This is a genomic window from Comamonas antarctica (genome assembly GCF_013363755.1).
Classification (GTDB): domain Bacteria; phylum Pseudomonadota; class Gammaproteobacteria; order Burkholderiales; family Burkholderiaceae_C; genus Comamonas; species Comamonas antarctica.
In genome coordinates this window covers 3223274-3337012 of the sequence record NZ_CP054840.1, presented here as the reverse complement: position 1 = coordinate 3337012, position 113739 = coordinate 3223274, and the positions used below count along the sequence as shown (strand labels likewise).

The 113739-nt window shown below is 67.2% G+C and carries 99 protein-coding genes and 5 tRNA genes (2 of these 104 only partly in view); 64 read left to right on the top strand and 40 right to left on the bottom strand.

All coding sequences use genetic code 11. The features are described from left to right. Both HUK68_RS15415 and mutY read left to right on the top strand, forming a co-directional pair. A protein-coding gene (locus tag HUK68_RS15415) for a dynamin family protein (protein ID WP_175504979.1) crosses the window boundary here: on the top strand, positions 1 to 1216 show its 3' portion. Its footprint begins 752 nt before the window's first position; 1216 of the gene's 1968 nt are visible here — the last part of the coding sequence; its start codon lies off the left edge, out of view; the stop codon is at positions 1214 to 1216. 2 nt (positions 1217 to 1218) lie between these two features. Then, the gene (mutY, locus tag HUK68_RS15410; protein ID WP_175504978.1) at positions 1219 to 2265 is read left to right on the top strand and encodes an A/G-specific adenine glycosylase; all 1047 of its coding nucleotides are present in this window, start codon (positions 1219 to 1221) and stop codon (positions 2263 to 2265) included. A gap of 18 nt (positions 2266 to 2283) precedes the next feature. Here the strand turns inward: mutY and rapZ are convergent, their stop codons facing one another. From rapZ to HUK68_RS15395, 3 genes are read right to left on the bottom strand one after another with little or no spacing between them, the layout of a single operon-like run. Further along, the gene (gene rapZ, locus HUK68_RS15405; RefSeq protein ID WP_175504977.1) at positions 2284 to 3165 is read right to left on the bottom strand and encodes an RNase adapter RapZ; all 882 of its coding nucleotides are present in this window, start codon (positions 3163 to 3165) and stop codon (positions 2284 to 2286) included. Between the two features lie 3 nt (positions 3166 to 3168). Then, positions 3169 to 4833: a DNA repair protein RecN gene (gene recN / locus HUK68_RS15400; protein ID WP_175504976.1), complete on the bottom strand. Its 1665-nt coding sequence runs from the start codon at positions 4831 to 4833 to the stop codon at positions 3169 to 3171. Between the two features lie 2 nt (positions 4834 to 4835). Continuing rightward, positions 4836 to 5735, bottom strand: a complete 900-nt coding sequence (locus tag HUK68_RS15395; RefSeq protein WP_175504975.1) for an NAD kinase — start codon at positions 5733 to 5735, stop codon at positions 4836 to 4838. A gap of 28 nt (positions 5736 to 5763) precedes the next feature. On the opposite strand from HUK68_RS15395, the gene hrcA reads away from it, so the two are divergent. Both hrcA and HUK68_RS15385 read left to right on the top strand, forming a co-directional pair. Continuing rightward, complete coding sequence (gene hrcA, locus HUK68_RS15390; RefSeq protein ID WP_175504974.1) at positions 5764 to 6765, top strand: heat-inducible transcriptional repressor HrcA; 1002 nt, start codon at positions 5764 to 5766, stop codon at positions 6763 to 6765. 57 nt (positions 6766 to 6822) lie between these two features. After that, positions 6823 to 6901 (top strand) — tRNA-Ile (locus HUK68_RS15385). A 73-nt stretch (positions 6902 to 6974) separates the two neighbouring features. On the opposite strand, the gene serA is transcribed toward HUK68_RS15385, so the two are convergent. Both serA and HUK68_RS15375 read right to left on the bottom strand, forming a co-directional pair. Beyond that, the gene (serA, locus tag HUK68_RS15380) at positions 6975 to 8207 is read right to left on the bottom strand and encodes a phosphoglycerate dehydrogenase (protein ID WP_175504973.1); all 1233 of its coding nucleotides are present in this window, start codon (positions 8205 to 8207) and stop codon (positions 6975 to 6977) included. A 119-nt stretch (positions 8208 to 8326) separates the two neighbouring features. Beyond that, entirely contained in the window at positions 8327 to 9091 is a 765-nt protein-coding gene (locus tag HUK68_RS15375) for an SDR family oxidoreductase (RefSeq protein ID WP_244146186.1), read from the bottom strand. 141 nt (positions 9092 to 9232) lie between these two features. Between HUK68_RS15375 and HUK68_RS15370 the strand changes: the two genes are divergently transcribed. From HUK68_RS15370 to HUK68_RS23430, 4 genes are all read left to right on the top strand, one after another. Continuing rightward, entirely contained in the window at positions 9233 to 9790 is a 558-nt protein-coding gene (locus HUK68_RS15370; protein WP_175504971.1) for a peroxiredoxin, read from the top strand. A gap of 169 nt (positions 9791 to 9959) precedes the next feature. Beyond that, positions 9960 to 10457 (top strand): DUF4142 domain-containing protein, encoded by a 498-nt coding sequence (locus HUK68_RS15365; RefSeq protein ID WP_175504970.1) that lies wholly within the window; start codon positions 9960 to 9962, stop codon positions 10455 to 10457. Positions 10458 to 10612: 155 nt separating this feature from the next. After that, a complete protein-coding gene (locus HUK68_RS15360) occupies positions 10613 to 11953 on the top strand; it encodes an HD-GYP domain-containing protein (protein ID WP_175504969.1) in 1341 nt (446 codons plus the stop codon). Between the two features lie 268 nt (positions 11954 to 12221). Then, on the top strand, positions 12222 to 23303 hold the full coding sequence (locus tag HUK68_RS23430) for an autotransporter-associated beta strand repeat-containing protein (RefSeq protein WP_175504968.1): 11082 nt from the start codon (positions 12222 to 12224) through the stop codon (positions 23301 to 23303). Positions 23304 to 23386: 83 nt separating this feature from the next. On the opposite strand, the gene HUK68_RS15350 is transcribed toward HUK68_RS23430, so the two are convergent. After that, entirely contained in the window at positions 23387 to 25585 is a 2199-nt protein-coding gene (locus HUK68_RS15350; protein WP_175504967.1) for an outer membrane protein assembly factor BamB family protein, read from the bottom strand. A 26-nt stretch (positions 25586 to 25611) separates the two neighbouring features. Continuing rightward, complete coding sequence (locus HUK68_RS15345; protein ID WP_175504966.1) at positions 25612 to 26721, bottom strand: ThuA domain-containing protein; 1110 nt, start codon at positions 26719 to 26721, stop codon at positions 25612 to 25614. Between the two features lie 308 nt (positions 26722 to 27029). Here HUK68_RS15345 and HUK68_RS15340 point away from each other — a divergent pair, with 308 nt between their 5' ends. The 18 genes from HUK68_RS15340 (at position 27030) to HUK68_RS15255 (ending at position 42033) form a co-directional block, all read left to right on the top strand. Beyond that, complete coding sequence (locus HUK68_RS15340) at positions 27030 to 27653, top strand: RNA polymerase sigma factor (protein WP_175504965.1); 624 nt, start codon at positions 27030 to 27032, stop codon at positions 27651 to 27653. Next, complete coding sequence (locus HUK68_RS15335; protein WP_175504964.1) at positions 27650 to 28690, top strand: FecR family protein; 1041 nt, start codon at positions 27650 to 27652, stop codon at positions 28688 to 28690. The genes HUK68_RS15340 and HUK68_RS15335 overlap by 4 nt, the downstream gene beginning before the upstream one ends. A 339-nt stretch (positions 28691 to 29029) precedes the next feature. Further along, a complete protein-coding gene (locus tag HUK68_RS15330) occupies positions 29030 to 29479 on the top strand; it encodes an STN domain-containing protein (protein ID WP_175504963.1) in 450 nt (149 codons plus the stop codon). Between the two features lie 13 nt (positions 29480 to 29492). Then, on the top strand, positions 29493 to 31151 hold the full coding sequence (locus HUK68_RS15325; protein WP_175504962.1) for a PepSY-associated TM helix domain-containing protein: 1659 nt from the start codon (positions 29493 to 29495) through the stop codon (positions 31149 to 31151). Next, entirely contained in the window at positions 31148 to 31450 is a 303-nt protein-coding gene (locus tag HUK68_RS15320) for a DUF3649 domain-containing protein (RefSeq protein ID WP_175504961.1), read from the top strand. Before HUK68_RS15325 ends, HUK68_RS15320 begins: the two co-directional genes overlap by 4 nt. Continuing rightward, complete coding sequence (locus HUK68_RS15315; protein ID WP_175504960.1) at positions 31447 to 32331, top strand: DUF3325 domain-containing protein; 885 nt, start codon at positions 31447 to 31449, stop codon at positions 32329 to 32331. The genes HUK68_RS15320 and HUK68_RS15315 overlap by 4 nt, the downstream gene beginning before the upstream one ends. After that, on the top strand, positions 32328 to 32669 hold the full coding sequence (locus HUK68_RS15310; protein ID WP_175504959.1) for a hypothetical protein: 342 nt from the start codon (positions 32328 to 32330) through the stop codon (positions 32667 to 32669). Before HUK68_RS15315 ends, HUK68_RS15310 begins: the two co-directional genes overlap by 4 nt. Continuing rightward, positions 32666 to 33280, top strand: a complete 615-nt coding sequence (locus HUK68_RS15305; protein ID WP_175504958.1) for a DUF6162 family protein — start codon at positions 32666 to 32668, stop codon at positions 33278 to 33280. Before HUK68_RS15310 ends, HUK68_RS15305 begins: the two co-directional genes overlap by 4 nt. 63 nt (positions 33281 to 33343) lie before the next feature. Next, entirely contained in the window at positions 33344 to 34288 is a 945-nt protein-coding gene (locus tag HUK68_RS15300; RefSeq protein ID WP_175504957.1) for a metal ABC transporter solute-binding protein, Zn/Mn family, read from the top strand. Next, entirely contained in the window at positions 34285 to 35025 is a 741-nt protein-coding gene (locus tag HUK68_RS15295) for a metal ABC transporter ATP-binding protein (RefSeq protein ID WP_175504956.1), read from the top strand. Before HUK68_RS15300 ends, HUK68_RS15295 begins: the two co-directional genes overlap by 4 nt. Next, the gene (locus HUK68_RS15290) at positions 35022 to 35924 is read left to right on the top strand and encodes a metal ABC transporter permease (protein ID WP_175504955.1); all 903 of its coding nucleotides are present in this window, start codon (positions 35022 to 35024) and stop codon (positions 35922 to 35924) included. The genes HUK68_RS15295 and HUK68_RS15290 overlap by 4 nt, the downstream gene beginning before the upstream one ends. 5 nt (positions 35925 to 35929) lie before the next feature. Continuing rightward, positions 35930 to 36784 (top strand): metal ABC transporter solute-binding protein, Zn/Mn family, encoded by an 855-nt coding sequence (locus HUK68_RS15285; protein WP_175504954.1) that lies wholly within the window; start codon positions 35930 to 35932, stop codon positions 36782 to 36784. Between the two features lie 34 nt (positions 36785 to 36818). Further along, positions 36819 to 37454 (top strand): hypothetical protein, encoded by a 636-nt coding sequence (locus HUK68_RS15280; RefSeq protein ID WP_175504953.1) that lies wholly within the window; start codon positions 36819 to 36821, stop codon positions 37452 to 37454. A 97-nt stretch (positions 37455 to 37551) separates the two neighbouring features. Beyond that, positions 37552 to 37977: a transcriptional repressor gene (locus tag HUK68_RS15275; protein ID WP_175504952.1), complete on the top strand. Its 426-nt coding sequence runs from the start codon at positions 37552 to 37554 to the stop codon at positions 37975 to 37977. A 64-nt stretch (positions 37978 to 38041) separates the two neighbouring features. Further along, a complete protein-coding gene (locus HUK68_RS15270; protein ID WP_175505862.1) occupies positions 38042 to 39331 on the top strand; it encodes a putative DNA modification/repair radical SAM protein in 1290 nt (429 codons plus the stop codon). A gap of 6 nt (positions 39332 to 39337) precedes the next feature. Further along, entirely contained in the window at positions 39338 to 40309 is a 972-nt protein-coding gene (locus HUK68_RS15265) for a TIGR03915 family putative DNA repair protein (RefSeq protein ID WP_175504951.1), read from the top strand. A gap of 117 nt (positions 40310 to 40426) precedes the next feature. Then, positions 40427 to 41890: a CYTH and CHAD domain-containing protein gene (locus HUK68_RS15260; protein WP_175504950.1), complete on the top strand. Its 1464-nt coding sequence runs from the start codon at positions 40427 to 40429 to the stop codon at positions 41888 to 41890. A gap of 66 nt (positions 41891 to 41956) precedes the next feature. Further along, positions 41957 to 42033, top strand: a tRNA-Arg gene (locus tag HUK68_RS15255). Positions 42034 to 42226: 193 nt separating this feature from the next. On the opposite strand, the gene HUK68_RS15250 is transcribed toward HUK68_RS15255, so the two are convergent. Then, a complete protein-coding gene (locus HUK68_RS15250; protein WP_175504949.1) occupies positions 42227 to 43525 on the bottom strand; it encodes a tryptophan--tRNA ligase in 1299 nt (432 codons plus the stop codon). A 30-nt stretch (positions 43526 to 43555) separates the two neighbouring features. Further along, complete coding sequence (locus HUK68_RS15245; RefSeq protein ID WP_175504948.1) at positions 43556 to 44224, bottom strand: site-2 protease family protein; 669 nt, start codon at positions 44222 to 44224, stop codon at positions 43556 to 43558. Positions 44225 to 44413: 189 nt separating this feature from the next. Between HUK68_RS15245 and HUK68_RS15240 the strand changes: the two genes are divergently transcribed. After that, on the top strand, positions 44414 to 45625 hold the full coding sequence (locus HUK68_RS15240; protein WP_175504947.1) for a methyl-accepting chemotaxis protein: 1212 nt from the start codon (positions 44414 to 44416) through the stop codon (positions 45623 to 45625). A 165-nt stretch (positions 45626 to 45790) separates the two neighbouring features. On the opposite strand, the gene HUK68_RS15235 is transcribed toward HUK68_RS15240, so the two are convergent. From HUK68_RS15235 to HUK68_RS15220, 4 genes are all read right to left on the bottom strand, one after another. Continuing rightward, positions 45791 to 46426: an L-threonylcarbamoyladenylate synthase gene (locus HUK68_RS15235; protein WP_175504946.1), complete on the bottom strand. Its 636-nt coding sequence runs from the start codon at positions 46424 to 46426 to the stop codon at positions 45791 to 45793. Between the two features lie 37 nt (positions 46427 to 46463). Further along, entirely contained in the window at positions 46464 to 47327 is an 864-nt protein-coding gene (locus HUK68_RS15230) for a 3',5'-nucleoside bisphosphate phosphatase (RefSeq protein WP_175504945.1), read from the bottom strand. An 87-nt stretch (positions 47328 to 47414) separates the two neighbouring features. Then, positions 47415 to 49130, bottom strand: a complete 1716-nt coding sequence (gene recJ, locus HUK68_RS15225; RefSeq protein ID WP_175504944.1) for a single-stranded-DNA-specific exonuclease RecJ — start codon at positions 49128 to 49130, stop codon at positions 47415 to 47417. Further along, entirely contained in the window at positions 49127 to 50113 is a 987-nt protein-coding gene (locus HUK68_RS15220) for a phosphoglycerate mutase (RefSeq protein WP_175504943.1), read from the bottom strand. Before HUK68_RS15220 ends, recJ begins: the two co-directional genes overlap by 4 nt. 106 nt (positions 50114 to 50219) lie before the next feature. Between HUK68_RS15220 and HUK68_RS15215 the strand changes: the two genes are divergently transcribed. From HUK68_RS15215 to HUK68_RS15155, 13 genes are all read left to right on the top strand, one after another. Continuing rightward, positions 50220 to 51473 (top strand): lipoprotein-releasing ABC transporter permease subunit, encoded by a 1254-nt coding sequence (locus HUK68_RS15215; RefSeq protein WP_175504942.1) that lies wholly within the window; start codon positions 50220 to 50222, stop codon positions 51471 to 51473. After that, a complete protein-coding gene (gene lolD, locus HUK68_RS15210; protein ID WP_175504941.1) occupies positions 51466 to 52149 on the top strand; it encodes a lipoprotein-releasing ABC transporter ATP-binding protein LolD in 684 nt (227 codons plus the stop codon). Before HUK68_RS15215 ends, lolD begins: the two co-directional genes overlap by 8 nt. A gap of 22 nt (positions 52150 to 52171) precedes the next feature. Continuing rightward, positions 52172 to 53014 (top strand): TatD family hydrolase, encoded by an 843-nt coding sequence (locus tag HUK68_RS15205; protein WP_175504940.1) that lies wholly within the window; start codon positions 52172 to 52174, stop codon positions 53012 to 53014. A 58-nt stretch (positions 53015 to 53072) separates the two neighbouring features. Then, positions 53073 to 53630: a DNA-deoxyinosine glycosylase gene (locus HUK68_RS15200; protein WP_175504939.1), complete on the top strand. Its 558-nt coding sequence runs from the start codon at positions 53073 to 53075 to the stop codon at positions 53628 to 53630. After that, positions 53627 to 54394: a spermine/spermidine synthase domain-containing protein gene (locus HUK68_RS15195; protein WP_175504938.1), complete on the top strand. Its 768-nt coding sequence runs from the start codon at positions 53627 to 53629 to the stop codon at positions 54392 to 54394. Before HUK68_RS15200 ends, HUK68_RS15195 begins: the two co-directional genes overlap by 4 nt. 24 nt (positions 54395 to 54418) lie before the next feature. Beyond that, entirely contained in the window at positions 54419 to 54775 is a 357-nt protein-coding gene (locus HUK68_RS15190) for a FlxA-like family protein (protein WP_244146185.1), read from the top strand. Then, positions 54711 to 56546: a type IV pilus assembly ATPase TfpB gene (tfpB, locus tag HUK68_RS15185; protein WP_175504937.1), complete on the top strand. Its 1836-nt coding sequence runs from the start codon at positions 54711 to 54713 to the stop codon at positions 56544 to 56546. Before HUK68_RS15190 ends, tfpB begins: the two co-directional genes overlap by 65 nt. A gap of 209 nt (positions 56547 to 56755) precedes the next feature. After that, on the top strand, positions 56756 to 57244 hold the full coding sequence (locus HUK68_RS15180; RefSeq protein WP_175504936.1) for a tripartite tricarboxylate transporter TctB family protein: 489 nt from the start codon (positions 56756 to 56758) through the stop codon (positions 57242 to 57244). 13 nt (positions 57245 to 57257) lie between these two features. Continuing rightward, positions 57258 to 58769: a tripartite tricarboxylate transporter permease gene (locus tag HUK68_RS15175; RefSeq protein WP_175504935.1), complete on the top strand. Its 1512-nt coding sequence runs from the start codon at positions 57258 to 57260 to the stop codon at positions 58767 to 58769. A 102-nt stretch (positions 58770 to 58871) separates the two neighbouring features. After that, a complete protein-coding gene (locus HUK68_RS15170; protein ID WP_175504934.1) occupies positions 58872 to 60176 on the top strand; it encodes a DUF3422 family protein in 1305 nt (434 codons plus the stop codon). An 82-nt stretch (positions 60177 to 60258) separates the two neighbouring features. Beyond that, on the top strand, positions 60259 to 61056 hold the full coding sequence (locus HUK68_RS15165; RefSeq protein ID WP_175504933.1) for an SDR family oxidoreductase: 798 nt from the start codon (positions 60259 to 60261) through the stop codon (positions 61054 to 61056). A 198-nt stretch (positions 61057 to 61254) separates the two neighbouring features. Then, entirely contained in the window at positions 61255 to 62235 is a 981-nt protein-coding gene (locus HUK68_RS15160; RefSeq protein WP_175504932.1) for a quinone oxidoreductase family protein, read from the top strand. Beyond that, positions 62232 to 63038 carry an NUDIX hydrolase gene (locus HUK68_RS15155; RefSeq protein ID WP_175504931.1) on the top strand — a complete coding sequence of 269 codons (807 nt, stop codon included), beginning with the start codon at positions 62232 to 62234 and terminating at the stop codon, positions 63036 to 63038. The genes HUK68_RS15160 and HUK68_RS15155 overlap by 4 nt, the downstream gene beginning before the upstream one ends. Positions 63039 to 63060: 22 nt before the next feature. Here the strand turns inward: HUK68_RS15155 and HUK68_RS15150 are convergent, their stop codons facing one another. The 4 genes from HUK68_RS15150 to HUK68_RS15135 all read right to left on the bottom strand — a co-directional run bounded on the left by HUK68_RS15150 (position 63061) and on the right by HUK68_RS15135 (position 69463). Next, complete coding sequence (locus HUK68_RS15150; protein ID WP_175504930.1) at positions 63061 to 64722, bottom strand: Na/Pi cotransporter family protein; 1662 nt, start codon at positions 64720 to 64722, stop codon at positions 63061 to 63063. A gap of 217 nt (positions 64723 to 64939) precedes the next feature. Continuing rightward, positions 64940 to 65446, bottom strand: a complete 507-nt coding sequence (gene lspA / locus HUK68_RS15145; RefSeq protein WP_175505860.1) for a signal peptidase II — start codon at positions 65444 to 65446, stop codon at positions 64940 to 64942. Then, positions 65446 to 68307 (bottom strand): isoleucine--tRNA ligase, encoded by a 2862-nt coding sequence (ileS, locus tag HUK68_RS15140; RefSeq protein WP_175504929.1) that lies wholly within the window; start codon positions 68305 to 68307, stop codon positions 65446 to 65448. The genes lspA and ileS overlap by 1 nt, the downstream gene beginning before the upstream one ends. A 106-nt stretch (positions 68308 to 68413) precedes the next feature. After that, positions 68414 to 69463 (bottom strand): bifunctional riboflavin kinase/FAD synthetase, encoded by a 1050-nt coding sequence (locus HUK68_RS15135; protein ID WP_175504928.1) that lies wholly within the window; start codon positions 69461 to 69463, stop codon positions 68414 to 68416. A gap of 165 nt (positions 69464 to 69628) precedes the next feature. On the opposite strand from HUK68_RS15135, the gene HUK68_RS15130 reads away from it, so the two are divergent. Then, the gene (locus tag HUK68_RS15130; protein ID WP_175504927.1) at positions 69629 to 70210 is read left to right on the top strand and encodes an HNH endonuclease; all 582 of its coding nucleotides are present in this window, start codon (positions 69629 to 69631) and stop codon (positions 70208 to 70210) included. Here the strand turns inward: HUK68_RS15130 and HUK68_RS15125 are convergent. Continuing rightward, a complete protein-coding gene (locus HUK68_RS15125; RefSeq protein ID WP_175504926.1) occupies positions 70169 to 71140 on the bottom strand; it encodes a LysR substrate-binding domain-containing protein in 972 nt (323 codons plus the stop codon). The genes HUK68_RS15130 and HUK68_RS15125 overlap by 42 nt on opposite strands. 163 nt (positions 71141 to 71303) lie before the next feature. Between HUK68_RS15125 and HUK68_RS15120 the strand changes: the two genes are divergently transcribed. The 3 genes from HUK68_RS15120 to HUK68_RS15110 all read left to right on the top strand — a co-directional run bounded on the left by HUK68_RS15120 (position 71304) and on the right by HUK68_RS15110 (position 74381). Beyond that, positions 71304 to 71975 carry an orotate phosphoribosyltransferase gene (locus HUK68_RS15120; RefSeq protein WP_175504925.1) on the top strand — a complete coding sequence of 224 codons (672 nt, stop codon included), beginning with the start codon at positions 71304 to 71306 and terminating at the stop codon, positions 71973 to 71975. Then, entirely contained in the window at positions 71972 to 73228 is a 1257-nt protein-coding gene (locus HUK68_RS15115) for a hydantoinase/carbamoylase family amidase (protein ID WP_175504924.1), read from the top strand. Before HUK68_RS15120 ends, HUK68_RS15115 begins: the two co-directional genes overlap by 4 nt. 166 nt (positions 73229 to 73394) lie before the next feature. Beyond that, positions 73395 to 74381, top strand: a complete 987-nt coding sequence (locus HUK68_RS15110) for a Bug family tripartite tricarboxylate transporter substrate binding protein (RefSeq protein ID WP_175504923.1) — start codon at positions 73395 to 73397, stop codon at positions 74379 to 74381. Positions 74382 to 74609: 228 nt separating this feature from the next. On the opposite strand, the gene HUK68_RS15105 is transcribed toward HUK68_RS15110, so the two are convergent. Further along, the gene (locus tag HUK68_RS15105) at positions 74610 to 74939 is read right to left on the bottom strand and encodes a DHCW motif cupin fold protein (protein ID WP_175504922.1); all 330 of its coding nucleotides are present in this window, start codon (positions 74937 to 74939) and stop codon (positions 74610 to 74612) included. Next, complete coding sequence (locus tag HUK68_RS15100; RefSeq protein WP_175504921.1) at positions 74936 to 75577, bottom strand: DUF2238 domain-containing protein; 642 nt, start codon at positions 75575 to 75577, stop codon at positions 74936 to 74938. Before HUK68_RS15100 ends, HUK68_RS15105 begins: the two co-directional genes overlap by 4 nt. Positions 75578 to 75729: 152 nt before the next feature. Here HUK68_RS15100 and HUK68_RS15095 point away from each other — a divergent pair, with 152 nt between their 5' ends. Beyond that, the gene (locus tag HUK68_RS15095) at positions 75730 to 76674 is read left to right on the top strand and encodes a bestrophin family protein (protein ID WP_175504920.1); all 945 of its coding nucleotides are present in this window, start codon (positions 75730 to 75732) and stop codon (positions 76672 to 76674) included. Between the two features lie 118 nt (positions 76675 to 76792). On the opposite strand, the gene HUK68_RS15090 is transcribed toward HUK68_RS15095, so the two are convergent. The 3 genes from HUK68_RS15090 to HUK68_RS15080 form a co-directional block, all read right to left on the bottom strand. Further along, entirely contained in the window at positions 76793 to 77908 is a 1116-nt protein-coding gene (locus HUK68_RS15090; protein WP_175504919.1) for an acyl-CoA dehydrogenase family protein, read from the bottom strand. A gap of 9 nt (positions 77909 to 77917) precedes the next feature. Next, positions 77918 to 79123, bottom strand: coding sequence for an acyl-CoA dehydrogenase family protein (locus HUK68_RS15085; protein WP_175504918.1), 1206 nt, complete (start codon positions 79121 to 79123; stop codon positions 77918 to 77920). Between the two features lie 101 nt (positions 79124 to 79224). Continuing rightward, a complete protein-coding gene (locus HUK68_RS15080) occupies positions 79225 to 79911 on the bottom strand; it encodes a YceH family protein (protein WP_175504917.1) in 687 nt (228 codons plus the stop codon). An 18-nt stretch (positions 79912 to 79929) separates the two neighbouring features. Between HUK68_RS15080 and purN the strand changes: the two genes are divergently transcribed. Beyond that, positions 79930 to 80517: a phosphoribosylglycinamide formyltransferase gene (gene purN, locus HUK68_RS15075; protein ID WP_175504916.1), complete on the top strand. Its 588-nt coding sequence runs from the start codon at positions 79930 to 79932 to the stop codon at positions 80515 to 80517. Between the two features lie 143 nt (positions 80518 to 80660). Here purN and HUK68_RS15070 read toward each other — a convergent pair whose 3' ends face one another. Next, positions 80661 to 80939: a DUF1653 domain-containing protein gene (locus HUK68_RS15070; protein WP_175504915.1), complete on the bottom strand. Its 279-nt coding sequence runs from the start codon at positions 80937 to 80939 to the stop codon at positions 80661 to 80663. A 75-nt stretch (positions 80940 to 81014) separates the two neighbouring features. Here HUK68_RS15070 and HUK68_RS15065 point away from each other — a divergent pair, with 75 nt between their 5' ends. Together HUK68_RS15065 and HUK68_RS15060 are read left to right on the top strand one after the other, a co-directional pair. Then, on the top strand, positions 81015 to 82286 hold the full coding sequence (locus HUK68_RS15065; protein ID WP_175504914.1) for an RsmB/NOP family class I SAM-dependent RNA methyltransferase: 1272 nt from the start codon (positions 81015 to 81017) through the stop codon (positions 82284 to 82286). Positions 82287 to 82397: 111 nt separating this feature from the next. Then, complete coding sequence (locus HUK68_RS15060) at positions 82398 to 83621, top strand: DesA family fatty acid desaturase (protein ID WP_175504913.1); 1224 nt, start codon at positions 82398 to 82400, stop codon at positions 83619 to 83621. Between the two features lie 8 nt (positions 83622 to 83629). Here HUK68_RS15060 and HUK68_RS15055 read toward each other — a convergent pair whose 3' ends face one another. The 4 genes from HUK68_RS15055 to trxB form a co-directional block, all read right to left on the bottom strand. Continuing rightward, entirely contained in the window at positions 83630 to 84793 is a 1164-nt protein-coding gene (locus tag HUK68_RS15055) for a S8 family peptidase (RefSeq protein ID WP_208458670.1), read from the bottom strand. A 244-nt stretch (positions 84794 to 85037) separates the two neighbouring features. After that, a complete protein-coding gene (rpmG, locus tag HUK68_RS15050; RefSeq protein ID WP_008904999.1) occupies positions 85038 to 85208 on the bottom strand; it encodes a 50S ribosomal protein L33 in 171 nt (56 codons plus the stop codon). Positions 85209 to 85227: 19 nt separating this feature from the next. Further along, the gene (rpmB, locus tag HUK68_RS15045) at positions 85228 to 85461 is read right to left on the bottom strand and encodes a 50S ribosomal protein L28 (RefSeq protein WP_159910637.1); all 234 of its coding nucleotides are present in this window, start codon (positions 85459 to 85461) and stop codon (positions 85228 to 85230) included. Between the two features lie 197 nt (positions 85462 to 85658). Further along, positions 85659 to 86609 (bottom strand): thioredoxin-disulfide reductase, encoded by a 951-nt coding sequence (gene trxB / locus HUK68_RS15040; RefSeq protein ID WP_175504912.1) that lies wholly within the window; start codon positions 86607 to 86609, stop codon positions 85659 to 85661. A gap of 229 nt (positions 86610 to 86838) precedes the next feature. On the opposite strand from trxB, the gene HUK68_RS15035 reads away from it, so the two are divergent. Then, positions 86839 to 89166 (top strand): DNA translocase FtsK, encoded by a 2328-nt coding sequence (locus HUK68_RS15035; RefSeq protein WP_175504911.1) that lies wholly within the window; start codon positions 86839 to 86841, stop codon positions 89164 to 89166. Between the two features lie 15 nt (positions 89167 to 89181). Further along, positions 89182 to 89814, top strand: coding sequence for an outer membrane lipoprotein periplasmic chaperone LolA (gene lolA / locus HUK68_RS15030; protein ID WP_175504910.1), 633 nt, complete (start codon positions 89182 to 89184; stop codon positions 89812 to 89814). A 4-nt stretch (positions 89815 to 89818) separates the two neighbouring features. Here the strand turns inward: lolA and brnQ are convergent, their stop codons facing one another. Beyond that, positions 89819 to 91129, bottom strand: coding sequence for a branched-chain amino acid transport system II carrier protein (brnQ, locus tag HUK68_RS15025; RefSeq protein ID WP_175504909.1), 1311 nt, complete (start codon positions 91127 to 91129; stop codon positions 89819 to 89821). 287 nt (positions 91130 to 91416) lie between these two features. Between brnQ and HUK68_RS15020 the strand changes: the two genes are divergently transcribed. The 3 genes from HUK68_RS15020 (at position 91417) to HUK68_RS15010 (ending at position 94880) form a co-directional block, all read left to right on the top strand. Continuing rightward, a complete protein-coding gene (locus HUK68_RS15020; protein WP_175504908.1) occupies positions 91417 to 92721 on the top strand; it encodes a replication-associated recombination protein A in 1305 nt (434 codons plus the stop codon). Positions 92722 to 93199: 478 nt separating this feature from the next. Beyond that, positions 93200 to 93847: a DUF47 domain-containing protein gene (locus HUK68_RS15015; RefSeq protein WP_175504907.1), complete on the top strand. Its 648-nt coding sequence runs from the start codon at positions 93200 to 93202 to the stop codon at positions 93845 to 93847. 22 nt (positions 93848 to 93869) lie between these two features. Further along, positions 93870 to 94880, top strand: coding sequence for an inorganic phosphate transporter (locus HUK68_RS15010; RefSeq protein WP_175504906.1), 1011 nt, complete (start codon positions 93870 to 93872; stop codon positions 94878 to 94880). A gap of 65 nt (positions 94881 to 94945) precedes the next feature. Here the strand turns inward: HUK68_RS15010 and HUK68_RS15005 are convergent, their stop codons facing one another. Continuing rightward, complete coding sequence (locus tag HUK68_RS15005; protein WP_175504905.1) at positions 94946 to 95392, bottom strand: NINE protein; 447 nt, start codon at positions 95390 to 95392, stop codon at positions 94946 to 94948. Positions 95393 to 95424: 32 nt separating this feature from the next. Beyond that, positions 95425 to 95958 carry a GNAT family N-acetyltransferase gene (locus HUK68_RS15000; RefSeq protein ID WP_175504904.1) on the bottom strand — a complete coding sequence of 178 codons (534 nt, stop codon included), beginning with the start codon at positions 95956 to 95958 and terminating at the stop codon, positions 95425 to 95427. A 124-nt stretch (positions 95959 to 96082) separates the two neighbouring features. Between HUK68_RS15000 and rpsP the strand changes: the two genes are divergently transcribed. The 6 genes from rpsP to HUK68_RS14970 all read left to right on the top strand — a co-directional run bounded on the left by rpsP (position 96083) and on the right by HUK68_RS14970 (position 100199). Further along, a complete protein-coding gene (gene rpsP, locus HUK68_RS14995; RefSeq protein ID WP_175504903.1) occupies positions 96083 to 96334 on the top strand; it encodes a 30S ribosomal protein S16 in 252 nt (83 codons plus the stop codon). 163 nt (positions 96335 to 96497) lie between these two features. Continuing rightward, positions 96498 to 97067 (top strand): ribosome maturation factor RimM, encoded by a 570-nt coding sequence (rimM, locus tag HUK68_RS14990; protein WP_175504902.1) that lies wholly within the window; start codon positions 96498 to 96500, stop codon positions 97065 to 97067. Positions 97068 to 97076: 9 nt separating this feature from the next. Beyond that, the gene (gene trmD / locus HUK68_RS14985) at positions 97077 to 97844 is read left to right on the top strand and encodes a tRNA (guanosine(37)-N1)-methyltransferase TrmD (RefSeq protein ID WP_175504901.1); all 768 of its coding nucleotides are present in this window, start codon (positions 97077 to 97079) and stop codon (positions 97842 to 97844) included. A 133-nt stretch (positions 97845 to 97977) separates the two neighbouring features. Further along, a complete protein-coding gene (rplS, locus tag HUK68_RS14980) occupies positions 97978 to 98370 on the top strand; it encodes a 50S ribosomal protein L19 (protein WP_175504900.1) in 393 nt (130 codons plus the stop codon). A gap of 109 nt (positions 98371 to 98479) precedes the next feature. Next, complete coding sequence (locus HUK68_RS14975; protein WP_244146184.1) at positions 98480 to 99172, top strand: CoA pyrophosphatase; 693 nt, start codon at positions 98480 to 98482, stop codon at positions 99170 to 99172. Positions 99173 to 99212: 40 nt separating this feature from the next. After that, positions 99213 to 100199, top strand: a complete 987-nt coding sequence (locus HUK68_RS14970) for a CobD/CbiB family protein (protein WP_175504898.1) — start codon at positions 99213 to 99215, stop codon at positions 100197 to 100199. 39 nt (positions 100200 to 100238) lie between these two features. On the opposite strand, the gene rsgA is transcribed toward HUK68_RS14970, so the two are convergent. From rsgA to HUK68_RS14955, 3 genes are read right to left on the bottom strand one after another with little or no spacing between them, the layout of a single operon-like run. Further along, entirely contained in the window at positions 100239 to 101195 is a 957-nt protein-coding gene (gene rsgA / locus HUK68_RS14965; protein WP_175504897.1) for a ribosome small subunit-dependent GTPase A, read from the bottom strand. Beyond that, on the bottom strand, positions 101192 to 101530 hold the full coding sequence (locus HUK68_RS14960; protein ID WP_175504896.1) for a 4a-hydroxytetrahydrobiopterin dehydratase: 339 nt from the start codon (positions 101528 to 101530) through the stop codon (positions 101192 to 101194). The genes rsgA and HUK68_RS14960 overlap by 4 nt, the downstream gene beginning before the upstream one ends. After that, positions 101527 to 102852, bottom strand: a complete 1326-nt coding sequence (locus HUK68_RS14955) for a M48 family metallopeptidase (RefSeq protein WP_175504895.1) — start codon at positions 102850 to 102852, stop codon at positions 101527 to 101529. The genes HUK68_RS14960 and HUK68_RS14955 overlap by 4 nt, the downstream gene beginning before the upstream one ends. Before the next feature lie 30 nt (positions 102853 to 102882). Between HUK68_RS14955 and orn the strand changes: the two genes are divergently transcribed. After that, complete coding sequence (orn, locus tag HUK68_RS14950; protein WP_175504894.1) at positions 102883 to 103485, top strand: oligoribonuclease; 603 nt, start codon at positions 102883 to 102885, stop codon at positions 103483 to 103485. A gap of 305 nt (positions 103486 to 103790) precedes the next feature. Next, the gene (locus tag HUK68_RS14945; RefSeq protein WP_175504893.1) at positions 103791 to 105761 is read left to right on the top strand and encodes a DEAD/DEAH box helicase; all 1971 of its coding nucleotides are present in this window, start codon (positions 103791 to 103793) and stop codon (positions 105759 to 105761) included. 193 nt (positions 105762 to 105954) lie between these two features. Here the strand turns inward: HUK68_RS14945 and HUK68_RS14940 are convergent, their stop codons facing one another. Continuing rightward, positions 105955 to 107187 carry a multidrug effflux MFS transporter gene (locus HUK68_RS14940; protein WP_175504892.1) on the bottom strand — a complete coding sequence of 411 codons (1233 nt, stop codon included), beginning with the start codon at positions 107185 to 107187 and terminating at the stop codon, positions 105955 to 105957. A 320-nt stretch (positions 107188 to 107507) separates the two neighbouring features. Between HUK68_RS14940 and HUK68_RS14935 the strand changes: the two genes are divergently transcribed. Together HUK68_RS14935 and HUK68_RS14930 are read left to right on the top strand one after the other, a co-directional pair. Next, positions 107508 to 108542: a DUF1254 domain-containing protein gene (locus HUK68_RS14935; protein WP_175504891.1), complete on the top strand. Its 1035-nt coding sequence runs from the start codon at positions 107508 to 107510 to the stop codon at positions 108540 to 108542. A 29-nt stretch (positions 108543 to 108571) separates the two neighbouring features. Then, complete coding sequence (locus HUK68_RS14930) at positions 108572 to 109942, top strand: DUF1254 domain-containing protein (protein ID WP_175504890.1); 1371 nt, start codon at positions 108572 to 108574, stop codon at positions 109940 to 109942. A 63-nt stretch (positions 109943 to 110005) separates the two neighbouring features. Here the strand turns inward: HUK68_RS14930 and HUK68_RS14925 are convergent. The 5 genes from HUK68_RS14925 to HUK68_RS14905 form a co-directional block, all read right to left on the bottom strand. After that, positions 110006 to 110081, bottom strand: a tRNA-Lys gene (locus tag HUK68_RS14925). A gap of 30 nt (positions 110082 to 110111) precedes the next feature. Then, positions 110112 to 110187, bottom strand: a tRNA-Lys gene (locus HUK68_RS14920). An 80-nt stretch (positions 110188 to 110267) separates the two neighbouring features. After that, positions 110268 to 110343: transfer RNA gene (locus HUK68_RS14915), tRNA-Lys, on the bottom strand. 82 nt (positions 110344 to 110425) lie between these two features. Continuing rightward, positions 110426 to 111310, bottom strand: coding sequence for an NAD(P)-dependent oxidoreductase (locus HUK68_RS14910; RefSeq protein ID WP_175504889.1), 885 nt, complete (start codon positions 111308 to 111310; stop codon positions 110426 to 110428). A gap of 134 nt (positions 111311 to 111444) precedes the next feature. Next, on the bottom strand, positions 111445 to 112422 hold the full coding sequence (locus HUK68_RS14905) for a GMP reductase (protein ID WP_175504888.1): 978 nt from the start codon (positions 112420 to 112422) through the stop codon (positions 111445 to 111447). Between the two features lie 287 nt (positions 112423 to 112709). Here HUK68_RS14905 and HUK68_RS14900 point away from each other — a divergent pair, with 287 nt between their 5' ends. After that, a protein-coding gene (locus HUK68_RS14900) for a UvrD-helicase domain-containing protein (RefSeq protein ID WP_175504887.1) crosses the window boundary here: on the top strand, positions 112710 to 113739 show its 5' end (the start). It continues 1424 nt past the right edge of the window; 1030 of the gene's 2454 nt are visible here — the first part of the coding sequence; its start codon is at positions 112710 to 112712; its stop codon lies off the right edge, out of view.

Genomic DNA, 113739 nt, shown 5'->3' with positions numbered 1-113739 from the left:
CCTGGCCGTCTGGCGCGCGCATCTGCATGCGGGCGACGGCGCGGCGCTGTCGCGGCTCGTGGTGCTCAACAAGATCGACACGCTGTGGGACCGGCTCAGCACCGGCCAGCAGGTGCATGCGCAGATCCAGCGCCAGCGCCGTGCGGCCGCCGAAACCCTGGGCCTGCCGCCCGAACGCGTGCTGCCGGTGTCGGCGCAAAAAGGCCTGGTGGCCAAGATCGGCGCAGACGCCGCGCTGCTGCGCGCCAGCGGGCTGATGCCGTTCGAGCAGGCGCTGTCCGACGGCATCATGGGCCAGCGCCAGGGCGTGCTGCGCCTGGCGGTGGAGTCCGGCGTCGCGCAGCTGCAGGCCGAAGTGCAGCGCCGCCTCACCATCCAGCGGCGCGATCTCGACGACCAGCTGGCCGAGCTGCGCAGCCTGCGCGGCAAGAACGCGGGCGTCATGGCGTCGATGCGCGCGCGCATCCAGCAGGAGCAGGCCGAGTTCGACGCCAGCGCGGCGCGCATCCAGGCGCTGCGCGCGGTGCAGGCACGCATGCAGCAGACCTTGCTCCAGGCCGCGTCTGGGGACGCGATCGAAGACGGGCTGGCGCCGCTGCGTGCCGCGCTGGCGCGCCGCGGGCTGAAGCTGGGCGCGCGCCAGGCCTATGCGACGGCCTTCGAACAGCTGCACGGCACGGTCGAACGATGGCTGACCGAGGCGGGCGAACTGCAGCAGATGGTGGCGGCGTCGTTCCGTGCGCTGAATGCCGAATTCGGCTTCTCGCTGCAAGCCTCGGCGGCCTGGAACGTGCAGAGCCTGGCGCGCGACGTCGCGCAGATCGAGCGCGGCTACCTGCATTACCTGGGCCTGGGCCACGCGCTGCGGCTCGCGCAGGCCGGGCATTCGCAGCGCCTGACGCGCGCGCTGGCCGAGCGCCTGACGGCCGTGTTTGCCAGTGCGGGCCAGGAGGTCACCCTGTGGAGCCATGCGGCCCTGGCGCAACTCGATGCACAATGGGCGGAACGCAAACGCAGCTTCACGCGCCGCATCGAGGCCGTGGACCGTATCCAGCAGGCGGCCAGCAGCCTGGTCGAGCGCATTGCCGAACTGGACGCCGCCGAGCGGCACCTCACGGCCTTGCAACAACAGCTGGCGCAACTTTGCGCGCAGCTGCTGGCGCCGCCCGCGCCGCAGCCCGCGCCCGCAGCCCACGACCCCACTCCGGTACTCTGATCTTGACGACTTCCTCCATCGCCGCCGCCGTCGTGCAGTGGCAGGCCACGCATGGCCGCAACCATCTGCCCTGGCAACAGACGCGCGACCCGTACCGCGTCTGGCTGTCCGAAATCATGCTGCAGCAGACCCAGGTGGCCACGGTGCTGGGCTACTACCCGCGTTTCCTGGCACAGTTTCCCGATGTGGCCAGCCTCGCGGCCGCGCCCGAGGACGCGGTGCTCGCGCTCTGGAGCGGACTGGGCTACTACAGCCGCGCGCGCAACCTGCACAAGTGCGCGCAGGCGGTGATGCAACTGCACGGCGGGCGCTTTCCCGAAACCGCCGAGCAGCTCGCGACGCTGCCGGGCATTGGCCGCTCGACCGCGGGCGCGATTGCGGCGTTCTGCTTTTCCGAGCGCGTGCCGATTCTCGACGCCAATGTGCGGCGCGTGCTCACGCGCGTACTGGCCTTCGATGCCGACCTGGCCGTGGCGCGCAACGAGCGTGATCTCTGGGACCAGGCGACGGCGCTGTGCCCCGATCCGCGCGAACTCGATCTGCACGACGCGATGCCGCGTTACACCCAGGGCATGATGGACCTGGGCGCGAGCCTGTGCCTGCCGCGCAATCCGTCCTGCCTGCTGTGCCCGCTGCACAGCCAATGCCGCGCGGCGCGCGCCGGCAACCCCGAGCACTATCCGGTGCGCACGCGCAAGCTCAAGCGCAGTTCCCAGGCCTGGTGGCTGCTGATCGCGCAAGACAGCGCGGGGCGCATCCGCCTGGGCAAGCGCCCGTCGACCGGCATCTGGGCCGGGCTCTACAGTCCGCCGGTGTTCGAGGATGCGGCCGCGCTCGAAGCCGTGGTGCAGGCCCGCTGGCCCGGCGTGCCGCTGGAGCACCACGATGCCTTCCTGCATGTGCTCACGCACCGCGACCTGCACCTGCACCCGGTGATTGCGCGCGTCGAGGCGGCCGAGCCGTCGGCGGACGACTGGTATACGCGGGCGCAGTGGACGGAAATGGGATTGCCGGCGCCGGTGAGGAAGCTGCTGGAGCGCGAAGGGTAGGGGTCTGCCCCCTGGAATTCAGATCTCCGCAGCCGCCGTCCGCGCATCCAGCTCGCGGTGCCGCGTCAAGGTCGGCCAGTCCTTGGCGAAGTGGGTGGCCAGCTGCTCCACCAGGTAGACCGAGCGGTGCTGGCCGCCGGTGCAGCCTACGGCCACCGTGACATAGCTGCGGTGGTTCTGCTCCAGCAGCGGCAGCCAGTGTTCGAAGAACTGCGCGATCTGGCGCTGCATCTCCAGCACCTCGGGCTGCTGGCGCAAAAAGGCCTGCACCGGTGCATCCTTGCCCGAAAACGGCCGCAGTTCCCGGTCGTAGTAGGGGTTGGGCAGCATGCGCACATCGAACAGGTAGTCGCAGTCCGCGGGAATGCCGTGCTTGAAGCCGAACGACTGGAACACCAGCGTCATCTGCCCCAGCGGCAGGGTCAGCAGGCTCTTCACATAGCTCTGCAGCTGCGACGGCCGCAGGCTGCTGGTGTCTATGACTTCCGATTGCTCGCGCAGGCCGGCCAGCAGTTCGCGCTCCCACTCGATGGTCTGCATCAGCGCCTGCCGGCCCTGCTGCAGCTCGTCGCTGGACAGCGGATGGCGGCGGCGGGTTTCGGAAAAGCGCCGCGCCAGCGTGGCGGTGTTGGCATCGAGAAACAGCGACTGCACCACCACGCCCTCGCTGCGCAGCAAGGCCAGTTGCGCCGGCAGGCTGGGCAGGCCGGTGGCGCTGCGCGCATCGATGGCAATTGCCACGCGGTTGCCATGGTGCGTGTGCTCGAGCGCGACAAACGATGACAGCAGTTCGGGCGGCAGGTTGTCGACGCAGTAGTAGCCCGCGTCTTCGAGCGCGTGCAGCGCGACGGATTTGCCGGAGCCGGACATGCCGGTGACCAAAACGATCTCGAGTGCCATGCGTCAACCCTTGCGTGCCGGCACCGCCTGCTGGAGCATTTCGCGCGCGTGTGCCATGGTGGTTTCGGACAGGCGCTCGCCACCGAGCATGCGCGCCACCTCCGCGACGCGCGTGTCCTGGGCCAGCGCCGTGACGGTGCTGGTGGTGGCCTGCTTGTCGCGGCGCTTGGCCACCACCAGGTGGTGGTCGGCGCAGGCCGCGACCTGGGGCAGGTGCGTCACGGCCAGCACCTGGCGGTCCTGGCCCAGCTTGTGCATCAGCCGGCCCACGGTCTCGGCCACGGCGCCGCCGACGCCCGAATCCACCTCGTCGAAGATCAGCGTCGAGGCTTCGCCGAGTTCGCTGGTCGTGACGGCGATGGCCAGCGAGATGCGCGACAGCTCGCCGCCCGAGGCCACCTTGCCGATCGGCTTCGGCGTCGCGCCGGGGTGGCCGGCGACGAGAAACGCCATGGCGTCGATGCCATGCGGGCCGGGTTCATCCGCCGCCGTCTGCGCCACTTCGAAGCGCCCGCCCTGCATGCCCAGGCCCTGCATGGCTTGAGTGATGGCGCGCGACAGCTTGGGCGCGGCCTTGGCGCGCTGCTGCGACAGCGCACGCGCGGCTTGTTCGTACTGCGCCTGGGCGGCTTCGGCCTGGGCGCGCAGGCCGTCGACATCGACCGAGGCATCGAGCTGGCGCAACTCCTGCTGCCAGCCCGCGAACAGTTGCGGCAGCTCGGCCGGCTGGCGCTTGTAGCGGCGCGCGAACTGCATCCACAGCGACAGCCGGGCGTCGAGTTCGGCCAGGCGTTCGGGGTCGAGTTCGGTGCGGCGCAGGTAGGTCTGCAGCGAATGGCGCGCATCGCCGATCTGCGCCAGGCCCGAGGCCAGCACTTCGGCGATCGCCTTGAATTCGGGATCGAGATGCTCCTGCTCCTCGAGCTCGCCATGCGCGCGCGTCAGCGCCGTGAGGCCGCCGGCTTCATCGTCCTCGATGGCAAACAGCGCGCTTTGCGCCGTGTCGAGCAGCGCCTGGGCATGCGACAGCCGCGTGTGCTGGGCATTGAGTTCTTCCCATTCGTCCTCGCCCGGGTCGAGCTTCTCGACCTCGCTGATCTGCCACTGCAGCCGCTCGCGTTCGCGCTGCAGGCTGTCTTGCGCGGCCAGCGCGTGCTCCAGCGCCTGGCGCGCATTGCGCCAGACGCCCCAGAGCTGACGCAGCGGCTGGGTCTGCAAGCCCGCATAGGCATCGAGCAGCTCGCGCGCCGCATCGGGGCGGGTGAGGCTTTGCCAGGCATGCTGGCCGTGGATGTCGAGCAGCTGCTCGCCCACGCTGCGCAGCTGGGTGGCCGTGGCCGGCGCGCCATTGATCCAGGCCCGGCTGCGCCCCTGGGCGTCGATCACGCGCCGCAGCAGCAGCGTGTCTTCGAGCGCGAAACCGCCTTGCTCCAGCCAGGGTTTGAGCCGCGCCGGGCATTCGAACTCGGCGCAGATGTCGGCCTGCGGCGCGCCCTCGCGCACCACGCCCGCATCGGCGCGCGCGCCCAGTGCCAGCTGCACCGCGTCGATCAGGATCGATTTGCCCGCGCCGGTCTCGCCGGTCAGCGCCGTGAAGCCGCCGTGCAGGTCCAGGTCGAGCGCCTGGACGATGACGAAATCGCGCAGCGCAATGCGTTTGAGCCCCATGTTCAGTTGCCTCCCTCGTTCCAGAAGAGCTTTTTGCGCAGCGTGGCGAAGTAATTCCAGCCCTTGGGATGCAGGAAGCGCACCGAATGCTCGGCCTTGGTCACCAGGATGCGGTCGCCGTGCAGCAGCGAAGCCAGCGACTGCATGTCGAAATTGGCGCTGACATCGCGCCCGCCGACGACTTCGATCGCGACCTCGGTGGCATCGGATAGCACGATGGGGCGGTTGGAGAAGGTATGCGGTGCGATCGGCGCCATGACCCAGCCGGGAATCGACGGGTGCACCATGGGCCCGCCCACCGACAGCGCATAGGCCGTCGAGCCCGTGGGCGTGGCGATGATCAGGCCGTCGGCGCGCTGGTTGGCGACGAAATGGCCTCCGACCTCGACGCGCAGCTCGACCATGCCCGAGGTGCCGCCGCGGTTGACCACTACATCGTTCATGGCCAGGGCCTCGAACACCAGCTGCTCGCCGCGCATCACGCGCGCGCGGATCATCGGCCGCAGGTCCTCCTCGTATTCCCCTTGCAGCATGGGCGTGAGGGTGGTCTGGTAATCTTCGAGCGGAATATCCGTGACGAAGCCCAGGCGTCCCTGGTTGATGCCGATCAGCGGCGTGCCGTAGCGCGCGAGGTGGCGGCTGATGCCCAGCATGGTGCCGTCGCCGCCGACCACCAAGCCCAGGTCGCAATGCGCACCCAGACCATCGACATCCATGGCGCGATAGCCCTCAATACCGGCATTTGCGGCCGAATCGGCATCGACGATGACTTCGCAGCCCTGGCGGGTGACGAAGCTGGCGATATCCTGGAGGGCTTGGCGGACACTGTCGGGGCTGGCGCTGGTGGAGGAGGGCGACTGGTATTTCCCTATCAGCGCGACTCGGCGGAACTTAGACGTCATTTTGAAATTACATCATTAAAATCACTACATGCTCGATGACCGTGCCAAGTTGTTACTCAAAGCGCTGGTCGAACGCTATATCGCCGACGGCCAGCCCATAGGTTCACGCACGCTTTCGCGTGCCTCGGGCCTTGAATTGTCGCCTGCAACCATACGCAACGTGATGTCCGACCTCGAAGAGCTGGGGTTGATCGTCAGCCCGCACACTTCCGCGGGCCGCATTCCCACCGCCAAGGGCTACCGCCTGTTCGTCGACACCATGTTGACGGTGCAGCGCGACGGCCTGCAGGCGCCCGCGTTGCCGGCCGAGCAGCCGCAGAAGGTCATCGCCAACGCCGCGCATCTGCTGTCGAACCTGTCGCAGTTCGTCGGCGTGGTCATGGTGCCCAAGCGCAGTTCGGTGTTCCGCCAGATCGAGTTCGTGCGGCTGTCCGAGAAGCGCTTCCTGGTCATCATCGTGTCGCCCGATGGCGACGTGCAGAACCGCGTGATCTTCACCGAGGTCGACTACAACGCCTCGCAACTGGTCGAGGCGGCCAACTTCCTCAACGCCAACTACGCCGGCCTGGCCATGGAGCAGGTGCGCGAACGCCTCAAGGGCGAGGTCGAGCGGCTGCGCGGCGAAGTCGCGGCGCTGATGCAGGCGGCGGTCAACGTCGGCAGCGAGAACCAGAGCGACGAGGCCGATGTCGTGATCGCGGGCGAGCGCAACCTGCTGGCGGTGAGCGATTTCTCCAGCGACATGGACCATTTGCGGCGCGCCTTCGACCTGTTCGAGCAGAAGACGCAGATCCTGCGCCTGCTCGACATCTCGAGCCAGGCCGAAGGCGTGCGCATCTACATCGGTGGCGAAAGCCATGTCGTGCCCTTCGAGGAGCTGTCGGTGGTGAGCGCACCCTATGAAGTCGACGGCAAGATCGTCGGCACGCTGGGCGTGATCGGGCCGACGCGCATGCATTACGACCGGATGATCCAGATCGTCGACATCACGTCGAAGCTCGTGACCAACGCCTTGAGCCATCGGCGATAGGCTTACAATAGCCAGGTTTTGCCAGCGCGCCCCAGGCGTGCCAGGCAGCGCGTTTTCGGGCCTCTAGCTCATGCTTGGTTAGAGCAGCGGACTCATAATCCGTTGGTGCCGTGTTCGACTCACGGGAGGCCCACCAGATTGAAAAAGCCAACCTTCAGGGGTTGGCTTTTTTCATGTGCCGGCGGCGCGATGCCGCCGTTGCGGGCCGCTCAGAACAGCACGCGGCAGCGGATCGTGCCCGGGATGTCCAGCAGCTGCGCCATCGGCAGGTCCACGGTGCCGGCATCGATGTCCATCACCACATAGCCCAGGCCTTCATCGGTGCGCAGGTACTGGCCCGCGATGTTGATGCCATGCTGGGCGAAGATCTGGTTGATGGCCGACAGCACGCCGGGCGCGTTGTGGTGCACGTGCAGGATGCGCTTTTGCCCGGGGTGGGCCGGCAGCGCGACTTCGGGGAAGTTCACGGCCGAGGTGGTGGTGCCGTTGTCGCTGTACTTCACGAGCTTCTCGGCGACTTCGAGGCCGATATTGGCCTGTGCCTCCATCGTCGAGCCGCCGATGTGCGGGGTCAGGATGACGTTGTCCAGGCCGCGCAGCGGCGAGATGAACTCGTCCTTGTTGGTGCGCGGCTCGACCGGGAACACGTCCAGCGCGGCGCCGAGCAGGCGGCCCGACTTGAGCGCATCGGCGAGCGCGTCGATCTCGACCACGGTGCCGCGCGAGGCGTTGATCAGGATCGCGCCGGGCTTCATCGCGGCGAGCTCGGCGGCGCCGATCATCCACTGCGTCGAAGGCAGCTCGGGCACGTGCAGCGTCACGATGTCGCTCACCGACAGCAGTTCGTGCAGCGAAGCCGCCTGGCGCGCATTGCCCAGCGGCAGCTTGGTGACGATGTCGTGGAACACGACCTGCATGCCCAGGCCTTCGGCCAGCACCGACAGCTGGCTGCCGATCGAGCCGTGGCCGACGATGCCCAGCGTCTTGCCGCGGATCTCATAGGAGTTGTCCGCGGTCTTGAGCCAGCCGCCGCGGTGCGCAGCGGCGTTCTTGGCCGGAATGCCGCGCAGCAGCAGGATGGCTTCGCCCAGCACCAGCTCGGCCACCGAGCGGGTATTGGAATAGGGCGCGTTGAACACCACCACGCCGCGCTGGCGCGCGGCATTGAGGTCGACCTGATTGGTGCCGATGCAAAAGCACCCCACGGCCACCAGCTTCTGCGCGGCCTGGAAAACTTCTTCGGTCAGTTGCGTGCGCGAGCGGATGCCGACGAAATGCACGTCGGCGATCTTGCGCAGCAGCTCGTCGTTGGGCAGCGCGCCGGTGACCGTCTCCACGTTGGTATAGCCGGCCTTGTGCAGCAGCTGCAGCGCGCTGGGGTGGATGCCTTCCAGCAGCAGAAACTTGATTTTCGACTTGTCGAGCGAGGTCTTGGTGGTCATTGCATGGCTCCGATTGCGCAATCTCTTATTACAACTGATTCTCGATAACGTCACAGGGGATAGGTCCACCGGACACGCCGTGCCCGGGCCTGCGCTGCAGCGCCATCGATGCCGTGGCTTCAGCCCCGGCCGACGAACGGCATCTTGGTCGCCATGACGGTGTGGAACAGCACGTTGGCCTCGAGCGGCAGCTTGGCCATGTAGAGCACCGACTGGCCGACCACGTTCACATCCATGGTCGGCTCCACGGCAATCTCGCCGTTGGCCTGGGGCACGCCCTGGGTCATGCGCTCGGCCAGTTCGGTCAGCGCATTGCCGATGTCGATCTGGCCGACCGCAATGTTGTAGGGGCGGCCGTCGAGCGACGCGGTCTTTGTCAGCCCCATCACCGCGTGCTTGGTCGCGGTGTAGGCAATCGAGTTAGGGCGCGGCGCATGCGCCGAGATCGAGCCGTTGTTGATGATGCGCCCGCCCTGCGGGCGCTGGTCGCGCATGATCTTGAAGGCCTGCTGCAGGCAGTAGAACATGCCGTTCAGGTTCACATCGACCACCTCGCGCCACTGCTGCGGTGTCCAGTCGATGAACGAACCCGGGGGGTTGCCGCGGCCGGCGTTGTTGAACAGCAGGTCGACGCGGCCGAACGTCTCGACGGCGCGCGCGAACAGCGCGGCCACGGCATCGGCATCGCTCACATCGGTGGGCACGCACAGCACGCGCTCGCCCGCGCCATGCAGCGCCTGGGCCTCCTCCTTGACCTGCTCCAGCAGCGCGCCGCGGCGCCCCGCCAGCACCACCTGGAAACCATCCGCGATCAGCGCCAGCGCCACTGCCTTGCCAATGCCCGATCCCGCGCCCGTGATGACCGCTACCTTGCTCGATGCCATTTCCTGCTCCTCCGGTTTGATCTGAAGCGCCATTTTGCGGGCATTGCGTGCATTGCGCGCAGGTGCCGGCATAGGTCGGCATAGGCCGGCAAGGCAAAAGCCTGGACAATGCGATCCAGACATCACAGCAAGGAACCTCCCATGCGCATTCCCGGCTCTGGCATTCGCGCCGCATTCCCCGCCGCCCTGGTGCTGGCGGCCCTGTTTTCCCCGGCGGCCCAGGCGGTGCTCAAGGTAGGCGACGCGGCACCGGCATTCACCACCCAGGCCGCGGTCGCGGGCAAGCCCTTTGAATTCGGCATGAAGGCGGCACTGGCCAAGGGGCCGGTGGTGCTGTATTTCTTTCCCAAGGCGTTCACCCAGGGCTGCACGCTCGAGGCCCATGCATTTGCCGAGGCCTCGCCCGCGTTCAACGCGCTGGGCGCGCAGGTCGTGGGCATGTCGCACGACGACATCGCCACGCTGCAGCGCTTTTCCACCGAGGCCTGCCGCGACCAGTTCGCCGTGGCGTCTGACCCGCAGGCCAAGACCATCCGCGCCTACGATGCCTCGGCCGCCGCCAATCCGCAGCGCGCCGACCGCATTTCCTATGTGATCGGCCAGGACGGCCGCATCAAGTTCGCGCATGTCGGCGCCGACCCGATGGAGCATGTGGCGCAGACCAAGGCCGCGGTGCAGCAATTGCAGCGCAGGAAGTAGGCATAGTGCAACTGGCGCGGTGCGGCCGGCGAGGTGCGGCCGGCGAGGTGCGGCCGGTGCGGTGCGGCCGGCACCGCTGTAGGTGCGTTCTCATCCGCAGTCCATCCATTGGCCCACATTGACCTGGCATCCAAGGTCTTACGGTGGTTTCTTTGCAAGGAGATTCGCCATGAAACTCAGCCATTGGGTCGCCGCCGCTTTCAGCGTTGCAGTCGTTGCCACCGCGCATGCCGAAGCCAGCAAGAAGGACCACGAATTTCTCAGCAAGGCGGCCGTTGGCGGCCTGTATGAGGTGGAAGCCGGGCGCCTAGCGGAGCAAAAGGGCAGCTCCGAGCCGGTGAAATCCTATGGTGCGATGCTGGTCAAGGACCATGGCGCGGCCAATGAGGAACTCAAGGGGCTGGCCGCGCGCAAGGGCGTGACCCTGCCTGCGGCCGTGCCAGCCGACAAGCAGGCGCGCCTGGACAAGATCTCCGGCGCGAAGAACTTCGACCGCGAGTTCGTCAAGCAAGTCGGCCTCGCCGACCACAAGACCGATATCGCGCTGTTCGAGAAAGCCAGCAAGGGCGCGGACGATGCCGAGGTCAAGGCCTTTGCCACCAAGACGCTGCCGGTGCTCAAGGCCCACCGCGAACACGCGCAAGGCCTGGAGAAATCACTGAAATAAAATCGGCGCGAGGCCGGAATGGGCGTAGTGTCCCGTTGCCGGGCAGTTTCGTGCCGGGGGATTGACCGTGGTGAGTGCACGCTTACTCAATAGTGTGCAGACTCACATGTGACACGATGTAAACGGTACATCGGCATTGCAATATACGGTTACCCATGCACGGACTGCGCCTGTCAGAGCTGATTTCTGCGTTGAGCCATGCGCTCGACATCACCGAAGGCCAACCCGAAGGCCATTGCTCGCGCTGCTGCTGGATCGGCATGCAGGTGGGGCGGCGCATCGGCATGTCCGAGGACGAACTATGGGGCCTGTACTACACATTGCTGCTCAAGGACCTGGGCTGCAGCAGCAATGCCGCGCGCATCTGCGAGCTGTACATGACCAACGACCTTGCCTTCAAGCACGACTTCAAGACCGTCGGCGACAGCCTGCCGCAGGTGCTCAATTTCGTGCTCTCGCACACCGGCCTGCGCGCGCCGCTGGCCGAGCGTTTCCGCGCGGTGCTCAACATCCTGCGCAATGGCAGGGACCTGGCCGACGAACTGATCCAGACCCGCTGCCAGCGCGGCGCCGAGATCGCGCGGCTGCTGCGCTTTCCCGAGTCGGTGGCCGCGGGCATCTACCACCTCGATGAGCACTACAACGGCAAGGGCCGGCCCGACGGCCTCGCCGGCGAGGCGATTCCGCTGTACTCGCGCATTGCGCTGCTGGCGCAGGTGACCGACGTATTCCACACCAGCGGCGGGGCGCAGGCAGTGGCCGAGGAATTGCAGCGCCGCCGCGGCCAGTGGCTCGACCCGGAACTGATCGATGCGCTGCTGGCCGTGGCCGATGCCGGTTTCTGGCAGCAGCTGGCCGGCGGCGACATCGGTCCGGCCGTGCTGGCGCTGGAGCCTGGCTCGAGGCTGGTGCCGCTCGATGAGGACTATCTGGACGATATCGCCGCGGCGTTCGGACAGGTCGTCGATTCCAAGAGTCCCTACACCAGCGGGCACAGCGCGCGCGTCGCGCTGTATGTCGACCTGATGGCCGAAACCATGGGCATCGGTGCGGAACGCCGGCGCTGGCTCAAGCGCGGCGCGCTGCTGCATGACATCGGCAAGCTCGGCGTGAGCAACAGCATCCTGGACAAGCCGGGCAAGCTCGACGGCGACGAATGGGCCGCGGTGCAGGCGCATGCGATGCATACCGAGACCATTCTCGGGCGCATCGATGCGTTTGGCGAGCTGGCGCGCATCGCGGGCGCGCACCATGAGCGCCTGGATGGCAAGGGCTATCCGCGCGGGCTGAGTGCGCAGGACATCACGCTCGAGACCCGCATCATCACCTGCGCCGACATCTTCGATGCGATCACCGCGGCGCGCCCTTACCGCGGGGCGGTGCCGGTCGACGAAACGCTGGAAATCATGGAAAAAACCGTGGGCAGCGCCATCGATGCGGAGTGCTTCGCGGCGCTCAAGGCCTGCATTCATCGCCTGCCGCCGATGCGGTCCTGAGCTTGCAAGCGGGCACCAGCTAAGCGCCGATCGGCGGATCCGATTTCTTGAGGGATTTTTTCGAAAGTTACACAAGTGTTGTAGTAACGAAACTTGACTTGGAGTCCCATTCCAAAACGTTTCGTTTGTAAGAAAATGCTTTTAACTATGGGTTGTCACGACCCATCAAGGCTTTATCGACACATGCCCTGGCATGTTGCGCGCCTGGCTTTTTCCTACCCAACTCTTGTAAACACCCCGGCTGGGCAAGGCCCGGGTCTCCATCGTCATGAATCGAATCTACCGAGTGGTTTTCAACGCCGTGACCGGCGTGTGGCAGGCTGTCAGCGAAGTGGCGCGCGGCCCGGGCAAGAGCAGCCGCAGCGCGCGCCGCCTGCGCCGCAGCGCGCTGGCGGCCGCGGCCGCAGGTCTGCTGGCATTGGCCAGCGCACCGGCTTATGCCGCCTGCTCGCCATTTGCTCCCCCGCCCGGCATGACGGTGACTTGCAGCGGCAGCATCTACGACTATTCGGCAACTGGTGCCGATCTGACCTTCAACATCGCCGCAGGCGCGCTGGCGCAATCGACGCAGCAAGGCGCGCCCGCGATGAACCTCGCGGGCATTGGACTCACGTTCAACAGCAACGGCATCGTTGCCGGCACCTGGGGCAACACCTTTACCGTGCCGACCACGGGGTTGAGGATGCTTGGTTTCGGGCCCACCAACCTGAGCGTCAACAACCTCTCCAACACCTCCGCGATCTATGGCAGGTCGGGTGATCCGGGCGCCTCGCTGAGCAGCTTCAACGGCCTGGCACTGGATATCTCCAATTCAGGCGTGACCACCATCGTCAACAATGGCTCCATCAGCGTGGACCTGGTGCAAGGCGCCACGGGCTCGCGCGCCAACCTGCCGGCGGTGGCCGTCTACGGTGGCGGCCGGGCGGACATGACCAACAATCGGCAGGTCACCGGGCGCATTGGTTTCGCGCCCTCGCTCCAGGGCAACGTGTTCACCAATGCCGGCAATATCTTCGGCAGTGTCTCGATGGGAGCGGGCAGCAGCAACCGCTTCAACATGCTGACGGGCTCGGGGGTTTACGTCAACGATGGCAACGCCGGCCGTCTCACCGCCAGTGCCGGTGTGGAATTCGCGCCCTCTGGCATCGTGGATGGCGGCGCTGGCGGCAACAACACACTGAGCCTGCAGTTGGCCGTGGCCAGCGGCGCCCCCGACAGCTCGACGATCAATACTGCCACTTACGTCAACTTCAACCACTTTGAGGTCAACAGCGGTACCTGGAGCCTGCGCGGTCAGTTGGCCAGCGGCGGTAATACCAGCGTCAGCCTGCTCGGTGGCGCGCTGGTCGTCAACAACAATGCGTTTGCCGGCAGCAACACCATTGACGCACGGGGCGGCACGCTGCGCAGCGAGTTCGGGGCGTTGACGCTGGGCAATGCTATCCAGCTGGGCCGTAATCTGAGCACCGGCGGCAGCGGCCTGACGGTGGACGGCGTGAACTCCATGACCCTCAATGGCCTGGTTTCGGGCGGCACGGATGCCAGCCTCTACAAGACCGGTACAGGCCTGTTGAAGCTCTCCGGCGCCAACAGCTACGCGGGTGGAACCACGCTTTCGGGCGGCACCTTGAGCGTCGGCAACGATCTGGCGCTGGGCACGGGCGCCCTGACGGTGGCGCAAGCCAGCACGCTCGACAGCAGTGCCCTGGTGGCACTGGCCAACGACGTGGTGGTGAACAACCACCTCACGGTCGATGGCAGCAATCAGCTGCGCCTCGATGGCACCGTCTCGGGCGCCCCGGGCGGGGGCCTGGTCAAGACCGGCACGGGTACGCTGATGCTGGCCCGAGCCAACAGCTACTCGGGGGGAACCACGCTGTCGGGTGGCACGTTGACCGTCGGCAATGACCTGGCCCTTGGCACGGGTGCCTTGACCGTTGCCGGCGCCAGCACGCTCACCAGCAGCGCTGCGGTGGAGCTGGCCAACGATGTGGCGCTGAACGCCAGCCTGACGGTCAGTGGCAACAACGCGCTGGGCCTCAACGGCACGATCAGCGGCACCGCGGGCGCCAAGTTGATCAAGCGGGGCGCCGGCAATCTGCAGCTGGGCGGCAGCAACACCTTTGCGGGCGGCGTCGAGCTCAACGGCGGCACGCTGACCGTGGCCCGGGCGGGTGCGCTGGGCAGCGGCCCATTGGTGGTCAGCGGCAACAGCCGCCTGGCATACCAGCAGTCGCAGGCGCTGCCCGGCGACGTCACCATCAACTTCCCCGTGACGCTGGAGCTTGCCAGCGATGCCGACCTGACCAGCAGCGGCCGGATCGCCGGCAGCGGCACGCTGGCCAAGACCGGTCTCGGCGACCTGACGCTCTCGGGCGTGACCAACATCTTCACCGGCACGCTCGACGTGCGCCAAGGCACGCTCACCATGGCCGCCGGCAGCACGCTGGGCAGCAATCCGAACCTGAATGTCGCCGCCGGTGCCACCGTCAGGCTCAACAGCGCCGCCTCCGTCAACAACCTGAGCGGCGCCGGCACGGTCTGGACCCTGGGCGCGCTGAGCGCGGGCATCGGCAATACCAGCGCGGTCTTCGACGGCCAGTTGCGCGGCAGCGGCAGCCTGACCAAGGTCGGCAGCGGCACGCTGACGCTGAACGGCAGCAACGGGATGACCGGCAAGACCGATGTCAATGCGGGTACGCTGGTGCTCAATGGCAGCCTGGCCGCCGGCCCGGTCACGGTCAAGAGCGGGGCGACGCTGTCGGGTTCCGGCAGCACCAGCGGCGCGCTGACGGTGGAAGCCGGCGGCAAGCTGGGACTGAAGTCGGGCAGCACCTTGCGCCTGGGCTCGCTGGCGCTCAACGCCGGCAGCAGCACCAACGTCACGCTGGGCGCGCCCACCACCACGCCCATGGCGCAGGTGGCGGGAAGCCTGGCACTGAACGGCACGTTCAACTTCACCGGAACCGATGCGCTGGGCAATGGCGTCTATCGCCTGTTCGACTATGGCGGCCTGCTGACTTCCAACCTGGCCAGCATCGGCGCGCTGCCCGAGGGCATCACGGCCGGGCAGCTGCAGCTGCAGACCGGCGTGGCCAATCAGGTCAACGTCGTCGTCAATTCGCCCAACCTGGCAATGCAGTTCTGGGACGGCAACTACAGCCTGGCCAACGGCGTCGTCAATGGCGGCGGCGGCATCTGGAGCGCCGCGGGAACCAACTGGACCAATGCTTCCGGCAGCCGCAACACGGCCTGGGCCGGCGACTCGGCGATCTTCCAGGGCACGGGTGGTGGCGTGGAGGTCGAGGGCAGCCATGACGTCAAGTTCATGCAGTTCACCGGCAACGGCTACCAACTGGTCAACGGCGGCGCCGGCCAGTTGAATCTGGTCAACGCGGACGGCGGCAGCGCCGAAGTGCGCGTCGATGCCGATGTGACCGCCCGTATCGGTGTGAACATGGCCGGCGACGGCACGCTGAGCAAGACCAGCGCCGGCACGTTGGTGCTGACCGGCAACAACCAATACCGCGGCGGCACCACGCTCAAGGCCGGCCGCATCGTTGCGCACAGCGACAGCGCACTGGGCACGGGAGCGTTGACGGCTTCGAGCGGCACGGCGCTGGCCAACCAGCAGTCCGTGAGCCTGGGCAACAGCCTGCAGCTGGCGGGCGACCTGACCCTCGATGCCGGCTCGACCATGACGCTGGGTGGAGCGATCTCGGGCCAGGGCGGCCTGAGCAAGGCCGGCAGCGGCACGCTGGTGCTCAACGGCCGCAACGAGATGGAGGGCGATTTCGCGCTGAACGCCGGCGGCGTCGTGATCGGCAACGCCCAGGCGCTGGGCAAGGGCACGCTGAAGACGGCTGACGGCACCAGCATCGACAGCCGCGTGCCGGGCGTGGGCGTGGACAACGACGTGGCGCTCACCGGCGCGCTGACCGTGCTCGGCACGCGCGACCTGGCGCTCACCGGCACGGTGTCGGGCAATGGCAACCTGATCAAGGCTGGCGGCGCGGCGCTGAACCTGCTGGGCGCGAATACGCTGGACGGCAGCGTGACGCTGGCGCATGGCACGCTGCGCCTGGGCACCGATACCTCGCTGGGCAATGCCGCGTTGAACGTCACCGGCGCTGCCACGCTGCAAAGCGCCGCGGATATCGCGGTGGCCAACCGTGTGCGCCTCGACGGCAACCTCACGGTCGTGGGCGGCAATGCGCTGGCGTTCGATGGACTGCTTTCGGGCACGGCCGGCCTGGTCAAGGACGGCAGCGGCACGCTGGCGCTGGGGCAGGCCAATAGCTATCTCGGCAATACCGAGCTCAAGGCCGGCACGCTGCGCCTGGGCAATGCCGGCGCATTGAGCGGCGGCATGCTGAAGGCCACGGGCAGCGCGGCGCTGGAAAGCACCAGCAGCATGAACCTCGCCAATGCCGTGGACATTTCCGGCAGCCTGACGCTGCAGGGCAGCCATGACATGACGCTGAGCGGCGCGATCAGCGGCAGCGGCAGCCTGACCAAGGCCGGCACGGGCACGCTGACGCTCACCGGCGCCAACACCGCCACCGGCACCACCTCCGTCGATGCAGGCCGACTGCTGGCCTCCGCCGCCAGCCTGGCCAGCGGCGCGATCACCAACAACGCCGCGCTGGAGCTGATGCAGCAGACCGATGCCACGTTGGCGCAGGCCATCGGCGGCAGCGGCGACCTGACCAAGTCCGGCGCGGGCACGCTGACGCTCACGGGCGCCAATACGTCGACCGGCGGCACGGCCATCATCGCGGGCCAGCTGGTGGCATCGGCTGCCAACCTGGGCAGCGGCATGCTCGTCAACAATGCAGCGCTGGAGTTGCGGCAGGACACCGATGCCACGCTGGCCCAGGACATTGCGGGCAGCGGCGACATGGTCAAGTCGGGCAGCGGCACGCTGACCCTCACCGGTGCCAACACCTCCACCGGCCTCACGGGCATCACGGGCGGCAGGCTGGTGGCCTCCGTCGCCAATCTGGCCAGCGGCGACATCGTCAACAACGCGGCGCTGGAACTCCGGCAGGACACCGCAGCGACTTTGGCCCAGGCCCTGGGCGGCAGCGGCGATCTGATCAAGTCGGGCACCGGCACGCTGACCCTCGCAGGCACGAACACCGCCACGGGCGGCACCGCGATCGAGGCAGGCCGCCTGGTGGCGGGCGTGGCCCATCTGGCCAGCGGCGGCATCACCAACAACGCGGCCCTGGAGATCCAGCAATCCGACAATGCCGTGCTCGCCCAGGCCCTGGGCGGCAGCGGTGAGCTGATCAAGTCGGGCGCCGGCACGCTGACGCTCGCGGGCGCCAATACCTCGACGGGCGGCACGACCATCGATGCCGGCCGCCTGGTGGCTTCCGCCGCGAATCTGGGCAGCGGCGCGATCACCAACAACGCCGCGCTGGAACTGAAGCAGGCAAGCGATGCCACCCTGGCCCAGGCTATCGGCGGCAGCGGCGAACTGACCAAGACCGGCGCCGGCACGCTGACGCTCACCGGTGCCAATACGTCGACGGGCGGCACGACCATCGTGGACGGCGAACTGGTGGTTTCCACGGCCAACCTGGGCAGCGGCGCCATCGTCAACGACGCAGCGTTGCAGCTGAAGCAAGACAGCAACGCGGTGCTGGCGCAGGACATCAGCGGCAGCGGCCACCTGCTCAAGTCCGGCAGCGGCACGCTGACGCTCACGGGCACCAACACCTCCACCGGCCTCACCGGCATTGCGTCCGGCCGCCTGGTGGCTTCCGCGACCAACCTGGCCAGTGGCGCGATCATCAACATGGCGCAGCTGGAACTGAACCAGGCCGGCGAAGCCACCTTGGCCCAGGCCATCAGCGGCAGCGGCCAGCTTATCAAGTCGGGCACCGGCACGCTGACCCTGACCGGCAGCAACACCGCCACGGGCAGCACCACGATCGAGGCGGGCCGGCTGGTGGCCTCGGTGGCCAGCCTGGCCAGCGGCGCGATCGTCAACAATGCGGCGCTGGAGATCCGGCAGTCGACCAATGCCGTGCTGGCACAGGCGATCAGCGGCAGCGGCGACCTGATCAAATCGGGCAGCGCGGTGTTGACGCTCGCGGGCAGCAACACCTCCACGGGCGCAACGACCATCGAAGCGGGCCGGCTGATCGCCTCCGCGGCGAACCTGGGCAGCGGCGCCATCACCAACCATGCCGCGCTGGAAATCCACCAGGCCCAGGATGCCACGCTGGCACAGGCCATCAGCGGCAGCGGCGACCTGACCAAGTCGGGCGCGGGCACGCTGACGCTCACCGGCGCCAATAGCTCGACCGGCGGCACGGCCATCATCGCGGGCCGGGTGGTGGCATCCGCTGCCAACCTGGGCAGCGGCATCATCGCCAACAACGCCGCGCTGGAGCTGAAGCAGGAGTCCGATGCCACGCTGGCCCAGGCCATTGCCGGCAGCGGGGAGCTGAGCAAGACCGGCGCGGGCACCCTGACGCTGACCGGCGTCAACACCTCGACGGGCGCAACGCACATCGATGCGGGCCGGCTGGTGGCGTCCTCGGCCAATCTGGGCAGCGGCACCATCACCAACAACGCCGCGCTCGAACTGCAACAGGCGGCCGATGGCACGCTGACCCAGGCCATCGCCGGCAGCGGCGGTCTGACCAAGACCGGCGCCGGCACGCTGACGCTGACGGGCCGCAACAGCTATGCGGGCGACACGCTGGTGTCGGCCGGCAGCCTCAAATTCGCCGACGCGGATGCGCAGTTCTCGCCCGGCAATACCCTGGCCGGGAACATCCAGGTCGCTGGCGGCGCGGGCCTGGAGATTGCCACCGCGGCCACGCTGAGCGTCGGCAAGGCCGTCGAACTGCTGCAGGGCGCACAGCTGTCCATCCAGTCGCGCGGCGCGCAGCCGTCGCTGGTGGCCGACAGCCTGCAAGTGGGCGCCGAGGTGGGCTTCAACCTCAGCGGCATTGGCGCGCGCAGCGAACTCGACCGCGTGCTGGTCAGCACCAACAACGGCATCACCGGCGATTTCGCCAAGGTGCATGTGGGCGGCTTCAGCGGCGAGGTGGATTACCTCACGCTGACGACCGGCAAGTCCGCGGATGGCAAGCAGTACCTGGCCAGCTACGGCCTGAACTGGAGCGCGAACAACAACCTGGCCCAGGGCAGCTTCACGCTGGCCGGCGCCGGCGAGCAGTTCGACGTGGGCGTGGCGCTGGACGACCAGGGCGCCAATGGCGCGGCCGGCTGGAACGGCAAGACGCTGAGCAAGAAGGGCGCCGGCACGCTGGTGCTGTCGGCCGACAACGGCTACACCGGCGGCACGCAGATCGAGGCCGGCACGCTGCAGGTCGGCAATGGCGGCATGGCCGGCACGCTGGGCACGGGCAGCGTCGCCAACGAAGGCACACTGGCCTTCAACCGCAGCAACCTGCTGCATGTGGACAATGAGATCTCCGGCAGCGGCAATCTGGTCCAGAAGGGCACGGGCACCACCGTGCTGCTGGCCGACAACCGCTACACCGGCACCACGACCATCGAAGCCGGCACGCTGCAGGTGGGCAATGGCGGCACCACGGGTGCGCTGGGCAGCGGCAATGTGATCAACAACGCAACGCTGGGCATCAACCGCAGCGATGCGGTCACGCTGAGCAATGCGATCACCGGCAGCGGCAGCCTGCACCAGCAGGGCACGGGCACGACGACCCTGACCGGCGCCAACGACTACCGCGGCGGCACCACCATCAGCGCCGGCCGCCTGATCGCCTCCAGCGACAGCCTGGGCAGCGGCGCGATCACCAACCATGCCGCGCTGGAAGTGAACCAGGCCGGCAACGGCACGCTGGCCCAGGCCATCAGCGGCACGGGCGACCTGACCAAGTCGGGCGCGGGCACGCTGACGCTCACCGGCGCCAATACGTCGACAGGGGGCACGCTGATCGAAGCAGGCCGGCTGATCGCCGGGGCCGGCAATCTGGGCAGCGGCACGATCAGCAACAACGCCGCGCTGGAACTGAAGCAGGAGACCGACGCCACGCTGGCCCAGGCCATCGGCGGCACGGGCGATCTGACCAAGTCGGGCGCGGGCACGCTGACGCTCACCGGCACCAACAGCTCGACCGGAGGCACGACCATCGAAGCCGGCCGGCTGATTGCCGGCGCTGGCAACCTGGGCAGCGGCGCGATCAGCAACAACGCCGCGCTGGAACTCAAGCAGATCAACGATGCCACGCTGGCGCAAGCCATTGGCGGCACGGGCGAGCTGATCAAGTCGGGCGCGGGCACGTTGACGCTCACCGGCGCCAACACCTCGACGGGCGGCACGACCATCGAAGCCGGCCGGCTGATTGCCGGCGCTGGCAACCTGGGCAGCGGCACGATCAGCAACAACGCCGCGCTGGAACTCAAGCAGATCAACGATGCGACGCTGGCGCAAGCCATCGGCGGCACGGGCGAACTGATCAAGTCGGGCGCGGGCACGCTGACGCTCACCGGCGCCAACACCTCGACGGGTGGCACGACCATCGAAGCCGGCCGGCTGATCGCCGGGGCTGGCAACCTGGGCAGCGGCACGATCAGCAACAACGCCGCGCTGGAGCTCAAGCAGGAGACCGACGCCACGCTGGCGCAAGCCATCGGCGGCACGGGCGAGCTGATCAAGTCGGGCGCGGGCACGCTGACGCTCACCGGCGCCAACAACTCGACGGGCGGCACGACCATCGAAGCCGGCCGCCTGATCACCGGGGCTGGCAACCTGGGCGGCGGCGCGATCAGCAACAACGCCGCGCTGGAACTCAAACAGATCAACGATGCGACGCTGGCGCAGGCCATTGGCGGCAGCGGCGAGCTGATCAAGTCGGGCGCGGGCACGCTGACGCTCACCGGCGCCAACACCTCGACGGGCGGCACGACCATCGAGGCCGGCCGGCTGATCGCCGGCGCTGGCAACCTGGGCAGCGGCGCGATCAGCAACAACGCCGCGCTGGAACTCAAGCAGTCCACCGATGCCACGCTGGCGCAGGCCATCGGCGGCACGGGCGAGCTGATCAAGTCGGGCGCGGGCACGCTGACGCTCACCGGCGCCAACAGCTCGACGGGCGGCACGACCATCGAGGCCGGCCGGCTGATCGCCGGCGCTGGCAACCTGGGCAGCGGCGCGATCAGCAACAACGCCGCGCTGGAACTCACGCAGATCAACGATGCCACGCTGGCGCAAGCCATCGGCGGCACGGGCGAGTTGATCAAGTCGGGCGCGGGCACGCTGACGCTCAGCGGTGAAAACACCTCGACGGGCGGCACGCGCATCGAGGCGGGCCGGCTGATTGCCGCGGCGGGCCATCTGGGCCGCGGCGCAATCGTCAACAACGCGACGCTGGAGCTGAACCAGGCGCTCGATGCCACGCTGGCGCAGTCGCTGGCGGGCAGCGGCCAGCTGGTCAAATCGGGTGCGGGCACGCTGACGCTCACCAGCACCAATACCTCGACGGGCGGCACGGTCATCGAGGCCGGCCGGCTGGTGGCGTCCGTTGCCAAGCTGGGCAGCGGCGCGATCACCAACAACGCCGCGCTGGAGCTGAATCAGGCTGGCGATGCCACGCTGGCCCAGGCCCTGGCGGGCAATGGCAGCCTGACCAAGACCGGCGCGGGCACGCTGGCCTTCACCGGCAACGGCAGCGCCTACACCGGCAGCACGGCAGTCGATGCCGGCACGCTGGCCATCGGCGCGGGCGCGGTGCTGGGCGGCAGCCTGCATGTGGCGGGCGGCGCGAGCCTGACCGGCAGCGGCAGCGTAGGCTCGACCACGCTGGCCAGCGGGGCCATCATTGCTCCGGGCAGCATCAGCGTCTCGGGCCACAGCTACGGCACGCTGACCGTGAATGGCGATCTGCGCTTCGCGCCGGGCTCGACCTACCAGTTCCACGCGGATCCCGATTCGGGCACCAGCGACCGGCTGCAGGTGAGCGGCACGGTGCAGCTTGCCGGCGGCCTGCTGCACGTCGGTCCGGGGGCAGGTTTTGACGTCTCGAAGACCTACACCCTGCTCCAGGCCGCCAGCCTGCAGGGCCAGTTCGATACCGTGTCCTCGAACTACGCCTACCTCGACCCCAAGCTGCAGTACAACGCCAACTCGCTGTCGCTGCTGCTCGAGCGCAAGCAGCTGCCCGTGGACCCGGCCGATCCCGGCACGCCCACCCGCCCGATCGAGTTCGCCGATCTCGCGCAGACCCGCAACCAGACCGGCGTGGCCAACGCCGTGCAAAGCCTGCAGCCGGACAGCGCGCTGTACCGCTTCGTCCAGTCGCTGCCCGAAGGCACTCCCGCCGCGGTGTTCGAGAGCCTGTCGGGCGAAGTGCACTCCACGGCGCAAGGCAGCATGCGCAGTGGCGCGCAGCTGTTCGGCAACAGCTCGCTGCGCCACCTGCACAGCAACCTGACCGCCAATCTGCGCCCCGGCGCACCGATCGCGCAGTCCGACGGCCCGCTGCCGGCCTCGGCCTGGCCCTCGACCAAGGCCCTGCCGATGTGGGCGGAAGTGGTGGGCCACTGGCAAAGCTATGCCGGCGACGGCAATGCCGCGCGCCTGAAGCAGAGCACCGGCGGCCTGTTCCTGGGCGGCGACAGCGAAGTCGCGGGCAGCGGCTGGCGCGTGGGCGGCTCGCTGGGCTATACGCGCACCGATGCGCGCGTTGCCGACCGCAGCTCCACCGGCAAGGTCGACAGCTACAGTGCCGCGGTCTATGGCGGCAAGAGCTTCGGCGCGGGCGTGGGCCAGCTGAACGTGATGGGCGGCCTGGCCTATACCTGGCATGAGATCGCGTCTGAACGCCATGTCGCCGCGCTGGAGCAGACGCTCAAGGCCGACTACCACGCCGGCACCTCGCAGCTGTTCGCCGAAGTCGGTTATGCACTGGGCCAGTACGGCAAGGTCGGCATCGAGCCGTTTGCCGGCATCAGCCTGGGCGAGCAGCGCAACCGTGGCTTCCAGGAGCGCGGCGGCTTCGCGGCATTGCGCGGCGACGCGAGCCGCGACGACCTGGGCAGCGGCACGCTGGGCCTGCGCATGCACAGCGACTTCAAGCTCGGCGGCAGCGAAGGCCGTCTGCGCGGCACGCTGGGCTGGCGCCATGCGTTTGGCGATGTCAGCAACCGCACCAGCATGGCCTTCGAAGGTGGACAGAACTTCACGGTGGCCGGCGTGCCGCTGGCGCGCAACACCGCGCTGCTGGGCCTGGAGGCGGAACTGGAGCTGAGCCGCAACGCGGCGCTGGTGCTGGGCTACAAGGGCGAGTTCGGCAGCGGCAACCGCGACCACTCGGCGCAGGTGCGCGTGCGCTGGGCCTTCTGAGCGCCAGCGCCGGGCCATGAAGAAAAGCCCCTGCCGGCCTTGGCCGCAGGGGCTTTTTGCTGGCGGCGTTCAGCCGCGGCGCATCACTGCGCGCTGACGACGACCTTGCCGGTGGGACGCGGGCTGTGGCAGTCGTTGTAGAAGTACTCGCCGGGTTGCGTGAACTTGTACTGCGCCGACTCGCCGGGCTTGAGGCGGAAGTTGAACACCCCTTCGAAGAACTGCGTCGCGCAATGCTCGTGCTGGTTGCCTGCGGGGTTGGTGAAGGTCACGGTGGTGTTCAGCGGCACCGTCATCCAGGTCGGTGTCATGGCGTTGACGGCCGTGGATTCGGCGGCACCGGGCGCATTGGTGCTGGTCTGCACGCGGCCCAGGTAGACGGTGTTGGGCGTGGGCAGGCCCGCGCCGGCCACGGCCGTGCCCGACACCGGTCGGCGCACCACGGGCGGCTTGGGCGTGGCGGCTGCCGGCACCTTGCCGCCGACCTTGAAGGCCCAGAGGTAGTCGCCGCGCGGCGCATCGCTGTAGGGGATGGAGGTGCCGCCCGCGAACACCGCGACATACTGCTCGCCGTCGATCTCGTAGCTCACCGGACTGGCGCTGATCGAGGCGCCGGTCTGGAAGCGCCAGAGCTCGTTGCCGTTGTCGCCGTCCATGGCTATCAGGTTGCCATCGGGCTGGCCGATGAACAGCAGATTGCTCGCGGTCGACAGGATGCCGTTGCCATGCGCCAGCGAGTAGGGCATGGCCTTCTTCCAGCGCACGAGGTTGGTGCTGGGGTCGACGGCCACCACGCCGCCGGTCTGGTAGGTGCCTGGCGGGCGCAGGCCGTTGCTGGCTTCGGTCAGCGAGTGCGCGGCGCCGACATAGCCGAAGCCGGTGTAGACCAGGCCGCTCTTGGGGCTGAACGACTGGTGGTTCCAGTTCGCGCCGCCGCCATGGCCGGGTACCGAAAGGATCGGGATGTCCCAGTGCGGGTCGAACAGGCAGCCCTTCTGGTAGTTGGGAATGGCGCGGTTCGGGTCGCCGGGCACGGCGGTGCCGAGTTGCTGGTCCACCACGCAGGTTTCGGTCCAGGCGCCCTGGCGCGGAATCGGCTGCGTCGGCCAGGTGGCCTGGCGCGCGTCCTGCTTGACCGGAATCTCGTCGATGCCCAGCGGCGCCGAGCCGTCCTTGCGGTCAAGAATGTAGTACATGCCGGTCTTGCTGCCGTAGATCACGACCTTGCGCGCCACGCCCGCAATGGTCACGTCGGCCAGCACCGGCGACATCACGTTGTCCATGTCCCAGATGTCGTGGTGCACCGACTGGAAATGCCACTTGTACTCGCCGCTGGTGGCATCGAGCGCGACGATGGAGTTGGCGAACAGGTTCATGCCCGGGCGCTTGGAGCCGTCCTGCGACGAGCCGCCGCGCACGTTGCCGAAGGTCCAGTAGACCAGGTTGAGTTCCGGGTCGACGGCCGGGTGGATCCAGGGCGTCGCGCCGGTGCGGTTGGCTTCTTCCGCGTCGCCCCAGGTTTCGGAGCCGCGCGTGCCGGGCTTGGGCACGCCCCAGAACACGTTGAGCACTTCGCCGGTGGTGGCGTCCGCGGTGAAGGCCGCGCCGCGGTTGCCGTCGTTGGTGCCGATGAACAGGCGCTTGTCGTGGTAGACCAGCGCCACCTTCTGCACCGCGCCCAGGTAATTGGCGTCGGTGGTGGCGCTGGGATACTGCTTGATCCAGGCGACCTCGCCGGTGTCGATCTTCAGCGCCACCAGGCGGTTGCCCGGCGCCACGGTGTAGACCAGACCCAGGTCCTTGGCCACGCCCACGCCGCGGCGCGTGATCGTGCCATAGGGCGTTTCCCACTTCCATTTGGTGACGCCGGTCTTGCCGTCCACGGCCACGACGTTGCCCAGCGCGGTTTCGAGGAACAGCACGCCATCGACCACCACGGTGGTGCTCTGGTTGGTGCCGGTGTCGAGGCCGCCTTCGACGCGGTTGACCCAGGCGCCGCCGAGCTGGGCGATGTTCTGCTTGCTCAGCGCGGACAGCCCGCTGTAGTTCTGGTTGCCGAGGTTTCCGCCCACCTTGGGGAAATCCTTGTCGCCGGGCGTGCAGCAGTCGCTGAGGTCCGCCGCGGGCGCCGGCGCCGGTGCGGGCGTCGGTTCGGGTGCGGGCGCAGGCGCCGGCGCGGGCGCCGTCACGGGTTTGTCACTGCCGCCGCAGCCGATCAGCACCACGGGCAGGCAAAGAACGGCGGCTGCAATGGCAGACAGGGTGTAGGAACGAGTTTTCACGGTTTTCCCCCAAGGTGATGCCGGACTCAGTTGGCGGTGGTGGTGGTGGCAGGCGCAGCCGGGGTGCTGGTGCAGAACTCGGTCAGGCCCATGGTCGACTTGACGGCCTGGACCACCATCTTCTGGAAGTCTTTCGCGCCCGGCGCCGCGGAGTCCTTGGTGAAGTGGTCGGCGGCATGGCCCAGCGTGCTGAGCCAGGCACGGCCGCCGTCGTAGTACTGGCACCAGGCCACGGGGTGGAAGTCCTTGTGGCCCGGATGGGGCGCGGCGGTGAGCGGGTTCAGCGTCGAGGTGTCGACCTTGGCGAGGAACTTCACGTTGGTCGGGAAGGGCGCGAGGTTGTACCACTCGTCCTTGAAGGGGAAGCTCAGCGCCACGCCTTCGGTCGACGGATCCTGCGCGATGACCTGCACCGTGCCGTCGCGGTACGGGCCATGGTTGTAGAAGTTGGCGTTGCCCAGCAGGCCTTCGTAGTAGGGCCAGTTGTATTCGGCGCCAAACGCGTTGTGCAGGCCGACGAAGCCGCCGCCGCGGCGCATGTAGTTGCGCAGCGAGGTGCGTGCCGCATCGTTGCTGTTGGGCGCGGCCTCGTTCCACAGCGTGTCGCGGTTGGAGCTCGCGAAGATCACGGTCTTGTAGTTGTTGATGCGGCCGGAAAGAACCGTGACGTCCTCGGTCCAGTCGGCCTGGATGCCGGCTTCCTCCATCATGCGCTTGAGGCCGGCCTGCATGATGTTGTCTTCGTTCATCACCGGATTCAGGCCGCTGGCCATGGGCGTGCCCAGGTTCGCGTGGCGCGGGCCGGCGGTGCGCGAGTAGATCAGCACGCGGTTGGGCGTGGACGCAAACGCGCCCCAGTTGTTGTAGCACTTGGCATCGGTGCCGCGGCAGACGTTGTAGTAGGGGTCGAAGCTGGCGTCGGCGCTTTCACCGGGCGCCTCGGTCACGGGCGGTGTGGTGGGTTGCTCGACCACGGGCGGCGTCGTGGGTTGCTCGACCACCGGCGGCGTCGTGGGCTGCTCGGCGGCGGGAGGCGTGGCGGAGCTGTCGCCATCGCTGCCGCCACAGGCGCTCAGTCCCAGCAGCAGCGCCGAAGTCAGCGCGGCATAGGCAAATTTCCGGTTGGGCTTTCTCATTGTGTTGTCTCCGTTGTGCGTTGAAATGCGGGGGCCCGGGGCATTGCCGATGCAGCGCCAAGGGACCCATGCAGCATGAAATTATTTGGAAATCTTTTCCATAATGGAAATACCTTCTACTTATTTTCGGGGATTTGTGGCTGGTCGTCGCGCGCGGCTCGATACGGCAGGCCTCGGTAGAATGCGGGTCCGCCTGCATCCATCACGGTTTCCTTGCCTGCCTCCCACCTTCCCTTTGCTGCGTCCATGCTTGCCGCGATCAGGTCGAGCACGGCTCGGGCGTGGCCGTCCGCGCATGGAGGCGTGCGATGAACGGGGAGGGCGGGCCGAAGCCCGAACTGGCGCCCGGCGAACAGCTGGGCCAGCTGTATGCGCGCTGGCGTGCTCCGCTGGCGCGCATGTTGCGGCGCTATTTCGGCTCGGCCGCCGAGGTCGAGGACGCGACGCAGGAGGTATTTGCGCGCCTTGCCGCGACCGGCAAGACCATTGCGCCGGCCGACGAGCAGCCCTACCTGCGCCGCGCCGCGCGCAACATTGCCATCGACGGCTGGCGCAAGAGCGCGCAGCGCGAGGGCTTGCAGCGCGTCGCGCTCGAGGAGGACCTGGACGCGTCGGGACTGCAAACCGACGCCGACCATACCGATGAACATGCGGGCCAGTACCAGATGCTGGGCCGTCTCGACCAGGCCATCCGGGAGCTGCCCGCGCGCCAGCGCGAAGCCTTCACGCTGCACCGCATCGAAGGCCACACGGTCGAGGAAACCGCAAGGCGCATGGGAATCTCCACGCGCATGGTGGTCAAGCACCTGAGCCGCGCGCTCGCCTACTGCCAGCTGCGCGTGAGCTACACCAGCAGCGAACAGATGCGGCCCGTGCATGCCGCGCTCAGCGCGCAAGAAGAGGCCGCCGATGGCGGCGGGAACGAAGCATGACCAAGCCTCTGCCGCCAGGCACCGATCTCAGCGCAATGCTGCATATGCACCGGGCCGTGGCCGGCTGGTACGTGCGCCGCGAGCAGCCCGGCTGGACGGCTGCCGACGAACGCGAAATGCAAGCCTGGCTGGAGGCCGACCCGCGGCGCCGCGACATCATGGATGCCATGCGCCAGACCGTGCAGCTCGCAGGCCAGCTGCCCGAGCACCGGCCCGAAACCTATGGCCGGCGTGCGGCGGCGGTGCCCGCAGTGCCGCCGGCGGCACGCCAGGCAGCGCGCAGGCCCTGGTTCACGCCGGCGCGCCGGCGCAGCCTGGCCCCGGTGCTGGCGGCCGGTTGCATGGCGCTGGCCGTGGCCGGCTGGTTCCGCTGGGACAACACCGCGGGCTACCAGCTCGCACTGGCCACCGGGCCGGGCGAGACGCGCAGCGTCGATCTTCCCGATGGCTCGCAGATCGCATTGAACACCGGCACCAGCGTGCAGGTGCGCTACTACCCGCGCCGGCGCGAGGTGGCAATGGCCGGCGGCGAGGCGTTCTTCCGCGTTGCCGCCGATGCCTCCAGGCCGTTCACCATCGACAGTGCCGACAGCCGGGTGCGCGTGGTCGGCACGGCATTCAACGTGCGCGCCGCGCCGCAGCAGCTGGCGGTGCAGGTGCTCGAAGGCAAGGTCGAGGTGCAACCGCGCCGCAGCCAGCCGGCCGACCCCGTGCTGCTGCTGGGCGCGGGCACGGGCGTGGACATCGACCCATCCACCGGCCGCTATGCCAGCCTGCGTGTCGCGCCCGAGGAGGTGGGGCGCTGGCGCACCGGGCAGATCCAGTTCAGCCGCACCTCGCTGCAGGACATCGCGCAGGAGCTGGGCCGCTACCTGGGCAAGACCATCACGATTGCCGATCCGGGCCTGGGCAGCCTCACCATCTCGGGGTTCCTCATGACCTCCTCGGCCGAGGACTTCCTGCAGGCGTTGCCGGATGTGGTGCCGGTGCGCGTGGACAAGACGGCCGACGGCAACTGGCGGATCGCGCGGCGGTGAGTCGGGGCGAACGGCAATTTCCGTTCGTGCTGAGCCGGTCGAAGCATGAACCGCCGCCTCCATAGACAAGGCATGCCTCGCCCTTTGGCTCCGTCATAAAAATAATTCTCATTATTTTTCACTTCGCGGGTTCCATGTCCGTGCCGATCTCCGTTCTACCTATTGAGGGCGCGGAAATCCTTTCGTGCTCCGGCTGCCAGCCACGGATCCGAAGCTGCACTTCGGTCCCCGCCAACAGCCACGAACACCGCGCGCATCCTGGGCGTGCAGTGCTTGCAACGGGCTGATGTTTCCCGCTGCAGCGCTGCCGGGGTGGCGCTTGAAGACGGAAGCAGTGCAATGCGGCAAGGTCAGGGCAGCGGGCGGGCGGGTCCCCTCGCGGGAAGGGTGCGGCGCAGGTATCGCGCGCTCGCGGTGATGGCGGTGCTGGGCTGCAGCCCGTTGCTGCCGGCGGCCGCGCAGCCGGGCTTCGGCGCTTTGGGGCAGCCGCAGGCGGCGCACGAGCAGCCGCTGCGCGTGCCCGTCAACATTCCGGCCCAGCCGCTGCTGGGCGCGCTGCGCGCCTTCGGCCTGCAGACGCATTCGCAGGTGCTGTTCCAGGAAGCGCTTCTTGCCGGCCTGCAGGCCGAGGCGGTCTACGGCATGTTCACGCCGCAGGAAGCGCTCGAGCGCCTGCTGGCGCACACCGGCCTGGCCATTGCCACGGCGCGCGCGCGTTCGTTCACGCTCAAGGCAGCGCAGACGCAGGGCGCGCAGCGCCCGGCGTTCGACCCGCAAGCCCTTTCCTGAGACGGAGCCGCGCATGTTTTCCTCGCTTCGCCAGTGCACTTCCTGGCTGCACACCTGGACCGGCCTGATCGTCGGCTGGGTGCTGTTCTTCGTCTTCGTCACCGGCACGCCCGGCTATTTCCAGATCGAGATCACGCGCTGGATGCAGCCCGAGCTGCCCATGGTCCAGGCGCGCGCGCTCGAGAACCGCGCCGCATCGTTCGAACTCGCGCTCGACCGGCTGCAGAAGGTCGCGCCGGGCGCCGCAGCGTGGCGCATCAACCTGCCGCACGAGTCTCTGCAGTCGCGCACCTGGCAGGAGTTCGGCATCGGCTGGGACGAGATGCCGCCCGACGGCCATGACCGCGGCCCGAGCGGCAGCGAGAAGCTCGATCCGGCCACGGGCCAGGTGCTGCCCTCGGGCATCGAGCCGCGCGCCACCGCGGGCGGGCGCACGCTCTACCAGATGCATTACCTGCTGCACTACATGGACTTCGACTGGGGCATCCGCATCGTTGGCGTCTGCACCATGCTGATGCTGATGGCCATCGTCACCGGGGTCATCACGCATAAGAAGATCTTCAAGGACTTCTTCACCTTCCGCCCGGGCAAGGGCCAGCGCAGCTGGCTGGACGCGCACAACGCGGTGAGCGTGATGGCGCTGCCGTTCTTCCTGATGATCACCTACAGCGGGCTGGTGTTCTTCCTGTTCACCTACATGCCCGCGGGCATCAACGCGATCTACGGCAGCGACCAGCAAAGCCGCAAGCCGTACTTCGCCGAGATCTTTCCCGAGTTCAACCGCAAGCCGGTGGCCATCTCGCGCCCCGGGACCCCGCTGCTGCCGCTGGTGGCGCAGGCCGAAGCCGTCTGGGGACCGGGCCAGGTGCGCACCATCGGCGTGATGCACAACCAGGGCGCGGGCGAGGTACAGGCCGTGACGCTGACGCGGGTCAACGGCAGCGCGCTGGATTTCCAGCGCCCGCAAACGCTGCGCTTTGATGCGCGCAGCGGCGCGCCGCTGGCGCCCGAGCCCAAGACCGGCGGCGCGGCGCGCACCACGCAGACCGTGATGCTGAACCTGCATGAAGGCCTGTTCGTCGGCGCCTGGGGCCGCTGGGTGTATTTCTTCGCCGGCCTGCTGGGCTGCGCGATGATAGGCACCGGCATGGTGCTCTGGACCGTCAAGCGCCGCAGGCACCACCTGGGCAGCGGCCTTGAAGCCACCGAGCAGTTCGGCGTGCGCCTGGTCGAGACGCTCAACGTCGCGACCATTGCCGGACTGCCCATGGCCGTGGCCGCGTACTTTCTTGCCAACCGTCTGCTGCCGCTGGACATCACCGACCGCCCCGCGTGGGAGGTGCACACGCTGTTTGCGGTCTGGCTCGGCGCGCTGTTCTATGCGCTCGCGCGGCCGCTGCACCGCGCCTGGATCGAGCTGTTCCGGGCCGGCTGCGCGGCGTATGCGCTGGTGCCGGTCATCAATGCCCTGACCACCGACAAGCATCTGCTCAACACGCTGCGCGCGGGCGACTGGGTGCTGGCGGGTTTCGACCTGACGATGTGGGGCATGGCCGCGCTGCTGGCGCTGATGGCGGTCAAGGTCAAGCGCCGGTTGGACCCGTCGCGCGCGGCAAGGAAAGCGGCAGGGGCCGCTGCCGCACGGCCAGTGACCGAAGGGAGCGTGGCATGAGCAAGGCCCATTCTCTTTCGCTGAGCTATCGCCTGGCCGTGGCCTCGCGCGTGATGGCAGCGGCCATGGGCGGCTATGCGCTGGCCTCGGCGGCGACGGTGCTGCTGGCGCGGGTCTGGCCCGGGCCTCAGGCCCAGGCGATGCTGTGGGCCAGCATGCTGAGCTTTGCGATCTACAGCCTGGTCGCGATCTGGGTGTTCATGGCGCGCAGCGCCACGCGCGCCTGGATCGGCGTGGTGTCCGTGACGGGCGTGCTGGCCGCACTGGCCTGGCTGCTCCAGTCGGGAGGTGCGGCATGACGCTGTTGCATCTGGCCATCCTGGTGATCAGCCTGGCGGGCTTTGCCGCGCTGGCGCTGGCCACCGAACGCCATGCCGAGCATCTGCTGGGCCGGCTGCCCGCGCCGCAATGGCGCCTGCTGGCGCGCGTTGCCGGCTGGCTGCTGCTGGCCGTGTCGCTCGCGCTGGGCATCGCCTACCTGGGCTCGGGCGTGGGCATCACGCTGTGGCTGGGCTGGCTGACGATTGCCGCGCTGGCGCTGGTGTTTGCGTTTCCCAAGTGGCCGTTGCGGCCGGTGGACCATGCCAGGCCCGCGCGCCCGGCCAAGGCCGCGAAACCCGGCGCTGCTGCCGAAATGCCGGTGGCGCCCCGGCGCACTGCGCGCCGCTGGCTTGCCGCGGCGCTGCTGGCTGCGGTGCCGCTGGTCTACCTGCTGGCGTTGCAGGCCACGCCGATCGCGCCGCTGCTGCGCGCCGATGCGTTCGCGGGCCAGGTCGGGCCGTGGAGCTTCCGCCTCGCGGACCGCGACCATGACGTGCCCAAACTGGTGGCCATGGACATCCCCATGAAGTCCTACCAGGTGCGCTTTTGCGAGGACTGCGACGCGCAGATCCGCGCCGCCTATCTCAAGGTCAACAAGCCGCGCTCGCTGCGCGCCGCGGGCATCGTGCTGCAGGGCACGCGCTGGGACCGCAACGTCGACATCCAGCTGCCGGCCAACACCACGGCCGGAAGCAGCCTGTGGCTCACGGTGGTGGGCAAGGACGGCGAGATGCACCAGGCGCAGGTGCGCCTGGCGGATGTGTCGCCGGCCACGGTCGCCTGGTTCCAGCAACGCGAAGCCAAGCCTGAAGCGGGGCCGGCGGCACCGCAAGGCGCAATAGAAAGGCCATCCCAATGACATTTCCTCACCCTGTCCGCCGCGCACTGGCGGCCGGCGCATGGCTGCTGTCGGTGGCGGCACCGGCGCTGGCGCACAACCCCGTGGTCGAATGCCGCCAGGTCTCGGCCGACACCATCCAGTGCCGCGGCGCGTTTTCCGACGGTTCGCTGGCCCCGGGCGTGCGCCTCGATGTGATGAGCTATGACGACAAGGTGCTGGTGTCGGGCAAGCTCGACAAAAGCTCGCTGCTGAGCTTCAAGAAGCCCAAGGGCGATTTCTTCGTGCTGTTCGATGCGGGCCCGGGCCATGTGGTCGAGGTCGACCATGCCGAGATCGTCGCGGGCGCGGCGCGATGAGCGCCACCACGCAACTGGTGCGCCCGGCGGGAGCGGGCCATGAAACCCTGGCGGTGCTGGCCGGCTGCTCGCTGGTCCTGGCCATCGCCGGGACCGTGGTCACGCTGCGCGGCGCGCCACAGCACAGCCATGCGGTGGCCGCACACCAGCTCGATGCGCGGCGCGACCTGACGGCGGCCGAGCAGGGCATCCATGCCGATCTGCGCATCGCGCTCGATGAGATCGAGGCCGAACGCGGCCCGCATGCCAGGCTGCCCGCCGTGGCGGCTTTGTCGGAGCTGGGCCTGCCGCCGTTCGCCGAGGATGCAAGCAGCGTGCAGCGCGGCGGCCATGCATGGTCGCTCGTGGCCGATGGCCGGACGCAGGCCTATGTGGGGCTGAGCGCGGACAGCGCCGTTGCCGGTTCGGTGCTGATGCGCGTTCAGGCCGCGCATGGCCGCGCGCATGGCGCTGCCGATGCCGCGCACGCGTCCGACGCCGAGCCCGATATCTGGCTGCACCGCAATGCCCGCGTGGCGCCCACCGCGCTGGACGATGCGCAGCTCACGCGCGCCGGCTGGCGCCAGGTGGTCGCGCGCTTCGACGCGGGCGTGACACGCCAGCCGCGCTAGATCCTTTTCCCTTGATTTCTTGCCGCTGCCGACGTGCAGCGCGCCTTTACGCTGGAGCCGTACATGTCCCCCCATTTCAGCCGCCGCCGTTTGCTGCAAGCCGGCCTGGCCGCCCCTGCCGTGCTGGCGCTGTTCCCGCTGGCCGCGCAGGCGCGCCGGCTGCGCATCGGCATCACCTTGCATCCGTACTACAGCTATGTCACGAATATCGTCGGCGACCTGGCCGAGGTCGTGCCGCTGATTCCGGCCGGCTTCAATCCGCATGCCTACGAGCCGCGCGCCGAAGACATCAAGCGCATCGGCGGCCTTGACGTGGTGGTGCTCAACGGCATCGGCCACGACGACTTCGCCGAGCGCATGATCGCCGCCAGCAGCAAGCCCCGGCTGCCGGTGATCGAGGCCAACGCCCAGGTGCCGCTGCTGGCCGCCGTGGGCGCGGCGGCGAACGCCGGGCGCAGCGGCAAGGACAGCTCGGGCCAGGTCGTGAATCCGCACACCTTCCTCTCGGTGGCGGCCTCGATTGCCCAGGTCAACACCATTGCGCGCGAACTCGGCAAGCTCGATCCGGCCAACGCCGAGGCCTACCGCAACAATGCGCGCGCCTATGGCCAGAAGCTGCGCAAGCTGCGCGCCGATGCGCTCGCCGGCCTGGCCCAGGCGCCGGGGCGCAACCTGCGCGTGGCCACCATCCATGGCGCCTATGACTACCTGCTGCGCGAATTCGGCCTCGAAGTCACGGCCGTGGTCGAACCCGCGCACGGCATCGAGCCCAGCCCGGCGCAGCTCAAGACGACCATAGACCAATTGCGCAATCTGGACGTCAAGGTGATCTTCTCGGAGATGGACTTCCCTTCTGCCTATGTCGACACCATCCGCCGCGAGACCGGCGTGCGCCTCTACGCGCTGACGCATATCTCGTACGGCGAGTACACCCGGGAAAAATTCGAGCAGGACACGGCGCGCAATCTCGCCGCCGTGGTGCGCGCCATCCGCGAGGCCGGCCAATGACGCGGGTGCACGGACCGGCCGTCGTGTTCGAGCGCGTCGCGCTGACGCTGGGCCGGACGCAGGTGCTGCGCGATGTCTCGCTGCGCGTCGCGCCGGGCAGCGTGCATGCCATCGTCGGCCCCAATGGCGCGGGCAAGAGCTCGCTGGTCAAGACGCTGCTGGGCCAGACGCCGCACCAGGGGCGCCTCGCGCTCGAATGGCCGGGCGCGCCGGGCGTGATGGGCTATGTGCCGCAGGCGCTGGCTTTCGATGCCGGCCTGCCGATGACGGTCGACGACTTCATGGCTGCAATGACCCAGCGCAAGCCTGCGTTCCTGGGGTTTGCGCGCGCTCGCGTTGCCGAGATCAGCGCGGCGCTGGAGCGCGTGGGCATGGCCGGCAAGCGCCAGCGCCGCATGGGCGCGCTGTCGGGCGGCGAGCGCCAGCGCGTGCTGCTGGCGCAGGGCCTGGTGCCCACGCCGGCGCTGCTGGTGCTCGATGAACCCATGGCCGCGCTCGACGAAGCCGGCGCGCAGGTGTTCGAGCAGCTGCTGGCCGGCTGGAAGCAGGCCGGCGTCACGGTGCTGTGGGTCGAGCACGACCTCGAGGCCGTGGGCCGGCTTGCCGACCATGTGACGGGCCTGAACCGCGGCGTGCTGTTCGACGGGCCGCCGCGCGAGGTGCTGACGCCGCAGACTCTGCTCGATCTGTTTTCCACGCGTCCGCGCGGCGCCCTGGCGCAGGAGGCTGCCGCATGAACTTCTTCGAGACCCTGCGCGTCGCCATCCAGGGCTGGGCCGAAGCCGGCGCGCTGCCGGGCGCGCTGGCCTACGGCTTCGTCGTCAACGCGGTGCTGGCCGGGCTGATCATCGGCCCGGTGCTGGGCGGCCTGGGCACGCTGGTCGTTGTCAAGCGCTTCGCGTTCTTCTCCGAGGCCGTGGGCCATTCGGCGCTGACCGGCGTGGCCATCGGCATCCTGCTGGGCGAGCCCTACACCGGACCGTACGGCAGCCTGTTCGGCTACTGCCTGCTGTTCGGCATCAGCCTTAACTACCTGCGCAACCGCACCGGCCTCACGCCCGACACGCTGATCGGCGTATTCCTGTCGGTGTCGCTGGCGCTGGGCGCGAGCCTGCTGCTGCTGCTGTCGGGGCGCATCAACATCCACATCCTGGAGAACGTGCTGTTCGGCTCGGTGCTCACCGTGAACAGCCAGGACCTCACGGTGCTGGCCGCGGTGGCGCTGCTCACGCTGGCGCTGAGCCTGCCCAACTACAACCGGCTGATGCTGGCCAGCTTCAATCCGCAACTGGCCGCGGTGCGCGGCGTGCCCGTCAAGGCCATGGACTACCTGTTCGTGGTGCTGGTGACCGTGGTGACCGTGGCTTCGGTCAAGGTCATTGGCGCGATCCTGGTGGGCGCGCTGCTGGTGATCCCGGCCGCGGCGGCGCGGCTGTTGAGCCAGTCGCTGCGCGGGTTCTTCTGGCTCAGCGTGCTGGTTGCCACGTTCAGCACGCTCGCGGGCATCTTGCTGCCCATTGAATTCGCGCTGCCCCTGCCTTCGGGCGCGGCCATCATCCTGGTGGCGGGGGCGGTATTCATGCTGGCCGCGGTCCTGCGCGGCCTGGTTCCGGGATTGAAAGGACTGCCGTCGTGAAACCCTTGTTGAATTTGTTGCTGGCCGCCGCGGCGCTGCTGGCGGGCGTGGCCGCGCAGGCACAGGCGCCGGCCAAGGCAGTGCAGGTGCTGGCCGCCCACCCGGTGGCGCATGGCCTGGCCGCGCAACTGGCCGAAGGCAGCGGCATCAGCGTGGCGCGCGCCGCGCCTGCCAGCCTGCCGCCGGCGCGGCTGCTCGCCTATTTCGACGGCCGCGGCGCCAAGGCGCTGGCGCAGGCCGCGGCCGGGGCCGATGCGGTGATCACGCTGCGCTCGCTGTGGCCGCAGGACCCGCTCTACCCGCTGGCGCGCCGCGCCAACATCCGCATCGTCGAGATCGACGCCGCGCGGCCGATCGACGGCGCGCTGCCCGGCATTGCGCTGCAACCCGGCGCCGAGCTGGGCAGCCATCCGTGGCTGCATCCGGTGAACCTGGGGCGCATGGCCGATATCGTCGCCGCCGATCTGGAGCGGCTGTCGCCCCGGGACGCGCCGTCGATTGCGCGCAATCTGGCCGGCCTCAAGCAGCGGCTGGTGGCGCTGTCCAGCAAGGCCGAAGCCGCGCTGCTGGCCGCGCCCAACCTCACGGTGGTGTCGCTGTCGCCGCGGCTGGACTATCTGGCTTCGGCCTTCAATCTCGAGCTGGTGCCGGGCAGCAATGAACCGCAGGCGCTGGCGGCGCTGGTCCGCAGCGAGGGCGTGGCCGCAGTGCTGCACCACGAGGCCTTGGCGCCGGAACTGGCAAAGGCCGCAACGGATGCGGGCGCTGCCGTGGTCGTGCTGGCCGCCGATGGCCAGGACCCGGTGGCCGATCTGGAAGTCCTCGCCACGCGGGTCGTCGACGCGCTGCGCCCGCGCTGAGTGCCGCCCTGTCAAACCCATACCAAAGCTTCCAATGACCACTTCTGCATTGCTTTCCATTTCACGGCGCTTCGTGCCGACGCTGGCGCTGCTCGCGCTGGTGCAAAACGCCCACGCCGACTACCTCTGGCTGCAGCGCACTGGCGCGCAGGCGCAGGTGTTTGCCGGCGAACTGCACAAGCCGCTGGCGCAGCTGCCCGCGCTGAGCGACGCCAAGGCGGTGGCGCCCGACGGCAAGGCCTTGGATGCCGAAACCGCGGGCAACCACTTCGCGTTCACCCCGGCCAATGCCGGCGACCTGCGCTTCACCGCCACGCGCGCCGAAGCCGATGGCGTGCTGACCTACTTCCAGGCCAGGTCCGGTCGCTTGGAAACCAAAGCCGTCAACGACCTCGAACTGGTGCCCACCGAAGCCGGCGGCAACACCTTCCAGCTGGTGTTCAAGGGCCGTCCGGTCGCAGCCAGCCAGGTCAATGTCGAGACCTCCGAAGGCTGGCGCCGCGTGCTGGCGCCGGCCAAGGATGGCACGGTGAGCTTCGTGCCAACGTTTCCAGGCCTCTACGTGCTGGAAGTCTCGGCGCGCGTGAACAACGGCTCGGTGACGCTCGACGGCAGGAAGTACAACGACGTGCGCCACACCGCCACCTTGAGTTTCGAAGTGGCGCACTGACCATGACCGGGCCAGACCTCCCCATGTCGCGCGTGCGCGCTTGCCGTTTCCCACTGCCGCAAGGCACTGCATTTGCCGCGTACGCGGCCGACCGGCCATGAACGCCGTCAGCCTGACCCTGCTGCAGCGCCTGCGCTCGGCCGGCGTGACACCCACCGCGGCGCGCATCGGCGTGCTGCAGGTGCTCGAGGCGCAGGACCCGCGCCGCCTCAACAGCGAGGAAATCTTCCGTGAACTGCGCCGCCGCGGCATGCGCACCAGCCTGAGCACGGTCTACCGGATCACGCAGCGGCTCCATGCCGTCAGACTGCTGCTGCGCGAGCTCGACGATACCGGCAAGGTGCACTACCGGCTGCAATGGACCCGCCACGAAGCCCCATGCGTGCGTGTCGTCTGCCGCCGCAGCGGGCAAAGCGTGCAGCTGGACGATGTCGATCTGCATGCGGGATTGATCGCGGCCGCGGCCCGTGCCGGCCTGAACGTCGCGGGCCGGACGCTGGTGCTGGAGCTGCCTGCGCTCTGACCGGGGCGCGATGGCGGATGCCCCTGGCGCAATCCCTGGTTTGCCTTCCATGTATATTCATACAGTGGAACTGCAAAACAAACTCGCCATCCTGGCTGATGCGGCCAAGTACGACGCTTCGTGCTCCTCGAGCGGCAGCGCCAGGCGCGATGCCGCGCGCGGCGGCATCGGCTCCACCGAGGGCATGGGCATCTGCCACAGCTACACGCCCGACGGGCGCTGCATCTCGCTGCTGAAGATCCTGCTGACCAACTTCTGCATCTACGACTGCAAGTACTGCATCAACCGCGTCAGTTCCAACATCCCGCGCGCGCGCTTCGCGGTGGCCGAGGTCGTCGATCTCACGCTCGACTTCTACCGGCGCAACTGCATCGAAGGCCTGTTCCTGTCGAGCGGCATCATCCGCAGCAGCAACTACACCATGGAGCAACTGGTGGGCGTGGCGCGCTCGCTGCGCCTCGACCATGGCTTCAAGGGCTACATCCACCTCAAGACCATTCCCGATGCCGATCCGCAGCTGCTGGCCGAAGCCGGGCTCTATGCCGACCGCCTGAGCATCAACATCGAGCTGCCCACGGTGCAGGGCCTGGCACAGCTCGCGCCCGAGAAGAACAGCGCCACCATCCAGCAGGCCATGGGCCAGCTGCACGACCACATCGCGACCGCCAAGGCCGAGCGCCAGGATGCCCGCAAGGCGTCGGTCATCTCCATGCCGCGCTCGCGCCGCACGCGGCCCACCGCGCCGCAGGCGTTTGCCCCGGGCGGCCAGAGCACGCAGATGATCGTCGGGGCCGATGGCGCCGACGATGGCGACATCATCGTCACCAGCGCCAAGCTCTATACCGGCTTTCGCCTGCGCCGCGTCTATTACTCGGCGTTCAGTCCGATTCCCGACGCCACGGCCGACCTGCCGCTGATCGCGCCGCCGCTGGTGCGCGAGCACCGGCTGTACCAGGCCGACTGGCTGATGCGTTTCTACGGCTTCGAGGCGCATGAGATCGTGCCCGCCGGCGCGCAGGGCAAGCGCATGCTGTCGCTCGAGCACGACCCCAAGCTGGCCTGGGCGCTCGCGCACCGCGAGCGCTTTCCCGTCAACCTGAACACCGCGCCGCGCGAGATGCTGCTGCGCGTGCCCGGGCTGGGCGTGCGCAGCGTCGACAAGCTGCTGGCCGTGCGCCGCTGGCGCCAGCTGCGCAGCGCCGACATCGAGCAATTGCGCGTGCCCATGGACAAGCTGCTGCCGTTTGTCGAATGCCAGGGCTGGAGTCCGGGGCGCAGCCTTGACGATCCCCTGCTGGCCGCGAAACTCGTGCAGCCGATGGCGCCCAGGCCGGTGCAGGCCAGCCTGTTCTGAAATGCCATGGCGGCCCACACGCTGATCCTGCCCGGCGACGGCACCGATTTCGCGCACTGGCGCCAGCTTGCGCGCGGGCTCTGGGCGCAGCAGGTGCCGCCCGAGGAGGTGGTATGGCTGACCGAGGACCTGCAGGCCCGCTCTCCCGATCTGTTTGCAATGCCCGAAGCCGCGCCCCAGGCCGCGTCGCTGGCAGCGCTCGCGGCCACACCGGAACGCGCTCTCACGGTGCCGCGCGCCTGGCTTGCCGAGGCCGAGCAATGCCTGCTCAACTCCGACCCCGATCGCTTTGCGCTGCTCTACCGGCTGCTGTGGCGCATGCAGCATGAACCCGCGCTGCGCCATGACCTGCTCGATGCCGACCAGGTGCAAATGCAGCACTGGATCAAGGCCGTGCGCCGCGAAGTGCACAAGGCCCATGCCTTCGTGCGCTTTCGGCCCGTGGCGCTGGCCGACGACCCGGCCGACGGCAGCGGCCCGCTGTATGTCGCCTGGTTCGAACCGGTGCACCACATCGTGCATGCCGCGGCGCCGTTTTTCGTCAAGCGCTTTGCCAACATGCGCTGGGCCATCCTGACACCGCAATGCAGCCTGCGCTGGTGGCCGCAGGCGCCCGATGTCGCCGCGCTGGCCGCGCAGGGCGTGCAGCCCGAAGCCGCGCTGCAGCCGCTCAGGGGCCGCGCCGGCGTGCTCAGCTGGGGGCCGGGCGCCAGCGCCCAGGACGCGCCCGATGCCGATGCTGGCGAAAACCTCTGGCTCACCTACTATGCGCACATCTTCAATCCCGCGCGTCTCAAGGTTGCGGCGATGTACAAGGAAATGCCGCGCAAGTACTGGCACAACCTGCCCGAAACCCAGCTGATCTCGCCCATGATCCAGGCGGCCCAGGCGCGCAGCGCGGCGATGCTGGCCAATGCGCCGACCACGCCAAGGCGCCGTTTGCCGCAGCAGGGTCCCGCCGTGCAGGACCCGGGCTGAAGCGCTTGCCGGCCAGTGGCCCGTCTGTGTCTCCCATCGGCATGGCCCCGGCTATAGTCTGCTGACGAAACGCCAAGCGGCCGCGGCCCGGGCAAGCCCATGCATTGGGAGAAGCACATGAACGAAATCGAACTGAAATTCCAGGTACCGCCAGCGCAGCGCCAGGCCGTGCGCCGCGCGCTGGCCACGTCGAAGGCGCAGATCCTGCGCCTGCAGGCGCAGTACTTCGACACGCCCGACCGGCGCCTGGCCGCGGCCCATGTCTCGCTGCGGCTGCGCCAGGAGGGCGAGGCCTGGGTGCAGACGCTCAAGTGCCCGGGCGAGAACCGCTGGAGCCGGCTCGAGCACGAAGTGCCGCGCGCGGCCGACGGCGATGAGCCCCGGCTCGACCTGTCGCTGCATGCCGGCACGCCCGCGGGCGACCGGCTCATGGCGGCGCTGGGCAAGCAGGCCGACCGCCTGGAGGTGGTGTACGCCACCGACGTGCAGCGCACGCGGCGCGTGATCCTGGGTCCTGACCTGCAGGCCGAAGTGGCGCTGGATGTAGGCGAGATCCGTGCCGGCAGCGCACGCCGCGAGCTCCATGAGATCGAGTTCGAACTGCAAAGCGGCAGCGTGGCGGCCCTGGTGGCCTTGGCCACGCGCTGGGTCGAGCGCCATGGCCTGTGGCTCGATGTCATCAGCAAGGCCGAACGCGGCCAGCAGGTGGTGCGTGGCGCGGCCAGCGTGGCGCCGGTGCATGCCCAGCCCGTGGTCCTCAAGAACGCGCCATCGCCCGATGCGGCCTTGCGCCAGATGGTGGCCGCCTGCCTCGCGCATCTGCTGCCGAACGCGGCCGAGGTGGCCGGCGGCGCGGCGCAGCCCGAGCATCTGCACCAGGCGCGCGTGGCGCTGCGCCGGCTGCGCACGGCGCTGCGCATCTATGGCGACTGGTCACCGGACACCAGCGCCGAATGGACACCCGCGCTGGCCTCGCTGTTTGGCCAGCTCGGCGCGGCGCGCGACCGCGATGCGCTTGAAGCCGATCTGTTGCCCGCACTGCGCGCGGCGGGCGCGCCGCTGGCCGAACTGCCGGCCGAAGCCGCGGCGGAAAGCAGCGTGGCCGATACCCTGCGCGCGCCCGCCACGACGCAGCTATGGCTGGCGCTGATTGCGTTTGCCAACGCTGCGCAGGCGCAAGAGGGCAAGCCCGCGGGCGACGCGCGCGCGCTCGCCGCCCGGCGCATCAAGCGGCTGCAGCGCCAGCTCGCCAAGGATGCCAAGGCCTATGCCGGTCTGGAGGACGAGCAGCGCCACCGCGCGCGCCGGCGCCTCAAGCGCCTGCGCTACGCCATCGAGTTCACGGCATCGCTGTTCCGGGCGAAGAAGGTACAGCGCTATCTGGACGAACTCAAGCCCGCCCAGGATGCGCTGGGCGAGTACAACGACCTGGTGGTGGCCGAGCAGGCCTTTGGCCGGCTGGTGCAGACACAGCCCCAGGCCTGGTTTGCGCTGGGCTGGCTCGCGGCGCAGCGCGCGCAGCTGCTCGATCGATCGCAGCAGCGGCTGAAGAAATGGGCCATGCAGCCGGGCTTTTGGTGAACTCTTTGCAAAAAAGCCCGTGTTTTGCCGGAAGGGCATTATTTCCCGGCTAGAATACGAAGCTTAGCGGCTGTAGCTCAGCTGGATAGAGTACTTGGCTACGAACCAAGGGGTCGTGGGTTCGATTCCTGCCAGCCGCACCAAACGACAAGCCCCAGAATTGAAAGATTCTGGGGCTTTTTCGTATCTGCAGGTTCGAGAGCGGCCGTTCATCCTTCGATTCTTCGATCCTTCGACAGGCTCAGGATCAGGATCAGGACGAACGGTTTCATCTTCGACCCCTGCTGCAGGATCGGGATGAATGGTGTCCAAGCAGCAATACTGCTTGGATGCAAATCACGTGTTGGCGGCCACCAGCTGCTCCAGCGCCTCGCTCAGCTGCGCGGCGTCGGCACCTTCCACCGGCATCAGGCGCGCGCCCAGTTCCGCCAGCGCTGCTGCGCCCTGCTGCTGCAGGCGCGCAATGCTCTGGCCGGCCTCCTTGGGCGCATCGAAGGCCGTGCTTTGCAGCAGCAACTGGCCCGAAGCCGATACCAGCTTGAAATAGAACTTGCCGTCGGCCTCGCGGTATTGCTTGAACTGCGGCAGCGCCGACTTGGCGGCCTTGGCGGCTTGCGGCGCCTGCACCTGGGCCAGGCTGCGCAGGCCCACGGCTTCGCGCAACTGGCGCACGAAAGGCGCGGCCAGCGCGCGCGCGCGTTCGCCGCCGGCGCGCAGCACGGCTTCGATCTGCGCCGGGTCGGCCATCAGGCTCTCATAGCGCGCGCGCATGGGCGCGATTTCCTGGTCCAGGCGTTCGAACACCAGCTGCTTGGCATCGCCCCAGGCAATGCCTTGTGCGTACCGCTGGCGCAGCGCTTCGGTTTCCGCCTCCGAGGCAAATGCCTGATAGAACTGGAACAGCGCCGAGCCTTCGACCTCCTTGGGCTCGCCGGGCGCGCGCGAGTCGGTGGTGAAGCCGTTGATCAGCTTGCGCAACTGCTCGCGCGGCGTGAACAGCGGGATGGTGTTGTTGTAGCTCTTGCTCATCTTGCGGCCGTCGAGGCCGGGCAGCGTGGCCACGTTCTCGTCGATCACCACTTCGGGCAGCACCAGCAGCTCGCCGTAGAGATGGTTGAAGCTCGAAGCGATATCGCGCGCCATCTCCAGATGCTGGACCTGGTCGCGGCCCACGGGCACCTTGTTGGCGCCGAAGATCAGGATATCGGCGGCCATCAGCACCGGGTACATGAACAGGCCGGCCGAGACATCGGCATCGACGTCGTTGCCCGCGGCAACGTTCTTGTCGACCGAAGCCTTGTAGGCATGCGCGCGGTTGAGCACGCCTTTGCCCGTGACACAGGTCAGCAGCCAGCACAGTTCGGTGATCTCGGGCACGTCGGACTGGCGGTACAGCATGACCTGCTCGGGGTCCAGGCCCGCAGCGAGCCAGGTGGCGGCAATCTCCAGCGTCGAGCGCTGCACGCGTGCCGGGTCGGCGCACTTGATCAGCGCATGGTAGTCGGCCAGAAAGTAGAAGCTCTGCACATCGGCGCGCTGGCTGGACTGCACGGCGGGGCGGATGGCGCCGACATAGTTGCCCAGATGGGGCGTGCCCGAAGGCGTGATGCCGGTGAGAAAGCGGGTTTTGGACATGGCAGGAAACGGTTTTTCGCGAAAAGGAAATCAGCGCAGCAGCGCCAGCAGCGGCGTCAGCAGCAGGTCGATGGCGCTGTAGCCCAGGCTCATCAGCGGGCGCAGCCAGATGGTGCTGACGATGCCGAACACCACCAGCGCCAGCACGATGAAGAAGCCGAAGGGCTCGATGCGCGCGAACTGGTTGGCCAGGCGCCAGGGCAGCAGGCCCATCAGGATGCGGCCGCCATCGAGCGGCGGCAGCGGAAACAGGTTGAAGGCCCACATCACCAGGTTGACCAGGATGCCGGCGCGCGCCATCTCGACGAAGAAGCGCTCCTGCACGCCGCTGGTGATCAGCACCACCAGCAGCACGGCCCAGACAATGGCCTGGATGAAGTTCGACGCCGGCCCGGCCAGCGCGACCCAGATCATGTCGCGCTTGGGGTTGCGCAGGTGGTCGAAGCGCACCGGCACCGGCTTGGCGTAGCCGAACAGGAAGTCGCCCGAGGTCGCGAAGTACAGCATCAACGGCATCAGGATGGTGCCGATGGGATCGATGTGCTTGAACGGGTTGAGCGTGATGCGCCCCAGCATATAGGCCGTGTTGTCGCCGAAATGGCGCGCGGCATAGCCATGGGCGGCCTCATGGACCGTGATGGCGAACAGCACGGGCAGGGCGTAAATGAGAACGGTTTGGATGAGATTAGGGAAGTCCACGCGGGGATTGTGTCAGACCAGGGCCGCCTGTGTTGGATCGAGGCCGCCAACACAGGCATGTGCGGTAGTGGAAATCTACTATTTTGTTGCAAAATGCAAGCGGATGTGCAGAGTCCCCGGCTCTGCCCATTTCGTCTGAGAAACACCACTACACAGAGACAGATGCGCCGCGCGCAGAAAGAGGCAGACATGGGATTCGGCAGCTGGAAGATCGGCACCAGGCTGGTGCTTGCCTTTGGTGGCATTTGCGCGTTGATGGCGGCAATGATGGTGGTCACCAGCTGGTCGCTGGCGGGGGCCGAACGCGCGCTTGAAGGCGGCGGCGCCACCGATGTCGCGCAGGCGGCGCTGCAGCAGGTGCGCTGGTGGGTGCTGGGCCTGGGCGCTGCGGTGTGCGCGCTGGCGGTGGCCGCGTGGATCAGCCTGCGCCAGGGCATCGTGCGGCCGCTGCAGCAGGCCATCCTGATTGCCGAGACCGTGGCGGCGGGCGACCTGAGCCAGGAATTCAGCTCCGACCTGCAGGGCGACTTCGGCCGCCTGCTGGGCGCGCTGGGCACGATGGAAGACACGCTGACCGAACTGGTCGGCCGCATCCAGCAGTCGAGCGATTCGATCTGCGTATCGGCGTCGGAAATCGATGCCGGCAATGCCGACCTGTCGCGCCGCACCGACGACCAGGTGGCGGCGCTGACCCAGACCGCGGCCAGCATGGAGCAGCTCACGGCCACGGTGCGCCAGAATGCCGACCGCGCGCGCTCGGCCAGCGGCCTGGCGGTGGGTGCATCGGCCACGGCCGAGCGCGGCGGCGCGGTGGTCGGCCAGGTGGTGCAGACCATGGAGGCGATCAGCGGCAGCTCGCGCAAGATCGTCGACATCATCCAGGTGATCGAAGGCATTGCTTTCCAGACCAACATCCTCGCGCTGAACGCCGCCGTCGAGGCCGCGCGCGCGGGCGATCAGGGCCGTGGTTTCGCGGTGGTCGCCAGCGAGGTGCGCAGCCTGGCCGGACGCTCGGCCGAAGCCGCCAAGCAGGTCAAGACGCTGATCACCGCCAGCGTGGACCAGGTGCAAAGCGGCTCGGGCCTGGTGGGCGAGGCCGGCCGGACGATGCAGGAGATCGTCGGCGCCGTGGGCCAGGTCACGGGACTGCTTGGCGAGATCTCGCATGCGCTGCAGGAGCAGAGCGAAGGCATCGTCCAGGTCAATCTCGCGGTCGCGCACATGGATGGCGCGACCCAGGAAAATGCCGCCCTGGTAGGCCAGGCAGGACATGCGTCGCAGGCGCTGAGCGAGCGCGTGCAGGATTTGCAGCGCGCGGTGGGAGCGTTCAAGCTCGAGGATGAGCCCGCGGTAACGCTCGCAGCCGTGCCGAAAAGGGGTGCGCTGGCATTGGCGGCCTGAGGCGGCGGACACTGTTGGACGTGCACTCCCGTTCGTCCTGAGCCTGATCCTGATCCTGAGCCTGTCGAAGGATCGAAGGATGAATGGCCTGCACTCAAATCAAACCAGCTGTTGATGCACGTGCCAAGGTCCGGCACGACCTGTCTGCCAGGACCCCGTAGCCCCTCAAAGCCCCAGCCGCGCCAACTCCCCGCGCCCTTCGCGCACCATGGTCGCGTCGCCGCCATTGGCCATGGTCGTCAGGTCGATCACCGTGGTCGGCTCCTGCGGACATGCGCCGGCATCGACAATGCCGTCGAGCAGCTTTTCATAGCGTTCGCGGATTTCCTGCGGGTCGTTGAGCGGCTCGGTCTCGCCCGGCGGAATGAAGGTCGACGCGAGCAGCGGCGCGCCATGCAGCTCCAGCAGCAGCAGCAGGCCCTTGCGCTCGGGCACGCGCAGGCCGATGGTCTTGCGCTGCGGGTGGCTCACGCGGCGCGGCACCTCCTTGGTGGCGTCGAGAATGAAGGTATACGGGCCGGGCGTGCCCAGCTTGAGCAGCCGGTACTGGCGGTTGTCGACCTGGGCATAGGTCGCCAGTTCGGACAGGTCGCGGCACAGCAGGCTCAGGTGATGCTTGTCATCGATCTGGCGGATGCGGCGGATGCGTTCCACCGCGTCGCGGTCGTCGAGATGGCAGACCAGCGCATAGCTTGAATCCGTGGGCACGGCCAGCACCCCGCCTTTTTGCAGCAGGGTCGCGGCCTGCTTGAGCAGGCGCGGCTGGGGGTTTTCGGGGTGGGCTTCAAAGTACTGGGCCATTTGCAAGCGCTCCGTGGCAAAAAGGAAAGGAAAGACGTCAGGGCTGCCGTATGCGTTCGCTCAGCAGTTCCCAGACGGGTGTCAGCGCGCCGGGCAGCAGGGGCAGGGCCCCCAGGTCGGTGCGCGATTCTTGCGGGCTGTGGAAGTCGCTGCCGCGCGATGCGGCCAGGCCGAACTCCTGGGCCATGGCCGCGTAGGTCACATATTCGGCCGTGGTGTGGCTGCCGGTGACGACTTCGACGCCCTGGCCGCCATGGGCCTTGAATTCGGAAAACAGCGCATATTCCTCGTTGGCCGAGAAACGGTAGCGCGCGGGATGGGCAATGACGGCAATGCCGCCGGCATCGTTGACCCATTGCACGGCCTGCTGCAGCCGCGCCCAGCGGTGCGGCGCAAAGCCCGGCTTGCCTTCGGTGAGGAAGCGCCGGAACACCTCGCCCATGTCGCGGCAGATCTTCTTCTCGACCAGGAAGCGCGCGAAATGGGTGCGCGAGATCAGCGCCGGGTTGCCGACATAGCGCAGCGCGCCTTCATAGGCGCCGGGAATGCCCGCGAGCTCGAGCTGGCGGGCCATTTCGCGCGCGCGCGGGCCGCGGCCGCCGCGCACCTCGGCCAGTCCGGCATCGAGCGCGGCGTTCTCGGGATCGAAGCCCAGGCCGACGATGTGCACGGTCTCGTTGGCGAAGGTGACCGAGATCTCCACGCCCGTGAGATAGGCCAGGCCCTGGGCCTGCGCGGCCGCGGCAGCGCGCTGCTGGCCCGCGATTTCGTCGTGGTCGGTCAGCGCCCAGAGCTCGACGCCATTGGCGCGCGCACGCGCGGCCAGCTCCTCGGGAGTGAGGGTGCCATCCGAGATCAGCGAATGGCAGTGCAGGTCGGCATTGAGGTAGGAGGTGGGCACGGGACCATTGTAGGCCGGGGTCCGCGCGGCAAGCCCAATCCTGGCAATGCCCTTGCCGGCGGCCGGCGTCCGGCGGCCGGCGTCCGGTCAGCTGCCGGTCTGCGCGCCTTCGAGCAGGAACTGGACCTTGCGCTCGCCACGCCATTCATTGACGTCAAGGCGGAAGGCAATCAGCACGCGTTCGGGCAGCGGGTCGGTATGGCCGAACCAGATGCCGTCGATGGGCTGGCCCTGGTGGCGCAGCTTGAGCGACAGATGCTTTTCGCCGACCAGCCGCTGCGACAGCACATCGACCTCTTCGCTGAAGGTCGGCGCGGCAAAGCCCTGGCCCCAGACTTCCTGGTGCAGCTTGTCGACCAGGTCGGCATCGCAGTATTCAAGCGCCAGCGGACCGTCGGTCTCGATGCGCCGCGTGAGCGTCGCGGCATCGAGCCATTCCTTGGCGACCTGGGCCAGCGCCTGGTCGAACAGCTCGAAATGCTCCTCGGCAATGGTGCAGCCCGCGGCCATCGCATGGCCGCCGAAGCGCAGCAGCACGCCCGGATGGCGCTTGGCCACCAGGTCGAGTGCATCGCGCAGGTGGAAGCCCGGAATCGAGCGGCCCGAACCCTTGAGCTCATGCTCATGGCCGGGCGCGGCGCTGGCGGCAAACACGAAGCTCGGGCGGTGCAGCTTGTCCTTGATGCGCGACGCCACGATGCCGACCACGCCCTCATGGAAGTCCGGGTCGAACACGCTGACTGCCGGCGGCGGCTCCTCGTGCTCCTCGAACAGGCTCTCGACCATCAGCAGCGCCTGCTCGCGCATGCCGCCCTCGATCACGCGGCGCTCGCGGTTGATGGCGTCCAGCGTGCGCGCCAGCTCCTCGGCCCGGCCGCGGTCCTCGGTCAGCAGGCATTCGATGCCCAGCGTCATGTCGGCCAGCCGGCCCGCGGCATTGATGCGCGGGCCGAGCGCAAAGCCGAAGTCGAAGGTGGTTGCGGCGCGCCACTTGCGGCCCGCGGCGTCGAACAGCGCGGCCAGGCCGGGCTGCATCTGGCCCGCGCGGATGCGCTTGAGGCCCTGCGCCACCAGGCGGCGGTTGTTGGCATCGAGCTTGACCACGTCGGCCACCGTGCCCAGCGCCACCAGCGGCAGCAGCGGCTCGAGCCGGGGTTGGGTCTCGCGGTCGAACACGCCGCGCGCGCGCAGCTCGGCGCGCAGCGCCAGCAGCACATAGAACATCACGCCGACACCGGCCATGCATTTGCTCTCGAACGTGCATTCGGGCTGGTTCGGGTTGACCAATGCCTCGGCCACGGGCAGCGCGGGTCCGGGCAGGTGGTGGTCGGTGACCAGCACCTGCATGCCCAGCGCGCGCGCCTGCGCCACGCCGTCGACGCTGCTGATGCCGTTGTCGACGGTGATCAGCATGTCGGCGCCGCGTTCCTTGACGCGGCGCGCGATCGAGGCCGTGAGGCCGTAGCCGTCGACCACGCGGTCGGGCACGAGGTAGTCGACATGGCGCGCGCCGAGCAGGCGCAGGCCGCGCACGGCCACCGCGCAGGCGGTCGCGCCATCGCAGTCGTAGTCGGCGACGATGCACAGGCGCAGGTCGCGCGCAATGGCATCGGCCAGCAGCCGCGCCGCGGCATCGATGCCGCGCAGGCCCGCGGGCGGCAGCAGCCGGCCCAGGCCGTCGTTGAGCTCGTCGGCCGAATGCACGCCGCGCGCCGCATACAGCTGGGCCAGCAGTGGATGGATGCCCGATTGCTGCAGGGCCGCCAGCGTGGCGGCGGGAATCTCGCGAAGGGTGATTTTCATAACAGGGAAGGCAGGTCCGGCAGGCCGGCAGGCTTGAAGACTTGTTGGATTTTCTGGCGCCAGCCGGGCGCCTGCGGCTGCCAGGTCAGCGCGTTGCGTTCGCCGCACAGGGTCAGCTGCACCGCCGCGCCGCGCTGCTGCGCTTCGAGCAGTTCGCGCAGCAGGCCGGCATCGAGCTGCTGCCAGGCCGCGGCCCAGGCCGGCCAGTTTTCCTGCAAGGCGGCCGCGCGCAGCGCCGCGAGTTCGGGATGCACGCGCAGGGGCTGCACGTCTACGTGCGCCTCGAGCCGGCCCGCGCCGTGCAGCCAGAAGGCATTGACGGGCGCCAGGCCGCGCGCGGCGCGACGGTCGTTGAACGCGTGGGTGTAGAGCAGCATCTGCACTTCACTGTGCAGCCGGTTGAGCGTGCGCGCCGTGCGCGCGTCGGGCAACCAGCGGCGCACGTCGCGGCCCACCACCCGGTCCAGCGAGGCAGTGGCCAGGCCGTCAAGCGGCGCGCCGCTGGCCAGCCAGCGGTCGGGGCGTTCGAACTGCAGCGCGATGCCGTCCTCGGCAAACCAGGGCGCGAGAATCTCCAGCAGCGCGCGCGATTCGCTCTCCTCCAGCCCGAGGCCGGCCGGATCGGCCATGTGCACGGTGTCGGCGCCAATGCGCCAGTGGCAGGGCGAGAGCCAGGCCCAGGCCTGCTGCTGCGGCGCCGGGTCGGCGGCCTGCTGCTCCCAGGCGGCCCAGGGTACGCAGCCAGCCTGCAATGGCAGCTGCAGCCGGCGCGCCCACGCACGTTCGTGCGGCGGGCAGAAATCGGTTTCCTCGCCCGCGTCGCTGTGCACCAGCGCCGCGTGCTGCAGCAGCTGGCGCAGATGCGGCAGTTGCAGCGTGGGCCACAGCGCCGCGGCTTCGGGGCCGGCAGTGGCGAAGGCCACGGTCTGGGCAAGGTCGGCGGCAGGGGGGGCGGAGGCGGACGCGGAGGCAGTGGCAGGCATGGCGGCTATTGTCGGTCAGCGCGGGTTCCGGTGCCGGGCAAGGGTCAGCCGCGGTCTCCGGTGTTTTCCCGGGGATATGCGCTGGCAATGCCACAATGCAAGCACCATGCAAATACCCTATGAGCTGGCCCTGGGCTGGCGTTACACCCGCGCGGGGCGCGCGACACGCCGCAACGGCTTCATCTCCTTCATCTCCGGTGTATCCATGCTGGGCATCGCATTAGGCGTTGCCGCGCTGATCATCGTGCTCAGCGTCATGAACGGCTTCCAGAAGGAAGTGCGCGACCGCATGCTCAGCGTCGTGTCGCACATCGAGATCTTCGCCCCCCAGGGCGCGGCATTGCCGAGCCTGGAGCGCACGCTGGCCGAGGCCCGGCGCAACCCGAACGTGGTCGGCGCGGCGCCGTTCGTGTCCTCCCAGGCGCTGCTGGCGCGCGGCGAGGACATGAAGGGCACGCTGGTGCGCGGCATCGACCCGGCGCTCGAACCCGAGGTCACCGACCTGGCCGAAAACAATGCCAAGGCGCTGGCGCAACTGGTGCCCGGCGAGTTCCGCGTGGTGCTGGGCATCGAGCTCGCACGCTCGCTGGGCGTGCGCACGGGCGATGCGGTCACGCTGATCGTGCCCGGCGGCCAGGTCACGCCCGCGGGCGTGGTGCCGCGGCTCAAGCAGATGACCGTGGCCGGCACCTTCGACTCCGGCCATTACGAATACGACTCGGCGCTGGTGATGCTGCACCACGACGACGCGCAGCGGCTGTTCCGCCTGGAAGGCCCGACCGGCATCCGCCTCAAGCTCAAGGACCTGCACGAAGCGCCCCAGGTCGCGCGCCAGCTGGCCGACACGCTCAGCGACCACCTGCTGATCCGCGACTGGACGCAGCAGAACAAGACCTGGTTCTCGGCCGTGCAGCTGGAAAAACGCATGATGTTCATCATCCTGACGCTGATCGTCGCCGTGGCCGCGTTCAACCTGGTGTCGACCCTGGTCATGACCGTGACCGACAAGCGCGCCGACATCGCCATCCTGCGCACGCTGGGCGCGAGCCCGCGCAGCATCATGCTGATCTTCATGGTGCAGGGCGCGATGGTCGGCGTGATCGGCACGCTGGCCGGCCTGGCGCTGGGCCTGGGCATCGCGCTGAACATCGACGTGATCGTGCCGGCCATCGAGCACGCGTTCAACGCCAGCTTCCTGCCCAAGGACATCTACCTGATCAGCAAGATGCCCAGCGAGCCGCAGAGCTCCGACATCGCGCCGATCGCCGTCATTTCCCTGATCCTGTCGTTTGTCGCGACGATTTATCCCAGCTGGCGTGCAAGCCGCGTGAACCCGGCGGAGGCACTGCGTTATGAATGATTCCCAAGCTATCGTGCTGCAGGCGCGCGCGCTGAGCAAGCGCTTCGCCGAAGGCCGCCTCGACGTGCAGGTGCTGCGCAACGTCGACCTGTCGGTGGTGGCCGGCGAGACCCTGGCCATCGTCGGCGCCTCGGGTTCGGGCAAGAGCACCTTGCTGCATCTGCTCGGCGGGCTCGATGCGCCCAGCGAAGGCAGCGTCTGGCTCAAGGGCCAGGAGTTGCAGGACCTGTCGCCGCAGGCCCAGGGCCAGCTGCGCAACCAGCACCTGGGCTTCATCTACCAGTTCCACCATCTGCTGCCCGAGTTCAGCGCGCTGGACAACGTGGCCATGCCGCTGCGCATCCGCCGCCTGCCCGCGGCCGAATGCCGCGAGCGCGCGCGCCAGATGCTGGCGCTGGTCGGCCTCAAGGACCGCGTGCAGCACCGGCCGTCGGAGCTCTCGGGCGGCGAGCGCCAGCGCGTGGCGATTGCGCGCGCGCTGGTCACCGAGCCGGCCTGCGTGCTGGCCGACGAACCCACGGGCAACCTCGACCGCAACACCGCCGACGCGGTGTTCGCGCTGATGCTGGGCCTGGCGCGCGACAAGGGCACGGCTTTCGTGATGGTCACGCACGACGAGTCGCTGGCCGCCAAGTGCGACCGCGTGGTGCGCCTGGTGCAAGGCCAGCTGGCCTGACAGCTTTCACGGGGAGCTGGCAATGACGTTCTGGATAGACACCCACTGCCATCTCGATGCCGCTGAGTTCGACGCGGACCGGAGCGCGGTGCGCGCCGCGGGCCGTGCGGCCGGTGTCGCGCATTGCGTGATCCCGGCGGTGGAGCGCGGCAACTGGCAAGCCGTGCGCGATCTCGCGCATGCGGGCAGCGACAGCTACGCGCTGGGCATCCATCCGCTGTTCACGCCCCGGGCCAACGCTGAGGATCTGGAACTGCTCAAGCAGGAACTCGCGGCGCGGCGCGCTGATCCGCGGCTGGTTGCGGTGGGCGAGATCGGCCTGGATTTCTTCGTGCCCGGGCTCGATGCCGGGCACCAGCAGCAGATCTACCGCGCGCAGATCCAGCTGGCGCGCGCATTCGATCTGCCGGTGCTGCTGCACGTGCGCAAGTCCAGCGACCAGCTGCTCAGGCAGCTGCGCGAGACCCCGGTGCGCGGCGGCATCGCGCATGCGTTCAACGGCAGTGCGCAGCAGGCGCAGGCGTTCATCGACATGGGTTTCAAGCTGGGTTTCGGCGGCGCGCTGACCTTCGAGCGCGCGCACAAGCTGCGCGCGCTGGCGGCCGAGCTGCCGCTGTCCGCACTGGTGCTGGAAACCGATGCACCCGACATTCCGCCGCAATGGGTCTACACCACGGCGCAGCAGCGCGCCGAGGGCGTGGCGCAGGGCCGCAACAGCCCGGCCGAGCTGCCGCGCATCGCGCAGGTCGTGGCCGAGTTGCGCGCCATCCCGGCCGCCGAACTGGCCGAAGCCAGCACCGCCAATGCCTGCGCCGCGCTGCCCGGCCTGTCGGCATTGATCCACACGAATACCAGCCAGCGCTGACAGCGCAATGCGCCGTGGCGAAGCGCGCGGGCGGCGTTTCAGGACAGAATGCGGGCAGATGAGCCTTTTCTTGCAATCCACTCCCCTGGCGCCGCCGGCGCGCCTGCAGGGCCTGGCCCCCGTGGTCGCCGCGAATACGCGGGTGCTGGTGCTGGGCAGCTTCCCGGGCGCGGCGTCGCTGGCTGCGCAGCAGTATTACGCGCATCCGCAGAACCAGTTCTGGCGTGTGCTGCAGACGCTCTGGCCGCAGCACCCGCAGCCCGGGCGCGAGGACTATGCGGGGCGCTGTGCCTGGCTGCTGGCGCGCGGGCTCGGGTTATGGGACGTCTATGACAGCTGCGAGCGCGAGGGCAGCCTCGACGCCGCCATCCGCCGTCCCGAGGTCAACGACTTCGCGGCGCTGCGCATGCGGTGCCCGCAGCTGCGCGTGCTGGCGCACAACGGCGCCGAAAGCTTTCGCCATGCCGATGCGGCGCTGGCGGCGCTGGGCCTGGCCGGCAGCGCACGGGCAGTGAAGCTGCCTTCGACCAGTCCCGCCAATGCGGGCTGGAGTTTTGAACGTAAGCGGCAGGCCTGGCATGACGCCCTGGCCGCCGCGGGATTGGTGAACGCGTGAACAGCAAGAAAAACGACAGCATCGAGCTGCCCGAAGTCAGTGTCTCGGAGTATGGCGACGTGCGCCATCTGCATCTGGGCACGCCCTGGATCCAGGGCTCGATGCGCGTCAAGGAGCCTTTCGAGATCGAGCTCGAATACGTGCAGCGCATGATGGCTTGGCTGCTGTTCGTCGACCCGGCCACCGTGAGCAAGCGCTATGCGGTGCAACTGGGCCTGGGCGCGGGCGCGATCACCAAGTTCTGCCACAAGAAGCTGCGCATGCAGACCACGGCCATCGAGCTCAACCCGCAGGTGATCGCGGTCTGCCGCAGCTGGTTCAAGCTGCCGCCCAACGGCGCGCGCTTGCAGGTGGTGCTTGCCGACGCGGCCGAGGAGATCCGCCGCGAGGGCTGGGAAAACCAGGTCGATGCGCTGGCCGTCGATCTCTACGACCACGAAGCCGCGGCGCCGGTGCTCGACAGCGCAGAGTTCTATGCCGACTGCCGCGCGCTGCTGACCGATGATGGCTGCATGACGGTGAACCTGTTCGGCCGGTCATCGAGCTACGAGAAGAGCCTGGCGAAGATGGCCGAGGCGTTTGGCGAGGATGCGCTGTGGGCCTTCAAGCCCACGCGCGAAGGCAATACCGTGGTGCTCGCGCAGCGCACGCCCGCGCGGCCCGCGCGCGCCGTGCTGGACGAACGCGCGCAGGCCATCCAGGCGCGCTGGGACCTGCCGGCCACCAAGTGGCTGCGCGGCTTCAAGCCGATCGTCAAACGCTGAACCGAAGCGCTGACAGGAGGCACAATGGCAGGCATGCAAGTCAGCTCCACTTCTTCTTCGTCCCCGGCGGCCGGCCCTTCGCGCGCCACGGCCAGCCAGATTGCCCAGCTGCAAAAGCAGCTGCAATCCTTGACCAAGGACCTCAAGGAGGTCGCGAACTCCGACGGCGACGCCAAGACCAAGCAGCAGAAACAGGAACTGCTGCAGGCACAGATCATGGCCGTCCAGGCGCAGATCGAAGCCCTGCAGCGCGCCCAGCAGCAGGCGCAGCTGGAAAAGACGCAGGCGCGCCAGTCCGAGGCCCATCCCGAAGACGATGCCGCGCCGCGCCGCACTCCGGCGCTGGGCACGCTGGGCGCGCAAGTTGATACCTACGCCTGATTCCTCTCCCGCCGAACGGTCCGGGTCCGGGCCGCTGCAGTGGCGCAGCATCGTGCGCTGGCTGCAGGCCGATGGCGTGATCACCTCCGAGGAAGCCGAACGCACCATCGTGCGCTGCTCGCAGGCCGAAAGCAGCCTGCACCCGCTGGTGCGGCTGGCGCATGTGGCCATGGCCCGCGCCGACGGCAGCCAGCCGCTCGATGTCGAGGCGCTGACGCAGTACGTGGCCCAGCGCTGCGGCCTGCCGTATCTGCGCATCGATCCCCTGCGCGTCGATGCGGGGCGCATTGCCGAGACCATGAGCGCGAGCTATGCCGAGCGCCACCGCGTGCTGCCGGTGCAGGTCACGCCCGAGGAAGTGATCGTGGCGACTTCCGAGCCGCTGGTCGACGACTGGGTCGCCGAAGTCGAGCGCCAGGCGCGGCGCCGGGTGCGCCGCGTCATGTCCAATCCGCTGGACATCAAGCGCCTCACGGCCGAATTCTTTGCCCTGGCCAAATCGGTGCGCGCGGCGCAAAAGAGCGGCGGGGCGGCCAGCACCGCCAGCTTCGAGCAACTGGTGGAGCTGGGCAACGCCAACAAGCAGCTCGATGCCAATGACCAGGGCGTGGTGCGCGTGGTCGACTGGCTTTGGCAATACGCCTTCGACCAGCGCGCCAGCGACATCCACCTCGAGCCGCGGCGCGAGCAGGGCGTGATCCGCTTTCGCATCGACGGCGTGCTGCACCCGGTCTACCACCTGCCCATGGGCGTGCTCAATGCGATGGTGGCGCGCGTCAAGCTGCTGGGCCGCATGGACGTGGTCGAACGCCGCCGCCCCCAGGATGGCCGCATCAAGACGCGCAACCCGCGCGGCGCCGAGGTCGAAATGCGCCTGTCGACGCTGCCCACGGCCTTTGGCGAAAAGATGGTGATGCGCATCTTCGATCCTGAGAATGCGGTCAAGGACCTTGCCGGCCTGGGCTTCGCGCCGCATGACGCGCAGCGCTGGGAATCGCTGGTGCGCCAGCCGCACGGCATCGTCCTGGTGACGGGCCCGACCGGATCGGGCAAGACCACCACCCTCTACGCCACGCTCAAGCGCCTGGCCACCGAGGAGGTCAACGTCAGCACCGTCGAGGACCCGATCGAGATGATCGAGCCGGCCTTCAACCAGACCCAGGTCCAGCCGCAACTCGATTTCGGCTTCACCGAAGGCCTGCGCGCGCTGATGCGCCAGGACCCGGACATCCTCATGGTCGGCGAGATCCGCGACCTCGCCACGGCCGAAATGGCGGTGCAGGCCGCGCTCACCGGCCACCTGGTGTTCTCGACGCTGCATACCAACGACGCCCCGAGCGCCGTGAGCCGGCTGATGGAGCTGGGCGTGCCGTCCTATCTGATCAACGCCACGCTGCTGGGCGTGCTGGCGCAGCGCCTGGTGCGCACGCTGTGCCCGCAGTGCAAGCAGCCCGATGAAACGGCCACGCGCGAGCAACTCGCCGAGGCCGTCAGGCCCTGGAAGCTCAATGGCGGCTACCACCCCTACCAGCCCGTGGGCTGCACCGACTGCCGCATGACGGGCTTCAAGGGCCGCACCGGCCTCTACGAGCTGCTCACGGTGAGCGAGCCGCTCAAGGAGCTGATCCATGCCGCGCCGTCCATTGACGGCCTGCGCCGCCAGGCCGTGGCCGACGGCATGCGCCCGCTGCGGCTCGCGGGCGCGCTGCGCGTGGCCGAAGGCTTCACCACGCTGGCCGAAGTCATCGGCAGCACACCCCAGCTGGGCTGAAATCGCCCCCTGGTACAAACCCTGGGGTGATGCTCCAGCCGACCTCGCCAAAACCCCGCAAATCCAGCCTGCATGCGGGTTGCAGCCCGATTCGGTACCGCCGCAAGCATGCTTTGCGGAATCGGGTTTGTAGGTGGAATCCACATTCGGACACAACTTCCGCGGCCCCACAATCGCCCCATCGTGATTTCCGTCTAGGAGACATTTTTGTGAAAATCAAGAGTCAAAAAGACTTTTTTGCCGGGTTGATGTTCCTGGTCATCGGTCTCGCCTTTGCGATCGGTGCCACGGAATACAACGTCGGTACGGGTGCGCGCATGGGTCCCGGGTACTTCCCGCTGATCCTGGGCGTGTTGATGGCCATTCTGGGTACGGCCATTGCCGCCAAGGGCCTGATCGTCGAAACCGCCGATGGCGACAAGATCGGCAAGTGGGCCTGGAAGCAGGTCTTCTTCATCCTGGCCGCCAACTTCGCGTTCGGCATCCTGCTGGTCGGCGTTCCCGCCTTCGGCATTCCCCAGTTCGGCCTGATCGTCGCCATCTACGCGCTGGTCTTCATCGCCAGCATGGGCGGCTACTCCTTCAACGCGAAGGAAGTGCTGGTCCTGGCAACGGTTCTGGCAGTGGGCAGCTATGTGGCTTTCGTCTGGGCACTGAATCTGCAGTTCCCCGTGTGGCCTAGCTTCATCACGGGTTAAGGGAGCATCGTTCGTGGAACTTCTTGACAATCTGGCACTCGGCTTCGGCGTTGCCTTTACCTTCCAAAACCTGATTTACTGCTTCATCGGCTGTCTGTTGGGTACCCTCATCGGCATTCTGCCGGGTATCGGCCCCGTGGCGACCATCGCCATGCTGCTGCCCGCGACCTACGCCCTGCCTCCCGTGGCGGCGCTGATCATGCTGGCCGGTATTTACTACGGCGCGCAGTACGGTGGTTCGACCACCGCGATTCTGGTGAACCTGCCGGGCGAATCCTCGTCGGTGGTGACCGTGATCGACGGCTACCAGATGGCGCGCAAGGGCCGTGCGGGTCCTGCGCTGGCGGCTGCCGGCATCGGTTCGTTCTTCGCTGGCTGCGTCGGCACCATCATCCTGGCTGCCTTCGCGCCTCCGCTGACCGAAGTCGCGTTCAAGTTCGGCCCTGCCGAGTACTTCTCGCTGATGACCCTGGGCCTGATCGGCGCCGTGGTGCTGGCTTCGGGCTCGCTGCTCAAGGCCATCGCGATGATCGTGCTGGGCCTGCTGTTCGGCATGATCGGTACCGACGTGAACTCCGGCGTGGCCCGCTACAGCTTCGACATTCCTGAACTGACCGACGGCATCGACTTCGTCGTGATCGCCATGGGTGTGTTCGGCTACGGCGAAATCATCGCCAACCTGTCCAAGCCCGAAGACGAGCGCGAAGTGTTCACCGCCAAGGTGACCGGCCTGATGCCTACCGCAGAAGACTTCAAGCGCATGTTCCCCGCGATGCTGCGTGGTACGGCTCTGGGTTCGGCCCTGGGTATCCTGCCCGGTGGCGGCGCCATGCTGTCGGCCTTTGCTGCCTACACGATCGAGAAGAAGACCAAGCTGCGTCCCGGCGAAGTTCCTTTCGGTCAAGGCAACATCCGTGGTGTGTGCTCGCCTGAGTCGGCCAACAACGCCGGTTCGCAGACTTCGTTCATCCCCCTGCTGACGCTGGGTATCCCCCCGAACGCCGTGATGGCGCTGATGGTGGGCGCGATGACGATCCACAACATCCAGCCTGGTCCCCAGGTCATGACCAGCAACCCCGAACTGTTCTGGGGCCTGATCGCCTCGATGTGGCTCGGCAACCTGATGCTGATCATCTTGAACCTGCCGCTGATCGGCGTCTGGATCAAGCTGCTGACGGTGCCTTACCGCTGGCTGTTCCCCGCCATCGTGCTGTTCTGCGCGATCGGTGTGTACGGCACCAAGAACAGCGAGTTCGACGTGTGGATGGTGGGTATCTTCGGTTTCGTCGGCTACGTGTTCCACAAGCTGGGCACCGAACCCGCACCGCTGCTGCTGGGCTTCATCCTGGGCCCGATGATGGAAGAAAACCTGCGCCGTGCGCTGCTGCTGTCGCGTGGCGACTGGAGCGTGTTCGTGACGCGTCCGATCTCGGCAAGCTTCCTGGTCCTGGCCGTGCTGCTGCTGATCATCGTGCTGCTGCCCGCAGTGAAGAACCGCCGCGAGGAAGCCTTCGTCGAAGACTGACGAAGCGCTGCCCCTGGCAAATGAAAACGGCACCTTCGGGTGCCGTTTTTTTTCGCCCGCCCGCAGCCGGGCCACAATAGCGGCTGGTACAACAAGGTTCCGATGCTTGCTCCCACTGCCCCGGCGCAGCACCCCCAGCGGGCGCTGCTGCACAATGAAATCCACGCGCGTCCGGCCGAAGTCATGGCCGCGCCGCTGGCCATCGCGCAGATCGTGATGTGGGCCGATGCCGCCCAGCGCGACGCCAGCCGCAGCCATGTGGCGCGCCTGCTGCGCGACCACCACCAGCCACCGCCGGACGGCAGCACGACGCATCTGCGCTGTGATTTCGGCGCCTTCCGGCTGCGCTGGGAGCTGCATACCGAATTCGTTTCGTGGACCTTCACGGTGGCGCTGGACCCGGCCACGCCGCTCGATGCGCCGGCCGCGCGCACCGCGCTGGCCCAGGTGCCGCAGGAATGGCTGGCCGCGCTGCCGGGCCAATGCCTCAGCAGCCTGCATCTGTGGGTCTTGCATGCCGATGCGTCCGCGCGCCAGCGCCTGGTGCGCCATATGCTCAACGAGGACAACGTGGTGGCCTCGGCGGTGGCCGATGCCAATGCCCAGCTCTACACCGACTTCTGCATCCACGCCGACGGCTGCTCGCGCATGCTGGTGTTTGCCGAGCCGCAGCTGTCGCCGCAGCGCCTCGGCCGGCTGGTGCAGCGGCTGCTGGAGATCGAGACCTACCGCATGGCGGCGCTGCTGGGCCTGCCCGCCGCGCGCCGCGCGGCCGAAGTGCTGGCCAGCGCCGAGCGCGACCTGGCCGAGCTGGCCCAGGCCATCCGCCTCGCCGACCGCGACAGCGAGCCGCTGCTGCTGGACCGCCTGACGCGCCTGGCAGGCCAGGTCGAGAGCGAATATGCGGCCACGCATTCGCGCTTCTCGGCCAGCATGGCGTATTTCGAGCTGGTCGACCGGCGCATCCACGACATCAGCGAATCGCGCCTGCCGGGCATGCAGACCGTCGCGCAGTTCATGGACCGGCGGCTCTCGCCTGCGCGCAGCACCTGCGAATGGGCCACGCGCCGGCAGAACGCGCTGTCCGAGCGCGTGTCGCGCGTGAGCCAGTTGCTGCGCACGCGCGTCGACATCGAGCAGCAGCAAAGCAGCCAGGCGCTGTTGGGCACCATGAACCACCGCCAGGGCATGCAGCTGCAGTTGCAGTCCACCGTGGAAGGGCTGTCGGTGGCGGCCATCACCTATTACATCGTCGGGCTGATCAGCTACCTGGCCAAGGGCGCGCAAAAGCTCGGCTGGCCCTGGTCGCCCGAGTCGTCGGCCGCCGTGGCCATCCCGGTCGTGGCCTTTGGCGTCTGGTGGTCGCTGCGGCGGCTGCACGACAAGCTGTTCCACGGCCGCCACTGAGCGCGGCAAGCGCGGTCGCGGCTATATTCACTCTCAGGCACAGCCCGGCTGTGCAGTTCTTCAACGGCAACGGAGGTTTTCCATGGATTTGGGTATTGCAGGCAAGTGGGCGCTGGTGTGCGGCGCGAGCAAGGGGCTGGGCTTTGGCTGCGCGCAGGCGCTGGCCGGTGAAGGCGTGAACCTGGTGATCAACGCGCGCAACCCCGAGGCGCTGGCCGATGCCGCCAAGCGCCTCGCCGCGCTGCCGGGGGCGGGCAAGGTCATCGCGGCCGCCGCCGACATCACCACGCCCGAAGGCCGCGCCGCGGTGTTTGCCGCTGCCGGCGGCCCGGGCGTCGACTTCGATATCGTCGTGACCAACGCCGGCGGCCCGCCGCCCGGCGACTTCCGCGACTGGGACCGCGATGCCTGGATCAAGGCCGTGGACGCCAACATGCTCACGCCCATCGAGCTGATCAAGGCCACGGTGGACGGCATGGCCGCGCGTGGCTTCGGCCGCATCGTGAACATCACCTCGAGCGCGGTGAAGGCCCCGATCGACATCCTGGGCCTGTCGAACGGCGCGCGCAGCGGTCTGACCGGCTTCGTTGCCGGCGCGGCGCGCAGCGGCATTGCCGGCAAGGGCGTGACCATCAACAACCTGCTGCCAGGCAAGTTCGCCACCGACCGCCTGCAGGGCACGATGCAGGCCGCGGCCAACAAGACCGGCAAGAGCATCGACGAGGTCGCCGAAGCCAGCATGAAGCAGATTCCCGCGCGCCGCTTCGGCAATGCGCAGGAGTTCGGTGCGATCTGCGCCTTCTTGTGCAGCCAGCATGCAGGCTACATGACGGGCCAGAACATCCTTCCCGACGGCGGCCTGTACCCGGGCAGCTTCTAATCCTGCGGCGCAGTTCGCCTGGAGAACTGCCGCCCGGGAAGAAGTCCGTTTGTCCTGAGCCTGTCGAAGGATGGACGGGCGTTTGCCCCGGTCAGGCGCGTTATCAAAGGTTCCATGGGTCGGCCAGGATCAGTCCCTGTCGACATATCGATTCATCGGCCGGCAGTTCACAGCCGGTTTTTCCTGAAGGAGACGGCAATGAACATGGCAGTGCAGATCAAGCAACCCGGCGGCCCCGAGCAGATGGAGCTGGTCGAGGTGGCGGTGGGCGAGCCCGGTCCGGGCGAGGTGCGTATCCGCCACAAGGCGGTCGGGCTCAACTACATCGATGTCTACCAGCGCAGCGGCCTCTATCCGCTGGCCATGCCGCTCACGCTGGGCATGGAAGGCGCGGGCGTGATCGAGGCCGTGGGCGCAGGGGTCGAGCACCTGCGCGTGGGCGACCGCGCGGCCTATACCAGCAACCCGCCGGGCTCGTACTGCGAGGCGCGCGTCATGCCGGCCGACCGCGTGTGCCGCCTGCCCGACGACATCGGCTTCGAGACCGGCGCGGCCATGATGCTCAAGGGCCTCACGGCGCAGTACCTGCTCAAGCGCGTCAAGCCGGTCGAAGGATTGGAGCCCGGGGATTTCGTGCTGTTCCATGCGGCCGCGGGCGGCGTGGGCCTGATTGCGTGCCAGTGGGCCAAGGCGCTGGGCCTGCAACTGATCGCCACGGCGGGAAGCGACGAGAAATGCCGGCTGGCGCTCGGCAACGGCGCCGCGCATGCCATCAACTACCGCAGCGAGAACTTTGCCGAGCGCGTCAAGGAAATCACTGGCGGCGCGGGCGTGAAGGTGGTCTATGACTCGGTGGGCAAGGACACCTGGGAAGGCTCGCTGCAATGCCTGCGCACCTTTGGCCTGATGGTCTGCTTCGGCAATGCCTCGGGTCCGGTGCCGGCGTTCGCGCCCTCGCTGCTGGCGGCGCGCTCCATCTATGTCACGCGCCAGACGGTCTACAACCACATCGCGACGCGTGAATCCTGCCAGGCCATGGCCGACGACCTGTTTGCCGTGGTGCAAAGCGGTGCCGTGAAGATCCATATCGACCAGCGCTATCCGCTGCGCGAGGTGCAGCAGGCCCACCGCGATCTCGAAGCACGCAAGACCACGGGCTCGACCATCCTGACGCTATGAGCCCGCTGCCAGCCTGGGTGGCGCGCGAGCGCGCCAGCGCCAGCCAGCCGCCGCTGCTTGCGCGCGAGACGCTGCATGTCGCCGGCCAGCCGGTGGGCTCGGTGCAGCGCGGGCTGCTCGAGGATCTGGGGCTCGGTAACCTGCGCGCGATGGGCATCGACATCGTGCAGCGCGGCACCGGCGCCTGGCTGCAGGCCGATGCGGGCAATGCCGCCACACTGGCCTTGAACCGCCTGGCCCAAGTGCTGCGCGCCGACGGACGCTGCGGCCCGTGGCGCGACGAGCAGATCGCGCTGCGCGCCAGCACGGGGGCGTGCATTGCCACGGTGGAGCGCGGCGCGGTGCGCGTGCTGGGCATTGCCACCGAAGCCGTGCATCTGGTGGGCGTGGCGCCCGACGGCCGGCTGTGGCTGCAGCAGCGCGCGGCCAACAAGTCGATGTACCCGGGCCGCTGGGACACGCTGATGGGCGGCATGGTGTCGGCCGGGGACGATCTGGACACCGCGCTGGCGCGGGAGACCTGGGAGGAAGCCGGGCTGCGCCTGGAGCGCCTGCAGGACCTGCGCTACGGCGGCGTGTTCGAGCTGAACCAGCCCAGCGACGAGGGCGACGGCTGCGGCTACATCCGCGAGCGCATCCACTGGTATGCGGCCACCGTGCCCGAAGGCGTGGTGCCCGACAACCAGGACGGCGAAGTGCAGGGCTTCGCGCTGCTGCCGGCCGCAGAGGTGCAAGCCATGGCTGCGCAGGAGCAGTTCACGCCCGAGGCGGCACTGGTCTGGGCCGCGTACTGGGGCTGGTAGCCGGGCGCAGGCGCCGGGTGCCTCAATCCCTTTGTGGCAACGGCGTCTCGCGCAGCCGGCTCGGCGCCAGCGCGCCCGCGGTTTCCAGGATCGGATAGGCCACCGAGCACAGCAGCGAGTTGATGCGCTTGAGTTCGCTGATCAGGTCGATGTGCAGCGAGCTGGTTTCAATGCTGGGCACGGTCTTGTCCGAAAGCCGCGCCAGGTGCGAGGCCGAGTAGGCCAGTTCCAGGTCGCGAAAGCGCGCCTTTTCCTCGAGCAGCTTCTGCGCGTCGCGCACATTGCCGGTCAGGAACACGCTCATGGCCAGGCGCAGGTTGTCGAGCAGGCGTGCGTGCAGGTCGTTGATCTCCTGCATGCCCGCAGCCGAGAACTGCCGGCCCTTCTTGATCTTCTTGGTCTCGATGTCCTGCAGCACGCGCTCGATCAGGTCGCCGATCTGCTCCATGTTGATCGTGAAGCTGATGACTTCGGTCCAGCGCTGGCCTTCCTTCTCGTCGAGCTCGGCGCGCGAGATCTTGGTCATGTAGTACTTGATCGCCGAGTACAGCTCGTCGACGGTGTCGTCGAGCTGGCGCAACTCGGCCGACAGCTTCAGGTCGTCATTGACCAGCACCTTGTGCATGCCGATGAGCATCGCTTCGACCACATCGGCCTGGTGCAGCGCCTCGCGCGCGGCGCAGGAGATGGCCAGCGAGGGCGTGGCCAGCGCCGAGGCGTCGAGATGGCGCGGGCGCAGCGGATTGCCCGCGCCGGGCGCCGGCTTGGGCAGCAGCACGCAGACCCAGCGCGCCACCATATTGGTCATGCCGAGGAAGAACAGCGTGTTGAAGATGTTGAATGCCAGGTGGAACAGCACCACGTTGCTGGCGCCGTCGCCGATCAGCGGCCGCACATGGCGCATCCACAGCCCGATGCAGGGCAGGGCCAGCGCCACGCCCATGACCTTGAACAGCATGTTGCCCACCGTGACCTGGCGCACCTCGACGCTGGACTTGGCCGTGGTCAGCACCGCCACCAGGCCGCTGCCCAGGTTGGCGCCCAGCGCCAGGCCCAGCGCGACTTCGAGCGGCACCGCGCCCGAGCTGGCCATGGCCGCGATCAGCAGCACGATGGCCAGGCTGGAATAGGCCATCACGGCCAGCACCGCGCCCATCAGCAGCTCGAGGAAGATGTCGCTGGTCATCGAGCCCAGCAGCGTGCGGATGACGGCGGATTCGACCAGCGGCTCGGTGGCTTCGACCACCAGGCGCAGCGCCAGCAGCATCACGCCCAGGCCGATCAGGACCCGGCCGATGCGCCCGGGCGTGCTGTCCTGGCGCGTGATGAACAGCACCACGCCAACGAAGATCAACAGCGGGGAAAGCCAGGACAGGTCGGTGGCGAACAGCACCGACATCATGGCCGTGCCGACATCGGCGCCGCGCATCACGGCCAGCGCCGAGGGCAGGGTGATCAGGCCCTGGCCGACGAACGACGAAGTCATGAGCGAGGTCGCGGTGCTCGACTGCACCAGCGCCGTGACGCCGATGCCCGAAAGCACCGCGGACACGCGGTTGCCCATGCTGCGGGCAAGCAGGTTTCGCAGGTTCGCACCGAAGACGCGCAAGACCCCGGTCCGAACCATGTGGGTGCCCCACACGAGCAGTGCGACAGCGGCCAGTAGGTTGAGTAAGTGTTTCATGGGAGAACCGAACACTATAGCGCGCTGTGGTTCTCTATGCCACAAATGTGGTTGAAATGGCGCGTTTTGGCGCGTTTATGCGCGTTTGACCTACGTGGATGCGACGACCGTGCCCAAAAAGCGGTAAAGCTTGGGTGCCTGCTGGGCCGGCCAGGCGCAGGGCGGCCTGCCAAAAGGAAGAGGGCGGTTCCATCACCATGGAACCGCCCCAGTCGACTCACGAGTTGCTTTTCTTCCTCATGCGCCGCAGTTCATCCAGGATCAGCAGCACCGCGCCGATGGTGATCCCCATGTCCGCCACATTGAAGGCAGGAAAGTGCGAAGCGCCCCAGTAGAAATCGAGGAAGTCGACGACATAGCCATGCTGCATGCGGTCGACCACGTTGCCAATGGCGCCGCCCAGGATGCTCGACAGCGCCAGGCTCAGCAGGCGCTGGCCGCGGTGGGCGTGCAACTGCCAGACGATGACCACCGTGGCAATCACGCCGATGCCGGTGAACAGCCAGCGCTGCCAGCCGCCCGCATCGGCCAGGAAGGAGAAGGCCGCACCGGTGTTGTGCGCACGCACGATGTTGAAGAAGCCGGTGATCGGCGTGTAGTCGCCGAGCTGGTAGTGCGTAAGGATCCACTGCTTGGTCACCTGGTCGACACCGATCAGCACCAGCGCCCAGACCAGCCACGGCCAGATGGCCGGGCGGCTGACGGCGGAGACGGTCGGCGCCATCATGCGAATTCCCGGTCTTCACCGGTTCCATGCAGGTTGCTGTCGCAGCGGCCGCACAGCGTCGGGTAGGCCGGGTTGCTGCCCACGTCCTCGCGGTAGTGCCAGCAGCGTTCGCACTTGTCGTGCGCGCTGGGCGCCACGCTGGCCTGCAGGGTCGCGCCCGACTCGGCGGCCACGGCCTGCGCGGCCGAGGTGATGAACACGAACTTCAGGTCGTCGCCCAGGCTCTGCAGCAGCGCCAGGTCTTCATGCTCGGCAGCCAGCGTGACTTCGGCCTGCAGCGACGAGCCGACCTGGCCCGTGCCGCGCACGGCTTCGATGTCCTTGTTGACCAGATCGCGGATCTCGCGGATGCGCGCCCACTTGGCCAGCAGCGCGGCATCGCCTGCGGGCAGGTCGACGAACTTCTCCACGAAGATGGTCTCGCTGTCGCCGAAGATCTTCCAGGCTTCCTCGGCCGTGAACGACAGGAACGGCGCCATCCAGCGCAGCATCGCGTGCGTGATCTGCCACAGCGCGGTCTGCGCCGAGCGGCGGGCGAGGCTCTTGGGCGCGCTGGTGTAGAGGCGGTCCTTGAGCACGTCGAGGTAGAAGCCGCCCAGGTCTTCCGAGCAGTACAGCTGCAGCTTGGCGACCACGGGGTGGAACTCGTAGACCTGGTAGTGGCCCAGGATCTCGGTCTGCAGCTGGTGCGCGCGCGCCAGCGCATAGCGGTCGATCTCGAGCATCTGCTCGAAGGGCACGCTGTCGGCAGCCGGATCGAAGTCGCTGACGTTGGCCAGCAGGAAGCGCAGCGTGTTGCGGATGCGGCGGTAGGCATCGACCACGCGCGCCAGGATCTTGTCGTCGATGGCCAGGTCGCCCGAATAATCGGTCGAGGCCACCCACAGGCGGATGATTTCCGCGCCCAGCTTGCTCGACACGTCCTGCGGGGCCACGGTGTTGCCCAGCGACTTGCTCATCTTCTTGCCCTGGCCGTCGACGGTGAAGCCGTGCGTCAGCAGGCCGCGGTAGGGCGCTCGGCCGAAGATCGCCGAGGCCAGCAGCAGCGAGGAGTGGAACCAGCCGCGGTGCTGGTCATGGCCCTCGAGATACAGGTCGGCTTCGGGGCCGCTGTCGTGGTGCATGTCGGGGTGGGTGCCGCGCATCACGTGCCAGAAGGTCGAGCCCGAGTCGAACCAGACCTCGAGGATGTCGGTGCTCTTGGTGTAGAGCTTGGCTTCGTCGGCGCCCAGGATCTCCTCGGCGCTCACGCGGCTCCAGGCCTCGATGCCGCCTTGCTCGATCATGGCCGCGGCCTGGTCGATGATCTCCATGGTGCGCGGATGCAGTTCGCCCGAATCCACATGCAGGAAGAAGGGCAGCGGCACGCCCCAGCTGCGCTGGCGCGAGATGCACCAGTCGGGCCGGCCGGCGATCATCGCGCGCAGGCGTTCCTTGCCGTTCTCGGGGTAGAACGCGGTCTGCTCGATGGCCGCCAGCGCGGTCTCGCGCAGCGTGCCCGGCGCCTTGTCCTTGGTGAACACGCCTTCGCCCTCGTCCATGCGCACGAACCACTGCGCGGCCGCGCGGTAGATCACCGGCGTCTTGTGGCGCCAGCAGTGCGGGTAGCTGTGGGTGATGGTCTGGGTGTCGAGCAGGCGGCCGGCGTCGCGCAGCGTGTCGATGATGACCGGCGCGGCCTTCCAGATATGCTGGCCCGCGAACAGCGGCAGCTCGGGGGCGTACACGCCGTTGCCCTGCACCGGGTTCAGGATGCTGTCGTACTCCATGCCGTTGGCCACGCAGGAGTTGAAGTCATCGACGCCATAGGCCGGCGCCGAGTGCACGATACCCGTGCCGTCGTCGGCGGTCGCGTAGTCGGCGAGGTAGACCGGCGACAGGCGGTCGAAACCGGCATCGGCTTCGGCCAGCGGGTGGCGGAAGTTCAGGTGGTCGAGCTTCTCGCCGAGCGCGGTGGCGACCACCGTGCCTTCGAGCTGCCAGCGCGCCAGGCACTTCTCGACCAGCGCGCTGGCGACGATCAGCAGCCCGCGCTCGGTGTCGACCAGGCTGTACTCGAGCGTGGGGTTGACGTTGAGCGCCTGGTTCGCGGGGATGGTCCAGGCGGTCGTGGTCCAGATGACGATGGCCGCCGGCTTGTTCAATGCGGGCAGGCCAAACGCCGCGGCCAGCTTTTCGGGCTCGGCCGTGGGGAACATCACGTCCAGCGTCTGGCTCTTCTTGTCCGCGTATTCGATCTCGAACTCGGCCAGCGAGGAGCCGCAGTCGAAGCACCAGTACACGGGCTTGAGGCCGCGGTAGACGTAGCCGCGCTCCATGACGCGCTTGAGGGCGCGCAGCTCGCCGGCCTCGTTGGCGAAGTTCATGGTCTTGTACGGGTGGTCCCAGTCGCCAAGCACTCCGAGGCGCTTGAAGTCGGCCATCTGCTGGGCGATCTGCTCGGTGGCGAAGGCGCGGCTCTTGGCCTGCATCTCGTCGCGCGGCAGGTTGCGGCCGTACAGCTTCTCGATGGCGTTCTCGATCGGCAGGCCGTGGCAGTCCCAGCCCGGCACGTAGAGCGCGTCGAAGCCTTCGAGCTGGCGGCTCTTGACGATCATGTCCTTGAGCACCTTGTTCACCGCGTGGCCGATATGGATCTTGCCGTTGGCATACGGCGGGCCGTCATGCAGGATGAACTTGGGCGCGCCGCAGCGCGCGTCGCGCAGCTTCTTGTAGATGCCCTTGTCTTCCCACTCCTGGGCCCAGCCGGCTTCCCGCTTGGGCAGGTCGCCGCGCATCGGGAACGGGGTGTCGGGCATGTTCAGGGTGCTGCGGTAGCTGTTCGCAGCGGCGGGGGTGTTTTTGGCTTGATCGGACATGGAAACCTTAAGCGAAGCGTTGCCCGGGATCTGGCCCGGGCATGGAAAGCGGGGCGGGAGCGCAGCGCGGGCGTCATGCCCGGGCCGGCTGAGCGCAGGACGCGCGTCAAATTCGATCGCGGGTCGTCTGGCGGCGGGTTTCGGTGTACGTGGGCGCAGGCAGCGCGGCAAACAGCGCGCGCGCGTCATCGCAGTCCCGGGCAATCCCTTCGGTGAGGGCCTGCAGACTGTCGTACTTCAGCTCGTCATGGAGTTTGTGCAGAAGTTCCACGCGGATGATTTTACCGTATGCCCCTTCCGCCCCCAGATGGTCGGGCCAATCCAGGCAATGCGTCTCGAGCAGCACGCGCCCGCCATTGACGTCGTTCGGGTCCAGCGAGGGCCGCACGCCCAGGTTGGCCACGCCCTGCAGCGGCTGCTCGGACAGGCCATGCACATGCACCGCGAAGATCCCGCCGGCCGCCGGCTTCCAGTGCGCGAAGCGCAGGTTCAGCGTGCGGAAGCCGTCATTGGCGCCGGGCATGGATTCGGCGAGTTGGCGCCCCAGTTTGCGGCCATGCAGCACATGGCCGGAGATGGTGTAGGGGTGTCCCAGCAGGCGCTCGGCTTCGTCCATGCGTCCCGCGGCCAGCGCCTCGCGCACCGCCGAACTGGACACACGCAGCCCGTGTACCTCATAGCTGTTCATGCGCGCGACATCGAAGCCGCTGCGCTGGCCTGCGGCATCGAGCATCGCGTAGTCGCCCGCGCGGCGCGCGCCAAAGCGGAAATCATCGCCGACCAGCACATAGCGCGCGCCCAGGCCTTCGCGCAGCACTTCGTCGATGAAGGCCTGCGGCGACTGGCTGGCCAGGCGCTGGTTGAACGGCAGGACCACGACCTGGTCGACGCCGCAGCGCTCGAGCGCCGTGAGCTTGTCGCGCAGCGTGCAGATGCGCGCCGGCGCCAGCTCGGGCTGCTTGAGGGCCGCGGCGAAATAGTCGCGCGGGTGCGGCTCGAAGGTCAGCACGCAGGTGGCCACGCCGCGCTGGCGTGCCTCGCCGGCGAGCAGCGACAGCATTGCCTGGTGGCCGCGGTGCACACCATCGAAGTTGCCAATCGTCAGCGCGCAGGCCGGTTCACGCCCCGAATGCTGGAAGCCACGGAAGATCTTCATCAATATGCTTTGTTTCGCTGGCGCTGCGCGCGCGTCCATGCAGCGCGGCCTGCCGTTTTTTGCGGGAAAGCGAGTATATTGCCAGAGACAGGTCGGCCCATAGCCGCGGGAGGTTGCGGTCGGGCCGGTGTTCCTTGGCGATGTCGGTTGCAAAGGAGGCGTGCCGTGAAGGTGCTGAAATTGTCCGCGCAGGGGCTGCCGCAGTCCTGGCTCACGCTCGAGCAGGCGGTGCTTTACTACGCCGCCGATGCCGTGCGCTGGGAGTCGGGCGGCGCGATTGCGTGCTTTCGCGGCGGCCACAATGCGCGCACCGGCCTGCAGTCGGTGATCGAGGTCAACAGCATCATCGGCACGCGCGGCATGCCGGCCATCAATCCGCATACGCTCAAGCCCGGCCTCACCAACAGCAAGCTGTTCGCGCGCGACCGCGGTGTCTGCGCTTACTGCGGCCAGCAGTTCTCCGAACACGATCTCACGCGCGAGCACATCCTGCCGCAGTCCGCGCGCGGCCAGGACCACTGGATGAACGTGGTCACGGCCTGCCGCCCCTGCAACCACCGCAAGGGCGCGCGCACGCCCGAGCAGGCACGCATGCCGCTGCTCTACACACCCTATGTGCCCAGCCTCTGGGAAGACTTCATCCTGCGCAACCGCCGCATCCTGGCCGACCAGATGGAGTTTCTCACCGCCCATCTGCCCCGAAGCTCAAGAATGCGGCGGGGGCATGAATTCGAGGCCGTTGCCTAGCGTGGGCAGTTGCGCTTCCTGCACCAGCGTTCCCGCAAAGTGGCGCGCGGGCGCGGGCAGGTCGGCAAAGCGCACGGCATAGAGATTGAGCGTGCGCTCGGCCCAGGCATCGGTCAGCGGCACCGCATGCAGCTCGCGCGTCTCGCCCAGCCGCTGGTAGGCGCCCTCGGGCATCACGCCCACGCCCAGCCCGCATTCGATCATCCGGCACATCGCGCTCAGGCTGTCGACCTCGATGCGCTGGCGCAGCATGCGCCGGCCGACGCGCGCCTCGCGGTCGAGCATTTCCTGCACGGTGGAGCTGTCGCGCAGCCCGACCTGTGCATAGTCCAGCGCTTCCTCATAAGCCAGTTCGCGGTGGCGTGCCAAGGGATGCTGCTGCGGCATGATCAGCACCATGCGCTCGCGCCGGTAGGGCAGCGACTCCAGCCCCTCGGCTTCATCGCTGGGACTGCAGACCCCGAGGTCGGCCAGATGGTCGCGCACGGCGCGCGCCACATTGCGGCTGGTGGCCTGGCGCAGGTCGATGCGGATGTCGGGATGCTGGCGCGCGAACACCGCGATGTGTTCGGGCAGGAACTGCTCCACGGCCGAGGCATTGGCGGTCAGCCGCACCAGTCCGCGCACGCCGCGTGCATATTCGCTCAGGTCGTCGCGCAGATGCTCGACCCCGAGCAGGATGGTGCGCGCATGCTCCAGCAGCAGATTGCCGGCCGGCGTCGGGCGCACGCCGCGCGCATGGCGCAGCAGCAGCAGCGTGCGCGCCAGCGATTCCAGTTCGGCAATGCGCTTGCTCACGGCCGAGGCCACCATGCCGCCCTGCTCGGCGGCGCGCGCGATGCTGCCGTGTTCGCAGATCAGCACGAACAGGTCGAGCGAGGACAGGTCGATCTGGCGCAGAAAGCTGCGTGAAGCGGTGAAATCGGACATTGGAACCCCGGGCCGCAGCGCGGCGGCACTGTACGAGAAATGCATGTGGTAATGCGCATGCTGCATGAGCCATCACCGTTTGGAACGGCTCGCGGAATTTTAGCCACTTCTTTCGTTTGAGCGGGATTCTTAACATCGCGCTTTTGCATCCCTGGACAAGTTCATGCTGCTTTCCGATTCCGACGCGCCGCGCGTTGCCCAGGCCCTGGTGGCGCTGGGCGCCGTGCGCATTGCCGCGCACCAGCCCTTCATCTATACCTCGGGCTGGGCCAGCCCGGTCTATGTGGACGCCCAGCTCCTGATGTCGGATGTGGTGCTGCGCAACGAGATCATGGACATGGCGGCGCGCCGCGTGCAGCCCCTGGTGGCCGCGCGCGGCATCAATGCCATTGTCGGCACCGAAAGTTCAGGCATTGCGTTTGCGGCCTGGCTGGCCGAACGCCTCGACCTGCCCATGCTGTACCTGCGCAAGCGTCCCGTGGGCTGGGACATCACGGCCCAGCTCGAAGGCCGGCTGCCCGCCGATGCCAAGGTGCTGCTGGTCGATGACGTGACCACCGACGGCCGCTCCAAGGCCGGTACCGTCGCGGCGCTGCGCCGCGCGGGCCCGCTGGTCGAGGACGTGCTGGTGCTGCTGGACTACGCGCTTTACGCCCAGCAGGCCAGCACGCTGGCCAACCATGGCCTGGCGCTGCATGCGCTGGCCACCTGGCGCCACCTGCACGAGGCGCTGCTGGCCAGCGGCACGCTGAGCGCGGCGCAGCAGGCGACGCTGGCCGATTTCTCGGCCTCGCCCGTGGCCTGGTCCATCCGCAACGGAGGGACCGGCGCATGATGGCCTGCGAAACCGCAACCGACACCCGCGCGCTGGCGCTCTCCTTGCTGGCCGAGATCCGCGAGGCCACGCGCGACGGCCTGGGCGTGACGCGCGAGAGCTACGGCAAGGGCGAAAACACCGCGCTGCGCATTCTCACCGAGCGCGCGCAGGCGCTTGACCTGCGCTGCGAGAGCGACCGCGCCGGCAATCTCTGGCTGAGCCTGCCCGAGGACGAGCGCGCCGCGCCCTGCCTGGTGATCGGCTCGCATGCCGACTCCGTGCCGCAGGGCGGCAACTTCGACGGCCTGGCCGGCATCGTCGCCGGCATGCTGATCCTGCTGGGCCTGCGCGGCCGTCATGAGCAGTCGCAGCCGGTGCGCGTGCTGGCGCTGCGCGGGGAGGAAAGCGCCTGGTATGGCAAGGCCTACCTGGGCTCGCTGTCGCTGCTGGGCAAGCTGCCCGCGGCCACGCTGGCGCGGCCGCGCCGCGATGGCGTGGACAGCCTGGGCGAGGCCATGGCCCGCTGCGGCGCCGATGTCGGTGCCATCGAGCGCGGCGAGGCGCTGATCGACACCGCCGACATTGCCGCCTATCTGGAGCTGCATATCGAGCAGGGCCCGATCATGGTCAACCGCGGCTGGCCCGTGGCGCTGGTCACGGGCATCCGCGGCAACGTGCGCCACAATCTGGTGCGCTGCATCGGCGAAACCGGCCACTCGGGCGCGGTGCCGCGCTGGCTGCGCAAGGACGCGCTGCTGGCTGTCGCCGAACTGCTGTCGCGCATGGACGAGCACTGGCGCGTGCTGCTGCAGATGGGCATGGACATGGTGATGACCACCGGTATCTGCTCGACCTCCACCCAGTCGCATGCCGTTTCGGTGATACCGGGCGAGGTGGCCTTCAGCTTCGAGGTGCGCAGCCAGGACACGCAGACGCTCGAGCGCTTCTACACGCTGATGCGCGAGGAATGCGCGGCCATTGAACGCGCGCGCGGCGTGCGCTTCGAGTTCGACGACCGGCTGTTCACCGAGCCGGCCACCATGGATGCGGGCTGGCTGGACCGCCTCGAAGCCGCGGGCGAAGGCCCGAAGCTCGAGCGCATTGCCAGCGGCGCGGGCCACGATGCGGCGGTGTTTGCCAATGCCGGCGTGCCTTCGGCCATGGTGTTCATCCGCAACGAGAACGGCTCGCACAATCCGCACGAAGCCATGGATATCGATGATTTCGTCGCGGGTGTCGAGTTGATGCAACGCGCGATGCTCGCCGGCTGAAATGCTCTGTGAAGAATGTGTGACGAAAAACCACACATTCTTCAATAAACGCATCGGGATAAACCCGGACGCTTGGTCCAAGAAGTCCCTATATGCAAAAATTGCAACAGCTTATGTCTTTTAAGCAAATGCCTGTCTGTCTGCCCCGAAGACCCCCGGATTTCCCATGCAAACCACCCAGATCCTCCGCCGTACCGCCGTTGCCGCCAGCCTGCTCCTGGCCGCAACCGTCGCCATGCCGTCTTTTGCGGCCGACAACAACTACCCCACACGCGCCATCACCATGGTCGTGGGCTATCCCCCGGGCGGCAGCACCGACCTCGTGGGCCGTCTCGTCGCGGACGGCCTGTCCTCGCGCCTGGGCCAGCCCGTGGTCGTGGAAAACCTGGGCGGCGCCGGCGGCGCGATCGGCGCGCAGAAGGTCGCCAAGTCGGCCGCCGACGGCTACACCATCATGGTTGGCGCCAACAACGAAATCGCCATTGCGCGCCTGATCAACAAGGCCGTGAAGTACACCATCGACGACTTCACGCCCATTGGCGTGGTCGGCTCGCAGCCCATGGTGCTGGTCGCCTCGCAAAAGGCCGGCGTGAAGAATGCCGCCGAGTTCGTCGAAGCCACCGCCAAGAACCCCGGCAAGTTCAGCTACGGCAGCTCCGGCGTGGGCACGGCCCTGCACCTGGCCGGCGAGCTGATCAAGGAACAGGGCAAGCTCGACATGGCCCACATCCCCTACAAGGGCGTGGCGCCGCTGACGACCGACCTGGTCGGCAACAACATCGAATACGGCGTGTTCGTGCTGTCTTCGGGCCTGCCGCAGATCAAGGCCGGCAAGGTGATCGCCCTGGGCACGACCGAAGCCAAGCGTTCCGCCATCACGCCCGATATCCCTGCGCTGTCGGAACTGCCCCAGTTCAAGAACGTGGACATCAACTCCTGGTTCGCGCTGATGGCGCCCAAGGGCCTGCCCGCGCCCATCGCCGCCAAGCTGAAGAAGGCCCTGGTGGAAACCATGGCCTCGCCCGAGTTCCGCAAGAAGATGGAAGAAACCGGCAACGTGGTCGCCGATCCCAAGCTGGATGCGGGCAAGTACATCAACACCGAGATCGCGAAGTACACCAAGATCGTGCAGTTCGCCAAGATCGAAAACTGAAGCACCCCCTGAGCGGGAGGCTGTCCGCCCCCTTGCCAGGCCACGCCAGTTTTTATGGGCACGCCCTTGAACACCGTTCGTCCTGAGCTTGTCGAAGGATGAACGGCCTGCTCTCAAGAGCCGTTCACCTAATCACTGACCTCTACGGGGCGCTGCATGGCGCGGCAGGCGCCGCGTCAAACGTAGATTCACCTGCACACGCCGCGCGCAGGGCGTGCAGCCGGCGCTTCAATCGACGATGAACAGCCGCGCCCCCAGCGGCGCGCGCGAGCGGTGCGGTTCCGCGTTGTCCGCGACCTGGTAGCTCATGCCGGCCTTGAGCGTGAAGCGGCGGCCGTCCTCGAGCTCGGTTTCCATCTCGCCTTCGAGGCACAGCAGCACATGGCCCTTGGTGCACCAATGGTCCGAGACATAGCCGGGCGTGTACTCCACCATGCGCACGCGTATGCTGCCGAAATGCTGGGTCTGCCAGAACGCCTGGCCGGCTTCGGCCGAATGCTCGGTGCGCGGCACCTGCGACCAGTCGGTCGTGCCAAAGGGGATGTCGGTCATCTTCATTGCGGGTTGCCTTTGCGCCGGGGCGCTTCGATCTGTTGGATCTGCCGATCTTGCCACCGCGACAGCGCCAGCAGGGCCACCACCCCTCCCAACAGCGCAAATGCCATGTCCGACTGCGTGTCCCAGGGATCGCCCTGGGTGCCGAGGAATTCGTCCGCGCCCTGGCCCAGCGCCACCGCGGCCGCCCATTCGATCAGCTCGTAGGTCGCGCTGATCGCCAGCACCACGCACAGCACCAGGAAGGCCAGCATCTTCCCGCCCCGCACATAGCCGCCGCGCAGCAGGATCTCGCGCGCCACCAGCGCCGGCACGAAGCCCTGGGTGAAATGGCCGATCTTGTCATAGGGGTTGCGCGACAGGTCCAGCCACGACTGCAGCTCGAAGCCCAGGGGCACCCGGGCATAGGAATAGGTGCCGCCCACGACCAGCACCAGCGCGTGCCAGCCGATGCAGGCATACAGCAGCGGCGTGAGTGGAAAACGCCGGTGCGTGGTCCAGAGTACCGGCAGCGCGATCAGCACGGGCGCGACTTCGAGCCACCAGGTGGTGCGGTCGAAAGGGCTGACGCAGGAGATCGCCAGGGCTATCAGGCAGACCAAGGTCAGCCAGGACAGTTGCTTGAAAGCGGAATTTCGCATTTGCCGTTGCTTCTTTTTGGGGGGGCGTCTATCCAGAGAGGAAAGCATGGCCTTGCACGGCGTTCGATAATCTGAGGCTGTGCAGATTTTCCATGGCCTTGCCGTTGGAGCTTGCATTCTAGTATCGGCTTTTTCCAGACTGCACCCCCGCAATGATCGTTCGCGAGCGTCCGGCCGGCTTCCGGCTTTTCCTCATTCTGCGGGGCTCGGTGCTGCAGCGCATCCGCGTCTCCCTGGCCGTCAACACGCTGCTGGCGGTGCTGGTGACGCTGGCCCATGGCAGCCTGTTTTCCGTGAAGATCACGCTGACGCCGATTCCGTTCACGCTGATCGGGCTGCCACTGGCGATCTTCCTGGGCTTTCGCAACAACACCGCCTATGCGCGCTACTGGGAAGGGCGCAAGCTCTGGGGCGAACTGGTGATCCAGGCGCGCACCCTGACGCGCCAGTGCCTGGGCTTGATCCGGCTGGAGCAGCCGGTCGATGCCTCGGGCCGCGACAGCGATGTGCGCGTGCGCATGGTCCACCGCGCGATTGCCTATGCGCATGCACTGCGGCTGCAGTTGCGCGACCAGGACTCGGCGGAACTGCAGCGCTGGCTCACGGCGCAGGAATGGGACGCGCTGCGCGCCAGACCCGCAGGCCGGCGCGCCGATGCGCTGATGCAGAGCATGGGCCAGGACCTGGGCGGCTGCGTGCGCCGCGGCGAGATCGATCCCTGCCTGGCCGCGCGCCTCGACGGCACGCTGACCGGCATGGTGGCCGCCGCGGCCTCGTGCGAGCGCATCCGCCACACGCCGATGCCGTTTTCCTATGCACTGCTGCTGCACCGCACGGCCTACATGTACTGCTTCTTGCTGCCGTTCGGCCTGGTCGACATCACCGGCTTCATGACGCCGTTTGTCGTGGCCATCGTCGCCTACACCTTCTTCGGGCTCGACGCGCTGGGCGACGAGCTCGAAGAACCATTTGGGCTGGAGAGCAACGACCTGCCGCTGGACACCATCTGCCGCGGCATCGAGATCAGCCTGCTCGAGGCGCTGGGCGAGACTGAGCTGCCGGCCCCGCTGCAGCCGGTGAATTACCAGCTGACCTAAGGCGTTTGTCACAGCCTTGCAACTGGCGCGCTCCCACTCAGGGGCGCCGAGCAAGGGCCGCCCCGCAGCGCGGGTGCCGTCCTCCTGGGGGGAAGCGGCGTCAGCCGCTCAGGGGGGATTAAGAAAACACTCCCGCCGTCTCCTGCATGCCCGCCGACACCTCGCCCAGGTGCTGCAGGCTGTCGCCATAGCTCATCTCCATCTGCGTGAGGCGCTTGAAGTAGTGGCTCACGATGTACTCGTCCGTCACGCCAATGCCGCCATGCAGCTGCACCGCCTGCTGGCCGATGAAGCGCATCGACTGGCCCAGCTGCACGCGCGCGCGTGCAATCGCCAGGTGGCGCTCGGCGGCCGGCGCGGTGATCTTCAGCGCCGCGTAGTAGCTCATCGAGCGTGCGAGCTCCAGCTGCATCTTCATGTCGGCCACGCGGTGGCGCAGCGCCTGGAAGCTCGCGATCACCACGCCAAACTGCTTGCGCTGGTTCATGTAGTCGACGGTGATGTGCAGGGTCTGCTCCATCACGCCCACGGCTTCGGCGCACAGCGCGGCGTTGGCGATGTCCATGGCCAGCGTCAGCGCGGTGAGGCCGTTGTGCGTCAGCAGCGTCGCCGGCGTGGCGCTGAATTCGACTTCGGCCGCACGGCTGCCGTCTTGCGTGCCATAGCCGCGCGTGCGCAGGCCGCTGGCGCCGCGCTCGACCAGGAACAGCGCGATCTGGCCGTCGAGCTGCGCCGGCACCAGGAAGGCATCGGCGTGGTCGCCCGCGGGCACCAGGCTCTTGAGCCCGGTCAGCACATGGCCATCGCCGCTGGCCGTGGCCGTGGCGCTGCAGACATCCAGCCGATAGCGTGCCTTGCGCTCCTGGTGCGCGAGCACCACCAGCGCCTCGCCGCTGGCAATGCGCGGCAGCCACAGCGCCTGCGCCGCGGCCGGCGCGTACTGGCTCAGCACGGCGCTCGCGATCACTGCCTGGGACAGCGGCTCCAGCACGATGCCGCGGCCCAGTTCTTCGAGCGCGACCATCACATCGACCGGGCCCTGGCCCAGGCCGCCATGCGCTTCGGGCACGGCCAGCGCGGTGAGGCCCAGCTCGGCCAGCTCGGTGTAGGTGGCACGCGAGAAGCCGCCGGCGGCCACATCGGCGCGGCGGCGTTCGAACGAGTAGCCCTTGTCGACCCAGCGGCGCACGGCATCGCGCAGTTGCTGCTGGTCTTCGGAAAAGTTGAAATCCATGGTGTCTCCTCAGCCGAAAACAGTTTGCGCGACGATATTGCGTTGGACCTCATTGCTGCCACCGTAGATGGTGGTCTTGCGCATGTTGAAGTAGGTCGAGGCCAGCGGTGCGTTCTGCGTTTCGCCGCCGGGGAAACCGCCGAGCGCGCCCGCGCTCTGGTCGCCCTGCCAGCCGGCTTCCATCGCTTCCTCGATGAAGGGCAGGCTGAATGGGCCCGCGGCCAGCATCATCAGCTCGCTGTAGCGCTGCTGGATCTCGCTGCCCTTGATCTTCAGCAGGCCGGCAATGTCCAGCGGATTCTTGCCCGAGGTCTCGGCCGAGAGCACGCGCAGCACCATCATCTCCAGCGCGATCACGTCGACTTCGAGCAGCGCGATCTGGTCGCGAAAGCGCTGGTCTTCCCAGACGCCCTCGGCCTTGGCGATGCGCTTGAGACGCTCGAGTTCGCGCTTGGAACGGTTCACGTCGGCGATGTTGGTGCGCTCGTGCGAGAGCAGATGCTTGGCATAGGTCCAGCCCTTGTTTTCCTCGCCGATCAGGTTCTCGACCGGCACCTGGACGTTGTCGAAGAACACTTCATTGACTTCGCGTTCGCCGTCGAGCAGCTTGATCGGGCGCACCGTCACGCCGGGCGACTTCATGTCGATCAGCAGGAAGGAGATGCCGGTCTGCGGCTTGCCTTCGGTGCTGGTGCGCACCAGGCAGAAGATCCATTCGCCGTACTGGCCGAGCGTGGTCCAGGTCTTCTGGCCGTTGACCACGTAGTGGTCGCCCTGGCGTTCGGCGCGCGTCTTGACCGAAGCCAGGTCCGAGCCCGAGCCCGGCTCGCTGTAGCCCTGGCTCCACCAGACTTCGCCGCTGGCAATGCCCGGCAGGAAGCGCTGCTGCTGCTCGGGCGTGCCGAAGGCCATGATCACCGGCGCCACCATGACCGGGCCGAACGGAATGACGCGCGGGGCACAGGCCAGCGCGCATTCTTCCTCGAACAGGTGCTTTTGCACCGCGCTCCAGCCTGGGCCGCCGAACTGCTTGGGCCAGCCGTGGCCCAGCCAGCCGCGGCTGCCCAGGATCTTGGCCCAGCGCTGCAGGTCGTCGCGCGACAGGCGCAATGCGTTGCGCACCTTGTGCGCGATGTCTTCGGGCAGATGGCTGCGAATCCAGGCGCGAACTTCTTCGCGGAAGGCCTGTTCCTCAGGGGTGAAAGCGAGATCCATGCGTCAGTCTCCGGTTATGGAAGATTTGTAGCACGCCCGTGCTTTTTTGTGCTGTCCGCAGCGGGACACCGATCGCGTCAGCCGCGTTGAATCAGCCGCGTTCAATGGCCCTCGGGCGTGTTCTCTGGCTCGATGCCCAGTTGCCGGCACAGCGCGTCGAGCTGCGCCTGCAACTGCTGCACCTGCGCTTCAAGCGCCGCAATGCGCTGCTCGTTGCCGCTGCTGGCAGCGCTGCGCGCAGCCGGGGCTGCGGGCAGGGCGGACAGATCGATGGGGCCGCCCAGCAGCGTGGCCCAGCGCGGCTCGCGTGCACCGGGCGCGCGTGGCAGCAGCACCACCAGCGGTCCGCCTTTTTCCTCGCTGCGCTCCTGCAGTTCGTCGAGAAACGCCTCGACCGACGAAATATCGGCAAAGCGGTGCCAGCGTTCGGCATTGAGCCGCAGCTCGGCCGCGGTCTGCGGGCCGCGCAGCAGCAGCAGCGCCAGCAACACCGCCGATTGCTCGGGCACGCCCATGCCGCGCGGGAAATTGTGCTCCCAGCGCTGGGTGCGGCTGCCGCTCACTGGCGTGACCAGGCTCAGGCGCAGCAGGTCGTCGAGCGCCTGCTGGGCATCGGCCTCGTTCACCTCCATGACCGGGTCGCGGCTGCTTTTCTGGTTACAGCCGCTGAGCAGCGCGTTGAGCGACAGCGGATAGCTGTCGGGCACCGTGCGCGCCTTTTCCATCAGGGTGGCAAGCACGCGGGCCTGGACGGGATTGAGCGGGGTGGAGCGTGGGTCAAAGGGCATGGGAGACAATCGAGGGCAATGAAAAACATCGTGATTTTGATCTCTGGCAGCGGCTCCAACATGGCAGCCATCATCCAGGCCGCCCAACAGCAGGACTGGGCCAAGACCCTGAACGCGCGCGTCGCCGCGGTCGTCAGCAACAAGGCCGACGCCAAAGGCCTGGAATTCGCGCGCCAGCATGGCATTGCCACCGAGGTGCTGGACCACAAGGCCTTTGCCAGCCGCGAGGCGTTCGACGCCGCCTTGAGCGAAGTCATCGACCAATACCAGCCCGTGCTGGTGGTGCTGGCAGGCTTCATGCGCATCCTGACACCGGGCTTCGTGGGCCATTATGCGGGCCGGCTGGTCAATATCCACCCCTCGCTGCTGCCGGCCTTCACCGGCCTGCACACGCACCAGCGCGCCATCGACGCGGGCTGCAGGTTCGCCGGCGCAACCGTGCATGAAGTCACCGCCGAGCTCGATGTCGGGCCCATCCTCGCGCAGGCCGTGGTGCCGGTGCTGCCGGGCGACACGGCGCAGTCGCTCGCGGCACGGGTGCTGGTGCAGGAGCATGCGATGTATCCGCAGGCCGTGGCGGACTGGCTCAGCAAGCAGGCCGGATAGAGCCCTTCGTGGCGCGTCCCGAAAGGACCGTTCGTGGCCCGCACCGAGGGAAACGTTCGAGGTGAGTCCCGAAAAAGCCGTTTGTGGTGAGGCTGCCTGGCCGGCCGCATCGAACCATGGACGTCCCTCGTTCGATGATGGGCCTATTTCCGCGCCGCGCTTTCCGCCTCGGGCGAGTAATCGCCCAGCCGCGCGAAACGGGGCTGGCGCCGTCCGTCGAATTCCACGCTTTCGGCAAACATCGCCGCGGGCCGCACCCACAGGCCGCGCGCGCCATACAGCGCGCGGTAGAGCGTCATGGCTTCGAGCGTTTCGCTGTGGCGCACCATGTCGATCACTTGATAAAGCCCGCCCTTGTAGTGGCGGTACAGGCCGGGCGCGGTGGGCTGGATGGCAGGCAGGTCGGAGTCGGTGGCAGTCATGCTTGGCAATCGCAGTGAAATGCGCACAGTACCAGCGAACGCCGGGGGAACTCCGCAAATGGGACAATTGCGCCCATGCACCCCAAAGCCCTTCTCGATGCTTGCGCCGAACTGGTCAAGCTGACCCTGACATTTGAACACCCGGCCGATGCCGTGGTGTCCCGCTATTTCCGTGACAACCGCCAGCTGGGCCCGCGCGAGCGCGCCACCCTGGCCGAGACCGCGTTTGCCGTCCTGCGCAAGAAGCTGTTGTTCGAGAGCCTCGCGCGCTCGGGCAGCGGCCCGCGCGAGCGCCGCCTCGCCATCCTGGGCTTCCACGGCCCGCGCGACTTCCTCAAGGCCGCGCTGAGCCCGCAGGAAATCACCTGGCTCGAACAGTGCGATGCCGTCAAGCCCGAAGACCTGATGGAGCCGCACCGCCACAACCTGCCGGCCTGGCTGGTCGAGCCGCTCAAGGCCCAGCTTGGCGACGATTTCTGGACGCTGGCGCAAAGCATGGAAGAGGGCGCACCGCTGGACCTGCGCGTCAATGCGCTCAAGGACAAGCGCGCCGATGTGCAAAAGGAACTGGCCAAGGCCGGCATCCAGGCCCAGCCCACGCCGTTCTCGCCCTGGGGCCTGCGCATCGAAGGCAAGCCTGCGCTGACCAAGCTCGACGCGTTCACGCGCGGCGCGATCGAAGTGCAAGATGAAGGCTCGCAGTTGCTGGCCCTGCTGCTCGATGCCAAGCGCGGCGAAATGGTGGTGGACTTCTGCGCCGGCGCCGGCGGCAAGACGCTGGCCATTGGCGCCAGCATGCGCAGCACCGGCCGTCTGTATGCGTTCGACGTGTCGGGCCACCGGCTGGAGGCGCTCAAGCCGCGCATGGCGCGCAGCGGGCTGTCCAATGTCCACCCCGCGGCCATTGCGCACGAGCGCGACGAACGCATCAAGCGCCTGTCGGGCAAGATCGACCGCGTGCTGGTCGATGCGCCTTGCTCGGGCCTGGGCACGCTGCGCCGCAATCCCGACCTCAAATGGCGCCAGTCCGAGCAGGCAATCGCCGAGCTGACCGTCAAGCAGGCGTCGATTCTCGACAGCGCCGCGCGCCTGGTGAAATCCGGCGGGCGCCTGGTCTACGCGACCTGCTCCATCCTGCCCGAGGAAAACGAGGCCATTGCCGAAGCCTTCAGCGCCGCCCATCCCGACTTCGTACCCCTGCACGCCGCGCAGCTGCTGGAGCAGCTCAAGGTGGCGGCAGCCGAGGGCCTGTGCAGCGGCGGCGAGTCCGGCGGCCGCTATCTGCGCCTGTGGCCGCATCTGCACCAGACCGATGGTTTCTTTGCGGCGGTCTGGGTGCGCAAGTAACCAACCACTGCCAGTGCAGGTAATCGGCAGGCATCCACGCGCTGCCCCGCCCTAGAATGAAAGCTGCCGCTCGCTGCGAGCGGCGCTGCTTTTTTGGAAGGTGGGCGCAGCATGTGGTATCCCGAAAATGCTCTCGTGGCCGAGGCCCTGCAATGGCTGGGCCGGGGCCTGTGGCCGCTGGCCTGGTGGCAACTGATTCTGGTGGGGCTGGCCACCACCCATCTCACGATCATCGCGGTCACGCTGTTCCTGCACCGCTGCCAGACCCACCGCGCGCTGGAGCTGGGCCCCGTCCCCTCGCATTTCTTCCGATTCTGGCTCTGGCTGACAACCGGCATGGTCACGCGCGAATGGGTTGCCATCCACCGCAAGCACCACGCCAAATGCGAGACGCCCGACGATCCGCACAGCCCGCAGCAGCGCGGCCTGCGCAAGGTGTTGTGGCAGGGCGCCGAGCTGTATCGCGGCGAATCCGCGAACGCGCAGACGCTGCGCACCTACGGCCAGGGCACGCCCGACGACTGGCTGGAGCGCCGCCTCTACAGCCGCTTTGCCGGCCTGGGCATCACACTGCTGCTGGTGCTCGAGCTGCTGTTGTTCGGCTTTGCGGGCCTGGCATTGTGGGCCGTGCAGATGGCCTGGATTCCATTCTGGGCCGCGGGCGTGGTCAATGGCATCGGGCACTTCTGGGGCTACCGCAATTTCGAGGTGCAGGACGCGAGCCGCAACATCTCGCCCTGGGGCGTGCTGATCGGCGGCGAGGAACTGCACAACAACCACCACACCTATCCCACGGCGGCCAAGTTCTCGGTGCGGCGCCATGAGTTCGATATCGGCTGGGCCTATATCCGTCTGTTGCAGGGCCTGGGCTGGGCGCGGGTCAGGAAAACGCCGCCGCGCTGGCGCGAGGGCGCGGCGCGTGCCGAGGCCGACGAAGCCACGCTCGAAGCGCTGATCGCGCACCGCTACGAAGCCATGGCGCGCTATGCGCGCGGCCTGCGCGCGGCCTGCCAGGCCGAGGTGCGAAGCCTCAAGGCGCGCCAGGCGCACCGCGATGAGGTGTCGCGGCTGCAGGCAGTGCGGCGCTGGCTGGTGCGCGACCAGGAGCGCTTGCCGCAGAGCGCGCGCGCCCAGCTGGCGCAGGTGCGTGCCGCGCACCCGGTGCTGGACCAGATGCTGACCATGCGGGAAGAACTGCGCCAGCTCTGGCTCAACACCTCCCGCACGCGCGACCAGCTCACGGCCGAGTTGCGTGCCTGGTGCCGCAAGGCCGAAGCCAGCAATATCGGCATGCTGCAGGAATTTTCCCGGGCGCTGCGCGCAGTGCGCCAATAGGCGCCGGCTCATGGCGCGGTGACCAGGCCCTGGCCCACATCGGATTCGTCGGTGTTGGGAATGAACACGTTCTTGCGGGCGTTGGAGATCAGGCGCGAGGCGACGTTCCTGGCCGTGGGCTTGATCCCGGACTGGCGCAGGAACTGCCACCACAGCGCGGCCACTCCGGTCACATGCGGGCAGGCCATGCTGGTGCCGCTGATGGTGCGCAGGCCGCCGCCAGGCCAGGCGGAGGTGATGTCGACGCCGGGTGCGGCCAGCAGCGCCTGGATGTTGGAAAAATCAGCGACCGCGTATTTGCCGTCGTGGCGGCCTACGGCGGCAACCGAAAGAACATCGGCCGCGGCCGCGGGCAGCGAGGCGGCGACGCGGAATTCGGGCTTGATGTCGCGCCGGCTTTCATTGCCGGCCGCGGCAATCACCAGCGGCGATGTGCCAAAGGCCGCCTGGGCCTTGAACACCGCCATGATGGCATCGAACATGCGCAGGTTGCCGCCATAGGCCTCGAGCGCCGTCGAGGTGGCCATGTTCAGCGGCCAGCCATCGGCCACGAGGCGCGAGATCATGCCCGGAAAATCAAAGCCCAGCGACAGCGAGATGATGTCGGCATGTTCCTCCATGGCCCAGGTCAACGCTTGGAAGATCATCTCCGACTGGCCCGCGCCGTCGTCGCCCAGCACCTTGGCGATCAGCGCGCGCTCGACGCCGCGCGCAATGCCGATGCGCCGTCCTCCATCGTTGCGGCCGAAGATGGTGCCTGCGCAGTGCGTGCCATGGCCGTTGCGGTCGCCATTGCCATGTTCGCTGAAATCCTTTTGCACGAGCGTCATGCCGGCAAAGGCCGGATGGTCGGAATCAATGCCGGTATCGAGGATGGCCACGCAGACTCCGGCGCCGTCATAAACGCTTTTGTCGGCGCGCACTGCCTTGATGCCCCAGTTGGCGGTCAGCGACAGGGTGTCCGCGGGAACCGGGGTAATGAGGCGCACGGGCATGGCGGGGACCACAAGCTGGATCTGCGGATCGGATTTGAGCTCACTCACCGCCCGGTCCGACAGTTGCTCGGTGGAGATCCTGGGCAGGGCATGGGCCAGCGAAAACATGCCGGTATCGAGTTCGCGTTTGCTGATGCGGCGTTGAAAGACGTAGTGCAGCGTGATGTAGCGTTTCATGGACACTCCGCGGGTCCCATCAGCTGAATGCCCCCATTCAACGCTGTGGCTACCACTAACGGAAGTGTGTACTTACTTGGATGGGCGGACAAGGATGCCAGTAGGGGCATTGCCCGGCATGCCGCGCGCAGCCGTATTCCCTGTAGCCGGGCCGCGACGCAGCCATGAAAAAAGGACACCGAAGTGTCCTTTTTTACAGCAAGCTCGAAAACTGCGGCCGGGGCCTGCAGTCTTCAGGAAGCGCTTACTTGAGCTTCATTTCCTTGTACTCGACATGCTTGCGAGCCTTGGGATCGAACTTCATGATCAACATCTTTTCAGGCATTGTCTTCTTGTTCTTGGTGGTGGTGTAGAAGTGGCCGGTACCTGCAGTGGATTCCAGCTTGATCTTGTCGCGTCCGCCTTTGGATGCCATGTTATTTCTCCTTTAGGGATTAAGCTTGGCCACGGGCACGCAGGTCTGCGAGCACGGCGTCGATACCGTTCTTGTCGATCAGGCGCAGAGCAGCGCTGGAAACGCGCAGGCGCACCCAACGGTTCTCGGTCTCGACCCAGAAACGACGGTACTGCAGGTTGGGCAGGAAACGGCGCTTGGTCTTGTTGTTGGCGTGGGAAACGTTGTTTCCCACCATGGGCTTCTTGCCCGTTACATCACATACGCGTGCCATGAGGACACTCCGATAGTTTTATACAGCCACAGACACCGGAGCCCTGCAAAAGCAGGTCGTGCCCATGGCCTCACCTCGCCAGAATTCGGGTGGCGGTAACCCGTCGCGGAGCCGGCACGCGCCCCAGGGGCGCACGCAAATTCAGCAAAGCCTGAGATTATAGGCACTGAGCTAAAAGCCTGCCCCGGCGAAAGACCTTATTCCTGTTCGAGAAAGCGCTGCGCGTCGAGCGCGGCCATGCAGCCCGTGCCGGCGCTGGTGATGGCCTGGCGGTAGACATGGTCCTGCACGTCACCCGCGGCAAACACGCCGGGCACGCTGGTCTGCGTGGCAAATCCCTGCAGGCCGCCCTGGGTCACGATATAGCCGTTCTCCAGCGTCAGCTGGCCCTGGAAGATGTCGGTGTTGGGCGAGTGGCCGATGGCAATGAAGCAGCCCTGCAGCGCGATGTCCTCGGTGTGGCCGTCCTGCGTGCTCTTGAGGCGGATGCCGGTCACGCCCGAGTGGTCGCCCAGCACTTCGTCCAGCGTGAAATGCGTCTTGAGCTCGATCTTGCCGGCCTTGACCTTCTCGTGCAGCTTGTCGACCAGGATGGGCTCGGCCTTGAACTTGTCGCGGCGGTGCACCAGCGTGACCTTGCTGGCGATGTTGGACAGATACAACGCTTCCTCGACCGCGGTATTGCCGCCGCCGACCACGCAGACCGGCTGCTCGCGGTAGAAGAAACCGTCGCAGGTCGCGCAGCCCGACACGCCGCGGCCCATGAAGGCCTGTTCGGAGGGCAGGCCCAGGTACTTGGCCGAAGCGCCGGTGGCGATGATCAGCGCATCGCAGGTATAGGTGCCGGAGTCGCCGGTCAGTGTGAACGGACGCTGGCTCAGGTCGACCTTGTTGATGTGGTCGAACACGATCTGCGTCTGGAAGCGCTCGGCATGCTGCTGGAAGCGCTGCATCAACTCGGGGCCCTGCACGCCCATCACGTCGGCAGGCCAGTTGTCGACTTCGGTGGTGGTCATCAGCTGGCCGCCCTGGGCCAGGCCGGTCACCAGCAGCGGCTTGAGGTTCGCGCGCGCAGCGTAGATGGCGGCGGAGTAGCCGGCAGGGCCGGAGCCGAGGATCAGGACTTGGGCGTGTTGCGTAGTGGACATGGTGCGCTCATGGAAGGCATGCGGACAGCCGCATGCAAAGGTTCATCAATTGGATGGGGACAGAGTATCCCCCGTGCGGCGCGTTTGCGCACACGCGTTCGGTCAATCACCGGGATTGTAAAAAGTCATCAAAGCGATTCAAATGGAACGTCTTGTTTCAAGTGTGTGCCTTGGCCTACGCTGCCTTTACGATGTGCGGCTGGGCGGTGGGGTAAGCTTCCGCCTGCGTATGACTTACACATTGAATGCCCTGAATTCTTCCTCAGGGAAATCATCCTCGCGTACCGGATTGGCCCGCTTTGGCCACGAAGTCAGCCTGATCATCGGGCTGCTCGCGCTGGTGTTCCTGCTGCTTTCGCTGCTGAGCTATTCGCCGCAAGATGCGGCCTGGTCGACCTCGGGCGCGACCCAGGGTCCGCTGGTGCACAACTGGGTGGGGCGTTCCGGCGCCTGGCTGGCCGATACCTGCTATTTCGGCTTTGGCTTTTCCATCTGGTGGCTGGTGCTGGCGGCGGTGGCCAACTGGTTTGCCTCGCTGCTGCGCTGGACCCGTGGCGGCGTGGCGCCGGCCGAGCCGCTGTGGCGCCGGCGCCTGCGCTTTTGGGGCGGGCTGGCGCTGCTGCTGCTGGCGAGCACCGCGCTCGAATGGTCGCGCATGTACCGCTTCGAGCCGCTGCTGCCGGGACATGCGGGCGGCGTCATCGGCTATGTCTTCGGGCTCAATGGCATGCATTGGCTGGGCTTCACCGGATCGGGCCTGGCCGGCATCGTGCTGCTGGTGCTGGGCGCGGCGCTGGTGTTCGGCTTTTCCTGGGGCCAGCTGGCCGAGCGGCTGGGCGGGCGCATCTATTCGATGGTGCGCGTGAGCCGCGCCCAGCATGAAAAGGCCAAGGACGTGGCGGTCGGCCGCAAGGCGGCGCGCGCACGCGAGGTCGTTGTGCAGGAGGAGCGCAGTGAAAGCGTCGAGAGCCATCCCCTGCCGATACAGATCATCGAACCCGTCGTGGAGCCGGCCGCCGCGCCCAGCGAGCGTGTGATCAAGGAAAAGCAAAAGCCGCTGTTCCACGACCTGCCCGACACCAAGCTGCCGCAGGTCGACCTGCTGGATGAAGCCCAGCAGCGCCAGGAAACCGTCTCGGCCGACACGCTGGAGATGACCAGCCGCATGATCGAGAAGAAGCTCAAGGATTTCGGCGTCGAGGTGCGCGTGGTCGCGGCCATGCCCGGCCCGGTGATCACGCGCTACGAGATCGAGCCCGCCACGGGCGTGAAGGGCTCGCAGGTGGTGGGGCTGGGCAAGGACCTCGCGCGTTCGCTGTCGCTGGTCTCGATCCGCGTGGTCGAGACCATTCCCGGCAAGAACTACATGGCGCTGGAGCTGCCCAACGCCAAGCGCCAGTCGATCCGCCTGTCCGAAGTGCTGGGCTCCAAGGTCTACCACGATGCCAAGAGCATGCTGACCATGGGCCTGGGCAAGGACATCGTCGGCAACCCGGTGGTGGCCGACCTGGCCAAGATGCCGCACGTGCTGGTCGCGGGCACGACGGGCTCGGGCAAGTCGGTGGGGATCAACGCCATGATCCTGTCGCTGCTCTACAAGGCCGAGGCCCGCGACGTGCGGCTGCTGATGATCGACCCGAAGATGCTGGAAATGTCGGTCTACGAAGGCATTCCGCACCTGCTGTGTCCGGTGGTCACCGACATGAAGCAGGCGGCCAACGGGCTGACCTGGTGCGTGGCCGAGATGGAGCGCCGCTACAAGCTGATGAGCAAGCTGGGCGTGCGCAACCTCGCGGGCTACAACGCCAAGATCGACGAGGCCAAGGCCAAGGAAAGCTTCATCTACAACCCGTTCAGCCTCACGCCCGAGTCGCCTGAACCGCTGGACCGGCTGCCGCATATCGTGATCGTGATCGACGAGCTGGCCGACCTGATGATGGTCGTCGGCAAGAAGATCGAGGAGCTGATCGCGCGCCTGGCGCAGAAGGCGCGCGCTGCGGGCATCCACCTGATCCTGGCCACGCAGCGCCCCAGCGTGGACGTCATCACCGGCCTGATCAAGGCCAACATCCCGACGCGCATTGCCTTCCAGGTCAGCAGCAAGATCGACAGCCGCACCGTGCTCGACCAGATGGGCGCCGAGGCGCTGCTGGGCATGGGCGACATGCTCTACATGGCCAGCGGCACGGGCCTGCCGATCCGTGTGCATGGCGCGTTCGTCAGCGACGAGGAAGTGCACCGTGTGGTCGACTACCTCAAGGAGCAGGGCGAGCCCGACTACATCGAAGGCGTGCTCGAAGGCGGCGTGGCCGATGGCGATGGCGAAGCCGGCGGCGGCGAGGGGGGTGGAAATGGCGAAACCGACCCCATGTATGACCAAGCTGTCGAAGTGGTCCTCAAGGACCGCAAGGCCAGCATCTCGTACGTGCAGCGCAAGCTGCGCATCGGCTACAACCGCTCGGCGCGCCTGCTGGAAGACATGGAAAAAGCCGGCCTGGTGAGTTCGTTGACCACCAGCGGCCAGCGTGAAGTGCTGGTGCCAGCCCGTAATGAATAGGCGGATGGAGAGTTTATGAAGCGTTTTTTGACAAGTGTGGTGCTCATGGCCGGTGCCGGCCTGGCACAAGCCGACGGCCTGCAAAGCCTTGAAGCCTTCATGCAGAACGCCCAGGCCGGCAAGGCCGAGTTCACGCAGACCGTGACCTCGCCGGCCAAGGAGGGCCAGGCCGCGCGCAGCAAGACCTCGAGCGGCGAGTTCTCGTTCCAGCGCCCGGGGCGCTTCAAGTTCGACTACCGCAAGCCGTTCGCGCAGCAGATCGTCGCCGACGGCAAGACGCTGTGGATGTACGACGCCGATCTGAACCAGGTCACGCAGCGCGCCCAGGCCAAGGTGCTCGATGCCACACCCGCGGCCATCCTGGCCTCGGCCGCCAGTGTGCAGGCGCTGCGCGCCGATTTCGATCTCAAGGCCGCGCCCGACCAGGACGGCCTGCAATGGGTCCAGGCCACGCCCAAGGCCAAGGAAGGCCAGCTGCAGAGCGTGCGCGTGGGCTTTGCCGGCAACCAGCTGGCGGCCATCGACATGCTCGACAGCTTCGGCCAGCGCTCGCTGATGCGCTTCACCAATGTGCAGACCAGTGCCAGCCTGCCGGCCGACACGTTCAAATTCGTCGCTCCAAAGGGCGCCGACGTTCTGGCGCAGTAAGCCGTCAGTTGCGGCAGCGGACCGGCTGCATGCGGTCCAGCAGTCCGCAGGCCAGCAGCGTGGCGGCCACGGGCAGCAGCCAGCCCAGGCCCATCGCGCTGCCCGGCAGCCGTTCCAGCCAGCCAGGTGCCCAGGCGGCCAGATCCAGCGCCTGCGCGGCATCGAGCAAGCCGAAGGCCAGCGCCACCAGCATCACCGGCATGAACACGCGCGGCGCCGACTTCCATGCGGGCGACAGCAGGCTCAGCGCGACCAGTGCAATGGCCATGGGATAGATCGCCACCAGCACCGGCACGGCCACGGCGATCAGCTGCTCCAGTCCCTGGTTGGCGATCAGCATGCTGACCAGGCTCAGGGCCACGACCATGCCGCGGTAGGAGCTGCCGGGCACCAGCGCGCTGAAATAGCTGGCGCAGGCGCTGACCAGGCCCACGCCCGTGGTCAGGCAGGCCAGCACGATGACGCTGCTCAGCAGCAGCATGCCCGGGGTGCCGAACGTATGCTGCACGTAGCGCGTGAGGATCTGCACGCCGTTGCCGTCCGCGGACACCAGCGACCCGCTGTGCGCGCCCAGGTACATCAGCGAGACGTAGACCAGGCATAGGCCGATGGCGGCAATGAGGCCGGCAACGATGGCGTAGCGCGTGTGCAGCCCCGAGTCGGTCACGCCCGTGTCCTTGATGGCATTGACGATCACGATGCCGAACACCAGCGCAGCCAGTGCATCCATGGTCTGGTAGCCCTGCAGGAAACCTTCGGCCAGGGCCGCCTGCTGGTAGTCGCCAGCGCTGGGCAGCAGGCTGCCTGCCGGCAGCACGAAGGCCGCGCCGCCCAGCACGGCCAGCGCCACGAGCAGCACGGGCGTGATCAGCCGTCCCAGCGTGTCCATCAGTTTGCCGGGAAACAGCGCCAGCAGCAGCACCAGCCCGAAGTAGGCCGCGCTGTAGGCCAGCAGCGCGCCCGGGCCATTGCCGACAAACGGCGCCAGCCCCATCTCGAACGAGACCGTGGCCGTGCGCGGTGTCGCGAACATCGGGCCGATGGTCAGGTAGACCGCAATGCCCAGCAGCATGCCTGGCCAGCGCCCGAGCGGCGCGGTGATGGCCTCCATGCCGCCGCCGACGCGTGCCAGCGCGACCACGGTCAGCAAGGGCAGGCCGACGCCCGTCAGCAGGAAGCCCAGCGCCGCGCTCCAGAAATGTTCGCCCGCGGCAAGGCCCACCATCGGGGGAAAGATGATGTTGCCCGCGCCCAGGAACAGCGCAAAGGTGAGAAAGCCAAGCGCCAGGAGTTCGCGCGGTCGAAGAGTCTGCATACAGGGAGTATTGGTGCCGGAAGGGGCCGACCGGTTCCAGCAAAAAAGGGAGGGATTTTAAGTGGGTGCCCACTGGCGGGTAAGACGCAGGCGGCAATGCCTGTCGGTGCGCACAGGTTTGCAGGGTATTGCCGCCTGGCTTGCGGCTGCGCGGCCCGCCAAGCGGCTAAGCTAGGTACTGCGCCATCGCGGCGCTGCGTTGACTGCCATGCCCCATTCCATTCATTTCTGTTCTTTCGCTTCGGTCGCGCAGCAGTGCCGGCCCCTGCATCGCCTGGAGGCAAGCCATGCCTGATCTTTTCACGCAGGATCCCGTCGCGCCACTTGCCGAAGCCCTGCGGCCCAAGACCCTCGACGAAGTGGTGGGGCAGTCGCATCTGCTGGGCGAGGGCAAGCCGCTGCGCCTGGCGTTCCAGTCGGGCAAGCCGCATTCGATGATCTTCTGGGGCCCGCCCGGCGTCGGCAAGACCACGCTGGCGCGCCTCACGGCCACCGCGTTCAAGTGCGAGTTCATTGCGCTGTCGGCGGTGTTCTCCGGCGTCAAGGACATCCGGGCCTCGATGGAGCTGGCGCAGCAGAACCTGGCGATGGGCAAGCACACCATCCTGTTCGTCGATGAGATCCACCGCTTCAACAAGTCGCAGCAGGATGCGCTGCTGCCGTATGCCGAAAGCGGGCTGGTGACCTTCATTGGCGCCACCACCGAGAACCCGTCGTTCGAGGTCAATTCCGCCTTGCTGTCGCGCGCCCAGGTCTATGTGCTGAAGTCGCTCACCGATGACGAACTGCGCCAGCTGCTCAAGCGTGCGCAGGAGATTGCGCTGGGCCACCTGCATTTCGACGACCTAGCCACGGACACGCTCATTGGCTATGCAGACGGCGATGCGCGCCGCTTCCTGAACCTGCTGGAACAGACCAGCACCGCAGCCAATGCATCGGGCATCAGCGACATCAGCGCCGACTTCCTGCAGAACGCGCTCACGCTCAACAGCCGGCGCTTCGACAAAGGCGGCGACAACTTCTACGACCAGATCTCGGCGCTGCACAAGTCGGTGCGCGGCTCGCACCCCGACGCCGCGCTCTACTGGCTCACGCGCATGCTCGACGGCGGCGCCGACGCACGCTACCTGGCGCGGCGCATCGTGCGCATGGCCTGGGAAGACATCGGCCTGGCCGATCCGCGCGCCATGCAGATCGCCAACGACGCGGCCCTGACCTATGAGCGCCTGGGATCGCCCGAGGGGGAGCTGGCGCTGGGCCAGGCGGTGATCTATCTGGCCATCGCGGCGAAGAGCAACGCGGGCTACAACGCCTACAACCAGGCGCGGGCCTTCGTGAAGCAGGACAAGAGCCGCGAGGTGCCGGTGCACCTGCGCAATGCGCCGACCAAGCTCATGAAGGAGCTGGGTTACGGCCATGAATACCGCTACGCGCACGATGAGCCGAATGCCTATGCGGCGGGCGAGACCTATCTTCCCGAAGGCATGCCCGAGCCGCGCTGGTACAAGCCCGTGCCGCGCGGCCTGGAGGGCAAGATCGGCGAAAAGCTGGCCCAGCTCAGGCAGTGGGACGAGGAGGCGGACAAGAACTAGGCGAGATACGCCCATTGCCAGCGGGTGGCTGCAACTGTTTCGTTTCGGATTTATTTCACTCTCGAATTGCTGCGATATCTTGCGATTTAACGTGGTTGCGCGCGGATATTTTCGGTTGCACGCAATCTGGCATAAATCCTGCATAGGCTTATGACATATTTTTGTCTTTTGGGCTGTTAATGCCCGCTGAAGCCTGTCACATTCGGGGTGTTCCGGGCCGGCCCGCCCTGGTTTCTTCAGTTGTGGGTTTCATCGCTGATATTGCCGTAACCCCGCGCCCCACCTTGATTTTTCGAGTTTTTTCCAGGCGGCGATAGCCACGGTGCAAGCGCTCTTTCATGGCAGAAGCGTTCGATTACGAGACGGTTACATTGCCGGGAGTACACTTCGCCCCGTTGACGCCGGCAAGCCTCCCAGGCCCGCTTTCGTGTGTGCGAGTTCGCCTGCGTGTTCATCAGAAACCCTGGTAAGGAATCCCATGCTATTTGGCAAGCTGCTGCCACGCGAAGGTAATTTTTTTGAGATGTTCAACCAGCACGCCGACCGCATCGTCGAAGCGGCGCATGCGTTCTCGCAGCTGGTGGCGAACTACAACGATCCCCACCTGCGCGAGAAGTACAACCAGGACGTCGACAACGCCGAGCGCGCCGCCGACCGCGTGACGCACGATGTCAACAAGGCCCTGCACAAGACCTTCATCACGCCGCTCGACCGTGAGCACATCCACGCGCTGATCAACACCATGGACGACGTTGCCGACCTGATCCAGGATTCGGCCGAGACCATGGCGCTTTATGACGTGCGTCATATGACAGAGGAGATCACGCGCCTCACCGACCTGAGCGTGCGCTGCTGCGAGCGCGTGCGCGATGCCGTCAAGCTGCTCGACCGCATCTCCGACACCGGCACGGCCGAGGCCGCGCTCAAGACCTGCGAGGAAATCGACCGTCTCGAATCCGATGCCGACCGCGTGATGCGCGCGGCCATGAGCAAGCTGTTCCGCGAAGAGCCCGATGTGCGTGAGGTCATCAAGCTCAAGGCCATCTACGAACTGCTCGAGACCATCACAGACAAGTGCGAGGACGTGGCCAACCATATCGAGGGCATCGTCCTCGAGAATTCCTGATCCGCCGCGGAGTCCTGACGTAATGGAAACCGTACAAGCCGCCCTCTGGGTCGTGGTCTTGCTGGTGGCGCTGGCCTTGCTGTTCGACTTCATGAACGGCTTCCACGACGCGGCCAACTCGATTGCCACGGTTGTTTCGACCGGGGTGCTCAAGCCGGCGCAGGCCGTGGCCTTTGCCGCATTCTTCAATGTCATTGCCGTTTTCGTCTTCCACCTGAGCGTGGCCGCGACCGTTGGCAAGGGCATCGTGCAGCCGGGTGTCGTCGACACCCATGTGGTGTTCGGCGCACTGGTCGGCGCGATCGTCTGGAACGTGATCACCTGGCACTACGGCATTCCCAGCAGCTCCTCGCATGCGCTGATCGGTGGCATCGTGGGCGCGGTCATTGCCAAGGCCGGCGCGGGTTCGCTGATTGCCAGCGGCATCTGGAAAACCGTGGCCTTCATCTTCGTCTCGCCGCTGCTGGGCTATCTGCTGGGCTCGCTGATGATGGTGGCCGTGGCCTGGATCTGTCGGCGTGCGCGCCCCAGCAAGGTCGACAAGTGGTTCCGCCGGCTGCAGCTGGTTTCGGCGGGCGCCTACAGCCTGGGCCATGGCGGCAACGACGCGCAAAAGACCATCGGCATCATCTGGCTGCTGCTGATCGCCACCGGCTACAGCAGCGTCGGCGATTCCGCGCCGCCGACCTGGACCATCGTCTCCTGCTACATCGCCATCGGCCTGGGCACCATGTTCGGCGGCTGGCGCATCGTCAAGACCATGGGCCAGAAGATCACCAAGCTCAAGCCGGTGGGCGGCTTCTGCGCCGAGAGCGGCGGCGCGCTGACGCTGTTCATCGCCACGGCCATGGGCGTGCCGGTCTCGACCACGCACACCATCACCGGCGCCATCGTCGGCGTGGGCTCTACGCAGCGCGCCAGCGCCGTGCGCTGGGGCGTGGCGGGCAATATCGTCTGGGCCTGGGTGCTGACGATTCCGGCCAGCGCCTTTGTCGCCGCCATTGCCTATTGGGTCAGCCTGCAGATCTTCTGATCAGGCTGCGCTCCATGCCAAAGCCGCCGGCCCGTGCCGGCGGCTTTTTTCCTGGGCCTGCGGGGCTATTGCGAAATCTTGCGCGCCTCTTCGATCTGGTATTCGAAGTAATGCTGGAAGCTGTAGGCAAGGCTGGCCATCAGCACCGTGGCACCCAGCATCAGCGACAGCGCGATGGCAAACACCGTGCCCCAGTGCGTGCGGCCGGTCTCTGCGTCGGCATTCGCGCCGGGGTTGTAGCGGGCGTTCCACGCATCGGCAGGGGTCAGGCCATAGAGGATGGCGCGTAATGCGCAGCCGGAAATGGTGAAGCCCAGCAGCGGAATCAGCAGCCAGCTGAGTTGGTCGTCCTGCCCGAGTTCCTGCACGCGCTGCAGGCCGTAGAGGCCCAGCGCCGTGGGCACGGGAAGCAGCCAGCCGAACCAGTCGCCGGGGCCGTGCAGATAGAAGCGGTGCAGGCCCAGCGGCCCGCCGATGAAGGCCAACCAGGCGGCCAGGGTCTTGCTTTTCATGCGGCCATTATTCGCGCCAACGGCCGCCGCGCCTATCGGGGGACTACCGGGGGCGTGGTGTCGCCGTCGCCCAGCACCTTTTCCATCAGCACGATGTCCAGCCAGCGGTCGAACTTCCAGCCGACCGAGCGCATCACGCCGATCTCGGTGAACCCGCTGACGCGGTGCACGCCGATGGAGCCCGCGTTGGCCGAGTCGCCGATCACCGCCAGCAGCTTGCGCACACCCGCGGCTTCCGCCTGCTCGCTCAGCGCCGCCAGCAGCAGCCGGCCCACGCCCTGGCCGCGCGCGGCATCGGCGACATAGACCGAGTCCTCGGCCGAAAAGCGGTAGGCCGGGCGCGGCTTGAACCAGTTGGCATAGCTGAAGCCGAGAATGCTTCCAGCCTCATCCTCGGCCACGAGATAGGGCAGGCCGCGGCCCAGCACGTCGGCGCGGCGCGCGGCCATGTCGCTTTCGCTGGGTGGATCGACCTCGAAGGTGCCGGTGCCATGCAGGACGTGATGGCGGTAGATGGCGGTGATGGCCGGGATGTCGGAGTCGGTACTGGCGCGGATATTAGGCATAAACAAAAGAAATCGATATAATCGCGTGCTTTGCAGCGTGTCGCTGGCCGGGTGGCCATGTCGCGTGTCTCAACGCCGCAAGAAAATGTGCAGCATAAGCTGCGCACCACCCAAAGGATAAATCATGGTCGTCATTCGACTCTCCCGCGGCGGCTCCAAGTCGCGTCCCTTCTTCAACATCGTTGTGGCTGACAAGCGCACTCGCCGCGATGGCGCCTTCATCGAGCGTCTGGGCTTCTACAACCCCACCGCCCGTGGCGGCGAAGAAGGTCTGCGCATTGCGCAAGACCGTCTGACGTACTGGAAGAGCGTGGGCGCGCAATCGTCGCCTACCGTGGACCGCCTGATCAAGCAAGCCTCCAAGGCAGCTGCTTAATCTGACGCTCCCCTGAAGGCGGGTTCCGTGGCGTATGCTGACGGAGCCCGCTTTTTTTTGCCCCCGGACCGTTCCAAGGCAAAAAGGCCCCTCGGGTAGGCAGCGCAGCTACGCATCGCGAGCCAGCGTGGGGGCGTATTTCATTTTCCCATTTCTTTGCACCATGGCCCTTCTCCCCGATTTCGAACCCGCCCAACTGCCTGCCGATGCCGTAGAGGTCGGCCGCATCGCGGACGCCTGGGGTGTCAAGGGCTGGTTCAAGGTGCTGCCGTTCAGCGCCGATGCCGATGTGCTGCTGTCGTCCAAGCGCTGGTTCCTGCAGCCCTCGGAGCGCGGCGCGCGCACCTTCACCGGCACCGTGCTGATGCCGGTCAAGCAGGCGCGCGAGCATTCGGGCTCGATCGTTGCGACGGCCGAGGCCATTGCCGACCGCAATGCGGCGGAAGCGCTCAAGGGCGCGCGCATCTTTGTCGCGCGCGCCGAATTTCCCAAGGCGGCAGAGGACGAATACTACTGGGTCGACCTGCTGGGCCTGGATGTGGTCAACCGCGAAGGCGTGGCGCTGGGCCAGGTCAAGGACCTGATGTCGACCGGCCCGCAGACCGTGCTGGTGATTGCCTATGAGGAAGAGGGCAAGGCGCTGGAGCGCATGATCCCGTTCGTGTCGGCCTATGTGGACAAGGTCGAATTGTCCGAGCGCCGCATCACGGTCGACTGGCAGACGGACTACTGAGCCCGGCGCATGCGCTTCGACATCATCACGCTGTTCCCCGAGATGTTCGCGCCGTTCCTGGCCAGCGGCGTGACGCGCCGCGCCTACGCTTCGGACCAGGTCGCGGTGCGCCTGTGGAATCCACGCGATTACGCCCAGGGCAACTACCGTCGCGTTGACGACCGGCCGTTTGGCGGCGGCCCGGGCATGGTCATGCTGGTCGAGCCGCTGCAGGCCTGCCTCGACGCCATCCGCGCCGACCGCGCCGAGGACCCGGCCACGCAGGTGCCGCTGGTGCTGTTCTCGCCCATCGGCAAGACGCTCGATCACCCGGCGGTGGAGCAATGGGCGCAAAGCCCGGGTGCGGTCCTGCTGTGCGGCCGCTACGAAGGCATCGACCAGCGCTTCATCGACACCCATGTGGACGCGCAGATCAGCCTCGGCGATTTCGTGCTGTCGGGCGGCGAGATCGCGGCACTGGCGCTGCTCGATGCCGTGACGCGGCTGCAGCCCGGCGTGCTCAACGACGCCGGCAGCCACCAGCTCGACAGCTTCAATCCCAGCCTCGACGGCCTGCTGGACTGCCCGCATTACACGCGCCCCGAAGTCTGGCAGGGCCAGGAAGTGCCGCCGGTGCTGATGTCGGGCCACCATGCGCAGATCGAGCGCTGGCGCCGCGACCAGAGCCTGCAGATCACCGCACGCCACCGGCCCGAACTGCTGGCCAAGGCGCGCGCGGCGGGGCGCCTGGACCGCAAGGATGAAGCGGTTTTGGCAAAAATCGCGGACGGGCTATAATCGTGGGCTGTCGATCCTCTGCCGGCCGCTGCATTCGAGGAGCCCGAGCCCGCCTCGGGCAAGCAATGCAGCCATACAGTGCCAATCCCGGTGCTTGCCAATTGTGGCGCGGACAAGATCGTTGGATGTAACCATGAATCTGATCCAGACTCTTGAGCAGGAAGAAATCGCCCGCTTGAACAAGACCATCCCCGCGTTTGCTCCTGGTGACACCGTCATCGTGAGCGTGAACGTGGTCGAAGGCGCGCGCAAGCGCGTGCAGGCCTATGAAGGCGTCGTGATTGCCAAGCGCAACCGCGGCCTCAACAGCGGCTTCACGGTTCGCAAGATCTCCAGCGGTGAAGGCGTGGAGCGTACGTTCCAGACGTACAGCCCGCTGATCGCCGGCATCGAAGTCAAGCGCCGCGGCGACGTGCGCCGTGCCAAGCTGTACTACCTGCGCGAGCGCAGCGGCAAGTCGGCACGTATCAAGGAAAAGCTGCCAGCCCGCAAGACGGCTGCTGCTGCTCCTGCTGCTGCCGCCTGAATCGCCTAGGCGTTTCGAGAAAGCCGCTACAGTTCGCTGTAGCGGCTTTTTTGCTTTTGACCGCATCTCTTTGCAGGAATTGGCCTTGCTTCCCACTCCTTCGGCTCCCTTGAGCAGTTCCGCGGCCAGCGCGCTGGCCCCGGGTTTCGATCCCCGCCAGGTGCCGGTGCTGTCCGTCGACAGCCATCTGCCGGCCGTGCCGGCCAGCGCCCAGACCCCCGAGGCACTGCGCCACCGCTTTGCCGCACCGCCGCTGTGGGCGCCCGAGATCGAGCGCGAGCCGCTGATGTCGGCGCGCGCGCCGGCCGAAGCCGCGGTGCTGATCGGCATCGTGCAGCGTGCGCAGCCCATGGTGCTGCTGACCGAGCGCACGCGCCATCTGTCCGCGCATTCGGGACAGGTGGCCTTTCCCGGCGGCAAGCGCGATCCCGAAGATGCCGATGCATCCGCCACGGCCTTGCGCGAGGCCCAGGAAGAGGTGGGCCTGGACCCGGCGCTGGTGGAAGTGCTGGGCAGCCTGCCGCCCTATGTGACCACTACCGGCTTTGTCGTGACACCAGTGGTCGGGCTGGTGCCGCCCGAGGCGCGCTACCAGCCCAACCCCTATGAGGTGGCGGACCTGTTCGAGGTGCCGCTGGCCTTTTTGCTCAACCCCGCCCATCACCAGCGCCATGCGCTCGAGCGCCCCGAGGGCCGGCGCGAATGGCTGTCGATGCCCTACCAGGACGGACCCGTGCAGCGCTATATCTGGGGCGCCACCGCGGGCATGCTGCGCAACTTCTACAGGTTCATGCAAGCTTGATACCGTAGGCCGCGACACAGAGGCAAAGTATGATGGCCGAATGAGTTTCTTTGCCATCCTGTTTGCCTTGCTGATCGAGCAGGCCCGCCCGCTGGCCCGCAGCAATTCCGTCCATGCGGGATTGCGTGCCTGGACCGTTTCCGTGCGCCGCAATTTCGATGCAGGCCAGTCCTACCATGGCTGGGTGGCCTGGGGCCTGGCGGTGCTGGTGCCGGCGCTGTTCGTGCTGGGCGTGCACTGGTTCCTAATGTGGCTCGTGGGCTGGCCGTTGGCGCTGGTCTGGAACGTGGCCGTGCTTTATGTGACGCTGGGCTTTCGCCAGTTCAGCCACCATTTCACGCGCATCCGCGACGCGCTCGATGCCGCCGATGAATACACCGCGCGCGAGGAACTGGCGCGCTGGCAGCAGGTCGACACCACCGAGGTGCCGCGCAGCCAGGTCGTGCGCCATGTGATCGAATATTCGGTGCTGGCCGCGCACCGCTATGTGTTTGGCGTGCTGTTCTGGTACTCGGTGCTCGCGGCGCTGGGCCTGGGCCCGATGGGCGCGGTGCTGTACCGTTCGGCGGAGTTCGTGTCGCGCTACTGGTCGAGCAAGGGTTACATGGGCGCGCAGCCCGTGAGCGAGCGCCTGCAAAGCGCGGCGCGTCAGGCCTGGATGTGGATCGACTGGCTGCCCGCGCGCCTCACGGCACTGAGCTTTGCCGTGGTCGGCAGCTTCGAGGAGGCCATCGACGGCTGGCGTTTCCACGCGCAGCGCTTTCCCAACGACAACGATGGCGTGCTGCTGGCCGCCACGGCCGGCGCCATCAACGTGCGCCTGGGCGGCGAAGCCCTCAAGGCGCGCGAAGGCGCGGCGGCCATGCCCGGTTTCGAAGGCGAATACGACGTGGACGACAGCGACTCCACGCCGGGCCGCCTGCCCGACCTGAGCCATCTGCGCAGCGTCGTGGGCCTGGTATGGCGCTCGGTGGTGGTGTGGCTGCTGCTGCTGGCGCTGCTGTCGCTGGCAAGATTGCTGGGCTGAGGGGGCCGCCATCCGGCGCCAGCGGCGCAGGGTGTTTTTCTAGTACCTGGGCCCGGCGCTCAGTTCCTCGAACAGGTCCTGGTAGATGCGGTAGCGGCTGGCGCTGATGTGGTGGCTGCTGTCCTCGGCGTCGACCTCGGCCATGACCGCGCAGCCGGGTTCGTGCAGGTGGGTGCAGTTGTAGAACTTGCAGTCGGCAGCGCGCGCGCCGATGTCGGGCATGCAGCGCGCCAGATCCATCGGGCCGATGTGGTGCAGGCCGAATTCCTGGAAACCGGGTGAATCGATCAGCGCCGTCTGGCGCTCTTCGTCGACCCAGTACCAGGTGGTGCTGGTCGTGGTGTGCTTGCCCGAGTTCAATGCCTGCGAGATCTCGCCGGTCTGCGCGCGCGCGCCGGGCACCAGCAGGTTGATCAGCGTGCTCTTGCCCGAGCCCGAGGGCCCCAGCACCAGCGTGGCCTTGCCCTGCAGATGCTGCAGCAGCGCCGCGCGGTCGGTTTCGCTGGATTCGGTGAGCGACAGCGGCAGCACGCCGTAGTGCGGCTTCTCGCTGCCATGGTGCATGTGGCGGTAGGGCAGCAGGCGTTCCCAGGCGCGCGCGAACGGCTCGACCAGATCGCTCTTGTTGAGCGCGATCAGCGGCGTGATCTGCGAGGCTTCGGCGGCAATCAGCGCGCGCGCGAGCTGGCTTTCGGAGAACACCGGGTCGGCGGCAATCAGGATCAGCACCTGGTCGATGTTCGCGGCAAACGACTTGGTGCGGATCTCGTCCTGGCGGTAGAACAGGTTGCGCCGCGGCAGCACCTTCTCGATCGTGCCTTCATCGCCCTGGCCCGCGGCCGGCATGATCCAGCGCACATGGTCGCCGACCACGGCCTGGCTTTTCTTGCCGCGCGGGTGGCAGATGCGGCGCGAGCCGTCGGGAGCTTCGACGACGCAATGCCGGCCATGGCTGGCCACGACCAGGCCTTCGGGGCGGACGCTGCCCTGCGTCATGCGAGCAGCGCATCGACGCGGCGCGCGCAGTCGAAGTCCGTGGCCGACACTCCGCCGACGTCATGGGTATTGAAGCGCACGTTGCAGCGGTTGTATTGCACCTTCAGGTCGGGGTGATGGTCCTGCTGGTGGGCAATCAGCGCCACGGCGTTGACGAAGGCCATGGTCTCGTAATAGTTCACGAACGAGAACGTCTTCTGGATGGCCAGGTCGGCGCCGTCGCCGCTGAGCTGCCAGCCTTCGACCTGGGCCAGTTGCGAGACCAGTTGTGGGGCCGACAGGGCGCGGCGCGGCTGGGCGGACCAGTCTTGTTGCTTGAGGGGTTTGGTGGTCATGGTGTGTGAGGGTTTAGCGCCGGCGCAGGCAGGCGCGCGAGGCGCTCGATGGCCGGTGGATGCGAATAGTGGAAAGCGACGTAGGCCGGGTCGGGCGTGAGCGTCGAGGCCTTGTCCTGGTAGAGCGTCAGCAGCGCCGAGGCCAGCGCGCTGCCTTCGGCCTGCGCCGCGGCATAGGCATCGGCCTCGAATTCATCGCGGCGCGAGAAGTACGCCATGAGAGGCGCGACAAAGAAGCTGAACACCGGGGCTGCGAGCAGGAACAGCAGCAGCGCCAGCGCTTCATTGCCGGCCATGGCATTGCCGCCAGGCAGCAGCATCTCCAGGCTGGGGCGCACGCCCAGGCCGGCGTAGAACCAGGGCTGTTGCGAGAGCCAGCCCAGCAGCGCCAGCGCCGCCAGGCTCATGGCGAACAGCCCGATCAGCCGCTTGGTGATGTGGCGGTGCTTGAAATGGCCCAGCTCATGCGCGAGCACGGCCTCGACCTCGGCCGGCGAGAGCTGCTTGAGCAGGGTGTCGTAGAACACCACGCGCTTGGCCGAGCCGAAACCCGTGAAATAGGCGTTGGCATGCGCCGAGCGCCGGCTGCCGTCCATGACGAACAGGCCCTTGGCGGCAAAGCCGCAGCGCTGCATCAGGCCGGTCACGCGCGTGCGCAAGGTTTCGTCCTGCAAGGGCTCGAAGCGGTTGAACAGCGGCGCAATGACGGCGGGATAGAGCCACATCAGAAGCAGGTTGAAGCCGGCCCAGACGGCCCAGGCCCAGAGCCACCAGAGCGCGCCCGCCGAAGCCATGAGCCACAGGACCAGCGCGGCCAGCGGCAGGCCGATCACGGCCGCGACCAGCGTCGACTTGAGCAGGTCGGCCAGCCAGAGGCCGGGCGTGAGCTTGTTGAAGCCAAAGCGCTGCTCGACGACAAAGGTCTGGTAGATCGACAGGGGCAGGCCGGCCAATCCGGAAACCAGCGCAAAACCCGCAAGCAGCGCGAGTTGCTGGTGCAGGCCCGGGCCCATCCAGCCCAGCAGCCACTGGTTGAGCGCGTCGAGTCCGCCCAGCAGTGTCCAGGCCAGCAGCAAGGCGGTGGATACCGCCATGTCGATCAAGCCGGTGCGGGCCTTGGCCAGGGTGTAGTCGGCGGCTTTCTGGTGTGCGGAAAGCGCAATGTGGCCGGCAAAGGCAGCGGGCACTGCGCACCGGTGGCGCGCCACATGGCGCACCTGGCGCGACACCAGCCACAGGCGCAGCAGCAACTGCAAGGCCAGCAGCGCGGCGAAGCCCAGAGTCAGCAGCAATGAAGGTGAAAATGGGGCAGGTGAAAGCATCAGAGGGCAGTGTAGGCCACAATTCATGCCATGTCTGACGCCTCCCTCACCAACCCTCCCGTGCTTGCGAAATCCGACTTGAATCTCGTCTGGCTCGACTGCGAAATGACCGGCCTGCAGCCTGAAACCGACCGGGTGCTCGAGATTGCCGTGGTGGTCACCAATGCCGACCTGTCGATCCGGGTCGAAGGCCCGGTCTTTGCCATCCACCAGAGCGACGCGCTGCTCGACGGCATGGACGCCTGGAACAAGGGCACGCATGGTCGCAGCGGGCTGATCGCGCGCGTCAAGGCGTCGGAAGTCACCGAGGCACAGGCCGAAAGCGAGTTGCTGGCCTTTCTGTCGCGCTACGTGCCCAAGGGCAAGGTGCCGCTGTGCGGCAACAGCATCGGCCAGGACCGGCGCTTCCTGGTCAACTACCTGCCCAAGCTCGAAGCCTTCTTCCACTACCGCAATGTCGATGTCAGCACGCTCAAGGAACTGGCGCGCCGCTGGAAACCCGCGGTCTGCAGTGCGTTCAAGAAGGCGCAGCGCCATACCGCACTGGCCGACGTGCACGAGTCCATCGACGAGCTGATTCATTACCGCCAGCATTTCCTCGCACTCGAACCCGTTGCGCCGGTCACGGCTTGACGGCAGGCGGAGCGGGGCGCGCGCGGGCTTGGCCTTGCCATAGTCAGGGCAATTCCTCTGTGACACTTGCGTGAAACATGGCAGCCATGTGATAATCGACAGCTTGCCCCTACCCCTTGGGGTAAGTTTGCGCATCTCCCATCACTCACCGGGCCCCGCTTTTTGATCCGTGCACCTCGCACGGCAAAGCAATTTATGCCCAGCCGCCTCATTCCCGAGCCGGTTACGTTTGACGGTTGATGTTTTTTAACCGTCATAGAAGCACCGCAGGCATCTGCCCGGTGGCGCTTCACCGTGAGAAACAAATGAACGACAACATTCTCGAGCAGGGCTCCGCCGCCGCTGCCGCATCTTCTTTGGACCATTCCATCCTGAATGCAGCGCCTCTTGCTGCCGACGACGCTGCCATCGTTGCAGACGCCGCCTCCGTCATCGCCGATACCGATTCCCTGGACAACGAGTCCGCCCAAGCCGAGCAGAAGCCCAATGGCTTCGTCGAGCTGGGCCTGGCCCCGGAACTGATCCAGGCCGTGGCCGACCTCGGCTACACCCAGCCCACGGCCGTGCAGGCCAAGGCCATTCCCCTGGCGATGAACAAGGGCACGCATGCGACCGCCTTTGTCGACCTGATGGTGTCGAGCCAGACCGGTTCGGGCAAGACCGCGGCCTTCCTGTTGCCGGTGCTGCACACGCTGCTGGAGCAGCAAGCCGAAGCCGATGCCGAAGCTCGCGCCGAATACGAGCGTGCCGTGGCCGAAGCCGCCGCCAATGGCGAGCCGGCACCCAAGCGCAACAAGCGCAAGGACCCGACCAACCCGCGCAACTTCAAGGCTGCCACGCCCGGCGCCCTGATCCTGTGCCCGACGCGCGAACTCGCCCAGCAGGTTGCGCATGACGCCATCGAGCTGGTCAAGCACTGCCGCGGCCTGCGCGTGGCCAACGTGGTGGGTGGCATTCCCTACCAACTGCAAATTGCCAAGCTGCAGAACGCCAACCTGGTCGTGGCCACCCCTGGCCGTCTGCTCGACCTGCAGCGTTCGATGCAGATCAAGCTCGACAAGGTGCAGTTCCTGGTGGTCGACGAAGCCGACCGCATGCTCGACCTGGGCTTCTCGGACGACCTCGCCGAAGTCAACCAGATGACCTCGCAGCGCCAGCAGACCATGATGTTCAGCGCCACCTTCGCGCCGCGCATCCAGCAGCTGGCCATGCGCGTCATGCACGACAACGGCGCCGGCGTGAAGAAGATCACCATCGACTCGCCGCAGGAAAAGCACGCCAACATCAAGCAGTCGCTGTACTGGGCCGACAACGCCCAGCACAAGCGCAAGCTGCTCGACCACTGGCTGCGTGACACCACGATCAACCAGGCAATCGTGTTTGCTTCGACCCAGGTCGAGTGCGACGGCCTCGCGACCGACCTGCAGCAAGACGGCTTCTCGGCCGTGGCCCTGCACGGTGCGCTGAGCCAGGGCCTGCGCAACCGCCGCCTGATGGCGCTGCGCAACGGCCAGGTGCAGATCCTGGTGGCCACCGATGTGGCGGCACGCGGTATCGACGTGCCCACCATCACCCACGTGTTCAACTACGGCCTGCCGATGAAGGCCGAAGACTACACCCACCGCATCGGCCGTACCGGCCGTGCAGGCCGCTCGGGCCTGGCCGTGACCTTTGCCGAAATGCGCGACCGTCGCCGCATTTTCGACATCGAAGGCTACACGCGCCAGCAGTTCACCGCGGAAGTGGTGGCCGGCCTGGAACCCACGGTGCGCATCCCCCAGGGCGGTCGTCCCGACGGCCGTGGCCGTGGCGGCGAAGGCCGTGACTACTCCTCGCGCGGCCGTGGCGGCTTCGGTGGCGGTGGTGGCGGCGGCCGTGGCTTTGGCGGCGGCGATCGCGGCCGCAGCATGGGCTTTGGCGGCGGCAACGACCGCGGCGGCTTCGGCGGCGACCGTGGCGGCAATGACCGCGGCGGTTTCGGCGGCAACGACCGTGGCGGCTTTGCCGGCCCGCGTGGCAATGACCGTGGCTTCGGCGGCGCTCCGCGCCGTGAAGGCGAAGGCTTCGCGCCCCGCCGTCCGGCCTTTGGCGACAACCGCGGCGGCTTCGGCGGCGACCGTGGCAATGACCGCGGCGGCTTCGGCGGCGGCGACCGTGCTCCGGCGCGCGAATACGGTGCACGCCCGGCCTTTGCCGGCAAGCCCGCCGGTGGCGCTGGCAAGCCCTCGTTCACGCCCCACGACGCACGCAAGCGTCCTGCCCGCCCGGCGCGCTGATCAGCGGCGTCGAGCAAATGAAAAAACCGGCCCGAGGGCCGGTTTTTTCATGGGCGGTCAGGTGCATGCTGGCTCGAGCCCGTATGGTGCGTTCCCGTTCGTCCTGAGCCTGTCGAAGGATGAGCGGGCTGCTGTCCAGGGGGGCGCCGGATCCGAGCCTGGCAATGCTGCAGATGACAGCACGCATTCAAACTCACTCCTGCGCGCTGTTGCGCCCAATTTCCGGCCAGCGCCGGTGCAGGTAGACCCAGGCCACGAGGCCGACCAGCATCAGCGCCAGCGAGGTAAAGGCCAGTCCAATGGTGGAATGCATGACCAGCGGCGCCAGCAGGCCCGCGACCAGGCCGTTGGCGGCCGAGCCGACAAAGGCCTGCAGCGACGAGGCCATGCCGCGGCGCTCGGGGTAGAGGTCGAGCACCAGCAGTGTCACCACCGGAACCATCAGCGCCCAGCCCAGCGCGAACAGCGCGATCGGCACCAGCGCCCAGCCCGCATGCACCGGCAGCACCAGCGTGGCGATCACATTGAGCACCGACACCAGCAGCATGATCACAAAGCCGTGCCGGATCTGGCGCTTGGGCGGAATGCGCCCGGCCAGGCGGCCGCTGAGCCAGGCTCCGGTCATGATGCCGGAGATGATCAGCAGGAACAGCCAGAAGAACTGTGTCGGCCCCAGGCCCAGGTGGTCGCCGAGGAAGGCCGGCGCGGCCAGCACGTAGAGGAACATGCCGTTGAACGGCACGCCGCTGGCCAGCGCCAGCAGCAGGAAGCGCGGGCTCGAGATCAGCTGCCAGTAACCACGCATGAGATGGCGCGTGTTGAATGGCTGGCGCAGATCGGCATGCAGGGTTTCGGGCAGCCAGCGGAAGTTGATGCTCCACAGCAGCACGCCGATCAGCGTCAGGAACCAGAAGATGCTGTGCCAGCCGGCCAGCACCAGCAGCCAGCCGCCGGCGATCGGCGCGATGGCCGGGGCGGCGCCAAAGAACAGCGTGACCTGGCTCATGACCTTCTGTGCTTCGGAGGGCGGATACATGTCGCGGATCACGGCGCGCGACACGACGATGCCGGCCCCCGTGGACAGGCCCTGCAGCGCGCGGAAAAACACCAGCTGGCCGATGTTCTGCGACAGCGCGCAGCCGGCCGAAGCCAGCGTGAACACCGCCAGCCCCCAGAGCACGACCGGGCGGCGGCCGAAGCTGTCGGCCAGCGCGCCATGGAACAGGTTCATGAACGCAAAGCCGAACAGATAGGCCGACAGCGTCTGCTGCATCTCCACCGGGGAAGCCCCAAGCGCCTTGGCGATGCCGGAAAACGCCGGCAGGTAAGTGTCGATGGAAAACGGCCCGAGCATGCCCAGCAGGGCCAGCAGGATCGAAAGCGTCCAGCGCGGGCCGGGCCAGAGTTGTTGGGCTTGAGGATGCATGGAGTGGGAGCGAAGAAAGGGCGCAGTTCGTGGCGTGCGTTCGCCAGGCGGGGCCGAGCGCTGATTGTGCCGTGCAATCGCAGGTGCACCGAAGCCCCTGCGTGTTGCAGCCTGCTGCCATACTGTAACGTGTCGCAACGCACTGTGCGGCGTGCGCCAAGTCCTGGATGCCCGCCGCAGCGCAGCGTGGGAAATGGGCGGGCAGCCGCTGTGCGAAGTGACAGCCTCGGGTTATGGGACCTTCGGGCAATAGACGCTTCGGCGGTAGCCGGAGAAGCTGTAAGCACTTATCACTCTGCGGCCAAGTGCCAATCCATTGCATGCGCCAAAAAATCTTCTTTGCCTGTGTCCTGGGAGCTTCCCTGGGTCTGGCCGCTACCGTTCATGCCCAGTCTCAGCCGGCTGCTCCGGTGCCGGTCACGGTGGACAATTTCATTCGCGCGGAAAGCGATACCTATCTGGCCGCTCTTGCCAAGCAGGGCGGCTTGGGGAAACTGCTGCATCGCCGCGAACCCGCGTCAATCGATCACCAGACCGTGATCCGCCTGAACCGCGACACTTTCTACACCTCGGGTGTGTTCGATCTGGACGCCGGCCCTGTGACCATCACCATGCCCGACCCTGGCACGCGCTACATGGCTTTGCAGATCGTCAATCAGGACCATTACGTTCCCAACGTCTTCTATGGCGCTGGCGTGCGGACATTGACGCGCGAAAACGTGGGCACGCGCTATGTGCTCACGGCCATCCGCACGCTGGTCGACCCCGGCAATGCCGAGGACGTGCGCCAGGTGCATGCGCTGCAAGACGCCATCCAGGTCAGCCAGAAAGCCCCGGGCACGCTGGAGCTGCCCCGATGGGATGCCGTGAGCCAGAAGAAAGTCCGCGATGCCTTGCTGGTGCTGTCCACCACCATCCCCGATTTCAAGGGCGCATTCGGCACCCGGCAGGAAGTCGACCCGGTGCGCCGGCTCGTGGGCGCGGCGGCGGCGTGGGGCGGCAATCCCGACAAGGATGCGATCTATCTCAACATCACGCCTGCGGGCAATGATGGCAAGAAGGTCTATCGCCTGGTGGCGAAGGATGTGCCCGTGGACGGATTCTGGTCGATCAGCGTCTATAACGCGCAGGGCTTCTATGAGAAGAACGCCGCCAACGCCTATACCTTGAACAACCTTACCGCGCAAAAAGGCAGCGATGGCGCGATCACCGTCCAGTTTGGCGGCTGCGACGGGAAGGTTGCCAACTGCCTGCCGATCGTGGCGGGCTGGAATTACACCGTACGTCTTTACCGGCCACGTGCCGAAGTACTTTCGGGGCGCTGGAGCTTCCCTGAACCCGTGCCTGTCAACTGAGAAACATCGCAACTCTTTCGGTAGACGCCATGAAATCCATTCTTCAGTCCCCGGGCGCGTGGGCATTGGCCCTGTCCGCCGCCGCGCTGCAGCCAGCCGCCGGCCAGGAGGCAATGTCGGCAGACAGCATTCGCGCCATCACCAAGGAGGCGTACATCTACGCCTACCCGATGATCGAGAGCTACAACACCATGTACAAGCAGCTTGCGAATCCTGCGGGGCGCGAGTATGTGGGAGGCTTCGGCAGGTTCCGGCATTACTCGCAGGCCTACACGCCGGAGAATCACGACATCGTGACGCCCAACAATGACACCCCCTATTCATGGGCGTGGCTGGACCTGCGCGCCGAGCCCTGGGTCGTGAGCGTGCCGGCGGTGCCCGGCAACCGCTATTACGTGCAGCAGTGGATTGATCTCTTCACCCATAACTTCGCCTATATAGGCTCGCGCGCCACGGGCAATGAGGCCGGTGACTATCTGTTTGTCGGCCCGCGCTTCCAAGGCGAGTTGCCAACCGGCTTCAAGAAGGTTTTCCGCTCGGAAACCGACATCGTGCTGACGCTGACCCGCACCGCGTTGAATGGCCCGGCCGATGTCGACGCCGTGAAAGCCGTGCAGGCCGGCATGAAGTTGCAGCCCTTGAGCAGCTTTGCCAAGACACCCGCGCCGGCGCCGGCGCCTGCCGTGACGTTTCCTGCCTATGACGCAGCCAGGGGCCATTCGCACGACTTCATTGCCTACCTCAACTTCCTGCTGCAGTTCACTCAGCCGCCCCATCCCAGCGAGGTGGAGTTGATGAAGCGCTTTGCCAGCATCGGAATAGGCCCCGGGCTTGCGTTCGACGCCGCCAGGCTGCCTGCCGCCACGCTGGCCGCCATCGACAAAGGCGTGGATGACGGGAAAGCAGCGCTGGCGCAGAAGGCAAAGACGACGATGTCGTCCAACGGCATGTTCGGCTCGCGCGCCGAGTTGAAGAATGACTATCTGACGCGTGCGGTCGCGGCTGAAAAGGGGCTGTATGGCAACTCGCTGGCGGAGGCGTGGTATGGCGGGTATGTGGGCGACGGAAGCCAGATGGCCACCGTGCACTTTGCACCAGGCCAATTGCCCCCTGCCAAATTTTTCTGGTCGATGACGCTGTACACGCTTCCCGAGCGCTTTCTCTATGCCAACCCACTGAACCGGTATTCGATTGGCGACCGAACGCCGGGCCTCAAGCGGGATCCCGATGGCGGGCTTACGCTGTATCTTGGACACGTAAGTCCGGGCGCAGACAAGGAATCCAATTGGCTGCCCACCCCTGCAGGCCGGTACAGCGCGGTGGCACGGGTCTATGGACCGAGTGAAGCGGCCATGAACGGCAGCTGGAAGCTGCCGCCGCTCACGCCCGTGCCGAGGTGAGTCAGGCCCGCGGGCGAAAACCAAGAAAAAAGCCCACTTCGTGCGAAGTGGGCTTTTTTGATTTGGTGGGTCCTGAGTGATTCGAACACTCGACCTACGGATTAAGAGTCCGCTGCTCTACCAGCTGAGCTAAGAACCCAAATCTTTTGTTGAACCACTGAAATGAAAGTGGTGGGTCCTGAGTGATTCGAACACTCGACCTACGGATTAAGAGTCCGCTGCTCTACCAGCTGAGCTAAGAACCCATCTTGAACGACCGCTGCGCCAGTGGCAGAGGACTTCCAAAACGTATGCTGCGATCTTTCGATCACCGCACTGGAAAAAGTGGTGGGTCCTGAGTGATTCGAACACTCGACCTACGGATTAAGAGTCCGCTGCTCTACCAGCTGAGCTAAGAACCCACTTTTCCCTTGCATTTGCAAGCGAGATTTGAATTATGCACTATTTTTTGGAGGTCCGCAGCAAAACCCTGGCTCGGCGAAGTCATGCCATGGCATTGCGGCTCGCGAGTTCGACGAACAGTCCGCTGTGGTCCAGCTCGCCCAATCCATGCGCGATGCTGTCGGCATACAGTTGCTCGAACAGGCCGGTGATGGGTGCATCGAAGCCGATGTCGGCCGCCGTGGCGAGGGCATTGCGCATGTCCTTGAGCTGCACCGTCATGCGCCCGCCGGGTGCGAAGTCGCGCGCGAGCATGCGCTGGCCGTGCAGCTCGAGGATGCGGCTGGCGGCGAAGCCGCCGCCAATCGCCTCGCGCACCTTGGCCATGTCGGCGCCGCCCTTGGCGGCCAGCAGCAGCGCCTCGGCGACGGCGCCGATGGTGATGCCGACGATCATCTGGTTGGCCAGCTTTGCCAGCTGGCCCGCGCCATGCGGTCCGACATGGGTGGCGCGGCCCAGGCAGGCAAAGACCGGCGCGGCGCGCTCGAAATCGGCCGCCTTGCCGCCGACCATGATGGCCAGCGTGCCGGCTTCGGCGCCGACGGTGCCGCCCGAGACCGGCGCATCGAGATGCGCGATGCCGCGGTCGCCCAGGCGCGCTGCATGGTCGCGCGCCTCGGCGGGCTGGATCGAGGCCATGTCGATGAACAGGCTGCCTTCGCGCATGGCCGTGGCCACGCCCTGGGAGAACAGCACGTCTTCGACCACCTGGCCGTTTTCCAGCAGGCTCACGGCAATGTCGGCGTCGGCCACGGCGCGTGCGGCGCTGTCGTGCAGGCGTGCGCCCGCGCCAGCCAGCGGTTCGGCGCGCGCGCGCGTGCGGTTCCAGGCATGGACCTCATGGCCTGCCTGGCACAGGCAGCGCGCCATGGGCAGGCCCATCTTGCCGGTGCCCAGCACTGCGATCTTCAACGGGGTAGGGGGCATGGCTGCAAACATCCTCGGTGGAGTGCGGGTGGCGCCGCATGAAAAAGGCCCGGGGCATGCCATGCACCGGGCCTCCATCATCAGCGCTATTCGCCGCGCAAGCTGTCACTGAGCTTGCAGCGGGCCGGGGGCGCTCACATCAGCAGATGTTCGCCGGCGTTGTCGCCGCCCAGGGTCACGTAGTTGACCTTGCGGATGTCCATCAGCTGCTTGCCGCCGGAGTAGCTGATCGAGCTCTGGATGTCCTGCTCCATCTCCACCAGCGTGTCGGCGAGGCGGCCCTTGACGGGTTCGAGGATGCGCTTGCCCTCGACGTGCTTGTACTCGCCCTTGTTGAAGTCCGAGGCGGAACCGTAGTATTCCTTGAATTTCTCGCCATCGACCTCGACGGTGTTGCCCGGCGATTCCTCGTGGCCCGCGAACAGCGAGCCGATCATGACCATGCTGGCGCCGAAGCGGATGCTCTTGGCGATGTCGCCGTGGCTGCGGATGCCCCCGTCGGCAATGATGGGCTTGGTGGCCACGCGCGCGCACCACTTGAGCGCCGACAGCTGCCAGCCGCCGGTGCCGAAGCCGGTCTTGAGCTTGGTGATGCAGACCTTGCCCGGGCCGATGCCGACCTTGGTGGCATCGGCGCCCCAGCTTTCGAGATCGATCACGGCCTCGGGCGTGCCGACGTTGCCCGCAATCACGAACGACTGCGGCAGCTTCTGCTTGAGATAGCCGATCATGTTCTTCACGCTGTCGGCATGGCCGTGGGCAATGTCGATGGTGATGTATTCGGGCACCAGGCCTTCGGCGACGAAACGGTCGACGGTCTCGTAGTCGGGTTGCTTCACGCCCAGCGAGATCGAGGCAAAGCAGCCCTTGGCGTGCATGTCCTTGACGAACTGCACGTTGTCGAGGTCGAACCGGTGCATGACGTAGAAGTAGCCGTTTTGCGCCAGCCAGGTGCAGATCGACTCGTCGACGACGGTTTTCATGTTGGCCGGGACGGCGGGGATGCGGAACGACCGACTGCCCAGCGTCACGCTGGCATCACACTCCGAACGGCTTTCCACGCGGCATTTGCGCGGCAGCAGAAGAATGTTGTCGTAGTCGAAGATTTGCATGAGATTCCAAGCTCCATAAAGGGTCGCCGCGGAACGATTTCCGGCGACAAGGGCGCTTGGCTTGGTGACCGGCTTGCGGGCGCTGCCGCTGCGAGCGGCCACCGCGGGCCTGCGGACAGGCACAAAAAACCGGACCACAAGAAACTTGGGCCCGGTGATTGATTCTACCCGCTCTGCGCATGTTGCGTGAAAGCCCCCGAGGATGAGCAGGTTGCCGGCAGGACCTCCGGCCAAGGCTTTTGCGCGCGCGCATGGCCAGGGCGGGGCGGGGTTTCTACAATTGGCGGATGTTCCCTCTCGACCTGCTTTCCGGCGCCGCGCCCAGCGCTGCGTCCGACTCCCCGCTGCTTGCCAACCTCAACGAGGAGCAGCTCGCGGCCGTGACGCTGCCCGCGGGCCATGCGCTGATCCTGGCCGGCGCCGGTTCGGGCAAGACGCGGGTGCTGACCACGCGCATTGCCTGGCTGCTGCAGACCGGGCAGGCCACGCCCGCGAGCATCCTGGCCGTGACCTTCACCAACAAGGCGGCCAAGGAAATGAGCGCGCGGCTGTCGGCCATGCTGCCGGTCAACGTGCGCGGCATGTGGATCGGCACCTTCCACGGGCTGTGCAACCGCCTGCTGCGCGCCCACCACCAGGCCGCGGGCCTGCCGCAGTCGTTCCAGATCCTCGACACGCAAGACCAGCTGTCGGCCGTCAAGCGGCTGTGCAAGCAGCACAACGTCGACGACGAGCGCTTTCCGCCCAAGCAGCTGCAGTACTTCATTGCGGGCTGCAAGGAGGAAGGCCAGCGCCCGGGCGACGTGGCCGTGCACGACCCCGACACGCGCCGCAAGGTCGAGTTCTACCAGCTCTACGAGGAGCAGTGCCAGCGCGAGGGCGTGGTCGATTTCGGCGAACTGATGCTGCGCAGCTACGAACTGCTGCGCGACCAGCCGCAGCTGCGCGCCCACTACCAGCGGCGCTTCCAGCACATCCTGGTGGACGAGTTCCAGGACACCAACCGCCTGCAATACGCCTGGCTCAAGCAGCTGGCCGGCGATGAGGTCGGCGGCCTGATGCAGGCCCGGGGCTCGGTCATTGCCGTGGGCGACGACGACCAGAGCATCTACGCCTTTCGCGGCGCGCGCGTGGGCAACATGGCGGATTTCGTGCGCGAGTTCGACGTGCAGCGCCAGATCAAGCTGGAGCAGAATTACCGCAGCTTCAGCAACATCCTCGATTCGGCCAACGCGCTGATCAGCCACAACAGCCGGCGCCTGGGCAAGAACCTGCGCACCACGCAGGGCCCGGGCGAGCCGGTGCGGGTCTACGAAT

Excerpts from the sequence above, each read along its gene's own strand:
- HUK68_RS15035 (WP_175504911.1), top strand. The coding sequence starts at position 86,839 with ATGACTTACACATTGAATGCCCTGAATTCTTCCTCAGGGAAATCATCC.
- HUK68_RS15065 (WP_175504914.1), top strand. The coding sequence starts at position 81,015 with ATGCACCCCAAAGCCCTTCTCGATGCTTGCGCCGAACTGGTCAAGCTG.
- HUK68_RS15160 (WP_175504932.1), top strand. The coding sequence starts at position 61,255 with ATGAACATGGCAGTGCAGATCAAGCAACCCGGCGGCCCCGAGCAGATG.
- HUK68_RS14960 (WP_175504896.1), bottom strand. The coding sequence starts at position 101,530 with ATGACCACCAAACCCCTCAAGCAACAAGACTGGTCCGCCCAGCCGCGC.
- HUK68_RS15205 (WP_175504940.1), top strand. The coding sequence starts at position 52,172 with ATGACGTTCTGGATAGACACCCACTGCCATCTCGATGCCGCTGAGTTC.
- HUK68_RS15275 (WP_175504952.1), top strand. The coding sequence starts at position 37,552 with ATGAACGCCGTCAGCCTGACCCTGCTGCAGCGCCTGCGCTCGGCCGGC.
- HUK68_RS15090 (WP_175504919.1), bottom strand. The coding sequence starts at position 77,908 with ATGGATTTCAACTTTTCCGAAGACCAGCAGCAACTGCGCGATGCCGTG.
- trmD (WP_175504901.1), top strand. The coding sequence starts at position 97,077 with ATGCGCTTCGACATCATCACGCTGTTCCCCGAGATGTTCGCGCCGTTC.
- hrcA (WP_175504974.1), top strand. The coding sequence starts at position 5,764 with ATGCTCGATGACCGTGCCAAGTTGTTACTCAAAGCGCTGGTCGAACGC.
- HUK68_RS15240 (WP_175504947.1), top strand. The coding sequence starts at position 44,414 with ATGGGATTCGGCAGCTGGAAGATCGGCACCAGGCTGGTGCTTGCCTTT.
- HUK68_RS15105 (WP_175504922.1), bottom strand. The coding sequence starts at position 74,939 with ATGAAGATGACCGACATCCCCTTTGGCACGACCGACTGGTCGCAGGTG.
- HUK68_RS15325 (WP_175504962.1), top strand. The coding sequence starts at position 29,493 with ATGTTTTCCTCGCTTCGCCAGTGCACTTCCTGGCTGCACACCTGGACC.
- HUK68_RS15100 (WP_175504921.1), bottom strand. The coding sequence starts at position 75,577 with ATGCGAAATTCCGCTTTCAAGCAACTGTCCTGGCTGACCTTGGTCTGC.
- HUK68_RS15345 (WP_175504966.1), bottom strand. The coding sequence starts at position 26,721 with ATGAGAAAGCCCAACCGGAAATTTGCCTATGCCGCGCTGACTTCGGCG.
- tfpB (WP_175504937.1), top strand. The coding sequence starts at position 54,711 with ATGCCGCGCCGCGCCGCACTCCGGCGCTGGGCACGCTGGGCGCGCAAG.
- HUK68_RS15310 (WP_175504959.1), top strand. The coding sequence starts at position 32,328 with ATGACATTTCCTCACCCTGTCCGCCGCGCACTGGCGGCCGGCGCATGG.
- rpmG (WP_008904999.1), bottom strand. The coding sequence starts at position 85,208 with ATGGCATCCAAAGGCGGACGCGACAAGATCAAGCTGGAATCCACTGCA.
- HUK68_RS14905 (WP_175504888.1), bottom strand. The coding sequence starts at position 112,422 with ATGCAAATCTTCGACTACGACAACATTCTTCTGCTGCCGCGCAAATGC.
- HUK68_RS15340 (WP_175504965.1), top strand. The coding sequence starts at position 27,030 with ATGAACGGGGAGGGCGGGCCGAAGCCCGAACTGGCGCCCGGCGAACAG.
- HUK68_RS15125 (WP_175504926.1), bottom strand. The coding sequence starts at position 71,140 with ATGTCCGATTTCACCGCTTCACGCAGCTTTCTGCGCCAGATCGACCTG.
- HUK68_RS15260 (WP_175504950.1), top strand. The coding sequence starts at position 40,427 with ATGAACGAAATCGAACTGAAATTCCAGGTACCGCCAGCGCAGCGCCAG.
- HUK68_RS15120 (WP_175504925.1), top strand. The coding sequence starts at position 71,304 with ATGCTGCTTTCCGATTCCGACGCGCCGCGCGTTGCCCAGGCCCTGGTG.
- HUK68_RS15375 (WP_244146186.1), bottom strand. The coding sequence starts at position 9,091 with ATGGCATCGAGCAAGGTAGCGGTCATCACGGGCGCGGGATCGGGCATT.
- HUK68_RS15010 (WP_175504906.1), top strand. The coding sequence starts at position 93,870 with ATGGAAACCGTACAAGCCGCCCTCTGGGTCGTGGTCTTGCTGGTGGCG.
- HUK68_RS15170 (WP_175504934.1), top strand. The coding sequence starts at position 58,872 with ATGCTTGCTCCCACTGCCCCGGCGCAGCACCCCCAGCGGGCGCTGCTG.
- HUK68_RS15200 (WP_175504939.1), top strand. The coding sequence starts at position 53,073 with ATGAGCCTTTTCTTGCAATCCACTCCCCTGGCGCCGCCGGCGCGCCTG.
- HUK68_RS15220 (WP_175504943.1), bottom strand. The coding sequence starts at position 50,113 with ATGCCTGCCACTGCCTCCGCGTCCGCCTCCGCCCCCCCTGCCGCCGAC.
- HUK68_RS15060 (WP_175504913.1), top strand. The coding sequence starts at position 82,398 with ATGTGGTATCCCGAAAATGCTCTCGTGGCCGAGGCCCTGCAATGGCTG.
- rpmB (WP_159910637.1), bottom strand. The coding sequence starts at position 85,461 with ATGGCACGCGTATGTGATGTAACGGGCAAGAAGCCCATGGTGGGAAAC.
- rplS (WP_175504900.1), top strand. The coding sequence starts at position 97,978 with ATGAATCTGATCCAGACTCTTGAGCAGGAAGAAATCGCCCGCTTGAAC.
- trxB (WP_175504912.1), bottom strand. The coding sequence starts at position 86,609 with ATGTCCACTACGCAACACGCCCAAGTCCTGATCCTCGGCTCCGGCCCT.
- HUK68_RS14940 (WP_175504892.1), bottom strand. The coding sequence starts at position 107,187 with ATGCATCCTCAAGCCCAACAACTCTGGCCCGGCCCGCGCTGGACGCTT.
- HUK68_RS15360 (WP_175504969.1), top strand. The coding sequence starts at position 10,613 with ATGCACGGACTGCGCCTGTCAGAGCTGATTTCTGCGTTGAGCCATGCG.
- lolD (WP_175504941.1), top strand. The coding sequence starts at position 51,466 with ATGAATGATTCCCAAGCTATCGTGCTGCAGGCGCGCGCGCTGAGCAAG.
- recN (WP_175504976.1), bottom strand. The coding sequence starts at position 4,833 with ATGGGGCTCAAACGCATTGCGCTGCGCGATTTCGTCATCGTCCAGGCG.
- HUK68_RS23430 (WP_175504968.1), top strand. The coding sequence starts at position 12,222 with ATGAATCGAATCTACCGAGTGGTTTTCAACGCCGTGACCGGCGTGTGG.
- orn (WP_175504894.1), top strand. The coding sequence starts at position 102,883 with ATGTCTGACGCCTCCCTCACCAACCCTCCCGTGCTTGCGAAATCCGAC.
- HUK68_RS15015 (WP_175504907.1), top strand. The coding sequence starts at position 93,200 with ATGCTATTTGGCAAGCTGCTGCCACGCGAAGGTAATTTTTTTGAGATG.
- HUK68_RS14935 (WP_175504891.1), top strand. The coding sequence starts at position 107,508 with ATGCGCCAAAAAATCTTCTTTGCCTGTGTCCTGGGAGCTTCCCTGGGT.
- HUK68_RS15005 (WP_175504905.1), bottom strand. The coding sequence starts at position 95,392 with ATGAAAAGCAAGACCCTGGCCGCCTGGTTGGCCTTCATCGGCGGGCCG.
- HUK68_RS15110 (WP_175504923.1), top strand. The coding sequence starts at position 73,395 with ATGCAAACCACCCAGATCCTCCGCCGTACCGCCGTTGCCGCCAGCCTG.
- rapZ (WP_175504977.1), bottom strand. The coding sequence starts at position 3,165 with ATGGCACTCGAGATCGTTTTGGTCACCGGCATGTCCGGCTCCGGCAAA.
- purN (WP_175504916.1), top strand. The coding sequence starts at position 79,930 with ATGAAAAACATCGTGATTTTGATCTCTGGCAGCGGCTCCAACATGGCA.
- HUK68_RS15095 (WP_175504920.1), top strand. The coding sequence starts at position 75,730 with ATGATCGTTCGCGAGCGTCCGGCCGGCTTCCGGCTTTTCCTCATTCTG.
- ileS (WP_175504929.1), bottom strand. The coding sequence starts at position 68,307 with ATGTCCGATCAAGCCAAAAACACCCCCGCCGCTGCGAACAGCTACCGC.
- HUK68_RS15320 (WP_175504961.1), top strand. The coding sequence starts at position 31,148 with ATGAGCAAGGCCCATTCTCTTTCGCTGAGCTATCGCCTGGCCGTGGCC.
- HUK68_RS15235 (WP_175504946.1), bottom strand. The coding sequence starts at position 46,426 with ATGGCCCAGTACTTTGAAGCCCACCCCGAAAACCCCCAGCCGCGCCTG.
- HUK68_RS15020 (WP_175504908.1), top strand. The coding sequence starts at position 91,417 with ATGCCTGATCTTTTCACGCAGGATCCCGTCGCGCCACTTGCCGAAGCC.
- HUK68_RS15115 (WP_175504924.1), top strand. The coding sequence starts at position 71,972 with ATGATGGCCTGCGAAACCGCAACCGACACCCGCGCGCTGGCGCTCTCC.
- HUK68_RS15080 (WP_175504917.1), bottom strand. The coding sequence starts at position 79,911 with ATGCCCTTTGACCCACGCTCCACCCCGCTCAATCCCGTCCAGGCCCGC.
- HUK68_RS15305 (WP_175504958.1), top strand. The coding sequence starts at position 32,666 with ATGAGCGCCACCACGCAACTGGTGCGCCCGGCGGGAGCGGGCCATGAA.
- HUK68_RS14910 (WP_175504889.1), bottom strand. The coding sequence starts at position 111,310 with ATGCCCCCTACCCCGTTGAAGATCGCAGTGCTGGGCACCGGCAAGATG.
- HUK68_RS15070 (WP_175504915.1), bottom strand. The coding sequence starts at position 80,939 with ATGACTGCCACCGACTCCGACCTGCCTGCCATCCAGCCCACCGCGCCC.
- HUK68_RS15055 (WP_208458670.1), bottom strand. The coding sequence starts at position 84,793 with ATGAAACGCTACATCACGCTGCACTACGTCTTTCAACGCCGCATCAGC.
- lolA (WP_175504910.1), top strand. The coding sequence starts at position 89,182 with ATGAAGCGTTTTTTGACAAGTGTGGTGCTCATGGCCGGTGCCGGCCTG.
- HUK68_RS15370 (WP_175504971.1), top strand. The coding sequence starts at position 9,233 with ATGCGCATTCCCGGCTCTGGCATTCGCGCCGCATTCCCCGCCGCCCTG.
- HUK68_RS15265 (WP_175504951.1), top strand. The coding sequence starts at position 39,338 with ATGGCGGCCCACACGCTGATCCTGCCCGGCGACGGCACCGATTTCGCG.
- HUK68_RS15290 (WP_175504955.1), top strand. The coding sequence starts at position 35,022 with ATGAACTTCTTCGAGACCCTGCGCGTCGCCATCCAGGGCTGGGCCGAA.
- HUK68_RS14970 (WP_175504898.1), top strand. The coding sequence starts at position 99,213 with ATGAGTTTCTTTGCCATCCTGTTTGCCTTGCTGATCGAGCAGGCCCGC.
- HUK68_RS15215 (WP_175504942.1), top strand. The coding sequence starts at position 50,220 with ATGCAAATACCCTATGAGCTGGCCCTGGGCTGGCGTTACACCCGCGCG.
- rsgA (WP_175504897.1), bottom strand. The coding sequence starts at position 101,195 with ATGACGCAGGGCAGCGTCCGCCCCGAAGGCCTGGTCGTGGCCAGCCAT.
- HUK68_RS14955 (WP_175504895.1), bottom strand. The coding sequence starts at position 102,852 with ATGCTTTCACCTGCCCCATTTTCACCTTCATTGCTGCTGACTCTGGGC.
- HUK68_RS14945 (WP_175504893.1), top strand. The coding sequence starts at position 103,791 with ATGAACGACAACATTCTCGAGCAGGGCTCCGCCGCCGCTGCCGCATCT.
- brnQ (WP_175504909.1), bottom strand. The coding sequence starts at position 91,129 with ATGCAGACTCTTCGACCGCGCGAACTCCTGGCGCTTGGCTTTCTCACC.
- HUK68_RS15295 (WP_175504956.1), top strand. The coding sequence starts at position 34,285 with ATGACGCGGGTGCACGGACCGGCCGTCGTGTTCGAGCGCGTCGCGCTG.
- HUK68_RS15250 (WP_175504949.1), bottom strand. The coding sequence starts at position 43,525 with ATGTCCAAAACCCGCTTTCTCACCGGCATCACGCCTTCGGGCACGCCC.
- HUK68_RS15150 (WP_175504930.1), bottom strand. The coding sequence starts at position 64,722 with ATGAAACACTTACTCAACCTACTGGCCGCTGTCGCACTGCTCGTGTGG.
- HUK68_RS15165 (WP_175504933.1), top strand. The coding sequence starts at position 60,259 with ATGGATTTGGGTATTGCAGGCAAGTGGGCGCTGGTGTGCGGCGCGAGC.
- rimM (WP_175504902.1), top strand. The coding sequence starts at position 96,498 with ATGGCCCTTCTCCCCGATTTCGAACCCGCCCAACTGCCTGCCGATGCC.
- HUK68_RS15365 (WP_175504970.1), top strand. The coding sequence starts at position 9,960 with ATGAAACTCAGCCATTGGGTCGCCGCCGCTTTCAGCGTTGCAGTCGTT.
- recJ (WP_175504944.1), bottom strand. The coding sequence starts at position 49,130 with ATGAAAATCACCCTTCGCGAGATTCCCGCCGCCACGCTGGCGGCCCTG.
- lspA (WP_175505860.1), bottom strand. The coding sequence starts at position 65,446 with ATGGCGCCGACCGTCTCCGCCGTCAGCCGCCCGGCCATCTGGCCGTGG.
- HUK68_RS15315 (WP_175504960.1), top strand. The coding sequence starts at position 31,447 with ATGACGCTGTTGCATCTGGCCATCCTGGTGATCAGCCTGGCGGGCTTT.
- HUK68_RS15395 (WP_175504975.1), bottom strand. The coding sequence starts at position 5,735 with ATGACGTCTAAGTTCCGCCGAGTCGCGCTGATAGGGAAATACCAGTCG.
- HUK68_RS15190 (WP_244146185.1), top strand. The coding sequence starts at position 54,419 with ATGGCAGGCATGCAAGTCAGCTCCACTTCTTCTTCGTCCCCGGCGGCC.
- HUK68_RS15300 (WP_175504957.1), top strand. The coding sequence starts at position 33,344 with ATGTCCCCCCATTTCAGCCGCCGCCGTTTGCTGCAAGCCGGCCTGGCC.
- rpsP (WP_175504903.1), top strand. The coding sequence starts at position 96,083 with ATGGTCGTCATTCGACTCTCCCGCGGCGGCTCCAAGTCGCGTCCCTTC.
- HUK68_RS15135 (WP_175504928.1), bottom strand. The coding sequence starts at position 69,463 with ATGAAGATCTTCCGTGGCTTCCAGCATTCGGGGCGTGAACCGGCCTGC.
- HUK68_RS15280 (WP_175504953.1), top strand. The coding sequence starts at position 36,819 with ATGACCACTTCTGCATTGCTTTCCATTTCACGGCGCTTCGTGCCGACG.
- HUK68_RS15000 (WP_175504904.1), bottom strand. The coding sequence starts at position 95,958 with ATGCCTAATATCCGCGCCAGTACCGACTCCGACATCCCGGCCATCACC.
- HUK68_RS15085 (WP_175504918.1), bottom strand. The coding sequence starts at position 79,123 with ATGGATCTCGCTTTCACCCCTGAGGAACAGGCCTTCCGCGAAGAAGTT.
- HUK68_RS15330 (WP_175504963.1), top strand. The coding sequence starts at position 29,030 with ATGCGGCAAGGTCAGGGCAGCGGGCGGGCGGGTCCCCTCGCGGGAAGG.
- serA (WP_175504973.1), bottom strand. The coding sequence starts at position 8,207 with ATGACCACCAAGACCTCGCTCGACAAGTCGAAAATCAAGTTTCTGCTG.
- HUK68_RS15335 (WP_175504964.1), top strand. The coding sequence starts at position 27,650 with ATGACCAAGCCTCTGCCGCCAGGCACCGATCTCAGCGCAATGCTGCAT.
- HUK68_RS15155 (WP_175504931.1), top strand. The coding sequence starts at position 62,232 with ATGAGCCCGCTGCCAGCCTGGGTGGCGCGCGAGCGCGCCAGCGCCAGC.
- HUK68_RS14930 (WP_175504890.1), top strand. The coding sequence starts at position 108,572 with ATGAAATCCATTCTTCAGTCCCCGGGCGCGTGGGCATTGGCCCTGTCC.